117 protein-coding genes, 1 tRNA gene and 2 pseudogenes (1 of these 120 only partly in view) are annotated in these 115,343 nt (G+C 48.2%); 15 read left to right on the top strand and 105 right to left on the bottom strand.

Annotated elements, in window-relative coordinates:
• Nucleotides 1-44: 44 nt before the first annotated feature.
• Nucleotides 45-1,358 carry a replication-associated recombination protein A gene (locus U9M73_RS11310; protein ID WP_036644720.1) on the bottom strand — a complete coding sequence of 438 codons (1,314 nt, stop codon included), beginning with the start codon at nucleotides 1,356-1,358 and terminating at the stop codon, nucleotides 45-47.
• Nucleotides 1,359-1,812: 454 nt separating this feature from the next.
• Here U9M73_RS11310 and U9M73_RS11315 point away from each other — a divergent pair, with 454 nt between their 5' ends.
• Nucleotides 1,813-2,115: a CD3324 family protein gene (locus tag U9M73_RS11315; RefSeq protein ID WP_009224396.1), complete on the top strand. Its 303-nt coding sequence runs from the start codon at nucleotides 1,813-1,815 to the stop codon at nucleotides 2,113-2,115.
• Between the two features lie 139 nt (nucleotides 2,116-2,254).
• Entirely contained in the window at nucleotides 2,255-3,193 is a 939-nt protein-coding gene (locus U9M73_RS11320; RefSeq protein WP_407673978.1) for an HNH endonuclease, read from the top strand.
• 447 nt (nucleotides 3,194-3,640) lie between these two features.
• Here the strand turns inward: U9M73_RS11320 and U9M73_RS11325 are convergent, their stop codons facing one another.
• The 9 genes and pseudogenes from U9M73_RS11325 to U9M73_RS11360 form a co-directional block, all read right to left on the bottom strand.
• Nucleotides 3,641-5,803, bottom strand: coding sequence for a HelD family protein (locus tag U9M73_RS11325; RefSeq protein ID WP_323077355.1), 2,163 nt, complete (start codon nucleotides 5,801-5,803; stop codon nucleotides 3,641-3,643).
• A gap of 216 nt (nucleotides 5,804-6,019) precedes the next feature.
• Nucleotides 6,020-6,097: pseudogene (locus tag U9M73_RS22270) on the bottom strand (YdeI/OmpD-associated family protein); the annotation flags it as partial.
• Nucleotides 6,098-6,257: 160 nt separating this feature from the next.
• On the bottom strand, nucleotides 6,258-7,016 hold the full coding sequence (locus U9M73_RS11330) for a tRNA threonylcarbamoyladenosine dehydratase (protein ID WP_260070218.1): 759 nt from the start codon (nucleotides 7,014-7,016) through the stop codon (nucleotides 6,258-6,260).
• Between the two features lie 37 nt (nucleotides 7,017-7,053).
• Nucleotides 7,054-8,832, bottom strand: a complete 1,779-nt coding sequence (aspS, locus tag U9M73_RS11335; protein ID WP_260070217.1) for an aspartate--tRNA ligase — start codon at nucleotides 8,830-8,832, stop codon at nucleotides 7,054-7,056.
• Between the two features lie 45 nt (nucleotides 8,833-8,877).
• The gene (hisS, locus tag U9M73_RS11340) at nucleotides 8,878-10,122 is read right to left on the bottom strand and encodes a histidine--tRNA ligase (RefSeq protein ID WP_260070216.1); all 1,245 of its coding nucleotides are present in this window, start codon (nucleotides 10,120-10,122) and stop codon (nucleotides 8,878-8,880) included.
• A 666-nt stretch (nucleotides 10,123-10,788) separates the two neighbouring features.
• Nucleotides 10,789-11,256: a hypothetical protein gene (locus tag U9M73_RS11345; RefSeq protein ID WP_260070215.1), complete on the bottom strand. Its 468-nt coding sequence runs from the start codon at nucleotides 11,254-11,256 to the stop codon at nucleotides 10,789-10,791.
• A 27-nt stretch (nucleotides 11,257-11,283) separates the two neighbouring features.
• Nucleotides 11,284-11,451 carry a hypothetical protein gene (locus tag U9M73_RS11350; RefSeq protein WP_260070214.1) on the bottom strand — a complete coding sequence of 56 codons (168 nt, stop codon included), beginning with the start codon at nucleotides 11,449-11,451 and terminating at the stop codon, nucleotides 11,284-11,286.
• A gap of 224 nt (nucleotides 11,452-11,675) precedes the next feature.
• On the bottom strand, nucleotides 11,676-12,128 hold the full coding sequence (gene dtd / locus U9M73_RS11355; protein WP_260070213.1) for a D-aminoacyl-tRNA deacylase: 453 nt from the start codon (nucleotides 12,126-12,128) through the stop codon (nucleotides 11,676-11,678).
• A 25-nt stretch (nucleotides 12,129-12,153) separates the two neighbouring features.
• Nucleotides 12,154-14,331, bottom strand: a complete 2,178-nt coding sequence (locus U9M73_RS11360; protein ID WP_009224405.1) for a RelA/SpoT family protein — start codon at nucleotides 14,329-14,331, stop codon at nucleotides 12,154-12,156.
• A 317-nt stretch (nucleotides 14,332-14,648) separates the two neighbouring features.
• Between U9M73_RS11360 and uraA the strand changes: the two genes are divergently transcribed.
• Nucleotides 14,649-15,935: a uracil permease gene (uraA, locus tag U9M73_RS11365; protein WP_036644729.1), complete on the top strand. Its 1,287-nt coding sequence runs from the start codon at nucleotides 14,649-14,651 to the stop codon at nucleotides 15,933-15,935.
• A gap of 76 nt (nucleotides 15,936-16,011) precedes the next feature.
• Here the strand turns inward: uraA and U9M73_RS11370 are convergent, their stop codons facing one another.
• The 6 genes from U9M73_RS11370 to U9M73_RS11395 all read right to left on the bottom strand — a co-directional run bounded on the left by U9M73_RS11370 (nucleotide 16,012) and on the right by U9M73_RS11395 (nucleotide 22,622).
• Nucleotides 16,012-16,527: an adenine phosphoribosyltransferase gene (locus tag U9M73_RS11370; RefSeq protein ID WP_323077357.1), complete on the bottom strand. Its 516-nt coding sequence runs from the start codon at nucleotides 16,525-16,527 to the stop codon at nucleotides 16,012-16,014.
• Between the two features lie 59 nt (nucleotides 16,528-16,586).
• Nucleotides 16,587-18,992 carry a single-stranded-DNA-specific exonuclease RecJ gene (recJ, locus tag U9M73_RS11375; protein ID WP_323077358.1) on the bottom strand — a complete coding sequence of 802 codons (2,406 nt, stop codon included), beginning with the start codon at nucleotides 18,990-18,992 and terminating at the stop codon, nucleotides 16,587-16,589.
• Between the two features lie 46 nt (nucleotides 18,993-19,038).
• Nucleotides 19,039-19,989, bottom strand: a complete 951-nt coding sequence (locus tag U9M73_RS11380) for a cation diffusion facilitator family transporter (protein ID WP_009224409.1) — start codon at nucleotides 19,987-19,989, stop codon at nucleotides 19,039-19,041.
• Between the two features lie 115 nt (nucleotides 19,990-20,104).
• The gene (secF, locus tag U9M73_RS11385) at nucleotides 20,105-21,001 is read right to left on the bottom strand and encodes a protein translocase subunit SecF (RefSeq protein WP_050769721.1); all 897 of its coding nucleotides are present in this window, start codon (nucleotides 20,999-21,001) and stop codon (nucleotides 20,105-20,107) included.
• Nucleotides 20,991-22,244, bottom strand: a complete 1,254-nt coding sequence (gene secD / locus U9M73_RS11390) for a protein translocase subunit SecD (RefSeq protein ID WP_009224411.1) — start codon at nucleotides 22,242-22,244, stop codon at nucleotides 20,991-20,993. The genes secF and secD overlap by 11 nt, the downstream gene beginning before the upstream one ends.
• A 120-nt stretch (nucleotides 22,245-22,364) precedes the next feature.
• Nucleotides 22,365-22,622: a post-transcriptional regulator gene (locus tag U9M73_RS11395; protein ID WP_009224412.1), complete on the bottom strand. Its 258-nt coding sequence runs from the start codon at nucleotides 22,620-22,622 to the stop codon at nucleotides 22,365-22,367.
• A 244-nt stretch (nucleotides 22,623-22,866) separates the two neighbouring features.
• Between U9M73_RS11395 and spoVB the strand changes: the two genes are divergently transcribed.
• Entirely contained in the window at nucleotides 22,867-24,483 is a 1,617-nt protein-coding gene (spoVB, locus tag U9M73_RS11400) for a stage V sporulation protein B (RefSeq protein ID WP_323077359.1), read from the top strand.
• Between the two features lie 6 nt (nucleotides 24,484-24,489).
• Here the strand turns inward: spoVB and U9M73_RS11405 are convergent, their stop codons facing one another.
• A complete protein-coding gene (locus U9M73_RS11405; RefSeq protein WP_407673979.1) occupies nucleotides 24,490-25,158 on the bottom strand; it encodes a DUF421 domain-containing protein in 669 nt (222 codons plus the stop codon).
• A 259-nt stretch (nucleotides 25,159-25,417) separates the two neighbouring features.
• Between U9M73_RS11405 and U9M73_RS11410 the strand changes: the two genes are divergently transcribed.
• Nucleotides 25,418-25,810 carry a TIGR04086 family membrane protein gene (locus U9M73_RS11410; protein ID WP_009224415.1) on the top strand — a complete coding sequence of 131 codons (393 nt, stop codon included), beginning with the start codon at nucleotides 25,418-25,420 and terminating at the stop codon, nucleotides 25,808-25,810.
• 83 nt (nucleotides 25,811-25,893) lie between these two features.
• The gene (locus U9M73_RS11415) at nucleotides 25,894-26,751 is read left to right on the top strand and encodes a phosphatase PAP2 family protein (protein ID WP_260070209.1); all 858 of its coding nucleotides are present in this window, start codon (nucleotides 25,894-25,896) and stop codon (nucleotides 26,749-26,751) included.
• A gap of 132 nt (nucleotides 26,752-26,883) precedes the next feature.
• Here U9M73_RS11415 and yajC read toward each other — a convergent pair whose 3' ends face one another.
• The 13 genes and pseudogenes from yajC to U9M73_RS11480 form a co-directional block, all read right to left on the bottom strand.
• Nucleotides 26,884-27,192 carry a preprotein translocase subunit YajC gene (yajC, locus tag U9M73_RS11420; protein ID WP_009224417.1) on the bottom strand — a complete coding sequence of 103 codons (309 nt, stop codon included), beginning with the start codon at nucleotides 27,190-27,192 and terminating at the stop codon, nucleotides 26,884-26,886.
• 39 nt (nucleotides 27,193-27,231) lie between these two features.
• On the bottom strand, nucleotides 27,232-28,371 hold the full coding sequence (tgt, locus tag U9M73_RS11425) for a tRNA guanosine(34) transglycosylase Tgt (RefSeq protein ID WP_009224418.1): 1,140 nt from the start codon (nucleotides 28,369-28,371) through the stop codon (nucleotides 27,232-27,234).
• 36 nt (nucleotides 28,372-28,407) lie between these two features.
• Nucleotides 28,408-29,436, bottom strand: a complete 1,029-nt coding sequence (queA, locus tag U9M73_RS11430; RefSeq protein ID WP_036644734.1) for a tRNA preQ1(34) S-adenosylmethionine ribosyltransferase-isomerase QueA — start codon at nucleotides 29,434-29,436, stop codon at nucleotides 28,408-28,410.
• Nucleotides 29,437-29,446: 10 nt separating this feature from the next.
• Complete coding sequence (locus U9M73_RS11435) at nucleotides 29,447-31,555, bottom strand: SpoIID/LytB domain-containing protein (protein ID WP_036644737.1); 2,109 nt, start codon at nucleotides 31,553-31,555, stop codon at nucleotides 29,447-29,449.
• Between the two features lie 47 nt (nucleotides 31,556-31,602).
• Nucleotides 31,603-32,607 carry a Holliday junction branch migration DNA helicase RuvB gene (gene ruvB / locus U9M73_RS11440; protein WP_036644827.1) on the bottom strand — a complete coding sequence of 335 codons (1,005 nt, stop codon included), beginning with the start codon at nucleotides 32,605-32,607 and terminating at the stop codon, nucleotides 31,603-31,605.
• A 32-nt stretch (nucleotides 32,608-32,639) separates the two neighbouring features.
• Nucleotides 32,640-33,260: a Holliday junction branch migration protein RuvA gene (ruvA, locus tag U9M73_RS11445; protein ID WP_009224422.1), complete on the bottom strand. Its 621-nt coding sequence runs from the start codon at nucleotides 33,258-33,260 to the stop codon at nucleotides 32,640-32,642.
• Nucleotides 33,257-33,760 carry a crossover junction endodeoxyribonuclease RuvC gene (gene ruvC, locus U9M73_RS11450; protein WP_009224423.1) on the bottom strand — a complete coding sequence of 168 codons (504 nt, stop codon included), beginning with the start codon at nucleotides 33,758-33,760 and terminating at the stop codon, nucleotides 33,257-33,259. The genes ruvA and ruvC overlap by 4 nt, the downstream gene beginning before the upstream one ends.
• A gap of 264 nt (nucleotides 33,761-34,024) precedes the next feature.
• On the bottom strand, nucleotides 34,025-34,708 hold the full coding sequence (locus tag U9M73_RS11455; RefSeq protein WP_009224424.1) for a BofC C-terminal domain-containing protein: 684 nt from the start codon (nucleotides 34,706-34,708) through the stop codon (nucleotides 34,025-34,027).
• A 136-nt stretch (nucleotides 34,709-34,844) separates the two neighbouring features.
• A tRNA-Pro gene (locus tag U9M73_RS11460) sits at nucleotides 34,845-34,918 on the bottom strand.
• Nucleotides 34,919-35,186: 268 nt separating this feature from the next.
• Nucleotides 35,187-35,885, bottom strand: coding sequence for a hypothetical protein (locus U9M73_RS11465; RefSeq protein ID WP_260070207.1), 699 nt, complete (start codon nucleotides 35,883-35,885; stop codon nucleotides 35,187-35,189).
• A gap of 116 nt (nucleotides 35,886-36,001) precedes the next feature.
• Nucleotides 36,002-36,865, bottom strand: a complete 864-nt coding sequence (locus U9M73_RS11470) for a hypothetical protein (RefSeq protein WP_323077364.1) — start codon at nucleotides 36,863-36,865, stop codon at nucleotides 36,002-36,004.
• Nucleotides 36,852-37,199, bottom strand: a complete 348-nt coding sequence (locus U9M73_RS11475; RefSeq protein ID WP_157273363.1) for a hypothetical protein — start codon at nucleotides 37,197-37,199, stop codon at nucleotides 36,852-36,854. Before U9M73_RS11475 ends, U9M73_RS11470 begins: the two co-directional genes overlap by 14 nt.
• A 493-nt stretch (nucleotides 37,200-37,692) precedes the next feature.
• Nucleotides 37,693-37,936 (bottom strand): annotated as a pseudogene (locus U9M73_RS11480) (ATP-binding cassette domain-containing protein); the annotation flags it as partial.
• A gap of 761 nt (nucleotides 37,937-38,697) precedes the next feature.
• On the opposite strand from U9M73_RS11480, the gene U9M73_RS11485 reads away from it, so the two are divergent.
• Together U9M73_RS11485 and U9M73_RS11490 are read left to right on the top strand one after the other, a co-directional pair.
• The gene (locus U9M73_RS11485; protein ID WP_323077366.1) at nucleotides 38,698-39,672 is read left to right on the top strand and encodes a tyrosine-type recombinase/integrase; all 975 of its coding nucleotides are present in this window, start codon (nucleotides 38,698-38,700) and stop codon (nucleotides 39,670-39,672) included.
• Nucleotides 39,673-39,674: 2 nt separating this feature from the next.
• Entirely contained in the window at nucleotides 39,675-40,685 is a 1,011-nt protein-coding gene (locus U9M73_RS11490; RefSeq protein WP_323077367.1) for a tyrosine-type recombinase/integrase, read from the top strand.
• 144 nt (nucleotides 40,686-40,829) lie between these two features.
• On the opposite strand, the gene U9M73_RS11495 is transcribed toward U9M73_RS11490, so the two are convergent.
• The 4 genes from U9M73_RS11495 to U9M73_RS11510 form a co-directional block, all read right to left on the bottom strand.
• Nucleotides 40,830-41,666 (bottom strand): hypothetical protein, encoded by an 837-nt coding sequence (locus U9M73_RS11495; protein ID WP_127575942.1) that lies wholly within the window; start codon nucleotides 41,664-41,666, stop codon nucleotides 40,830-40,832.
• The gene (locus tag U9M73_RS11500) at nucleotides 41,650-43,572 is read right to left on the bottom strand and encodes a DUF2326 domain-containing protein (protein ID WP_127575943.1); all 1,923 of its coding nucleotides are present in this window, start codon (nucleotides 43,570-43,572) and stop codon (nucleotides 41,650-41,652) included. The genes U9M73_RS11495 and U9M73_RS11500 overlap by 17 nt, the downstream gene beginning before the upstream one ends.
• On the bottom strand, nucleotides 43,536-43,949 hold the full coding sequence (locus tag U9M73_RS11505; protein WP_127575944.1) for a hypothetical protein: 414 nt from the start codon (nucleotides 43,947-43,949) through the stop codon (nucleotides 43,536-43,538). The genes U9M73_RS11500 and U9M73_RS11505 overlap by 37 nt, the downstream gene beginning before the upstream one ends.
• 123 nt (nucleotides 43,950-44,072) lie before the next feature.
• Nucleotides 44,073-44,807: a hypothetical protein gene (locus U9M73_RS11510; protein WP_127575945.1), complete on the bottom strand. Its 735-nt coding sequence runs from the start codon at nucleotides 44,805-44,807 to the stop codon at nucleotides 44,073-44,075.
• Nucleotides 44,808-45,138: 331 nt separating this feature from the next.
• Here U9M73_RS11510 and U9M73_RS11515 point away from each other — a divergent pair, with 331 nt between their 5' ends.
• Nucleotides 45,139-45,591, top strand: coding sequence for a DUF6650 family protein (locus U9M73_RS11515; protein WP_127575946.1), 453 nt, complete (start codon nucleotides 45,139-45,141; stop codon nucleotides 45,589-45,591).
• 190 nt (nucleotides 45,592-45,781) lie between these two features.
• Here the strand turns inward: U9M73_RS11515 and U9M73_RS11520 are convergent, their stop codons facing one another.
• From U9M73_RS11520 to U9M73_RS11795, 56 genes are all read right to left on the bottom strand, one after another.
• Nucleotides 45,782-46,801 carry a tyrosine-type recombinase/integrase gene (locus tag U9M73_RS11520; RefSeq protein WP_323077372.1) on the bottom strand — a complete coding sequence of 340 codons (1,020 nt, stop codon included), beginning with the start codon at nucleotides 46,799-46,801 and terminating at the stop codon, nucleotides 45,782-45,784.
• A gap of 493 nt (nucleotides 46,802-47,294) precedes the next feature.
• Nucleotides 47,295-48,587 (bottom strand): group II intron reverse transcriptase/maturase, encoded by a 1,293-nt coding sequence (gene ltrA, locus U9M73_RS11525; RefSeq protein WP_127575949.1) that lies wholly within the window; start codon nucleotides 48,585-48,587, stop codon nucleotides 47,295-47,297.
• Nucleotides 48,588-49,222: 635 nt separating this feature from the next.
• Nucleotides 49,223-49,597, bottom strand: a complete 375-nt coding sequence (locus U9M73_RS11530; RefSeq protein ID WP_255315338.1) for a hypothetical protein — start codon at nucleotides 49,595-49,597, stop codon at nucleotides 49,223-49,225.
• Between the two features lie 19 nt (nucleotides 49,598-49,616).
• Complete coding sequence (locus U9M73_RS11535; RefSeq protein WP_127575951.1) at nucleotides 49,617-50,126, bottom strand: DUF6036 family nucleotidyltransferase; 510 nt, start codon at nucleotides 50,124-50,126, stop codon at nucleotides 49,617-49,619.
• A gap of 377 nt (nucleotides 50,127-50,503) precedes the next feature.
• Nucleotides 50,504-50,800: a hypothetical protein gene (locus tag U9M73_RS11540; protein ID WP_323077374.1), complete on the bottom strand. Its 297-nt coding sequence runs from the start codon at nucleotides 50,798-50,800 to the stop codon at nucleotides 50,504-50,506.
• Between the two features lie 83 nt (nucleotides 50,801-50,883).
• Nucleotides 50,884-51,201, bottom strand: coding sequence for a DUF7678 domain-containing protein (locus U9M73_RS11545; RefSeq protein WP_009226914.1), 318 nt, complete (start codon nucleotides 51,199-51,201; stop codon nucleotides 50,884-50,886).
• A gap of 57 nt (nucleotides 51,202-51,258) precedes the next feature.
• Entirely contained in the window at nucleotides 51,259-51,420 is a 162-nt protein-coding gene (locus U9M73_RS11550; protein ID WP_164744144.1) for a hypothetical protein, read from the bottom strand.
• Between the two features lie 19 nt (nucleotides 51,421-51,439).
• Nucleotides 51,440-54,703, bottom strand: coding sequence for a DUF5704 domain-containing protein (locus tag U9M73_RS11555; RefSeq protein WP_127575953.1), 3,264 nt, complete (start codon nucleotides 54,701-54,703; stop codon nucleotides 51,440-51,442).
• Between the two features lie 276 nt (nucleotides 54,704-54,979).
• Complete coding sequence (locus U9M73_RS11560; RefSeq protein ID WP_323077377.1) at nucleotides 54,980-56,131, bottom strand: copper amine oxidase N-terminal domain-containing protein; 1,152 nt, start codon at nucleotides 56,129-56,131, stop codon at nucleotides 54,980-54,982.
• A 118-nt stretch (nucleotides 56,132-56,249) separates the two neighbouring features.
• A complete protein-coding gene (locus tag U9M73_RS11565) occupies nucleotides 56,250-57,230 on the bottom strand; it encodes a hypothetical protein (RefSeq protein ID WP_323077378.1) in 981 nt (326 codons plus the stop codon).
• Nucleotides 57,217-57,765 carry a hypothetical protein gene (locus U9M73_RS11570; protein WP_323077381.1) on the bottom strand — a complete coding sequence of 183 codons (549 nt, stop codon included), beginning with the start codon at nucleotides 57,763-57,765 and terminating at the stop codon, nucleotides 57,217-57,219. The genes U9M73_RS11565 and U9M73_RS11570 overlap by 14 nt, the downstream gene beginning before the upstream one ends.
• Nucleotides 57,762-58,160, bottom strand: a complete 399-nt coding sequence (locus U9M73_RS11575; protein ID WP_178020386.1) for a hypothetical protein — start codon at nucleotides 58,158-58,160, stop codon at nucleotides 57,762-57,764. Before U9M73_RS11575 ends, U9M73_RS11570 begins: the two co-directional genes overlap by 4 nt.
• Before the next feature lie 81 nt (nucleotides 58,161-58,241).
• The gene (locus U9M73_RS11580; RefSeq protein WP_009226907.1) at nucleotides 58,242-58,721 is read right to left on the bottom strand and encodes a hypothetical protein; all 480 of its coding nucleotides are present in this window, start codon (nucleotides 58,719-58,721) and stop codon (nucleotides 58,242-58,244) included.
• A gap of 87 nt (nucleotides 58,722-58,808) precedes the next feature.
• A complete protein-coding gene (locus U9M73_RS11585) occupies nucleotides 58,809-60,881 on the bottom strand; it encodes a hypothetical protein (protein ID WP_323077383.1) in 2,073 nt (690 codons plus the stop codon).
• Nucleotides 60,871-62,742, bottom strand: a complete 1,872-nt coding sequence (locus U9M73_RS11590) for a pilus assembly protein CpaF (protein WP_323077384.1) — start codon at nucleotides 62,740-62,742, stop codon at nucleotides 60,871-60,873. The genes U9M73_RS11585 and U9M73_RS11590 overlap by 11 nt, the downstream gene beginning before the upstream one ends.
• A gap of 3 nt (nucleotides 62,743-62,745) precedes the next feature.
• Nucleotides 62,746-63,576 (bottom strand): CpaE/TadZ family protein, encoded by an 831-nt coding sequence (locus U9M73_RS11595; protein ID WP_323077386.1) that lies wholly within the window; start codon nucleotides 63,574-63,576, stop codon nucleotides 62,746-62,748.
• Nucleotides 63,566-64,291, bottom strand: coding sequence for a hypothetical protein (locus tag U9M73_RS11600; RefSeq protein WP_323077387.1), 726 nt, complete (start codon nucleotides 64,289-64,291; stop codon nucleotides 63,566-63,568). Before U9M73_RS11600 ends, U9M73_RS11595 begins: the two co-directional genes overlap by 11 nt.
• 11 nt (nucleotides 64,292-64,302) lie before the next feature.
• The gene (locus U9M73_RS11605) at nucleotides 64,303-65,436 is read right to left on the bottom strand and encodes an SAF domain-containing protein (protein WP_323077388.1); all 1,134 of its coding nucleotides are present in this window, start codon (nucleotides 65,434-65,436) and stop codon (nucleotides 64,303-64,305) included.
• A gap of 39 nt (nucleotides 65,437-65,475) precedes the next feature.
• On the bottom strand, nucleotides 65,476-65,706 hold the full coding sequence (locus tag U9M73_RS11610) for a hypothetical protein (RefSeq protein ID WP_323077389.1): 231 nt from the start codon (nucleotides 65,704-65,706) through the stop codon (nucleotides 65,476-65,478).
• An 8-nt stretch (nucleotides 65,707-65,714) separates the two neighbouring features.
• Nucleotides 65,715-67,211: a CpaE/TadZ family protein gene (locus U9M73_RS11615; protein WP_323077390.1), complete on the bottom strand. Its 1,497-nt coding sequence runs from the start codon at nucleotides 67,209-67,211 to the stop codon at nucleotides 65,715-65,717.
• A 25-nt stretch (nucleotides 67,212-67,236) separates the two neighbouring features.
• The gene (locus U9M73_RS11620) at nucleotides 67,237-67,428 is read right to left on the bottom strand and encodes a hypothetical protein (protein WP_323077391.1); all 192 of its coding nucleotides are present in this window, start codon (nucleotides 67,426-67,428) and stop codon (nucleotides 67,237-67,239) included.
• Between the two features lie 4 nt (nucleotides 67,429-67,432).
• Nucleotides 67,433-67,747: a hypothetical protein gene (locus U9M73_RS11625; RefSeq protein ID WP_009226898.1), complete on the bottom strand. Its 315-nt coding sequence runs from the start codon at nucleotides 67,745-67,747 to the stop codon at nucleotides 67,433-67,435.
• Nucleotides 67,744-68,532 carry a DNA adenine methylase gene (locus U9M73_RS11630; protein ID WP_323077392.1) on the bottom strand — a complete coding sequence of 263 codons (789 nt, stop codon included), beginning with the start codon at nucleotides 68,530-68,532 and terminating at the stop codon, nucleotides 67,744-67,746. The genes U9M73_RS11625 and U9M73_RS11630 overlap by 4 nt, the downstream gene beginning before the upstream one ends.
• A gap of 48 nt (nucleotides 68,533-68,580) precedes the next feature.
• Complete coding sequence (locus U9M73_RS11635; RefSeq protein WP_009226896.1) at nucleotides 68,581-68,817, bottom strand: hypothetical protein; 237 nt, start codon at nucleotides 68,815-68,817, stop codon at nucleotides 68,581-68,583.
• 21 nt (nucleotides 68,818-68,838) lie between these two features.
• Nucleotides 68,839-69,795 (bottom strand): M23 family metallopeptidase, encoded by a 957-nt coding sequence (locus tag U9M73_RS11640; RefSeq protein ID WP_323077393.1) that lies wholly within the window; start codon nucleotides 69,793-69,795, stop codon nucleotides 68,839-68,841.
• A 27-nt stretch (nucleotides 69,796-69,822) separates the two neighbouring features.
• Nucleotides 69,823-70,002 carry a hypothetical protein gene (locus U9M73_RS11645; RefSeq protein ID WP_323077394.1) on the bottom strand — a complete coding sequence of 60 codons (180 nt, stop codon included), beginning with the start codon at nucleotides 70,000-70,002 and terminating at the stop codon, nucleotides 69,823-69,825.
• Between the two features lie 247 nt (nucleotides 70,003-70,249).
• Entirely contained in the window at nucleotides 70,250-71,767 is a 1,518-nt protein-coding gene (locus tag U9M73_RS11650; RefSeq protein WP_323077396.1) for a hypothetical protein, read from the bottom strand.
• A complete protein-coding gene (locus U9M73_RS11655) occupies nucleotides 71,764-74,256 on the bottom strand; it encodes an ATP-binding protein (RefSeq protein ID WP_323077397.1) in 2,493 nt (830 codons plus the stop codon). The genes U9M73_RS11650 and U9M73_RS11655 overlap by 4 nt, the downstream gene beginning before the upstream one ends.
• Before the next feature lie 33 nt (nucleotides 74,257-74,289).
• Complete coding sequence (locus U9M73_RS11660; RefSeq protein WP_323077399.1) at nucleotides 74,290-74,523, bottom strand: hypothetical protein; 234 nt, start codon at nucleotides 74,521-74,523, stop codon at nucleotides 74,290-74,292.
• A gap of 8 nt (nucleotides 74,524-74,531) precedes the next feature.
• The gene (locus tag U9M73_RS11665; RefSeq protein ID WP_323077400.1) at nucleotides 74,532-75,230 is read right to left on the bottom strand and encodes a TcpE family conjugal transfer membrane protein; all 699 of its coding nucleotides are present in this window, start codon (nucleotides 75,228-75,230) and stop codon (nucleotides 74,532-74,534) included.
• Between the two features lie 4 nt (nucleotides 75,231-75,234).
• Nucleotides 75,235-75,492 (bottom strand): hypothetical protein, encoded by a 258-nt coding sequence (locus U9M73_RS11670; RefSeq protein WP_036646570.1) that lies wholly within the window; start codon nucleotides 75,490-75,492, stop codon nucleotides 75,235-75,237.
• Between the two features lie 75 nt (nucleotides 75,493-75,567).
• On the bottom strand, nucleotides 75,568-76,389 hold the full coding sequence (locus U9M73_RS11675) for a conjugal transfer protein (protein WP_323077403.1): 822 nt from the start codon (nucleotides 76,387-76,389) through the stop codon (nucleotides 75,568-75,570).
• Nucleotides 76,390-77,265 carry a replication-relaxation family protein gene (locus U9M73_RS11680; protein ID WP_323077404.1) on the bottom strand — a complete coding sequence of 292 codons (876 nt, stop codon included), beginning with the start codon at nucleotides 77,263-77,265 and terminating at the stop codon, nucleotides 76,390-76,392.
• A gap of 176 nt (nucleotides 77,266-77,441) precedes the next feature.
• Nucleotides 77,442-79,799 (bottom strand): type IV secretory system conjugative DNA transfer family protein, encoded by a 2,358-nt coding sequence (locus U9M73_RS11685; protein WP_323077405.1) that lies wholly within the window; start codon nucleotides 79,797-79,799, stop codon nucleotides 77,442-77,444.
• 240 nt (nucleotides 79,800-80,039) lie between these two features.
• On the bottom strand, nucleotides 80,040-80,741 hold the full coding sequence (locus U9M73_RS11690; RefSeq protein WP_127575628.1) for a hypothetical protein: 702 nt from the start codon (nucleotides 80,739-80,741) through the stop codon (nucleotides 80,040-80,042).
• A gap of 76 nt (nucleotides 80,742-80,817) precedes the next feature.
• Complete coding sequence (locus U9M73_RS11695; protein ID WP_127575629.1) at nucleotides 80,818-81,444, bottom strand: hypothetical protein; 627 nt, start codon at nucleotides 81,442-81,444, stop codon at nucleotides 80,818-80,820.
• Nucleotides 81,445-81,880: 436 nt separating this feature from the next.
• Nucleotides 81,881-82,288, bottom strand: coding sequence for a hypothetical protein (locus U9M73_RS11700; protein ID WP_275693635.1), 408 nt, complete (start codon nucleotides 82,286-82,288; stop codon nucleotides 81,881-81,883).
• 517 nt (nucleotides 82,289-82,805) lie between these two features.
• Nucleotides 82,806-83,606: an arsenite methyltransferase gene (locus U9M73_RS11705; RefSeq protein ID WP_127575631.1), complete on the bottom strand. Its 801-nt coding sequence runs from the start codon at nucleotides 83,604-83,606 to the stop codon at nucleotides 82,806-82,808.
• A gap of 73 nt (nucleotides 83,607-83,679) precedes the next feature.
• Complete coding sequence (locus tag U9M73_RS11710; protein WP_127575691.1) at nucleotides 83,680-84,024, bottom strand: ArsR/SmtB family transcription factor; 345 nt, start codon at nucleotides 84,022-84,024, stop codon at nucleotides 83,680-83,682.
• Between the two features lie 18 nt (nucleotides 84,025-84,042).
• On the bottom strand, nucleotides 84,043-84,216 hold the full coding sequence (locus U9M73_RS11715; protein WP_164744107.1) for a hypothetical protein: 174 nt from the start codon (nucleotides 84,214-84,216) through the stop codon (nucleotides 84,043-84,045).
• A 201-nt stretch (nucleotides 84,217-84,417) separates the two neighbouring features.
• Entirely contained in the window at nucleotides 84,418-84,915 is a 498-nt protein-coding gene (locus tag U9M73_RS11720) for a GNAT family N-acetyltransferase (RefSeq protein ID WP_371859502.1), read from the bottom strand.
• 72 nt (nucleotides 84,916-84,987) lie between these two features.
• Nucleotides 84,988-85,437, bottom strand: a complete 450-nt coding sequence (locus U9M73_RS11725) for a MarR family winged helix-turn-helix transcriptional regulator (RefSeq protein WP_127575633.1) — start codon at nucleotides 85,435-85,437, stop codon at nucleotides 84,988-84,990.
• 58 nt (nucleotides 85,438-85,495) lie between these two features.
• Nucleotides 85,496-86,554 carry a flavin-containing monooxygenase gene (locus U9M73_RS11730; protein WP_127575692.1) on the bottom strand — a complete coding sequence of 353 codons (1,059 nt, stop codon included), beginning with the start codon at nucleotides 86,552-86,554 and terminating at the stop codon, nucleotides 85,496-85,498.
• Nucleotides 86,555-86,773: 219 nt separating this feature from the next.
• Nucleotides 86,774-87,208, bottom strand: coding sequence for a protein-tyrosine phosphatase family protein (locus U9M73_RS11735; protein WP_127575634.1), 435 nt, complete (start codon nucleotides 87,206-87,208; stop codon nucleotides 86,774-86,776).
• A 27-nt stretch (nucleotides 87,209-87,235) separates the two neighbouring features.
• Nucleotides 87,236-87,514: an iron-sulfur cluster biosynthesis family protein gene (locus tag U9M73_RS11740; protein ID WP_127575635.1), complete on the bottom strand. Its 279-nt coding sequence runs from the start codon at nucleotides 87,512-87,514 to the stop codon at nucleotides 87,236-87,238.
• A 41-nt stretch (nucleotides 87,515-87,555) separates the two neighbouring features.
• A complete protein-coding gene (gene arsA / locus U9M73_RS11745) occupies nucleotides 87,556-89,319 on the bottom strand; it encodes an arsenical pump-driving ATPase (RefSeq protein ID WP_127575636.1) in 1,764 nt (587 codons plus the stop codon).
• Nucleotides 89,320-89,338: 19 nt separating this feature from the next.
• Nucleotides 89,339-89,698: an arsenite efflux transporter metallochaperone ArsD gene (arsD, locus tag U9M73_RS11750; RefSeq protein ID WP_127575637.1), complete on the bottom strand. Its 360-nt coding sequence runs from the start codon at nucleotides 89,696-89,698 to the stop codon at nucleotides 89,339-89,341.
• Between the two features lie 61 nt (nucleotides 89,699-89,759).
• Nucleotides 89,760-90,179: an arsenate reductase (thioredoxin) gene (gene arsC, locus U9M73_RS11755; RefSeq protein ID WP_127575638.1), complete on the bottom strand. Its 420-nt coding sequence runs from the start codon at nucleotides 90,177-90,179 to the stop codon at nucleotides 89,760-89,762.
• Nucleotides 90,180-90,193: 14 nt separating this feature from the next.
• Entirely contained in the window at nucleotides 90,194-91,255 is a 1,062-nt protein-coding gene (arsB, locus tag U9M73_RS11760) for an ACR3 family arsenite efflux transporter (protein ID WP_323077416.1), read from the bottom strand.
• Between the two features lie 90 nt (nucleotides 91,256-91,345).
• Entirely contained in the window at nucleotides 91,346-91,678 is a 333-nt protein-coding gene (locus tag U9M73_RS11765; protein ID WP_323077417.1) for an ArsR/SmtB family transcription factor, read from the bottom strand.
• Between the two features lie 83 nt (nucleotides 91,679-91,761).
• Nucleotides 91,762-92,460 (bottom strand): response regulator transcription factor, encoded by a 699-nt coding sequence (locus U9M73_RS11770; protein WP_164744108.1) that lies wholly within the window; start codon nucleotides 92,458-92,460, stop codon nucleotides 91,762-91,764.
• A gap of 2 nt (nucleotides 92,461-92,462) precedes the next feature.
• Entirely contained in the window at nucleotides 92,463-93,125 is a 663-nt protein-coding gene (gene phoU, locus U9M73_RS11775) for a phosphate signaling complex protein PhoU (protein WP_127575642.1), read from the bottom strand.
• A gap of 35 nt (nucleotides 93,126-93,160) precedes the next feature.
• On the bottom strand, nucleotides 93,161-93,916 hold the full coding sequence (pstB, locus tag U9M73_RS11780) for a phosphate ABC transporter ATP-binding protein PstB (RefSeq protein ID WP_127575643.1): 756 nt from the start codon (nucleotides 93,914-93,916) through the stop codon (nucleotides 93,161-93,163).
• Nucleotides 93,917-93,931: 15 nt separating this feature from the next.
• Nucleotides 93,932-94,816, bottom strand: a complete 885-nt coding sequence (pstA, locus tag U9M73_RS11785) for a phosphate ABC transporter permease PstA (protein ID WP_127575644.1) — start codon at nucleotides 94,814-94,816, stop codon at nucleotides 93,932-93,934.
• A 2-nt stretch (nucleotides 94,817-94,818) separates the two neighbouring features.
• Nucleotides 94,819-95,697 (bottom strand): phosphate ABC transporter permease subunit PstC, encoded by an 879-nt coding sequence (gene pstC, locus U9M73_RS11790; protein ID WP_127575693.1) that lies wholly within the window; start codon nucleotides 95,695-95,697, stop codon nucleotides 94,819-94,821.
• Nucleotides 95,698-95,885: 188 nt separating this feature from the next.
• Nucleotides 95,886-96,884 carry a PstS family phosphate ABC transporter substrate-binding protein gene (locus tag U9M73_RS11795; RefSeq protein ID WP_372489729.1) on the bottom strand — a complete coding sequence of 333 codons (999 nt, stop codon included), beginning with the start codon at nucleotides 96,882-96,884 and terminating at the stop codon, nucleotides 95,886-95,888.
• A gap of 252 nt (nucleotides 96,885-97,136) precedes the next feature.
• On the opposite strand from U9M73_RS11795, the gene U9M73_RS11800 reads away from it, so the two are divergent.
• A complete protein-coding gene (locus U9M73_RS11800; RefSeq protein ID WP_164744109.1) occupies nucleotides 97,137-97,850 on the top strand; it encodes a response regulator transcription factor in 714 nt (237 codons plus the stop codon).
• On the opposite strand, the gene U9M73_RS11805 is transcribed toward U9M73_RS11800, so the two are convergent.
• From U9M73_RS11805 to U9M73_RS11845, 9 genes are all read right to left on the bottom strand, one after another.
• Nucleotides 97,847-98,173, bottom strand: coding sequence for an ArsR/SmtB family transcription factor (locus U9M73_RS11805; protein ID WP_127575646.1), 327 nt, complete (start codon nucleotides 98,171-98,173; stop codon nucleotides 97,847-97,849). The two genes, U9M73_RS11800 and U9M73_RS11805, sit on opposite strands and share 4 nt — an antisense overlap.
• Nucleotides 98,174-98,492: 319 nt before the next feature.
• On the bottom strand, nucleotides 98,493-98,735 hold the full coding sequence (locus tag U9M73_RS11810; RefSeq protein ID WP_240267642.1) for an SHOCT domain-containing protein: 243 nt from the start codon (nucleotides 98,733-98,735) through the stop codon (nucleotides 98,493-98,495).
• A 144-nt stretch (nucleotides 98,736-98,879) separates the two neighbouring features.
• Nucleotides 98,880-100,103, bottom strand: a complete 1,224-nt coding sequence (locus tag U9M73_RS11815; protein ID WP_275693633.1) for a murein hydrolase activator EnvC family protein — start codon at nucleotides 100,101-100,103, stop codon at nucleotides 98,880-98,882.
• Nucleotides 100,104-100,221: 118 nt separating this feature from the next.
• A complete protein-coding gene (locus U9M73_RS11820) occupies nucleotides 100,222-100,689 on the bottom strand; it encodes a MarR family winged helix-turn-helix transcriptional regulator (RefSeq protein WP_127575648.1) in 468 nt (155 codons plus the stop codon).
• Between the two features lie 158 nt (nucleotides 100,690-100,847).
• Nucleotides 100,848-102,227 (bottom strand): sensor histidine kinase, encoded by a 1,380-nt coding sequence (locus U9M73_RS11825; RefSeq protein ID WP_178020418.1) that lies wholly within the window; start codon nucleotides 102,225-102,227, stop codon nucleotides 100,848-100,850.
• Nucleotides 102,228-102,231: 4 nt separating this feature from the next.
• Nucleotides 102,232-102,909, bottom strand: a complete 678-nt coding sequence (locus U9M73_RS11830) for a response regulator transcription factor (RefSeq protein WP_323077419.1) — start codon at nucleotides 102,907-102,909, stop codon at nucleotides 102,232-102,234.
• Between the two features lie 62 nt (nucleotides 102,910-102,971).
• The gene (locus U9M73_RS11835) at nucleotides 102,972-103,367 is read right to left on the bottom strand and encodes a cupredoxin domain-containing protein (protein ID WP_240267645.1); all 396 of its coding nucleotides are present in this window, start codon (nucleotides 103,365-103,367) and stop codon (nucleotides 102,972-102,974) included.
• Nucleotides 103,368-103,571: 204 nt separating this feature from the next.
• On the bottom strand, nucleotides 103,572-103,769 hold the full coding sequence (locus tag U9M73_RS11840) for a heavy-metal-associated domain-containing protein (protein ID WP_036644998.1): 198 nt from the start codon (nucleotides 103,767-103,769) through the stop codon (nucleotides 103,572-103,574).
• 43 nt (nucleotides 103,770-103,812) lie between these two features.
• Nucleotides 103,813-106,221, bottom strand: coding sequence for a heavy metal translocating P-type ATPase (locus U9M73_RS11845; RefSeq protein ID WP_240267646.1), 2,409 nt, complete (start codon nucleotides 106,219-106,221; stop codon nucleotides 103,813-103,815).
• A gap of 183 nt (nucleotides 106,222-106,404) precedes the next feature.
• Between U9M73_RS11845 and U9M73_RS11850 the strand changes: the two genes are divergently transcribed.
• Nucleotides 106,405-107,655, top strand: coding sequence for a hypothetical protein (locus tag U9M73_RS11850; protein WP_323077422.1), 1,251 nt, complete (start codon nucleotides 106,405-106,407; stop codon nucleotides 107,653-107,655).
• 289 nt (nucleotides 107,656-107,944) lie between these two features.
• Here the strand turns inward: U9M73_RS11850 and U9M73_RS11855 are convergent, their stop codons facing one another.
• Together U9M73_RS11855 and U9M73_RS11860 are read right to left on the bottom strand one after the other, a co-directional pair.
• Nucleotides 107,945-109,861, bottom strand: a complete 1,917-nt coding sequence (locus U9M73_RS11855) for a spermine/spermidine synthase domain-containing protein (protein ID WP_323077423.1) — start codon at nucleotides 109,859-109,861, stop codon at nucleotides 107,945-107,947.
• Nucleotides 109,862-109,943: 82 nt separating this feature from the next.
• Nucleotides 109,944-110,270, bottom strand: coding sequence for a metal-sensitive transcriptional regulator (locus U9M73_RS11860; protein ID WP_127575697.1), 327 nt, complete (start codon nucleotides 110,268-110,270; stop codon nucleotides 109,944-109,946).
• A gap of 154 nt (nucleotides 110,271-110,424) precedes the next feature.
• On the opposite strand from U9M73_RS11860, the gene U9M73_RS11865 reads away from it, so the two are divergent.
• Nucleotides 110,425-110,943 (top strand): hypothetical protein, encoded by a 519-nt coding sequence (locus U9M73_RS11865; protein ID WP_323077424.1) that lies wholly within the window; start codon nucleotides 110,425-110,427, stop codon nucleotides 110,941-110,943.
• 66 nt (nucleotides 110,944-111,009) lie between these two features.
• Here the strand turns inward: U9M73_RS11865 and U9M73_RS11870 are convergent, their stop codons facing one another.
• Complete coding sequence (locus U9M73_RS11870; RefSeq protein ID WP_127575656.1) at nucleotides 111,010-111,339, bottom strand: four-helix bundle copper-binding protein; 330 nt, start codon at nucleotides 111,337-111,339, stop codon at nucleotides 111,010-111,012.
• Nucleotides 111,340-111,522: 183 nt separating this feature from the next.
• On the opposite strand from U9M73_RS11870, the gene U9M73_RS11875 reads away from it, so the two are divergent.
• The 3 genes from U9M73_RS11875 (at nucleotide 111,523) to U9M73_RS11885 (ending at nucleotide 112,924) form a co-directional block, all read left to right on the top strand.
• Complete coding sequence (locus tag U9M73_RS11875; RefSeq protein ID WP_127575657.1) at nucleotides 111,523-111,945, top strand: NusG domain II-containing protein; 423 nt, start codon at nucleotides 111,523-111,525, stop codon at nucleotides 111,943-111,945.
• A gap of 29 nt (nucleotides 111,946-111,974) precedes the next feature.
• Nucleotides 111,975-112,409 (top strand): hypothetical protein, encoded by a 435-nt coding sequence (locus U9M73_RS11880; RefSeq protein ID WP_172200683.1) that lies wholly within the window; start codon nucleotides 111,975-111,977, stop codon nucleotides 112,407-112,409.
• A 62-nt stretch (nucleotides 112,410-112,471) separates the two neighbouring features.
• On the top strand, nucleotides 112,472-112,924 hold the full coding sequence (locus U9M73_RS11885) for a putative iron-sulfur cluster-binding metallochaperone (RefSeq protein ID WP_127575659.1): 453 nt from the start codon (nucleotides 112,472-112,474) through the stop codon (nucleotides 112,922-112,924).
• A gap of 84 nt (nucleotides 112,925-113,008) precedes the next feature.
• Here the strand turns inward: U9M73_RS11885 and U9M73_RS11890 are convergent, their stop codons facing one another.
• The 3 genes from U9M73_RS11890 to U9M73_RS11900 form a co-directional block, all read right to left on the bottom strand.
• Nucleotides 113,009-114,376, bottom strand: a complete 1,368-nt coding sequence (locus tag U9M73_RS11890) for a sensor histidine kinase (protein ID WP_127575660.1) — start codon at nucleotides 114,374-114,376, stop codon at nucleotides 113,009-113,011.
• Nucleotides 114,369-115,076, bottom strand: a complete 708-nt coding sequence (locus U9M73_RS11895; protein ID WP_127575661.1) for a response regulator transcription factor — start codon at nucleotides 115,074-115,076, stop codon at nucleotides 114,369-114,371. Before U9M73_RS11895 ends, U9M73_RS11890 begins: the two co-directional genes overlap by 8 nt.
• Before the next feature lie 64 nt (nucleotides 115,077-115,140).
• On the bottom strand, nucleotides 115,141-115,343 hold the 3' portion of the coding sequence (locus U9M73_RS11900) for an FAD/FMN-containing dehydrogenase (protein ID WP_323077425.1). 79 nt of this gene lie beyond the right edge of the window; 203 of the gene's 282 nt are visible here — the last part of the coding sequence; its start codon lies off the right edge, out of view; it ends in the stop codon at nucleotides 115,141-115,143.

Genomic DNA, 115,343 nt, shown 5'->3' on the forward strand with positions numbered 1-115,343 from the left:
GAAAAATGAACTGTTGTCACCTTACCTCGCCTCGCACTTACCTTCTACCTGCCGCTTCTGCGCCGCAGTTCCTGGTTATGCTTGATCTTCGCTTCGTTCCCCTGTTCCGTGGCATGGTAGAACGTCCGGCCGGACAATCGCTTCGGCAGATACTCCTGTTGTACGTAATGCCCAGGGTAATCATGCGGATACTTGTAGCCTTCGTGCCCGAGCTTTGCCGCTCCCTTGTAATGAGTGTCGCGCAAATGAAGCGGCACTTCGGCGGATTTAACCTCTTCAATCGCTGCCATGGCGTTCCCGATCGCTTCTACGACCGCGTTGGATTTTGGACTTTCGACCGCAAACAGGATCGCCTGGACAATGTTCAGCCGCGCTTCTGGCCAGCCATTGTTACGGTAAGCCTCTAAGGCGCTGACCGCCTGCACCATCGCCTGCGGGTTGGCCAGGCCAATATCCTCGCTGCTGGCGGCGATCAGTCGGCGGATAAACGTCATCGGATCCATCCCCAGCTTCTCTACGGCGTACAGGAACCAAAACACCGCCGCATCGCTGGAGCCGCGAATCGATTTATGAAACGCCGACAGCACGTCGTATTGCGTGGACTCGTCCGCTTTGACGAGCGGCCGGCGGATCGATTCCTCCGCCACTTCGAGCGTGATGTGCACCGTCCCGTCCGGTTGCGGGGGCGTAGTCATCGCCGCCAGCTCCAGGGCATTCAGCGCGCGCCGAATGTCGCCGTTCGCCATCGCAGCGATGTGCAGCAGCGCCTCTTCGTCAACCTGTAGCGGCATAAAGCCAAGCCCCTTCTCTTGGTCGGCCAAAGCCCGCCGCATCGCGATCAGCGAGTGCTCCTTCGTCAGCGGCTCCAGCTGGAACAGCGTGGAACGGCTCATAAGAGCGCCGTTAACGTAGTGGAACGGATTTTCCGTCGTCGCACCGATGAAGATGATCGTACCTTTTTCCACCGCCGGCAGTAAAGCATCTTGTCTGGAGCTGTTAAATCGATGGACCTCGTCCAGGAACAGAATCGTTTTCGTGCCGTAAAAAGCTTTGTCGTTCTGCGCTTTTTCAATTACCTCGCGCACATCCTTCACCGACGCATCCACCGCGTTTAGCCGGACGAACTCCGCCTTCGTATGATGGGAGATAATGTGGGCGAGTGTCGTTTTGCCGCAGCCGGGAGGGCCGTACAGTAAAATCGAGGAGACCTGGTCCGCTTCAATCGCCCGCCGTAACAGCTTGCCCGGGCCGACGATATGCTCTTGTCCGATATATTCATCCAGCGAGGTCGGCCGCATCCGGTCGGCCAGCAACCGCCCCGCCGGGCTTTGCTCTTGATTGAAAGAAAACAAATCCACCTTCAAGTCACTTCCTTGATCGTTAGCATGATAAACAGGATACATGGAATGATACCAAATTTATTCTAGCATACCTTACGTAAAAAACACTTATAGTTGTTCTTTCGCTTTTCCTGCGGCAGAAAATATGAGTTAATATAGATGTCGGGCCGACGAATCACGGGAAAGGGGGCTGATCGAAGTGATTTCAGTGAGTGAGGTGGCTGTCGCGTAAGCGGCACCACAATAAAACGGGGGGCTGGGAACAGCCTCCCTTATTTATGTTTGACGATACCTGTGTTAAGATAGATCCAGTTAAAACCAAATTTTGTCTTTATTTAAAGTCAAAAGTCGTTTGCTCTACACCGAGAAGGTTGGATGAAGCGGCTACCAATACTAAATTGAAAGGGGGAAGCGAGCATGTTGACTTATATCGTAACAGCAATCAAGGACGGAGCACGAAATAAGGAGGTACATGATCGTGAATTACAAAAATGGAAAGGATGTTCTTCCCCCTAGGCTGCTGAAGGAGCTCCAAACTTATATTCAGGGCGAGCTGCTATACATTCCCAAGCCGGAACGGTCAAGGGCGTTATGGGGAGAACTGAGCGGTTCCCGCCTCACCATCGCCAAGCGAAACGAAGAGATTTTTCGCTTGTACCGCGCCGGGAGCAAGGTACGGGATTTAGCCGAAAGATTTCACCTCTCCGATGAAAGCATCCGCAAAATCTTAACCAAAATGCGCAGCCTAAGACAACCCGCAACCGTGTCCGAGTAACGGCAACCTGGGAACATCCCATTACAAAATCACATCCATTATCATAAACCATAAGCCAAGACCGGCCGGTCTTGGCTTAATTTATATCGAATCAGGTATAATGGAGTCAGATCCTACTTACAGCCTATTCCAAACTGAGGTGACCCCCTTGACTCAGCAGCAGCAACCTGAGCACGTCTCCACTTCCGCGAAAGCGATAAAAATATGCGCCTATTGCGGCGAAGCCAAACCGCTGGGCGAATTCCTGCGCCGCACCGGCAAGCGCTCCGGCAAAGGCTCGCGCCGGGGCGCTTGCCGCAGCTGCCGGGCGCTGCGCAAGCGGCAGCAGGCTGCCCAGGCTCAGGCCGCGTTGCCGCAGGCCGCGGCCCCTGAGCCCGCTGGCGCAGCGCTGGCAGCGCCAGCGAAAGCGCCCGCGCCGGCGGCGCCAAGCGGCGACGGCCGCGCGAGCGAAGCCGCGGCCGGGCCAAGCGCGCCGCCGGGCGCGGAGGCCGGCGCCGCAGGCACGGCCAAGGCGGCGCGCAAACGCAAGCGCAAGCGCCGCAGCAAACAGTCCGCGGCACAGATCGCGGCCTTTCAGGACGGCGCAAGCGCCGTTAATACGGCGGCGCCGGCTGCCGCCGCGGGGCGGCACGGCGGTGAAGCCGCGCCGCCCAAGCGGCGGATCAAGCGGGCGCTGCCCGCCCCGCCGCCGAAGGTCGAGGGTCCCGACGTCCGGACCCTGCGACCGAACCGCAACGGCATGATCCGCCTGCGCGGGCGTACCGACAAAGGTCGGCGCTGGCAACAGGAGATCGACTATGATCTGGCGGTCACACTCGTGCGCGAGCATATGGCCGTCGTCGTGAACCCCTTCACCATCCGGCGTTTGTACACGAACAAAGCGTTCCGCCATTATATTTTGACGCGGGATGATTACACCTGCTTCTTCTGCGGGGAGTACGGCGATACGATCGACCACCTGCTGCCAAGAGCCAAGGGCGGTCACACGACCCCGGTAAACTGCGTCTGCGCCTGCAATCTCTGCAACCAGAGCAAAGCCGATCGGTGGCTGGACGAGTTCATGCAGGACGACGTATGATCAAAGTACACGTTTTATGTTCCATAGGGAAGAAGCGATAAGCTTATAAACCACCACATGTATCCGCAATCCGTACATTGAAGAGACCACGTTATGTGATTCTATATGAAAAACCGAATACATTTGGGCGGCTTTGAGCGATTTTGGCTAAATGTATATGAAATTTCATATACATTCGCGCCTACTGAAGGTGTTTGCCCAGAATCTATGCGAAAAACCGAATACAATTCGGTTTTTTCGCTTTTTCCGGTAAATTATATATGAAAAATCGAACACATTTCCGGACGCGTGACTTTTGCGCTTCGCCGCCCAGGAAGGTTTCCGAGTAAAGCCTGCCTGGTGTGCATGTTGCGCCCTTCACCTGAACAAAAGGGATAATGCCGCAAAAGGGGGCAAAGGGGACAGGACCTTCCCCTATAATCAGCCGCCAACTCACGCCCCGTACCCTTACGCCTCTAAGCTCGTCCTAACGGCATTGTCCGTCGAACCCTCGCCCGGGACGTAATCCGGCAGCTCCTTGCCGTGCAGCAGCCATAGCTCGTGCAGGGCGCGGGTGCAGCCGACGTACAGGAGCTTGGCGTCCTTGGGGCCGTAATGCTCCCGGTCAACATCAGTCACGATCACCGCATCAAACTCCAGGCCCTTTGACAGGTACACCGGCAGCACCGAGATCCCACCGGCGTATTGCGTCAGCTCCCCGGTAATCAGGTTGACTTCCAGCCCACCTTGGATTAACGCGGCATGCAGCTCCTCTGCCTCCCGCATCGTTCGGGTTAATACGGCTACCGTACGGAACGAGCCGCCCAGCACCTTGTCCAACGCCTTCCGAATTAACGGCAGCCACTGCTCACTATCCGCTTCTAACAGCCGCACTGGCTCCCCGCTGCGGAATACCGGGACCGCCAGCAATTCCGTATCTACACCCCGTTCCAGGATATCGTTGGCGAATTGGATGATCTCCATCGTTGACCGGTAGCTGCGCGTTAATGCGAAATAAGCGGTCTCCTCCGGCCGGAACAAAACTTGCATTTCTTCCCAACTACGTACCCCTTTGTAGTAATGGATCCCTTGGGACAAATCTCCGAGAATCGTAAAGGAGTGCCCTTTGACAAAACGGTCCAACACATATACCTGAAACGGCGTAAAGTCCTGAGCCTCGTCGATCACGACGTGGTCGAAGGTCAGATTGCCGTCGATTTCGTGGATCAAAGTATATAAATACAAAAGGGCGGCCAAATCCTCTTCCTTGACGACGTTTTTCTTTAAACGCGCCTGCGTCTCCTTCCAGATGCCCGGCGGTATCCGGTCGGAGACATCGGCCATTCCTTCCGTGCCGCCGCTTCTCCGGATGCCAAACAGCTCCCTGTAGAGGCTGAGCGGCGTCAGCTCCGGCCATTTTTTCGCATAGCTTTTTTCCCGTTGCTGGGCTTTTTTCTTTAGGTCCTTCAGGGCCGCCGCCGACGGCGCCTTCTTCAGTTCCATCTCGATCCAGCGATGGATCCGCGCCAGCACCCGTTCCTTGCGCCGTGCCACTGGAAAATGGCGGTATTCGCCTTCGAACCAGGCCAAGATCTCCTTACGCGGCAGCCGAGCGCCTTCCCAAGGCTCGAAATCGCCCTCAGGAACACAGGCCGACTCAAGCGTACTTACCGACGCATCGATGATCTCCTTAAACGCCATCGAGCCCTTGAAGCGTCCCGGCAGCTCTGTATCCTGCCACGTTTCCGCCCCTGTCGCTCCGCCGTCAAACCAGCGGGACAACGCCTCCGATCCATCGCTTGGGACCTCGTCCAGTCCCAGCACCTTAGCCGCCCAATCACTGAACGTGCTTTGCTGGATATCCCCGACCCCAAGCTCGGGCAGCACTTCGGATATATAGTCGATAAACATATGGTTGGGTGCAAAAATAACTAAACGTTCCGCCTTAATCTGTTCCTTATATTGATACAGCAAAAAAGCCAGCCGATGCAGCGCCACGGTCGTTTTCCCGCTGCCGGCTACGCCTTGGATAATCAGCGCCGTATTTTTCGCCGCCCGGATAATTCGGTCCTGCTCGGCCTGAATGGTCGAGACGATGTCACGCAGGCGGTTGTCCTTGTTCTCACCAAGCCGGTACACGAGGAACTCATCTGATACGGCCGGACCGTCGCTGTCGCAGTTATACGTATCCACGACCCGGTCCAGGATGCCTTTGCGGATCACGATGTTGCGCTTCAAGTACACCAAGCCTTCGATCAAGCCTTCAGGCGCTTCATACGAAGCATCGTCCCCGCCGGTAAACGAGTAGAACAAACTAGCCACAGGCGCGCGCCAATCGATGACAATTGGGTCTTTGCCATCCGGATCGCCCACCCCGACCTTGCCAATATAAAGCGGCTTTCTTCTTCCCCTGCGCTCCTCAAAATCCAGCCGGCCAAAATACGGCTCTTGAATCGACTGCTCCAGCTGCTTCCGCTGGGTTTCCCGATTCTCCTCGAGGAGCTGCTCGGTAAAGTCATGTCCGGTGTACACCGGAATCGAACGCAGCCGTTGCAGCTGCCGATCGATCTCTTCCAAGGTGCGGTCCAGCCGCGCCTTCTCTTCTTGATAGGCACTTTGAAAATCATTCATTTCAGTTACCTCCTAAGGTTTTTGTGTACTCCAGACTCAAAAGGAGTTCCATTATACCACTACCTCAGGTCAAAAGGCGAATTTTCTCAAAAAAATAAGACGCTGGTAGACTTGTCTAACAAGCCTAATCCCAGCGTCTTATTTTTTCTATGCTTTATCCGACGGGCGCTTTAAGCCTGCCTTAAACTTCTCCACGGTTTGAGCAATCCGGCTCGCTCATGTTTCTGCCCGTTTGGCATCCAAGATCCACTCGATATACGCCTTCTTATGCGAAGGGGCTAACCCGCTCAGCGCTGCCGCTAGATCTTCCGGCGTTTCCGGCGGCGGTGAGGGCTGCCGCTTCGCGTTTGTTCCGAGCTTAAGCCCAGCTGCTCCACCTACCCGGCCGGCGCATCCAGCACGAGCACGCGGTCGCTGTCCGCAGGTAACCGCAGCTTCTTGACGAGCTCCGGATTCATACGCTTACGCTTACGCCTCCGCGCTCCAGCAGCTCACGCACCGCTACGCTGACCATGATCAAGCCGACCACCGGCGGCACAAACGAGTTGCTGGCCGGCGGCTGCTTCGCCTTGCGGATTTTTGCGCCGGCTGGCGCGATTTTCTCCGTGACGTCCTTGCGCGGTCGTACCGGCGGTTCAGTCGAGAAAACGACCTTAACGCCCTTCTTGATCCCGTCCTCTCGCAGCTTCGTGCGAATCACACGAGCCATGGGGTCCATATGGGTTTTCGAAATATCCGCAACCTGGAATTTCGTCGGGTCCATTTTGTTGGCAGCCCCCATGCTCGACAAGATCGGGATGCCCCGCTGCAAGCATTGCTTGATCAGGTGAATTTTGTACGTAATCGTATCCGAAGCGTCCAGTACATAATCGATATCGTACTTAAACAGCTCTTCGTAAGTTTCTTCCGTGTAGAACATATTCAGCGCAATCGCTTCGCACTCCGGGTTAATGAGCTTGATCCGTTCGCGCATCAGATCGGCTTTCTTCTGTCCGATCGTCGTCGTCAGCGCATGAATTTGCCGGTTAATGTTGGTGATATCGACAACATCCTTGTCGATCATGATAATCCGGCCGATTCCGGTTCTGGCCAGCCCTTCGACGGCCATCGCTCCTACGCCGCCGACGCCAAGCACGGCAACCGTGCTTTTCTTGAGAATATCCAGACCCTCTGCCCCGATGGCGAGTTCTGTCCGCGAAAATTGATGAAGCATGGTCAGTGTACCTCCGTTAGGTTGACATCTTAACCGATTATTTCTTTACTTCCGCCAGCTTGGGAGCCAGCTTGATGTGCAGCTGATCCAGCTGCGATCCGTCGACTTCGGAAGGCGAGTTCATCAGCAAATCGGTTGCGCTCGCCGTTTTCGGGAAGGCAATCGTCTCACGCAAGTTGGAACGGCCGGCCAGCAGCATCACCAGACGGTCGAAACCGAAGGCGATCCCGCCGTGCGGCGGCGTACCGTATTCGAAAGCATCCATCAGGTAGCCGAATTTATCTTGAGCCTCTTCCGGCGACAAGCCGATCGCTTTGAACATCTTCTCTTGCACGTCGCGTTTGTAAATCCGCATCGAACCGCCGCCAACTTCATAGCCGTTCAGCACAAGATCGTAGGCTTGCGCGAGGATTTTCCCCGGATCGGTGTCGAACAGCGGCAGATCCTCGTCGCGCGGACGGGTGAACGGATGGTGCTCGGCGACGTAGCGTTTTTGCTCTTCATCCCAGCCAAGCAGCGGGAAGTCCACGACCCAAGCAAATTTATACACACTGTCGTCGATCAGACCAAGATCGCGGCCGATTTTCAGACGCAATGCGCCGAGGACGTCAGCAACAACCTTCTTGTTATCGGCGGAGAACAGCAGCAGGTCACCTTCTTCGGCGCCGGTGCGTTCCTTAATCGCTTCGATCTCCTGCTCCGTAAAGAACTTCACGATTGGACCGCGGAACTCGCCTTCCTTCACTTGAATCCAGGCCAGACCTTTCGCGCCATAACGGGCTGCATACGGTCCAAGATCGTCGATCTCCTTACGGCTCCAAGTCCCGCATCCTTTAGCGTTCAGCACTTTGACTTCCCCGCCCTTTTCGATGACCGAAGAAAATACTTTAACGCCGCTATTCGCCACAAGATCGCTGACGTTCACCAGCTCTAAACCGAAACGGAGGTCCGGTTTGTCCGACCCGTACTTATCCATCGCGTCAGCATAGCTAATGCGTTGGAATGGCGTAGGAATATCAATGCCTTTCGTTTCTTTAAACAGGCGTACGATCAACTTCTCCATCATCTCGAGCAGCTCGTCGCGCGATAGGAACGAAGTCTCGATGTCGACCTGGGTAAACTCCGGCTGACGATCGGCACGCAGGTCCTCATCGCGGAAGCAGCGGGCGATTTGGTAGTAACGCTCGATGCCGCTGACCATCAGCAACTGCTTGTACAGCTGAGGCGATTGCGGCAGGGCAAAAAATTCTCCCGGATGCACGCGGCTTGGCACAAGGTAATCGCGTGCCCCTTCCGGCGAGCTCTTGGTCAAGATCGGAGTTTCCACCTCAATGAAGCCTTCTCCGTCAAGGAAATCGCGGAATACCTTCGCCGCCTTGGAGCGCAGCCACAACGTTTGCTGCATTTCCGGACGGCGCAGGTCGAGGTAACGATATTTCAGACGCAGCGATTCATCCACTTCGATGCCGTCTTCAATGAAAAACGGCGGCGTTTTAGCTGCGTTCAACACTTCGATTTCGGTAATTTGCACTTCGATATCGCCGGTTGGCAGGTTCGGGTTGACCGTTTCAGGATCACGGGCTACCACTTTCCCGGTAACGGCCAGCACGTATTCGCTGCGCACGCGGTCGGCAATTTTTAGCGCTTCGCCGGAATAAGCCGGGTTAAAGACGATTTGCACAATGCCGCTGCGGTCGCGCAGATCGATGAACAGGACACCCCCCAAGTCCCGGCGGGTTTGCACCCAGCCGTTTAATGTAACGGTTTCCCCGATGTTCGCGGTGCTCAGCGCGCCGCAATGATGCGTTCGTTTCATCGTAACTCCCCTTTTCTTCGCGTTTTGTTTTTGTAGTTGTTTAGGTTACTGCAACTCATTCAGCAATTCGCTTAACTTCACGGTGCGCTGCTCGCCGCTGTCCATCGACTTCAACGCGATTTCCCCGCGCTGCAGCTCATCGTCGCCGAGAATTGCGGTATAGCGCGCCTGCATCCGGTCAGCGGATTTCATTTGCGCCTTCATCTTCCGGCCCAGATAATCGCGTTCCGCAGAGAATCCCGCTTGCCGCAGCTTAAACAGCTGGGTCGTAATCTCCTTCTCCGCAGCTTCGCCTAAGGCAATCAGATACACATCCAGCGGCTTGACGGCGCCGAGCTCGATCTCTTGCTTTTCCAAAATCAGCGCGATCCGTTCGAGTCCCATCCCGAACCCGATGCCCGGTTGATCGGGACCGCCCACTTCCGCCACCAGCCCGTTATAACGGCCGCCGCCGCCAATCGTATCGATGGCGCCGATGCCTTGGGCTTTGTATTCAAAAGCGGTGTGCGTGTAGTAGTCCAACCCGCGAACAAGGCGTGGATTGATTTCATAGTCGATCTCCATCGCGCTCAGCAGCTCCTGAACCTTCGCAAAATGCGTGGTGCACTCCTCATCCAAACTATCCAGAATCGACGGCGCCCCGTCGAATTTATCCTGGTCCGTCTTACAGTCCAGCACACGCAGCGGATTGCGTTCAATCCGAGCTTGGCAGTCTTTGCACAAGCTGTCCTTCATCGGCAGCAGGAACTCCAGCAGCTTCTCGCGGTAAGCCGCCCGACTGGATGGATTGCCAACGGAGTTGATCTCCACCTTCACCCCTTGAAGACCCAGCTCACGGCAAAACTGATAACCCAGCGCCACAACCTCGGCGTCGATCGCCGGATCCGTCGCACCAAACGCCTCCACTCCAAACTGGTGGAATTGGCGTTGACGCCCTGCCTGCGGGCGCTCGTAACGGAACATCGGCCCGATATAATACAGCTTGCTGACGTCCGGTTCGCCGTACAACTTGTTCTCCACATAGGAGCGGACAACGCCGGCCGTCCCTTCTGGACGCAGCGTCATGCTGCGATCCCCTTTATCCAGAAACGTGTACATTTCCTTCTCGACGATATCCGTCGTCTCCCCTACGCCGCGTTCAAACAGCGAGGTCTGTTCAAAGATCGGGGTCCGAATTTCCCGGTAATTAAAACGCCGGCACAAGTCCCTGGCCTTCTCCTCAATAAACTGCCATTTCTCGACGGTTCCTGGCAAGATATCCTGCGTGCCCGTCGGTTTCTGAAAAGCCATATTGTTCATCCTCCATCTCAGACTCGTAAGCCAATATAAAAAATCTCCCGTTCCTGTTTGATCCAAACAGGGACGAGAGATCGTTTCGCAATCACCCGTGGTGCCACCCACATTCCGAATGTCGACTCTCAAAAGCTGCTCCGCTTCGCACATGCGCATCAGCTTCCAAGCATCAAATTCGCTTCAAACGGTTATCGCCCGCCTACGCCGCACGTCTACTCTCGAAGTCCAAGCCATAAGCCGCCTTAGATTTCGCCGCCGGTTCTCGGGGAAGTCTTTCGTTTAATCATCATCAGAATCCTTCCAGCCTGCTTCACCGCCCGCATAACGAATACGATTGATCCGTCTGCCGCGCCGAAGTCGGGGATTCCTCTCTGTGGGTGTGGGGTTAAACTACTTTGTCCCGTCATCGAATACCTATTCGTTTCAATTTACGCCATAGAAGTGACGTCAACTGTTATTTTTAGATTGTATGAAACCACCGCGCTAAAGTCAAGCCCGAGACGCGAAAAATGTCTACACAAAGAAAAAAACCTGTCACCAACGGGGTGCAGGTCCAAAAGGTATTATATTAAAAAGGGGGTCATGCCGTTATTATAAACAAGCAATGTTAAGGGAACATGTATCTAATATTACAGTTATATTACAAGAACCCATATCCCCCTACTATTCCGTTACAACATAGCCCCCATGTTCGCGCAATTTCCGCACAACCGTCTCATAATCGCTGTCCTTCACCTTTGCACTGAGTACATATTTCCATCCCTGCGGCTCGTCACCGGTCTCGATGGGAGGTTTCGATGTCATTAGCCGTTCTCCGTCTCCCACCGCTTGGCTGCGTTCACCATCTAACGTGTCGCCGGTATTGTCTTCTCCCAAAGCTACCACCGGCAGCACGCTCTGCACACCGCGTACCGTTCCGGGTACAGGAACAACTCCCGGGTTGTTTGCGCCTGATGCGCTGATCACCCCATTATTTAGAGGCAATAACGAAACCTGAAGCTCATCGTCTTCGCCCCATTCGTTCGATACATTCCCTGCTTCAACCTCATTCGTGTTGTAGGCCAGCAGGGCGATACGCGCACCTTCCACTTGATCTTCTGTATTAAAATAGGCCTGAATATGTCTGGCCATGACCGATTCCTCCTTATTCATTCAGCATCAGCTTCCGGGTCGAGGGAGCCATTCGGCAGAGGGCCTGGTCTCCTGCATCATCGGTTCAAAGCGCTCCGGTTCGGCCAGACGGGCCGTCATCCGGGCTTCGCTGCGGTGTCCCGCTGTCATGAGCGGAGAGGATTGCCAGTCTCTCGATTTCACGGATTGGTGCATGTGAGCACCTCCTTTGGTCGTCAAGCTCTTTATCACAAGGTTGTACCAAAATCGGTCCGCTTATCCTACAGAACCCGAAATCCTGCATGAAAATGAAGGGAATTTGTCCATATTGCCCCGTTCCGTTGCACAGCAAGAAAATCTGTCCGATACCTTCCTCCTAACATAAAAGCGGGGCAAGACGCAGAATTTCCGCGTCTTGCCCCACTTCCGTATCCTCGCAGTTATCCCTCGCTGCCAGGGCTGTCCACGATCAGGGTCACCGGACCCCAATTCGTCAGCTGAACGTCCATATCGGCGCCAAACATACCGGTTTCGACCGTCAACCCTTTCGCCCGAAGCAGCTCGTTAAACCGCTCGTACAGCGGCTCCGCCGTTTCCGGCCGGGCCGCCGCCATGAAGTTGGGCCGTTTGCCCTTGCGGCAATCACCGTACAAGGTAAACTGGGAGACCGACAAAATCGCCCCGCCGATCTCCGTAACCGCCAGGTTCATCTTGCCTGCTTCGTCTTCAAATATGCGTAAGCCGGAGATCTTCTCCGCCAAATAGGCGGCATCCTGCTCGGTATCCTCATGCGTCACGCCAACCAACAGCATGAGCCCCGGTCCGATCGCCCCTACCGTCTCTCCCGCTACGACCACGCGCGCCTCACGGCAACGCTGCACAACCACTCTCATCTTGGTTTGAATCCTTTCCTATCTGCTACTGCATAATCCGGTGAACCGTGTACACATCCTTCACCCGTTTGATCTTCTCCACAACGGATTGCAGATGATCGGTATTCCGAATCAGAATCGTCATATGCACCAAAGCCATTTTGTTCTTATCCGACCGCCCCGAGACGGCCGAAATATTCGTTTTGCTTTCCGACACAGCCTGCAGCACTTCGTTTAAGAAGTTACGACGGTCGTGCCCGGTAATTTCGATATCGACACTGTAATTCGCTTCGATCGAATCTTCCCATTCCACGTCGATCACACGCGCCGCCTCTTCGCCTTCTCCTCCGCTCGGGATGTTCGGACAGTCGCTGCGATGCACGGATACGCCGCGGCCGCGGGTGATGTAACCAACGATCTCGTCGCCAGGTACCGGATTGCAGCATCTAGCAAACCGCACCAGCAAATTGTCGATCCCCTTCACGACGACGCCGTTCGTTGGGCGATGCCGGCGTTCTTCCGGCGCTTTCACTTCTTTGACCTCGGTGGTCAACTCGATGTGCCCGGCCGCTTCCTCCTGCTCCTTGCGCAGCTTCTCGGTCAGCTTCGTCACGACTTGGGAGGCCGTGATCCCGCCGAACCCAATCGCCGACAGCATATCGTCGATGTCGTTGAAGGCATACTTCTTCGCCGCTTCCAACAGCTTGTCGTCGCTCATCCACAAGGAAGGCTCGAGCCCCGCCCGCTTCAGCTCGCGTTCGATCGCTTCGCGTCCTTTTTCCACGTTTTCTTCGCGCTTTTCCTTCTTGAACCATTGCTTGATCTTGCTGCGAGCATGGGAGGATTGCGCAATTTTGAGCCAGTCCTGACTAGGTCCGTACGAGTGTTTGGAGGTCAAGATCTCCACGATGTCCCCGGTTTTCAGCCGATGATCCAGCGGGACGATCCGTCCGTTCACCTTGGCCCCAATCGTACGATTGCCAACTTCCGTATGGATACGGTACGCGAAGTCCAGCGGCACGGAGCCTGCCGGAAGCTCAATGACTTCCCCGGACGGCGTAAACACAAACACCAGGTCCGAGAAGAAGTCCATTTTGAGCGATTCCACGAATTCGGAAGCATCCTTGGCTTCATGTTGAAGCTCCAGGATTTCGTTAAAGAACGTAATTTTGTTCTCGAGACCGCTCGTCCCTGCGCCTTCCTTGTAGGCCCAGTGCGCGGCAATCCCGTATTCTGCCGTCCGGTGCATTTCCCATGTGCGGATTTGAACCTCTGTAGGTTCCCCGTTAGGCCCAACGACCGTCGTATGCAACGACTGGTACATGTTCGCCTTCGGCATGGCGATATAGTCTTTAAACCGCCCCGGCATCGGCTTCCATAACGTATGGATGATCCCCAGGGTCGCGTAACAGTCCTTGATATTGTCCACGATGATACGGATGGCCAGCAGATCGTAAATTTCGTTGAACTGCTTGTTTTTCATCGTCATTTTCTTATACACGCTGTAAATATGCTTGGGTCGCCCCGACAAATCCGCTTGGATGCCCATTTCGTCCAGCTTCTCGGCGATACGGGCGATCACGTTCTTGATGTATTCCTCGCGCTCCGCCCGTTTCTTGCGCATCAAGTTGGCGATCCGGTAATATTGCTGCGGGTTCAAGTACCGCAGGGCAATATCCTCCATTTCCCATTTGATGGCGGAGATCCCGAGCCGGTTCGCGATAGGGCAGAAGATTTCCAGCGTTTCATATGCAATCCGGCGCTGACTCTCCTCGGACTGGTATTTCAAAGTCCGCATGTTATGCAGCCGGTCCGCCAATTTGATGACGATGACGCGGATGTCTTGTGCCATCGCAATGAACATTTTACGGTAGTTCTCGTTCTGCTGCTCTTCTTTGGATTGGAATTTGATCCGCTCCAGCTTGGTTAAGCCGTCAACGAGCAATGCACAATCACTGCCGAAATGCTCCTGTATCTCCTTTAAGGACACTGTCGTGTCTTCCACCACATCATGAAGCAAGGCCGCAATGACCGACAGCGCATCCATTTGCATGTTCACTACAATATCCGCTACGGCCAAAGGATGTAGGATATAAGGTTCTCCGGATTTGCGAACCTGTCCGTGATGGGCTTGATCCGCAAACTCGTACGCTTCCCGAATCCGCCTCAGATCCGGTTCCTTTATATAGGCAGACGCCTTTTCGAGTAATTGCTCTATGCCCATTGAGATCCTGTTGATTCCTTTCTATATGAAAATATACTGAAAAAACGCATACAAGAGCATAATTCGCCTCATTTTGATTTCCTATAATTATGCCTCTTGCGTTCCCTCACGTCAACTCCAGGTATTGTCTTCGCTGCACGGACAGCATCCCGGCAAGATCTGCCTGCCTTCGGGAGGGTAGACCGACCAGCCGATGAAGGGATTACCTGGGAAAGAAAAACAAAAGTCAAGTATTTTTATGTTGAAAATTGTCGCCAATGTCATTATCCTATTAAGGATAGTTATCTTATGAACGTATCTATAGAGGAGTGAACTCGTTGCAACGTGAAATTCAAGTGAATGAGAAAGTCCCGTTCGGACCGGGCGTGCTGTTAAGCCTGCAGCACTTATTTGCCATGTTCGGAAGCACGGTGCTGGTGCCTAACCTGTTTGGCGTCGACCCCGGCATGATCCTGCTGATGAACGGCATCGGTACCCTGTTGTACATCCTCATCTGCAAAGGGAAAATCCCTGCTTATCTGGGTTCCAGCTTTGCCTTCATCGCACCGGTTCAGGCGGTTCTCCAGACTCATCCGGGGAACGGCTACGCTTTGGCTCTCGGCGCGTTTATCGTCACCGGCGCGATCTTCGTTCTGATTGCGCTGCTGATTAAATACGCCGGCACGAAGTGGATCGATGTCGTATTCCCACCAGCCGCTATGGGGGCTATCGTTGCCCTGATCGGCCTGGAGCTGATTCCCGTCGCAGCCGGCATGGCCGGATGGATCACCGATGGCTCGGAGGGCTGGACGCCAGATGGAACGTCCATCACGCTGTCGCTCGTGACGTTAGTCGTTACGGTACTTGGCGCTGTCTTGTTCCGCGGCTTTCCGAAGATTATTCACATCTTGATCGGGATCGTCGTTGGTTATGTTCTAGCTTTATTCATGGGTGTGGTCGACACCTCAGCGATCGAACAAGCGAAGTGGATCACCCTGCCGACGGTCACAACCCCGCAATGGGATACCTCCGTCATCATCTCGATCGTGCCGGTCGCGCTGGTCGTCATCGTGGAGCATATCGGCCACCTGCTGGTGACGAGCAACATTGTGGGCAAGGACTTGTCCAAGGACCCGGGCTTGCACCGGTCGCTGATGGGGAACGGGATCTCCACGATTCTTTCCGGTTTTGTAGGCTCCACGCCGAACACGACCTATGGGGAGAACATTGGTGTCATGGCATTAACCCGCGTGTTTTCTGTGTACGTGATCGGGGGTGCGGCGATCTTTGCCATCCTGCTCTCCTTCTCCGGGAAGTTCTCGGCAATCATCGCTAATATTCCGGATCCGGTTATGGGCGGCGTATCCTTGCTGCTGTTTGGCGTTATCGCCGCCTCGGGCTTGCGGATCTTCGTGGAGCAGAAGGTGGATTTCTCCAAGCCTACCAACATGCTGCTGACCACCGTTGTTCTGGTCATCGGCCTGAGCGGCACCCAACTGACCATGGGTAACGTCGTGCTGAAGGGTATGGCCTTGGCAACGATCGTTGGCATTGTGCTTAGCCTGTTCTTCAAGCTCATTCAAGTGCTGAAGTTAAGCAACGATAACGAAGAAGCGGCCCATTAAGCTCACTCTTCTATACAAATTAGGGGCTGTTGCCATGTGATACGTGGCAGCAGCCCCTTTTGTATGGGATCTATTTTTATTCGTATTGCACGAGTGAAAAGATTTCAATTCCCGGCAGCTTCTTGCGGCCTTCCAGCTCACTTAACTCAATCAGGAAGGCAGTACCAACGACGTTCCCTCCTAGTTGACGAACCAGATCCACAGAGGTTGAGATCGTTCCCCCAGTCGCTAGCAAGTCATCCGCAATCAGCACGTTTTGCCCCGGCTTTACCGCATCGCTGTGCATCGCTAACCGGTCTTTGCCGTATTCCAGGTCGTATTCCACCTCAATCGTTTTGTAAGGCAGCTTCCCACTCTTGCGGATCGGTACGAACCCGACGCCAAGCGCGTAAGCCAGCGGCGCACCCACAACGAAACCGCGGGCTTCAGGGCCGGCAATCAAATCGATCTTCAAATGAGATACCCGCTGCTTCAGTTCGTCGATCGCCTTGCGGTACATGTTACCGTCATTGAGCAACGTCGTAATATCCTTGAAGCTAATGCCCGGTTGAGGGAAATCAGGAATCACCCGGATGTACTCTTTAAAATCCAAACCAATCTCCTCCTAGTTCAAATGCATGCAAATCATTTCTAAATTTCAGAACAAAACATTTATGAGGCTCCCTGAATATGGGTTAGCATCCATTCCGTAATTTCCGGCACCCGGCCGTACTGCAGCATCTGTTCGATTTCAGCCAGCAGTCCCAGCTCCCGGTAACGGCTTGACGTTTCCAAGGCCTGCTTGGAAGGAGACGGATGGATCCGAATCATCCCGGATGCCCGAATAATAAATCCCAGCTCCTCGAATACCCCAAGCGCCATCTCAACCATCCGCTTTGACCAACCGGTACGCTTCACAAGCGCCGCCAACAGCTCTTCCTCAGGAAGCCCTTGGCCGGCTCCCCGATAGATCAAGCTGTACACGAGCTTGAAATGATCGCGAGAAGGCGGCTCGATGCGCTCTTGGGGCGCACGCAGCGAATGCAGCATATAGATGCGCTCCAGACCGGTAAAAGCGGATACCATCCCAGTCCAGCTCTCCGGTGCATCCGGAAGCTCCAGGACGAACAATGTCGACGCAGCGTGAATCCCAGCGGTTTGCGCGAGCTCGTTCCCAGGACGCACGCCAACGTTCTTATCATATACCCAAATCGGGGTCTCCTTCAAATCAAGGGTATGGAAAAATGCGGAACCTTCATTTACGATGACAGCCGACGCTCCCGAACCGCAGGCGGGCAGCTTATCCAGCTTCCCTCGAAGCTCTTCGAGCAGCTGCGATGGATTCCGGGAGCCGCGGTAATCAAACACCTGCAGATGAGACACCGCTAAATCCTGGATCATGAGCTGCGGCTTGCGCGAGCCGTTCCACTCGTTGACACTGGCTTCCGCAACGATATCGATCCGAGCTTCTTCCGACAGCAACGGGGCCAATTCACCTTTGCCAAACGCGACGGCTTCTACGGTTTTACCGTTTTGGCCAAGAATCAGCTTCAAGTGCTTGCCGTCTTTGCCCATCTGGCGGCATTCCAGCAGCTTTAGGCCACGAAGAAGCAGCCTGGGACAGGTGTTTGCCATGCCAAATGGAGCCAGTTGCTGGAGTTGTTCGATTGCTTGCAGCGTAATGTCTTTTAAAGAGCAAGTCAAATCGGTCTCCAGGACCGGCACGAAATGCTCCGGCGTGAGCCGCCCGGCGGCAAAAGCATTCAGCCTTCGGCCAAATTCCTCCAATCGCTCCCGGCTTAGGGACATCCCTGCAGCGGATGGATGTCCGCCAAAGTGGTCCAGCAGGTCGGCGCAATCGGTTAAGGCTTCATAGATGTCAAAGCCGGGAATTGAGCGGGCGGAGCCTTTGCACTCCCCGGTCTCGGGATGAATTCCCAACACGATGGTCGGGCGATAATACCGTTCCAGCAATTTGGAGGCGACGATCCCGACAACGCCGGCATTCCAGCCTTCGCCGGCCACCACAATCACGTCGGGCAGCCCTTCCGACTGCTCTTGGCTTTCCAGCTGCTGAAGCGCTTCTTGCACCATATCCTCGACAATTATTTGGCGCTCCTTGTTCAGCACATCCAGCTCCTCGGCGATCGCCTCGGCTTCTTCCATGTTCTCCGCCGTCAATAAGGCGACGGCGCGGTTGGCGTGGCTCATGCGGCCGCTGGCATTAATCCGCGGTGCCAACCCGAAGGCGACGGCTGTCGAAGTAACTTCCCCGCTGGACCAGCCGGAGGTTCCGAGCAATGCCGTCATGCCCGGAAATGCCGAGCGCTCCATCGATGCCAGACCGGACTTGACGATCATCCGGTTCTCTCCGGTCAGTGGCATCAGGTCAGCAATCGTCCCCAGCGCGGCCAGCTCGGTCCAAGCAATGGGGGTGTCCTCCCCCAGGAGCGCTTGGGCCAGCTTGTACGCCACCCCCACCCCGGCCAGTCCTTTAAACGGATACGTGCAGTATGGCAGCTTGGGGTTAATCAAAGCGTACGCTTCCGGTAAAACCGCCGGCGGTTCGTGGTGGTCAGTGACGATCACGTCCATGCCCACCGCATTGGCGTAGGCCACCTGCTCAACGGCGCTGATCCCCGTATCTACCGTCACGATCAGCGTAAAGCCTTTCTTGTGATAATGCTCCAGCACCGGAATATGTAGCCCATATCCCTCTTTCGTTCGATGCGGGATGTAGTAGTCATATGTAGCACCGAGATGCCTCATCAGGTAGATCATTAAAGTCGTCGATGACACCCCATCGGCGTCATAATCCCCGTATATCAAAATCCGCTCCCCATTTTCCACCGCACGGCGGATGCGCGGTACGGCTTCTTTCATGCCGCTGAGCAGCATGGGATCGTGTTGATCGGCAAGGCTTCCTCTTAAGAAGAGCTCCGCCTTCTCAGGGCTTTCCATCTCCCGCGTCACCAGCAAAGACGCCAGCAAAGGGGAAATATTCAGCTGGCCGGCCAGCCGTCTGGCAGCCTCTTCGTCATAGGGAAGCTGTGTCCAGCGATATTTGGCATGAAGCAAAAAACGTCACCTTCTTTCTTCCTGTCGGTTCTATCCCGGGGCCAGCTTACTGCAGCAAGTTCGGCAAATCACTATCAGCATCGGTATTGCTCTTATAAGGATACCCCGCCTCGTAAGGCCCGACTTGAATCCGAACGTCAGTGACATGGGAAAAGCGGTTGAGCAGCAGCATTTTGGCCCGATTGGCGATATCGTTGGCTTCCATAACGGTAAGCTTAGGATTTACGCTAATCTTGGCGGTCACGGTCACATAATGTCCGTTCTCCTGCGCTTTCAAATCATCTACTGTAATCACGCCATGCACCCGCTGTACCGTCTCGATGAAGGTAGCAGCATCCTCTTCGCGTACCTCCGTCCGAACCGGTCCGTAGATGGAGCGTCTCACCAGCCGATAGACTTGGATCATCACATGTAAGGCGACAAGGATCGCGGCAACCGGATCAAGATACGCCAGAACGGGCACATCCCAGGCTTGCCCTCCCATCGCCCCAAACACACCCGCGAGAACAACTACAGATGAGAACAACGAATGACGGTGCTTCTCGACGATCAGCTGCAACTCCTGATCCGACTTCCTGCGGGAAATACGCAACTTGATTTGAAACAACGTTTCCCGCAAAGCCATCGATAGGAGCACGGCTGCCAAAACGAAAGTCTCCGGTGGAGTGGTGTCGCCCTCAACCATGTCAGTGATGGACGCAATCCACAGTTGAACGGTGCCCATCAACAAAAAAACGGAGAAGAAAATCGCCGGCAGCGGCTCAGGCGTCGCTTTGCTTGCGGACGAACCGGCCAGCCGCAAACGCCTTTTTCCCGGTACAGACAGTCTCGCGGCGACGCCAACCGCAACATCGTACGCAGAATATAATGCCCCGGCCAGCAATGCCAGACTGTCGTACAGCAGACCAACCGTCCCCAAAAACACGGCCAGGACAAGATCCCCAACGATCCCGGGCCATGCTGTCGGTGCCGGAATAACAGCTTGTTCTCGTGTCATAATCCCCCTCCTGATGCACGTAAAAGCGGACAAGTTACGAAAGCCGCGTCAGAAGACGCGGCTCTAGCTTTAATTCAGCGAATGAATGGGTGCTTCAATCAGACATTTCGGCCGTTCAGGAAGCTTTAGCCGGTTTATGCTTTTGCTTACTCTTGAGCAGGAACCAGAGCGGGCTTGCGATAAAGATAGACGAATACGCCCCAAACAACAGGCCGATTACCATCGCAAGCGAGAACATCCGGATCGACTCTCCGCCTAGAATGAGGAGGAAGAAGGCCGCCACGAACACCGTCAACGCGGTATACAAGGAACGCATAATCGTTTGCGATACGCTCACGTTCACCAGATTGATCAGGTCCTGACGAGTTTTCGTTTTGGCAAATCGCAGATTTTCGCGAATCCGGTCAAAGATAACGATCGTATCGTTAATCGAATAGCCGATAATCGTAAGTACAGCGACGATAAAGGTCAAGTCAACCTCGAGCCGGAAGATCGAGAAGACGGAAATGACCATAAAAGCGTCATGCAGCAGCGCGATGATCGCAGCCACAGCAAACCGCCATTCAAACCGGATGCCAACGTAAATAATAATCCCGATACAGGAGATCAACACGGCATAAATTGCATTGCGCGCCAGTTCTTTCGCCATTTCCGGGTCAACCGTATTCACTTCAAACGAAGCTTTATCGTCTAATTTGGCAATTTCCGCTTTCAGCTTCGCGTCATTCTCTTCACTTAATACTTGCGTAAATCGGATATTCATCCGGTCTTGTCCAGGACTGATGCTCGCTTCATTCTCCTCGATCCCCATATTTTTCAAGATCGGGCGGACTTGATCGGCCGTCAGCGGCTTGGACAGGGAAATATCCACATTAGACCCTGCTTTGAAATCTACGCTATAGTTCAAACCGAAGAACGCCAAGCAAATGATGCCGGCAATCGTCAAGACGATTGAAAGGGTGTAGAAGTATTTACTCAGATGTATATAATCCAGGTTCTTCTTAAAGCTCACGAATGTCACGCTCCTTCACACCGAAATACTTCGGTTTCAACAGCTTGCCGGCTTTGAGCAGCAGGTTCAGCAGGAAACGGGCGAGATAGATATTCGTGGCGATACTAAGTACGATTTCCACGATGAGCACCAAGGCAAAGCCTTTAACGGCCCCCGTACCATACGCATACATCACGGCCGCAACGATAATCGTCGTGATCTGCGAATCAAGCACTGTACGGAGAGAATGCTTGTCCCCTGCTTTGACCGCAGACATGATACTCTTGCCGGCCCGTATTTCCTCATGAATCCGTTCATTGGTAATAATGTTGGCGTCCACCGCCATCCCAATCCCGAGAATGATAGCCGCAATCCCTGGAAGAGTTAACGTAAAGTCTGCCCAGACGAACACGAGAATGAGCAGCCAGGTATGCACAATCAGGGTAAACGAGGCAATTAGCCCAGGCACCCGGTACATCCCGACCATGAACAGCAGAATGAAAAGAGAGCCAATCAGGCCGGCTTCAATCGTCTGATCCAGTGACTGCTTACCGAGCGTCGCGCCGACGCTTTGAGAATATTTCTCCGTCAGCTTCAACGGGAGGGCACCAAGATTGATCTTGTCGCGCAGCTCTTTCGCCTTCTCCAAGTCGCCGCCCACACTGATTTGTGCGGACCCGTCGGTCAAAACGGCTTGAACGATCGGAGCGGAGACCAGCTCATCGTTCATATAAATCGCCAGGGGTTGTCCCAGCAAACGTTTGGTGACTTCAGCGAACTTTTCTTTGTTTTTCACTTTAATGCTGACAACCGGTTCATTCATCTGTGTGAATTCCAGTTTGGCACCATTTTCCGCGAAATCGGTTCCGATCATTTCGATCTTGTTGTATTCGTCCGCGTTCTTCTCCGTGCCGTCCTTACTGCGGAACGTCAGCGAAGCCGGCTCCTTCATCGTCTTGCGCACTGTTTCTTCATCGGTAACGCCGGCCACCTTCAAGCGGATCCGGTTCGTGCCTTCCGTCGTGACTTCCGGCTCGCTGGTTCCCAGCTTGTTCGCCCGGTCCTCCAGGCTCTTGGCCGTTTGGATTAAGGATTCCTTCGTGACCTGACCTCCGCCTTCCAACGGACTGGCTTCATATAGAATCTCAAAGCCGCCTTTCAGATCAAGGCCGAGACGTACGTTCTTTAATAGGTCGGGGGTTGTCCAAGCCATGATGCCAAACGAGACAACCACGACGGTTATGAATGTGATAATTCTTTTCATCCCGTACTTCTTTCCCCTTTCAAATTCTCAATATTCCTATTATAGCGATGGCCGAAAAACCAGTCAATTTATCTAAAATTGTCAATTCGATTAACGACCGGCACGAAAAAAAGATCCCATTTAATCCAAACGGGATCCCCGAAAGGCGGACATCGTCATATAGTTCATAAACTGGGTGACTTTCAAAGAAAGAATGTCATTCACCAATTGGTACAAGGGAGGGATTCCCCCCTTCTCGTATTTATGGCTGATACATTCCCAAATGTCAGGTCCGGTCACATGCTCGTACCCGATCAGCCGGAACTCCTCGGCCTTACTGCGACACAAGCTTTCGATTGCCTCATTTAGTTGTTGGTCCGTCATTTGTTCTTCAGCCATACTTCAAGCCTCCTTCGAAAACCCGTCTTATTACATTCTACCCTAAATCTCCGAATCCTGCTTACAAGAGTTGTTTGGTTTTCGAATCTTGTGAAAAAGACAAGTCATGAACCGGGACAGGTCTGTCATATCCATGAAGTGAGAGGTTGTACGCCTCGCTTACGAGTTTATAAGGCAGCTGATTTCTATAAGCATCGCGTATGTAGGAAGTTACCAAAGTGCTGCCGGGGGAGTGGAGTTTCGATTGAATAAGCAAACCTTTATCCAAGGTACGATGATCCTGCTTGTGGCTGGGATCGTAAACCGCCTCCTGGGCTTCATTCCGCGCATCATGCTGCCCCGCGTGATCGGGGCCGAAGGCGTAGGGCTGTATCAGCTCGGTTATCCCTTTTTTCTCGTGCTCGTAACGATTATTACCGGCGGCATTCCGCTCGCTGTAGCCAAGCTGGTGGCCGAAGCAGAATCCTCGGGTCAGCCCGGGCGCTCGGTGTCGATTTTACGGACAAGCTTAGTATTTACGACGGCAGCCGGCTTTCTGTTTACGTTTCTCTGCTTGTTTGGCGCGCCATGGGTGACCCGTTACATTCTGACCGATGCCCGGGTTTATCACACTTTTATCGCAATGAGCCCGATGATCATCATCGTCTCAGTCTCTTCGGTCTTCCGCGGATATTTCCAAGGGAAGCAGGATATGATTCCCTCGGCGGTGTCGTCCATCATGGAAACGGTGGCCCGAATTATCGGCGTCCTCTGGTTCTCGTATCTCATGCTCCCGATGGGCATCGCCTATGCGGCTGCAGGAGCCATGCTTGGTGTTGTTGCCGGCGAGATCGTAGGCATGGGGGTCCTGCTCTGGCAGTATCACCGCCTGAAGCGGAGGGAGCGGCTGGGAGGCTCTACACCCGGCAATCTAGCAGTGAGCCCTGCCAATGCTGTGAACCCGAATGAGGAAACATCCGCCTCCTCCGCCTATCCGTTCCACGCCAACCTGCGCCGAATTCTGCGCATCGCCATTCCGGTTACCGGCAGCCGTCTGGTCGGCTCGCTCTCCTACCTGCTGGAGTCGATTACAACCGCGCGGAGCTTGGCGATCGCCGGCGTAGGAGTTGGCGTTGCGACCTCCCAATACGGGGCGCTGCAAGGGATGATCATCCCGCTGTTGCTGCTGCCGGGAGCGTTAACTTCGTCGCTCGCCGTCTCGCTTGTCCCTTCGCTGGCTGAAGCGCAGGCACGCGGCGACACCAGAACGATCCACCTGCGTCTCCATCAATCCTTGCGGCTTGCGCTGGTCACCGGCGCTCCGTTCGCCGCGATCATGTTCGTGTTGGCTGACCCGATCTGCCGGCTTGTGTACAACGATGGCATGATCGGAGGCATGCTCAAAATCATGGCCCCCTTCGCCCTTCTGCTGTATATCCAAACGCCGCTGCAGGCCACGCTGCAAGCGTTGGATAAGCCGGGCCGCGCACTCATTAACACACTGGTTGGGGCCATCATCAAAATCACCTTAATCTTCTATCTGGCCTCGAACCCGGCACTAGGCATCTACGGGGCAATTATCGCGATTATTATCAACTTTATCATCGTGACCGTCATGCATGCTGTCGGTGTGTCCAAATCACTGCGTTATCGTATGCCTTACCTGGATATCCTCAAGGTTGGAGCGGCGATGATCATCATGGCCGCCGCCGCGGACTATTTATATAAGAACCTCGTCCTGAGCTCTCAAATGGGCTGGCAGTTCTTGATGGCGGCCTCCCTGTCCGGATTGCTGTATTTAGCTCTAGCCGGAATCATGGGATTGTTTGATCTCCATGACCTTAAGCGGCTGCCTGTCCTAGGCAAATGGTTTCGGAAATAACGAAGGTTATTGTTTTGCGTCCATCTCATTGATATACAGCTTTCCATTATGATCGATACTGCAAAAGAACACCTGCTTGAAATCCGTTAAGCCTTTCATTTGAATCTGATTTTTCAGCCAAAAGCGGGTTTTTCCGATTTTGCGCAAGTTCTCGTCGTTTACCTTGCCATCCATAATGAGCGGCAGCGGGAGTGCTTCATATTTGATTTTTGCCGAGAGGTTGGCATCCTTCTTTTGGGAAGGCTGCTCTCCCCCTTCGGATTTGTCTTTGGGAATCACACTAAGCTGCCCGCTCGTTTCCAACACGGCAAACTCGACGTCGGCAACGCTGTCGATCTGCTGCGAGCGCAGCTGCATCATTAAATCATCTAAGTTGTATCGCTGGCGTTTCATTTCTTCCCGGTTAATTTTCCCGTTTCGGATAATGACGCTGGGCTCGCCATCAAACCACAGCCTTATTTTACGGAAGCGAAGCGACAGCATGGCGATGGCGATTTGAATCAGCAGCAGGGTCAACATCGGTATGACTCCGTCATAAATCGGCCGATTGATATCTTCCAGGGCAAAAACGGCGATCTCTGCGATCATGATCGAGATGACCAGGTCGAAGATCGACAGCTCGCCGATTTCTCTTTTTCCCATAATCCGCATGACTCCGAATACCAAGAAATACATCAGGACGGTTCGGAAAACATGGTTTGCCACATGCTCGACCACGCCAATCCCTCCTCTGGTTACAAGTTCGCACAAAACATGGTATTGGTATTCTGACCGCCGCCTTCCCGTTCCATGCGAAAGATCACAGGTTAAAATCCGGGAGGCTTACATGAATCTTCCTAACTCAATTGGGCCAAGTAGGTCTATCCGAGTTAGCTTGACCATAAAATGTGGTAAAACGTCTGTCGAAGACATGGAAAACAGGAGGCTGACCACGATGCATTTGATCCGCCGAATTTTCGGGATGCGTATGTCCCAGCCCACCGTTGCAGGGTTGTGGTATGGATTTTTATGGATGATGATCGGCGCATTGATTCTATCTTTATTGTTGCAAGGCGAAATGGTTGAAGAGTTTGAACTGTCGATGTACACGTATCTGGTGCATGCTGTTGCCGTCTTGTTCGGGGGGATCGTCTCCGGCAAACGTGCCAAACAGAAGGGATGGTATCAAGGCGCTCTGACCGGTGCACTGTACGTGCTCATCTTGCTGCTGATCAGCTTCTTGGCTCTAGATACGTCATTGGGGCTCCGGGAATGGGGATATATCCTGCCGGGGTTTGTCATCGGTGCGATCGGCGGCATGATTGGCGTAAATCTTGGCCGCAAATAACTTAAGGTTTTACGGCGGCCTCCATTCATGGTAAGTTAGACTTAGTCCAATCGACATCATCATGAGGAGGTCGTTCTCGCACGATGGATCATTCCATGTCCGGCATCTCGTGGCTGACCGGGATTTCCGTCATCATCATGGTCTGGGTGAACACGCTCCGCTCGCCATGGCATGCCGTTACTTCCCTATTGCAGCAACTGATCAAATCAAAACATTTGCTTTGGCTTTTACTTCTGATGGTTGGCGTGTTGCTGATAAATAAGTTTGAACTGATCCTAGAAGATCATCTTCCTTTTCATACCGATTTCACACCGTGGGTATTTGGAATTGAGGGACATTTCGTTTCAACGTTTCAAAGCTTGTTTCACTCAACGACTGTAACGGTAATAACAGCTTTCTTCTATCTAGTCATCTTGCAGGCGTTAATTCTTGCATCGCTGGGAATCTATGCGTCCGATGATCGTCTGCCGTTTCTTTATGCGACCTGTTGCACTGTGATCCTCAATTATCTGGCAGCGGTCCCCTTTTATTTGCTGTTCCCGGTGAACGAGGTATGGTCGTATCCGCCGTCAGGGGCTATCTTTTATATGCTAGAGGTTTTTCCAAATTTCGAACAGGTTTACCGCCCCTTGTCCGGTCTGAATAACTGCTTTCCTAGCCTCCACACTTCGGTCTCCGTATCGATGGCTATTTTGGCGATCCGTTCAGGGAACCGGCGCTGGGGTTGGTTTGCTTCAGCTTGTTCATTGATTATAGTGTTTTCAATCTTTTATATGGGGATTCACTGGTTGACGGACATGCTTGGAGGGCTGGTACTGGCTGCTTTGGCCTCCACCATCGGCCTTGCCTGGGGCAACCGCTTGGCGAACTCCGCGCGATCCGGAAACCTTAAGCCGCATCAGACCATAAGAAAAACGTCTATCGACGTACATTCAAAGTAGACAGACCGCGTTTAGCGGAAGTTTTTCTTGCGATATCAGGATGCCAATGCCCCGAAGTTTATACTTTCTGATATCTTAAAAAAGAGCCTGTAGCATACAGGCTCTTCCTATTTGTGTTTGTCTGTAACGCGATTAACCTTCCGACTCTTTAATGGTGTGACTGATCGCGCTGCGGTCAAACGTCAGCTTTGTCACGTCATTCACGCGAAGCACTACCGTATCGTCGGTCAGCTCCATAATCGTTCCATGCAATCCGCCAATCGTCACGATCTTATCGCCTTTCTTCAAAGCGCTCAACATCGAATTACGTTGCTGCTGCTTCTTCTTCTGCGGACGAATCAATAAAAAGTAGAAAACGGCGATCATGATAACAAATGGAATGATCATGGAGATAAGCGAGTTGGCGCCAGTTGTTTGTTGCGCGGCATACTGAAAGAACATGTCATTTCCCCCTTTCCAAAATCGAACTAACGCTTTTTCTTAAAATCCTTTGTCATTGCCAAACAGACCGTACTGCTCAAAAAATTCATCCCGGAAACTCAACAACCGATCTTCCATAATCGCCTGACGAACTTTACCCATCAGATTGATGAGGAAATGCAAATTATGGTATGTAGTTAATCGCAGCCCAAACGTCTCGTCGGCTTTGATCAAGTGGCGGAGATACGCCCTGGAGTAATTTCGGCAGGTATAGCAGTCGCACTCGGGATCCAGCGGTCCGAAATCGTTGGCATACTGAGCGTTGCGTACGACTAAACGGCCTTGGCTGGTCATCGTCGTACCGTTGCGCGCGATCCGAGTCGGCAACACGCAATCGAACATGTCGATGCCGCGAATCGCTCCTTCAATTAAGGCATCCGGAGATCCGACTCCCATCAAATAACGGGGCTTGTCTGCCGGCAGCAGCGGAACGGTATATTCCAGCACCTCGTACATGAGCGGCTTAGGCTCGCCTACACTCAGTCCACCAATAGCATACCCCGGAAAATCTAGGGAAGTCAAATCGCGGGCGCTTTGCTTGCGCAGATCCTCGTACATGCCGCCTTGAACGATGGCAAACAGTCCTTGATCGTGCGGACGGGCATGGCTCTGCAAGCAGCGTTCCGCCCAGCGGGTCGTACGCTCCAGGGAATTTTTCACGTATTCATAATCCGCCGGATACGGTGGGCATTCGTCAAACGCCATCATGATGTCCGAGCCGAGCGCATTTTGGATTTCCATTGCCACTTCCGGAGACAGGAATAGTTTATCGCCGTTCAAGTGGGAGCGGAAATGTACGCCTTCCTCCGTGATTTTGCGCATTTCACTCAGCGAGAACACTTGAAACCCGCCGCTGTCCGTCAAAATCGCGCGGTCCCAATTCATAAATTTGTGCAGTCCGCCGGCCTCACGAATAATTTCATGTCCCGGACGCAGGAAGAGATGGTACGTATTGCTTAAGATGATTCGCGCATCCATCTCCTTCAGCTCTTCCGGACTCATCGTTTTTACTGTTGCCTGCGTACCCACCGGCATAAAGATCGGTGTTTCGAACGAGCCGTGCGGCGTATGCACGCGCCCTAACCGGGCTCCGGACTGCTTGCAGGTTTTGATATGTTCATACGTAATTGCTGCTGCCAATCTGATCAACCATCCTCTACTCAAATAAAAATGCGTTTAGTAAATAAACATGGCGTCACCGAAGCTGAAGAACCGGTACTTCAAGTTGATCGCTTCCTGGTAAGCCTGGAGGATCCGCTCGCGTCCCGCCAGCGCGCTGACCAGCATCACCAGCGTTGATTTCGGGAGATGGAAGTTCGTAAGCAGCGCATCGACCAGTCCAAACTGGTAGCCGGGATAAATAAAGATCCCTGTCCAGCCGCTGCTCTTGACGATGGGGCCGCCCTCACATTGCTTAGCCACCGTCTCCAACGTTCGTGCCGAGGTCGTCCCGACGGCAATGACCCTGCCGCCTCTCGCTTTCGTTTCATTTAAGACGTCAGCTGTTTCCTGCGGCAGCACATAATATTCTTCGTGCATGACGTGATCCTCAACCCGGTCCACCGACATCGGCCGGAACGTGCCCAACCCGACGTGCAGCGTGACGAAAGCGATCGTCACTCCTTTCGCCCGCACTTGCTCCAGCAACTCTTCGGTGAAATGCAAGCCTGCCGTTGGTGCGGCGGCTGAACCCTCATGCTTGGAATACACAGTCTGATAACGTTCGCGGTCATCCAGCTTCTCCTTAATATAAGGAGGCAACGGCATTTGGCCCAAGCGATCTAGGATTTCGTTAAAAATCCCTTCATAAGCGAACCGAAGTACGCGTTCGCCCATATCCCCTTCGGACTCGACGGTGGCTCGCAGCTCGTCCCCAAACACGATCACCGATCCGGTTTTTAATTTCTTACCGGGTTTGACCAAGGCTTCCCAGCGGTCCTCGCCCAAGTTTTTGAGCAACAGCACTTCGGCTTTGGCACCGGTCCCTTCCTTTATCCCAAACAATCGGGCGGGAATGACCCGCGTATCATTCAGCACCAGCGTATCGCCTGGCTGTAAGTAATCCAATATATCGGAAAACTTGTGATGCCGGATTTCCCCGGTCTGTTTATTTAGCGTCAGCAAGCGCGAAGCGGTGCGTTCGGCTAGCGGTGTCTGGGCGATGAGCTCCTCCGGAAGCTCGAAGTCGTATAGATCTACATTCATCGGTATATTCTCATTCCTTAACGATAGACACATTTTGATAGTAGTGTTGCAAGATTTGCCGGTAATCATACCCGGCGTCGGCCAATCCTTTGGCCCCCCATTGGGAAAGTCCCAGACCATGACCGTTTCCGCGTCCCACGAAGACGAATTGGTTCGACGTATCCACCACGCGGGCTGTTCGATCGCCGCTCATCACAACCAGCTTGCCGCTGGCTGTCGTCTTGCCTGATGCCGACTGAATCGTCGTTGCGGACATAGCTGTACCGGTACCAGTCGTTCCTCCTGCACCTTGTACAGTATAACGTCCCGTTTGCACGATATCAAACAAAGTGCTGGGCAAGCCATTCAGAGCAGAGCGATACGTATCCGGATATTTGACGTTCAGCGGCTGTCCATTGGCTTTGACCTGCGTCACGCGTCCGGATGGGCCCCGCTGGCTGACCTCCAGATTCCATATCGAAGATGGGATGTCGGATGTCGTTTTTCCCTTCAGGGACTTCACCAGTTCGTCCGAGGTATAAGGTCCGCGAATCCACGCATAGGAGCTGGATTCAGGCACCTTGACCAACACGATGGCCTGGTCGCCCGGATTCAGCTTCGCCAGGGGATCCACATCCGATTGAATGAGCGGCAGCTTCCGGACCAAGACGTTACTGGTCGTCACCGTCAGCTTCTGCAACCCTGCCGGATTCGTCCCATTGACCACCGTATTATCTTCACGGACGTATCCCGTGATCCCGCTCGACAACAGCACATAATACCACGATTTTAATGAGGCTTGCGCAGATTCGTCCCCGTCGCTGGGAACGCTGGAATAGATCGGATTCACATTCCCCCAAACCTCAACCGAATCCGCCGTCACCCCGCCGCTGTTCGACGCAAAGATGCCTTCTACAATTTGTCCGTTTGACGATACCAGCACTTCTCCTGCCGTAGCATCCACCGCTTGAACGATGCTGGCGACCTCTTTTTCCGTCCCATTGTAGACTTGGCTTAAAGTCGTATCCACCAGGCCGGCTACCTTAAACTTATTGAGCCCTGCATTATACAGCGCATAGCTGCGTGCCGCAACCGCCTGGGCCTTCAACGCCTCCTGCGGCCAAGACGATGGAACTTCACCGGCGACAACAGAATACAGGTATTGCTCTAACGGCAGCTCGTTGACGAGCGCCAGTTGGCCGTTCACTTTACTGATCTCAAAATCTCCGCGGTAGCTGCGCCCCGAACGCTCCACCACCTGGATCGGCGAATTGCCGTTATCCCGAAGCGTCAATTTGGTGCCTTCTCCGCTTAACTCATAATGGTCAACGCCTGCCGGAGCCTCCAAATTTAGCGTCACGTCCCGGTGCAGGAGTAATGCAGGGACATTTTCATTAACTGGCGCTAAGGAAAGATTCGGATGGAGTCCGGCCAGCTCGGCTTGGAGCGCGGACTGCTCGGAGGCACTTAACGCGCCGCCGATCCATACCGCATATTGCCCGGGGCCGGTCATCGCCACTACCGCCTCCGCATGCTGGGCGGACAGCGTTTGGCGAAGATTCTCGGCTTCCGCCTGACTTGCAAACGAACCGGCGGACACGTACAGAGGGCCGCGTGCTTCGGCTTTAGCGCCTTTTAAGGATGCAGACAGCGTTTGGCTGACCCGATCCGCTGCTTTTTGCGCTTCCGCTGCACTGGCGTAAGGGCCTGTATAAACGCGGTAGATTGTGCTTCCCGCTTGATTTACGGCATAAGCCACCGGACGGTCTGACGTGGCTTGCAGCTTCTTGACCGCAGCAGCGACCGTTGCCCAATCCGCAGATTCCAATGCTTTAACCTTATATCCATTGACGCTAAATCTCGTCGTAGCCCCCGCTCCCAGCTGCAGCCAAGTCTCCGGCGCCGAACTGCCCGCCAAGATTACCTCTGCCGCTGCCGCCGTTTTTAAAGTAACAGCTGGAGTTGTCGATTTATAGGTGCTGCCCAAGTCCAGGTACATCGCTACGCGGACGCGAGATGTATCCGAATCGTCAGCCGCTGCCGGCAGCTGAAAAGCCCCAGCTAACAGCAAACCCGCAACAATTCCTTTTCCCCATCGGGCTAACGAAAATGCTCGTCTCGTTCGTGTTGTACGTTTCAAACCTGCTTCTCCCCCTTTATGATGCCTTCGAGCCAAGTTCACAAATGCTAAGGTGTCTCGGGCATCGGCAGACCTAAATGCTGATAGGCTGCCGGCGTGACCACCCGTCCTCGCGGCGTCCTCTGCAGAAATCCGATCTGCAGCAGGTAAGGTTCATACACGTCCTCGATCGTCTGACTCTCTTCACCGATGGTTGCGGCGATGGTATCCAGCCCGACGGGGCCGCCGCGAAAGCTCGTAATCATCGCCCGCAGCATTTTGTGGTCGATCAAATCCAGCCCCATCGGGTCAACCTGCAGCATCTGCAGCGCTTCTTTGGCGATCTCCGTGGTAATCATACCGTCGCCCCGCACCTGCGCATAGTCGCGTACGCGCTTCAGCAAGCGGTTTGCAATCCGCGGCGTCCCCCGCGAACGAAGCGCGATTTCCGTCGCCGCATCCCCAATCATTTCGATGCCAAAAATATCCGCGCCTCGCGACACGATATAGCTAAGTTCGTCGATGTTATAGAACTCGAGGCGGCTGACGACCCCAAAACGGTCTCGTAGCGGCGCCGACAGGAGCCCTGCCCGCGTCGTAGCGCCAACGAGCGTAAAAGGCGGCAAGTCCAGCCGAACCGACCGCGCACTTGGCCCCTTGCCGATCATAATATCCAGCGCAAAATCCTCCATCGCCGGATATAGCACTTCCTCCACCGTCCGATGCAGCCGGTGAATCTCGTCGATAAACAGGACGTCGCCTTCCTGCAGATTGGTCAGCAGCGCAGCCAAATCCCCCGGCCGCTCAATGGCCGGTCCCGAGGTCGTGCGCAAATTCACGCCCAGCTCGTTGGCGATAATGTTAGCCAGCGTCGTCTTGCCGAGTCCTGGCGGTCCATAGAGCAGCACGTGATCCAGCGCTTCTTTGCGCATTTTTGCCGCTTCGATATATATTTTTAAATTTTCCTTGATCTGGTTCTGTCCGATATACTCCGCCAAATAACGCGGCCGCAGGCTTAACTCCACCGCCTGGTCCTCCAGCATTAAATTCGCGGAAATAATCCGGTCCTCCATCATGCGCTACGCTCCCCTTCCTGTCCTCATCCTCAGCCGGCGTACAGCAGCTTGAGCGCCTTCTTCATGACGGAATCTACCGCCTCGTCCGGCCCGACATCGTCCTTCAGGCGATGCCATACCTTGTCCAGCTCTGCTTCGGTATAACCCAGTGCTTTCAGGCCTTCGCGCGCCTCCGGCCATCCCGGATTACCGTCATCCCCCAAGGTCTCGCCAACATCCGCAGGCACCGGATCAAACAACGTACCTCCGACGCCCTCCAGCTTGTCCTTCAGGTCCAAAATCATCCGCTGCGCCGTCTTCTTCCCAATCCCGGGCAGCTTGGTCAAAAAGGAGACATTCTCCTGATGAATCGCCGCCACAACATGGTCCGGGCTCCCGCCGCTCAAGATCCCCAGCGCCACACGCGGGCCGATCCCGGATACCTCAATCAGCTTGCGGAACAGCTTCTGCTCCTCGCGGGTTGGGAATCCAAACAGCAGAATCGCATCTTCACGAACATGGTGATGGGTGTAGATCGTCACCGTTTCCTGTCCTTTGGCTGCAAAAGCGTACGGATTCGGACAAAACACCCGATACCCTACCCCCTGTACATCCAAGACGACGTACTCTGTTTCCAAATGGGCAATCTGGCCCCGCAAAAAATCGATCATGAACGCAATACCTCGTTTATTTTAGAGTTTAAAGTATACGAATGCGCATGGCAGATCGCCACGGATAACGCATCCGCCACGTCGTCGGGCTTCGGAATCGCTTGGAGCTTCAGGAACATGCGCGTCATCTCCTGCACCTGGCGCTTCTCCGCCTTCCCGTAACCTACGATCGCCTGCTTCACCTGCATCGGGGTGTATTCCGCAATCGGAAGCCCCTTCTGTGCCGCAGCGAGCACCAACACGCCCCTCGCTTGACTGACCGACATCGCCGTCGTAACGTTCCGATTAAAAAACAGCTTCTCGAACGCCACCGCATCCGGCTTATATTTGTCAATCAACTGAACCATCGCCTCATAGACATGCATAAGCCGTTCTTCCTCGGGCGTATGGGCCTCGGTTTGGATGCAGCCGTACTGCACCGGCGTGACCCTATTGCCTTGTTTATCGATAAATCCGAACCCGACAATCGCAATGCCAGGGTCAATTCCAAGTATCCGCAAGGCTCATCTCCCCCTATCGTTGCTATAACTCCCCCTTGATCCTCGGATGGAGCCCTGTCCTACATAAAGCGAACATATGTATTCACTTTATTATAGCAAAAGATCGGTCAAGATTGAGGAAAAACTTATTTGCAGGTGAAAAAAGTGTAATTAACGCTGGCAAAATAAAAAGAGGGACGTCCCTCCGTTATCTACGATAACTTCATGAGACACCCTCTTCTGGTTGTTCTATTATTCATTCAGCGAAAATAAGCGAGCAGCGTTTTAAGGCTGTTCCTCCTGCTGCATGACTCTCTCCGACGGTTCAATCGCGAAATCGCTGAAGGTGGACAGTACACTATTGTATTCCTCAACATCCTGAATACGAATCCCTTGCCGCAACTGCTGGATTACTTCTGCCGGCAAAGCGCTCTCCATCATTTCCACGTCGATCTGAAAAAAAGTACGAACTGCCTTTTCCTTCTTCGGCGGACCGTCAAATAACGTTAAGTTGCCATCCTTGTCCAAGCCGATGTATCCTTGCGTTTTGCAGTCTTCGGAAAGACCATCGATTTTCTCTTCGATCCAAACGTCGCCCCCTGCGCCAAGTCTGCCTTTCCATGTAGGGTGATCCTTCATCAACTCAGCGATTTCATTGGGGGTCATAATGCCGAGAACACTGCTTTCTTCACCACAGGTGTATATTTTCGTCAGATGGACGATTCTCGATTTCCCCTCTTCCAGATCCGATAACCATTCGTTATCGGCATCCGGAGCAGCTTCTTGCCACATTCCCAGGGTTTCGATCGCCATCGGTTCACGAGCCATCAACTTCTCCATTTGATCGGATAATCGAAGCCCCATCCAGGCCATAACCGCAATCAGTGCCAAGGCGCTGGCGGTCCATATGGCGCGTCTCCATCTTCTCCATCGTTTTTTCAGATGTTTTTTGATTTGGAAGATATTCACGGTTATCCCCTTCTATCGGACTTTTGTCTCTATTTTGACCGATAGTGGGAGCCTTTATTCAATTCTCGAAAACGGCGGCATCCCATTCTTAAACATTAAAAAAGCAGCCATCCGTTAAGATGACTGCTTCCATGGATCGGGACGACACGATTCGAACATGCGACCCCCTGGTCCCAAACCAGGTGCTCTACCAAGCTGAGCTACGTCCCGTAATCAAGTGTTTTACCGATTCTAAAAAATCGGGCCACTCTTTCTATTATATCGACTTCGACATAGAAGTCAAGCATTAATATTCGATTTTATTCGTTATTATCTATTCCCCTGAAGGTACAAATGATATCAGCTTTGCAGCATTTGAGTATGGTGATATTATCGTGACTCATGATGGCAACGTTCTTTGGAATAAACTGGATTACTCTTTAACCAGCGCCGCATTCAGACGTACCGTCACTTCTTGCGAGTCGATACCTTATAAGCGTTATTCAGGTGCTATATAATAAAGACCATCATCACCCAATTGTAATAAGTAGTCGGTATCAGCTGCTGTAATCAAAACTTCATTCCCATTGTCCCTTATTTCTTTATAATAGATGTGTCCATCGTGATAATATAATACTTCACTTGCTTCATCATATTGAAAATTGTCAGTCAACCTTTCTTTATTAATCAAAGAACTCCAGTCTAGGGTTTGTCCATCCTCGATCTCAATCTTAAATATGTGGATACCTGTTATATTCGTTATTTTATAATCAGTGGCATAAACATAATAAAGGTGTTCGTCCCGCCTTTTTATATCTTCAATCCGCATACTCCCTCGACTGTCGATGATCTCGACCAGATCGTTATAGACCACAATGTGAAAACTCTCCCTACCACTGGAGCCGTAAAACTCCGGATTTTCAATGTACTGAATTACTTTTAAGGAATCAGCTTCAAAAAATGAAAAGAAATTTGATATTTCTTCTATCTCTTTAATAGAAAACTGTGGATTTTCCCTTAATCTATCGGCTAGTGTGTTCATGATCTTTGTTTTCTCTGAATCCTCTACTTCTCCTCTATCCCACCTGTTGAATAATGCTTGAAGATCTTCTTGTCCTCGCTTTGGATCAGAGTTGATATAATAAAGTACGCCTATTAAAATCAGACAACTTACAATAGCAATTAAAATTTTTTTCATTTATTATAAAAAATCCTCTCGCATGTATTTTTTGTAAACAAAACGCTGCTACCGATATCCTAATTAGATATCGGTAGAGCGTCACTGGGAAACTTATAATTATTCTTTATTCATATTCAATCATACCAGCTACTCCACCAGCCTTCAAAGACTTTCAGGAATAAATAGTTTCCGCCACCTATTGTCGGTAATAAAGAATAGTCAATTACATGTGGAGTATACGTATACAATACCCATGCTGGAAAAGTGTCCACCTGTATTTTCCCAGCATAAGTCACACCACCAGATGTTTTTGATACACCGCCATTAACAGTCAAAAACACATCTAGCTTGGAATCATGCAGCCACTTATCATACATCCACGCACTGGCAAGTTCGACCTGCTTATCAAAACCGGTGTACGTGGTAATATCCCCACTATCCGTCGCTCCATAGCCCATAGCGTAATGAAATGCTCTTCTGTTAACGTTAGTATCTGTACTGGTAACTAGACTGCTTTCTTTCTGTAGGGTAACCAGTATCACTCGAGGATTAATACCCGCATTCTTTGCTGCATCACTAATAACCTTTGAAGGTTTTACTGTTCTACCAGTATCATAAGCATTACCACTAGAATTGATAACGTAAATCTTAATGTTATTCCTTAAAACAGAATTTTTACTTGTAAGGAAACTCTGAATTTCACTTTCAGTCATTGCGTCGTCATTGTTGTAAAGAAAATCACTTGAGGATAATAGTGAATTCATCCTTTTGCCGGCAACATAATAATCAACAACTGCAAAAGGAGTAACAGAACTATTCTCGAGACTATTAACAGTGGAACTGTCAACTAGCCCTTGGGAATATTGTTTAGCTATTTCATCTTTCAAAGTTGTTTCTGCATTGCTGAATTTTCCAAGATTTATTTGATACAGCTCTTTCTCCCGAAAGTAAGATGTCTGCAGTTGATTGTTATAAAAAATATTCTCAACAACGTCCATTCTTAGAATAGTCGTATACTGTTTTATACCCTGCTGTGTCAGTAACTTGAATAATTCTATCATTGTCCCATTGAATATCGTAAATTCGTCCGTCAGAATGGATTTCATTTTTAATTCGGCCGCTTTCATCATAAATCATAATGTTCTCATTAATAAGATTGGCCTTATTTTGTTTCAAATTCTTTGGTAGGGAGTCATAAACAGCAGAAATTTCATCTAATGTACTTTTTGAAAGATTCGTTTCCGATGCATAAACACCTGAATTAAGACTAAGAAATAATAAAGATGCCAAAAGACTAAATACAGTTAATGCTTTCATCTTTTTTGAGATCACTGTTTTTCACCTCTTTAAAAGTTTTCATTCCAACTAAAAAACAACACATCTAACCCTACAAGAAAATCTAAATCTATCTTTTTAGACTAAGTCCCTCTTCTCTAAAAGCCTACTCTATCAACTATGTACAAAACATTTTTTTATCTTATAATAGTAACTAGGCTGTTTGCTTTGAACATAGCAAAGAGCGTGCAGAGTTGATTTCCATCGCGCCTCCAAAAGCAATATGGAAATCGACTCTTATTTATTGCAGCAAGATACCAGATATCAGATACCCTTCTGATATTCTTGATACAATCAGTCATTATTGAACATCAATAGCTGCTTCATTTAATCAAACCATTCAATATATAAACACTTCGACTTATACCTTTCTTACGCTCCTTCTAAACATTGCTTGTTTGAAGCGGAAACTCTGCGTTGTCCGCCTGTAAATGCGTACACCTGTATGACGTTGCTTACGGGGAGCAAGCGATCCTCCTCATAGTTAATTAAAAACGTTATTTATCTGCCTTATTGTAAGGTGAGCTGGCAGATTCATTGGATCAAAAACGACTCCAATCCTTTCCTTGACTTTGACGTGCTTTTCTAAATTATCTTCACCGAATATTTTTACTATACCGCTATCTTTTGGATACTACTCCCAGGATTACTTTGAATGTCGTTGATTTGCCTGCCCCGTTATCACCAATAAACAACCCGATTATTGATCCGGCCGGCACATTAAAGCTAACATCTTACAACATCGACGCAAGACAGAAACTGCAAATTAAGATTTGATTTCAATATTTTTTGTCAAACATTATTACATCAATAGAAAATATATCCATTTAAATCAAATAAATCGCAATAATAATTGCTTATGAAATTCATACTACCCATTTATAATTTCTGCTACAATTTCTGGTTCCTGGCTATCTCCGCCAATTACTGAAGAAACCAAATTTCTTTTCATTTGTATATTCAAAAGTAGACGGCTTAACCAAGTAACCGTCAATGCACAATTTCTCGTACGCTTCAGCGCTACTGCCGAACATTAACTCAAGTAAGTTATTGTGCCAGCTATATCAATTTTCACTGGGTGACTTTTGTATCGTTTCCTCCTGAGCTCTTCGATGCCATTTGGTATTGTAATTATTAAACTTAAGATCATCTCACGTTGTAACAAAAAAAGCAGATTTATTAAATCACGATTCGTGATTTAATAAATCTGCTTGTTTGATGCCGGTGAAGGGACTCGAACCCCCACGGTTTCCCTCACGATTTTGAGATTGGCGCTATGGAAGGAGGGAAACACTCGTTCGCCAATCATCGAGATTCCTTATGGGACAAGGGAAGTCGGACATGGATTATTTTCCCACTAACCCAATACGTCGCTTGTTTTCCGACAGGGTTTTGTGCGCTCGCTAAACCCACAGATTGACGCGGTTACAGGCCATCAGGCGCGCCAATCTTTTTACCGCACCAAACTCCCGATCCAAATTTCGGGAGGTTTCACATGCAAATTAACTCTGAATCCACTGTAGCATACGATGCTGTTTCGGCAAAAAAACAATACGCCGAAGCCGTCCGGCTGTTCTTGATGGACTGCCAGTTTCGCAATCTCTCCAAGTTTACCATAGACGGTTACCACGTCTATCTCAAATCGTTGCAACGCGATCTTGAAGATTGGTGCCTTTCCCTGGATAATCTGACCCCTAAAGACCTCTCCGTCCGCATGATTAACAAAATGCTCGAACAGCAATTTAAGCCCAATACGATCAACGGAAAGATTCGCACGCTTCAGCAGTTTTTCAAATTTTTATTCGAGGATGGATTACTGACGACTAACATTGCCGAAGGGTTAAAGCCCCTCAAGAACAAACGGCAAGTCGTTCATACTTTTTCCGAAGAGCAAGTCAAACGAATCCTAGCCTCCCCCGATCAAACTACATTTACCGGATTACGGGACTATGCCATTATGCTTCTTTTCCTTGAAACCGGCATACGCGTCATCGAAATGAGCCGTTTGAAAATCTCAGATGTGAATTTTGAGGAAAATACGGTGCACATTCAAATGGGGAAAGTCCGTAAATTCCGATTGGTACCATTTCAGGCCACATGTGCGGAGATCCTCAAACGATATATCGCAGAACGGGGAGATCAGCCCTTCAACGACCTTTGGGTCACGGTTTTCAATACACCCATGGCGAGAAATTCCTTCATTAAAATGGTGAAGGAGTATTTTCATCGAGCAGGCATTACTGGCGTGGAAGGAGCCTGCCATGTGTTTAGACACACGATGGCAAAATTGTTTTTGATGAATTGCGGCGACATCTTTACTTTGCAATACCTCCTCGGCCACGCCAACCTCGAAATGACTCGCTACTACGTCGAGTTGTTCAGCACCGATATTCATAAACAGCACGAAAAGTACAGCCCGATTGAGAACCTCGCGGACGAAGGCAACTTCAATGAAAGCGAGGTGCAGTAAACATGGAGATGCCGGTAAAACGTCGTAAAAATACACTTACCTCCGCTGCTACGCAGGTAGTTGCCCCAACATCGGCAGCTACACCGAGCAAGCCGCAAATCGGTTTTCCCAAACTGCTGCAATCATTTGTGTTTGAATGCCGGGCCAAAAATTTATCCGATCGAACTATCGAGTTTTATGAAGAAAATATGATCATGATGCAGAAGACTTTCGAAGAACAAAACCAGGACTTTGACGTCCTCGCCATGACCAACCGGGACATCAAGCATCATTATATCGGATATATGCTAGGCAAAGGACTGGCCAGCAATACGGTAAACGGGCGCATCAAAACCTGCAAAGCGTTTTTCAAGTTTTTATATGAGGAAGGCTATATCAAGCACAAACTGGCTGATGAACTACGGCTAATCAAAGCGGAAAAGAAAATGATCCAAACCTTTACCAAAGAGCAATTGCTTGCCTTGCTCAACCAACCCAATCGCCAAACCTTTACGGGATTTCGGGATTATACGATCATGATGGTTATGCTGGAAACGGGGATGCGGATCGGAGAATTGCTGAACTTGAAGGTCGGCGATCTTTTCTTAAAAGAAATGGAGATCCGGATTGTTCGGGGCAAAGGCGGAAAAGCGCGGCGCGTCCCCATTCAAAAAACGTGCATTAAAGTGTTGAAACAATACTTAGCCGAACGCGGTAATGTAGAGACGGACTGGCTCTTCGTGAATGTAGAGGGCACAGCCCTTCGTACACGAACCATACAGGAAAACATTCAGGAGTATGGGAAGTTAGCCGGCATATCGGGCGTTCGGGTATCGCCTCATACATTCAGACATACAATGGCGAAGTTTTACATCCTGAACGGCGGCGACGTTTTTACCCTACAACAGATTCTCGGCCACAGCACACTGGACATGGTCCGCTATTATGTAGAGCTTTTTAGCAAGGATATTCGGGAACAGCATCAGAAATATAGTCCGGTGGAGAATATGAGTCGACTCCGGATCGGTGGATAATATACAATAAGAAAATAAACAAAGGGCTGCATTAGGCGGCCCTTTGCTACTTTTCAAGACAATTTTGAGGAATACCCAAACTGTTCTTTTGAAAATACTGTAACTACTTATTATTTCATCTCAATGTAAACCAGAGTCGAAGTCCTACCTTCTAAAAGGATACAACCCATTTAATTGTTTTTCTTTCTCTTCTAAGTATTGTTCTGCCCAATCAACACCATCGCTGATTGCCTTTTTTATATTTCCTGTAGCATATGTAAAACTCTTGATATTAAGGAAGCTTACCTCGTAATCGCCTTGCATCCAGGTGTCTCCCTTTCCCTCTTCTCTAATCCAAATCCCAACAAAGCGATTTATAGCACAAATATGGGCTTCATCAATATGTCCAGATGGCTCTGATTTTTCAATAACAATAAATCTTGATGCGGCAGCATACGCTAACATTTTTTCCTCATTTGTAAGATGACCGATGTCGGGCTGATCTTTAATTAAATAAGGTGAATATCCTAGTTGTTTTAGTTCATTACAAATTGCGACCAATTTTGCCCATGCTTCTGGTGTATTGTCTTTCCCCAAAACTAGGACCATTGATTTCTTCCAATTATCAAGCCAATCCGAAAAAGATTTATTTTGTTTGGCTTCTTCAACTTTTCCATAAAATTCCTGTAATGCCTGCTCTAAACCATGATCAGACAAAGGTTCTTTTATTCCTAAGTCACCAAATTCTTGATACATCCTTGGGCGAATATATGAAGGTGACTCAAGATATACAAATAATCTATTGAATAACGATCGTTGAGTGAGCATTTCAACAAAAGCACTACATAACTGTTGCTTGGTCATCCCCCTACCAACATAATCTTCTTTTTCTAAATTTAACAAGCGCCCCAATGCATAAATTTCTTCTTCAGAGAATGATCGTTTCAAGAAATCTATTAAGCGTTGTTGATTCACCAGATTGTTTTCAAAATGTGAATTCAAAGAGTTTTCCCTCGTCTCCATTATTATTGAGCTCCAATCTAATGTAAGGATCAGTTGCTAGTTCTTCTGGCATCAAGATAGTTGTAATGATATATTGGAATTCAGGTTCCAAACCTTCATCAGTGAATGATTTTTCTAAGGTATCTTTCACATAAGTAAAAATCCTGTTATAAACAGCTGGATCAATGTCATTTATGTTAGGAGAGTCATGAACAAGTAATCTGGGATGGGGTGTATCAACCTTTAGTGCCAATTTTAATAATGCCAGGTCATAAGCAATCACTGCCAAAGTAATTGCTGCCGCGCCTGTATCTTTGCCCTCACCCAAATTAAGATATCTAATTTCAACTTCGAAATTTTTCGCCCTCTCACTTAGTTGAAATGAACCAATTCGGTTCTCAAAATATAAATAGGAAACAACTTCATGAAAGTACTTCTTCAAATTATCAATATTATCTTCCATTTGTTGTTGAACTCGGTTTCTGTTTGATTTTGCAATCGCAAGTTGATCCTTTGCTAAACCATGTTTCCTTTTGTATTCTTCATGATCTCGAAAATACTCTAAGTCTTGTCTTAATCCAGTTAGTTTCTCATTAAGTTCTTTTTGTTCCTTTTCAATTAGGTCGATTTTCGAAAGTATTTCACTTGCATCTTCTGAAATTTCCAAATTCAATTCATCTATTTTGCTGTCAATTTCAGACATCCTAAGTTGAAGCTCTTCTAATATATGATTTAACTCATTAATAGATTGAACCAAATCTTGTCTTTCGTTGGACAAAATAATTTGCATAGTCTCCAAAGCCTTATTAGAATCCTCTTGATCCTCTGCGCTTCGGGGACATTTAAAGGACGAGTCATTTGTAATAGTTACCAAACAAACAGGGCATTTCTCATACTCATAAGGATCTAATAGTTGGTGTGCATGATGAGCCGTTTCTAAATTTTCTTTTTCCGTTTGAACTTCATTAAGCGTGGCCTGAAAACTGTTAATTCTCATTTTTATTATGTTTTCTTCTTTAGAAAGATTTAATTTCTGCTGAAGAAACTCTTGCTTTTGCGTGATTCGTTCATCATCTCTTTGTTGAAGTAGGACTAATTGTTGTTTGAGGCCAGCTATTTCATCATTTTTTTCTTTGATCTGCTCTAATATTGTTGCTGCTTCCGATCTAATCAATTCTTCAGCTTGATTAACCTTATGATGTACATACTTTTTTATGATATCAAAAGCCTTCTTAGCTTCTTTTTCTGCTGCCTCAGCATCACTTACTTGTTTGTTTGCATCTAAGGTTTCAGAGGTAGTTAATCCAGAAAGAAATTGTTGCAGTTTACGTTTTTCATCAGCTTTAGTATAATAATTCCCCGCTTTATCTATAGTTTCAAAACCACCAACTTGATCCCTGAATAAAATCTGCATAATGTCACGAAACGTTATAAATCTTTCCCCTTCAAAAATGTTTGCTTTAGAAAAAATTGTTTCCTCCAAAAAATTTCTATAATTTTCAATTGGATATCTTTCGCCTGTGAGCTGTATTCCATTTAGTAAATCACTTATGCGCCAATCTTTATACAAAATACAAATATCACCTTTAACAAGATTTCGTTGAACGGTATATTTTTCATCTTTAATTCTAAATTCCATCAATAAATCATGTGATTCGAGTGTTTTTTTTCCAAACGCTTTATCTCGATTTAAAAAGCTGCTTTTCCCCAATCCATAATTTAGCAAATGACAAAAAGTTGTTTTTCCAACACTATTTCGTATTCCCGGTTGGCTATCTTGTCCTTCTCTAGAGGTTTCTTCCATTAAAGTTGCACGAATCACATTTAATCCCGCCCTGAATGTGACATCTGTTTTTCCTCTGGGCGGATTTATTGCGACACGGTTGATGAAGAGAAAGTTCCCCATTGTTCTTCTCCTACTATTCGTGATATTTGCTTATTAAGTAATTCAATGTTCATTCCCATCACCAAGCGACTCGCATAATCAGCTTTGTGTTGAATCCGCATAATGGTTTCGCTGCCTGATGAGATTTCTTTCTTGGAAATTAGTTGAACAAATTCATTTTCAATTTGAATAAGACCTTTTGCAAACAATTCTTTTATACCCCTAATAAAACGTATATCGTATTTTTGGTTAATATACGGTACCAGCATAGCATCTAAATTTCCAAGCTCCCATTCGGGGACTTTATTTAGAAAATCAACTTCTTCTTCCTTGCTTAAAAACTTGGAGAGTACCTTAGAGAAGCGTACAAGGTATAGTGCGCAAGCCAATTGGTTCATGGAGCATTTCGGCATGTAATTTAGTATTATAATTAATATCAATCCATTGACTGAACTACTCTCTTCAATATCATATGTAGCCAACTCTTGCTCAATATTTCGCTTAAAAATAATCTTTCACCTTCATTCATTAAAAATGTAACAATCGTATGTTGTGTCGAAAATAACTCCCGTTATCTGCTCAAGGCATTCATCGTAGTATTCCCGAATTTGAGGCGGCAGTTGCGCATATAAATGTTCAAGTAAACGCTCAAATCTAAAATCTGCTGTATACTGACTCACTGGGTAATTATCGCAAATGCGAAAATATAAAAACATGACCTTTTTTTTAAGATTATTATATTTGCGATATCCTAATTTTTTTGCCAAGCGTTGAAGCACTGAAATCTCTGTTCGACTTCTCATCGCATGTTCTTGCCTATCCTTAGAAAACTTTGCTTTGTTTTCAAGCTTGTCTTTGAACTCAGTCATATCTGCACTGTCAATATCCGCAGTATATTGTTCCAATTCAGCATCATCCATCTGCTCAAGCGCTTGCAGTAACGAAGTAAACACCTTACCGAATTGATTGGCTAGATCTGTATCGATTGGTCGGATCCCTGAGCTTTTATTTCCATTTTGGTGGATCGATACCTCGAACTCCTCAATTAACTTTGAAGTAACCCCTTTTTGTACGGATCGATCTACTATTGCACTTAGAGCTTGAAACGTAGTTGATCGCTGCGGATAAACATCATTGGGATGCTCTTCAAGTACGACACGACAAACTCTCTCAATCTGTTCAGGTGTAGGATTCATTTTATGAATTTTATCAATAATCAATTGTTTTTCCGGCTCGCTTGGACTAAGCATTGCCACAGCTATCACCTACCTATTCTATAAAAATGAGCCGATTGATTTACTTTCTAAGTACTTTGATGTACATTCGACATCTTTTCATATTTTCCCTCTTCAAATCAAATACTTGCCTTATGATATATTTCTACATTTTTTCCATTTCCCCTGCCTAACTCGACAACATAAATAGTACTCGGGGCCTATTTATTGGATTAAACCGAGTCGTGTCCAAAACGTAATAAAACTTGCGGTCTACGTATTACTGCTACTATTCAACCTGTTATTGAATTGTTAGGGTGTTCGATGATACCATAATGGTAAATATTGGTTTGCTTATTGGAGGGATGCAATTTTGGGTATCAAAATTACAGGAATCAGTGCCCCATTTGGAGGTTTATCGTGGGAAATCACTGAAAGTGAACGACAGGGAATTGAAAAGTTATTTTATTTTCTGGAGGCAAAGAGACTTCTTACAAATCCTATTGAAATGGAAATGCCGGAACATTGCGCTACCTCAACGATAGAAATTAAAAATTTTATCGTTGTTTTACTCGGTGACCGTGCATTCTCAGACGCAACTAAGACTATTTTGAGAAGTATGACCGATGCTTGCAACACATTTTCAGATGAACTTAACGCAAAAAAACGGCCTCACATTATCTATAAAAATGATCAAGGAGATTGGGTGGACAGCAACTACTCACAAATTTACAAAAACTTTAGAAGTACTATACGCTTAGGTATCCAAGAATTAGAAATACGCTTTAGACTTAAATTTGAAAAAGCAATTCCCGAGGAGTATTGAAATTTAGTATGAAGGAGAGTTCAACTCCTTCTCCTTCATACTTTAACATTTTAGATTTTCGTTGTCTTTCAGACTTCGTCCACCGGCAGCTCCAGCACATCCACCTTGCCATCCGCCAATCCAAGTTGTGAATGAAAAATATAGACCCGAAAAACGATACCTCAAGTCCCTTTACCCCCATACGCGTATTTTATTTCCTCCGTCCCAAATTCCGCATCGGAGATGCTTTCATATGCTGCAGCTTCTTTTCCGGCTTCCACAGGTTCACATATACTTTGACCATGTCCTGTGTGGTGTGGCCGAGGATTTCTTGCAAGCTGTAAGGATCGCCGCCATTGAGGATATACATTTTGGCAAAGGAATGACGCAATGTATGAGGACTGACTCTGACCCCTTGGATTTTTGCCTGCTCCCCATATTTTTTCAGCGTTTCCTGGAAAGTTCTCCCGCTTAAGCGAGTGCCGTCTACCGTAACAAATAAAGCAGGCTCCGGCAGTTCCCCGCGTATTTTCAAATATTTCAGCAATACTTTGCGCACTTCATCGCAAAACGGGACGTCACGCGGCCGTTTGCTTTTGCCCAATACACCGATCAAATAGCTTTGTTTGAGATCGATTTGAATGAGATCTAATCTAACCACTTCGCCTAAGCGGAGGCCCGTGTCCAACATCAGATAGAGCATGCAATAATCCCGGTATCCGGTAAACATCGTCAGATCCGGTTGTGCCAGTAAAGTAACGACTTGTTCTTCCGTAAATGAATAGATGATCGGCTTTTGTCCGCTTCGGACTTTTAACAAGTCGGCCGGGTTTTGCTGAATCCACCCTTCCTGGTGTAAATAAGCAAAAAATCGCTTGATCGTCTTGATTCGATTGTTAATCGTATTCAACGCATAATTTTTCACATCCACCATATACGCCACGAAATGGTTTCGAAGGAAATCAACCGTCAATCCCTCCACCTGTGGTTCGATTCCTTGCTCTACCATGATTTTGCGATAGCTGTCCAAGTTTTCCTGTTCAAATTCCACTGTCCGCTCCGCTTCCGTTTCCGTACGCTTAGCCGCGATGAAAAGTTCAACCGCCTCATCCCACGACAATGTGGTTTCTGTCCCTTTTTCGAATTTCATCTCCGTTATCGCATTTCGGCGTCGTTTCGGCTTGGCAAACGGACTTTTACTTTGCAACATGGGAACGACGTTACTGCTCATCCGGCTCACCCCACTATTTCTTTTAAATTGGAGAACTCTTTTTTTGTACATCCACGACCTTAAAAGCCTCTTCGTTTCTACATATCCCGTAATTCTCTTTGAGAAGCCGCACCGCCCGTTGCCGCGCCATCTGTTCTGCCGAGAATACACCATCCGAATAGATTGAAATTTTAAGACGATATCCTTTGGTTTCCAATAAACATTCATATTGTTGATTCATTCTGCACCTCACCCCAACGTTTACTTCCCGTTCTTAATTTATTTGTACGGCAAGACAAACAATGATCGTGACCTTGGTATATGCGAACAAAAATCTCAGGGTCAATTTGGATCGTTTTTCCGCATTTCGAACAAGTAAACTTAATTCTATCCACACCTGCCACCTCGATTTTGCTAGAGTAAAGGGCTGGCTCGCCAGCCCCTCCTCATCAAACCGTACGTGAGGTTTTCCCTCATACGGCTTTCCGATGTTCGTCATTCATGGGCATGCAGATTACAATAGCGTTTGTAGTCCATGTATTTGGGCAATATACTTCACCTCAGATATTGAACTCTTCCAATTCCTGCGTTGTCTCTTCTTCGCGTACCACCGGGTGAATCGCTGCAGAATATACCAATCCAGTTTCGCTAATCTCTTTTGGCTGTAGTTCGTGTAGTAATAATTTCTCCATCCCTGAATCCTTGGATTAAGCCATTCCACCTGTTCCGCGAACGATTTCGAACGCATGCCGGGCGGGGCTAATCTGTCTTTGACCACGCTTCGTATACGTTCCTCTGCCTTCTTCGTTAGCCACTGTTGTGTGGTATAGTACACCTTCCCTTGAGAGGTTTCTGCTTTTGTTTTTCGGTGATGCATCCCTAAGAAGTCGAATCCTTCTTCTCCTGTCCATAAACCTACAATGCGGGTTTTCGTAGGGTGTAGGGTTAGCTCCAGACGTTCCATTATTCTGCCTATGAGTTCATAGGCATGCTCGGCGTCCTTTCTGGTTTTGCAGACCACTACAAAATCGTCTGCATACCTTGTCAGTTCTCCCAACCCGCTTCCGTGTTTCTCCCACAGCCGGTCAAAGTAGTTCAGGTAGATATTCGCCAGAAGCGGTGAAATGACGCCACCTTGCGGTGTCCCTAAATCAGAGCGTCTTACGTTTCCTTCCTCCATGACTCCCGCTTGTAGCCACTTCCGGATTAACTTCAGGATCCTCCTGTCGTTGATACGCATCTGTACCAACTTCATGAGTTTCTCTTGATTCATGTTGTCGAAGTAGCCTTGGATATCGACGTCGACTACCCAATTTCCTTTACGGTTGCAGGCTTTCCGGATTCGCTCCAACGCTCCCTTTGCACTTCGTTTCGGACGAAATCCGAAGGAGACTTCTTTAAAATCCGCTTCGAAGATGGGTTCAATGACTAGTTTGGTTGCCATCTGTAGGACTCGGTCGCGCACGGTAGGGATGCCTAGTGGTCTTGGCTTCCCATCTTTCTTCGGGATGTAGTGCCGCCGCACGGGCTGCGGATGGTAATGGCCTTCCTTTAGTTCTCGCTCGCATTCCTTGAGGAAACTTGTTTCTCCTTGTTCTTCAATATCTGCAAGCGTCACGGCATCCACTCCCGCAGCTCCCTTATTTGCTCTCACCCGTTTCCAGGCTTCGCATAGCACATCCCACCGGTAGACTTTGTCGTACAAGGCATGGAATTTACGCTTATGGTTCTCCTTGGCCGCATGACCTAGCTTTTCTTGGAGTTCTTGAACTTTTTCCTTGGGTGTCGTTAGCCGCTTGGCATTCACTCACTCGTACCTCCTCCAAAAGCATAAACAAAGTAGGACCCCTTCCCTCCCTAAGGTTATGTTGTCCTTAGGTTCTTCGGTACTATGAGCCCCTCGGACTCCCTTCCCACAGACGGTTCACTTCATCTTCTGGACTTATAGAGCGTCTCTTTACGGGTTTCTAAAAAAAAAAAAAAATCCCGTGTGGGGGAGGGTCTCCCCAGTTCACTGCATTATCTTTCAACCCATGCCGATCCCTCTACGCCGGAGGATTCTTCACTATTGTTCCAAGTTCTGCACAGTTTCCTTGGCCTTCGTCCATATGTCCGGGACTCGGCTTCCTCTTCTTCCCTTCGCAGGGCCTTTTTGTCGACGCGGCAGGATTCACTTGATGTTACGGCCTGGGTTGTTGCTCGCCCGGCCTCTGGCCGGTACTTTCGTCGATGCGCTTTTACGCACAGATTTCGCCATGCGCAAGCATCCTAGCTACAAGAGTGGCTTGGCCCCTCTCTTGGTTGGACTTTCACCAACTAGATAATGCGTGCCTCTGGGCACGCGACATAGAAAAGCCGCCCCGATGGGACGGCTCAACTGTTCCGTATGACTTGTAATTGGCTTACTAGTGAAGCTAGCAAGTAATATTTTGCCTAAACCGCTTATGCTCTGGACAGCGTATTCGCCGTTACAAACAAATTCCGGGTTTTAAATTCGGTCGGGCTTTCTTCCAAAAGAATACGCCGGAGATTACCGGTTGCATTGAGCCAAAAGTGCGGCTCACTCAGTGTATATTGCTTCCGATGAACCCAAGCCGGGCATTCCACTTGATAATCGTTGCAAAGCTTATGTGTCATGGCCGCCAGGAACGGGAGCATGTGGTCTGGAAAGCCGGGATAAGCTTCCGGTTCCCTCTGTACCATGCGAATTCTTTGTTCAGGCGTAGCCCGATAAAAAGCATCGAGAAAATTACCGCAATGAATGGCGAATTGGTCGATATCTGCTGCTGCTTCCCGGGCAATGTCCCACACTGTCATGTCCATCCCTCTTTTCCGATTAATGATTTAGTAGTTCTTCCAACAGATAGGCTGTTCTCGGCAACACCCGGTGTTGAGGATAAAACTGTTCGACTACCGAAAGCGCCTGTTCTGCCGTTCGGATGTTCAAATACCGCAACAGAAAGCGGATATCGTCCACATCCTTGCTTTCATATGTTCGCGCAGCCAAGCACTTCATGGCCAGCATATATTGTGGCGAGGCAGCGAAAATGTCCAAGTGGCTCAGCCTGCGATAAAGCTGGACATCATGCCGACTCGAAACAAATCCCTTTACCGCATTGTTTAACCAATCGGCCGGCAAGCGATACTCATCGGCCACATTTTTGATGATCGCATAAAATTCGCGAGTCGGTGCGAAAATGGCATCGACGTCCTTGGTACTGTCGCGGCTTTGGAGCACTAGACACATCACCGCTCCGCCAAACAAGCAAATTTCGCCGTGTAACTGCTGTTGTTTTAGTTGTTCATTGACTTTTTCTAAATACCTTAAGATTTCTGCACTGCGCAAAACTCCATCTCTCCTTTCATTATAAAAGGGAAATCGCTTTTTCAAAAGAGACTTTGATGGCATATGGCCGTGGCCGTACGGAACGGCTGAAGCTTGCTTGTCGCATTACGCAAACGACCAAAAAAATAAAAAAAATGAAAAACCCGCCAAACGGCGGGCTTTCCGATTAAACGTATTATGAATCGATCGAAGTTTTCTTTGAATTTTGCCAATTACGCATTCAGGCATCTGAGTTGTTTGATAAGTTTCAATCCATGCTTTCGATGGGATAAGTTCAGGTAACCTTTCGTTTGAAATCGGAACAAATCAAGCAGTTCCTCTTCATTACATGAAAATACCCGCCAGAACGCTGGCGGGATAAGTGAAGAATATACGGGCTAAGTCCGTCTGTTAAACGGCGGAAGCTCTTCCATGCTTATGAACATCCCCAGCCCGTCGGAAAGACCGCAAAGGTACCACGCTTCCCGTTCAGCCGAAGCACGTTCGTTCTTATAATCTTCCCACTCGGACAGAATTTGAAATTGCTCTTTCGGCAAAGTCTGACAAAGTTGATCGCGGAGTTCCGCAATCCGCTTATATTCATCTGTCTGACGATTCTGCTGCGCGAATCGGTGATCCAGAACATCCATGCGCTTTTGAAATACCGCCATTAGCCAACCCGGCAATGTTTCCACACCAACCTCTCCTTCCTAATCATTAGGCTGGTGTCGATCTTAACTCTGACGCGCCTCGGTTGGCAAGTCGCTCTTTTAGAGATTCACTCCCGACTTTCCCGATACCGTTTCTCTTCTACCGCCCAGTCCACTTGTTTCCGATCAAAGTGTTCCACCGTCTTCTCAACTACCCGGCGTATGCGGCGATCTTGCGGCGGGCCGCCGTCCCAGCCTCGCTCGTAACAAGCTATTCTACTTCGAAATCCGGATGAGCGATCCGGATACACGTCCAACCGACTTATTCGCCCAAATGCAATCCCGTAAGTGGACGGCTCGTCAAATACTTGTGCCTCCACATAATAGCCGTCCACCTCTCCGACAAATCGTCGTCCCATCCAAACGCTTCCCTTTTCACGAAACATCGGTTTCCTCCTTGTACTAATAAGAAATAGACCTGAACCGTTTTTCCTGATCATGATTTAATCAAGACGATACGGCTTTACAATCACGTTTCGAATATCTCCTTGGGGTGAACTGAGATACGCATCGCGGCGCGCATCTTCCTTTTTCCCTTCGTAGACATAACAGGATTGAGTCCCATCCTTCCACTTAATGGTGACCTCCCATTCCTGTTTTTGCATCGCAGCACCTCCTTGTCGGTTAATGGGTACCACCCGTTCCATAATCGTCATAGGATGATAAATTGGCATGATAAAACACCGCGTCGCCATCCTTCAGTTGGAACGTCACGCCGTACGGATCGGTAAAGCTGCGCTGGAAGCCTTCCATTTGCCACTGGTTGTTGAGTGGGCCATGAATGTATTGCAGATGCGGGTTGTTCAGGTCCTTGTTACGAATCGTTTCTAGGTTGAAATTTACGATAATATATCCGTCCCGCAGGAAAATCGAAGACTTGTCGTTCAACCCGTTTTTACGTCCGTACTCAGCCAGATTGAATCCTTTCGGTACGGCATATGCCGCGGCCGGAATACTGTACTCGCCGAACCAGTGCTGTACCGAAGCATTCGCGCGCGCTGCGTTGACACCGGATGGTACGTTCATGTTGCCGACAAACGTCCGGAGCTGTGAAGGCAGCAGCATAATATCGTACCCGCCAACATAGGTTGGCTTTTGAGCGCTTTTCAGATATTGATTGATGAAGGATTGTTTCGTTCCGCTACTGCCGTTTAAAGCCCACAATGAGCCGGCTGTGTCCATCAACTCCTGCTTGGCTACATTTCGCAACCGGGTATCCAATGTGATATTGCGCCGCTCAACATCCTCGCTCGAACCAACCCGGACAAATTTTTTTGTGTCAGAGTGATAGTACAAGTCTACTTCTTGACGTTTCTTTCCTTGCCGGTCTACAAAATAGAACGTCGGCGTAATTCGAATCCCGTCGCCTGAGCCGAACATATTTCCTTTCGTCATGACTTCGAACTTTACATGATATCCCGTCTTGACGGCCACATTCTTCTTCCCTGTCTCCGGATGGCTGCCCTGCCGAACAGGCAGCGTGAACGGCTGCTTATTGCCGCGAGCCGCACCATCTATATCCTTCATCCCGACCCAATAGGCGTTCCCGGTTGGCGTTGCACTGCCTTTTTGCTTTCGGAATACGGTCTCCCATTGGAAATCAGCGATATCGGTTATGCGGAAATCATACAACCGTCCGATCACTTCTACCGGAACCACTTGAGTAGCCACATGATGCGAAAGGTCCAAATTGGCATTCATCTGCGTCGTAAATCCGGAAGGGCAGTTCTCCGCGAAGGTGCGAAACAGCACCTCATATTGGCCTTCATCGACCCAAACCGGTAAATAGAACGTCGTCTTGGTCTGGGCCACCGGAATCGATGTCCACGTTTCTTTCGGTATAAAGGTTTTCCGGTCCGCAGCATACACATCAAACGGGAACCATACCTGCTTGTCCCGCGTATATTTGGCGTAATCCCGATTGCCGTAGCCCTTGATCTCCCGGTGCTGTCCGCTTGTCGGTACGGTCACCGTAAACGGTCGATCCAAAATAAGCGCGGAACGCCCTGCCGTCGGTTTTGTTTTTTGGTTGTGCGCCTGATCATCCGAAACGGAAGCATAGTTCACCACCGGCGTATGCACGGTCACCGGGTTGATGCCTTTGATCGGAAAGCTCTTGTTTTCACCGCCGCCGATTCCTTTGATTAAGGCGTACGAAATGTTGCCCGAACTTGGCTGGTTGGCCTTGTTTGTTTTCGATGAATCAATCACATATCCCGATCCGTATAGCACATACTGCCCGATTGTCGTCGGAGCCGGAATCGCTCCGGGAGTCGGCGCTTTTTCCTCGACGACTCGATTGTCCATAATGGTCCCTCCATTAAAGACGAGTGAATCGTTCTTTACCTTGATTTTTCCGACGGCCTCCTCCGCTTCCGACTTCCAATCCTCATTCGGAACGGACGGGCGGCTGCTTCCGCCGGAAATGGTTTCTCCGGGCAGCCTCACATTTGAATAAACGGGATCGGTTATATGCGCATTCAACGAAGCGTCGTGTGCTGCGGAAACGGACGGCGGTGTATAACCAGCCGGTTGCAATGTGACCCCACCCGAAGGAAGCGCATAGTTGGTGAAGTTGGCTTTTTGAATGCTATAAACCTCAAGGCGATCAATCAGCCAGAAGCTGTATTTACGTTGCACCGTGTAATTTTTAGTAACCGTTTGGGTATCCGAACGGGATACCGTCCTCGTCGTCGGATTCCCGTTCTCATCCGGGGGACCGGATACCTGTTCCGTCCACCGCAACGTGTACGTCTTACTCACTTGAATCGGGTACGATTTTGTCCCGATCATTTCCAAGAACGTATTTCGATACAAATACGACTTCGCCAAAGCGTTGACGTACAGACTCTCCGATGTGGGTATGCCCTTAAGAACATCAAATTTTTCGGCTCCGCGCGCATCGGCCTGAATCACGGCGGACACCTCCGGATCCATCACGCTTGCTTCCTTTGAATCACCCGGGGTCGGTCTACCGTCACTTCCCGGTTTGCGTACCGTGTGGTTCGAGGTGGAATCGCTCATATTGCCGTCCACATCTTTCACGACAACCGTTATCTTTACCGTGACGCTGTTTCCGGAAGTAAACGGGATTTTGATCGGAAGCGTTTTGGTAGCCGATGTACCGGTAAGCGTTCCTGATTTATCGGCCGGTTGCGTTAGCGCCGCATTCTGAATACTGGTGATTTCATATGACTTTAAGGACTTCGGCGATTTCGCCTCAAAGATAAAATCCCCCTCGACTTCGTTAACCGACCCAGCAACCTCTGCCGGAGCTTCAATCCGAGAGGTTACGGTAACCAAGGAGGTTGACTCTCTATATTCGGCGACAATATCAGCTCCGCTAATGAATACGCTAATGTGCCGGTCAAGCAGATTGTCTTGCCCGATTTCCCGAACATATTGTTTTTTCTCGGGATTATTTTTGGAGACTACATACGATCGGACGATTTCATACGATTTCCCGTTCGATTCCAAGGTTTCGGCGAACGTATGCTCAATCTCTTCTCCAGCTAAAAACTCGCCCTTCCGGAACGTGCACGATGGGTCCGTGATGACCATCCCCGCTTCGGTTTTGCAGACGATATCAACCGGAAAGGACGGACTGTCGTAGGTTACGGGAATCCCAAAATAATTGTCCAGATCGTCGGGATGAGCCCACGGCTGCGCCTTCTTGATCGCATCTAATGTATAGTAAGGCCCTCCGATCTGAGTTCCGTTCCGGGTAACGGTCATGATCGCATAGAGATAGAGCTGGTCGTTCTGTTTAATGCCTTCGAGGCCGTTATCGGTTAACGCTTTTGTCACCTTCGCCTCAGGCACTTCGAAGAACGTGGTGACGGGAGTGCCGGGCGCAGGGTTTGGCGGGTACTGTCCCGTTTGTTCCAACCCTACGACCCTCGCCGATCCCGGGCCGGTCGGGTCACAGTGTTTTCCTTGCGAATCATACGTACACGATGGCGAACTTTCCCGGCGCACTGTCCAACCGACGGTTTTAAAACGAATTCCGGATGATGCGGTTGTACTGGTAATGTTGAACGTTATTTTTCCTTTACTAAATTGAACGTCCGGGACATCTGCATGAGTAATCAAAGGCCAGGAAGACAATAAAAAAGTGCATGCCAGCAGCATGCACAAACCGATTTTTATTCCTCTATTCATCCGTTACTCAGCCTCTCGAATAATATGGTTAAAGAACAAGCTTGCATTCGCACTGACCTTTAACGCCTTCCCCCAGTTCCCGCCAACATTGGTTACCAAGGCAATATCCGAATAGCCTTCATACCAAACTCCCTTTTTAAAAGGAATATCATTTGAAACCCACGTATCGTTCTCCAGCCTCATCTCCCCTGGGAACCACGTATCATAAATAAGTGTTTTATGTTGCTTAAATTGATTGAATTTAACCCTGAACTTGGATCGCACATGGTACCCGCCGAATCCATCCTGATAAATTATGGACGGTTCCGGATCCAAGTATCCCTCAAGAACGATCTGGTTCTTTTTCACCCAGTCCACGTATTCCTTGGCTGCCTTCAACTTTCCGGTATTGCCGTCCGATTGGACTGCGGCCAGCTTTTCGGCCCATGTATCGTCAATTGTACGATAGTCGACATTGAGCCATAACGCCCCGAATGTTTTAAGCCGCCCCATCCAGATGTCAATGTTCTCTTTCTTGAACTCCGGCCAGTTCGCATACATATCGGCCGAGACCGACCGTTCCTCGGGATCGGGGTTGGAAAAGGGATATTTCATCTCATACATTTCATTGGGCACGTCAGCCAAAATATACGGGTAATCCTGCGAATTTTTCGGCAGGTTGGTGGTGCGAATGAGCCGGCCCCATTCATCGTACTTGGCACCAGCTTCCTTCTCCTTTGTGGAAATCACAACGGTTGATGTCGCCCCATCCCAATTGACTTCTACACCCAGTACCTCGCTGACAAAGCGCAACGGGACAAAGGTTCGGCCACCGCTCATAATCGCCTTCGTATCAAAGGTCACGTCTTCGCCATTAACCGTCGCCTTGTTCTCGCCTATCGTCAGGCGGATACGCTGATCCCCCTGTTCAATCGGGACGGTCTTGGTTTGCGGTTCCCAGCCTACCTTCGCTTTCATCTTTTCAGCGACGAAGCGAACCGGAACGAGCGTCCGGTTGTTCTCATCGGAAAACGCTTGGGCATCGGGAAACCAGATTTTTTCGCCATCCATCACGACACTGACAAACGTCGGCGTTTTGATTGCCGCGCTGGAGTTGCCTGCTGCCAGGCCGAACAACGTTATAAACGCGAGGCTCATACTTACCCATTTTTTCATGTCCGGTTCACTCCTTTATTCGAGAAAAAATGTGAATATTAGGAAGAAATCGACGTTATGTCTCCATCTTATAATCCCTGTGCCAACCTGTCCACCCTTGGATAAAAATCGTTTGACATCAATGGTTATTGCTGCATTCCAGCGGCCAATATCCGTTCCGCGCAGCCTCCTTTTCGCTCGCAAACATCTCTTCAACCAGGTAAGTGTAATCGCAGGTGTCGCGGTAATACACTTTTCTGCCGTCTTTCACTGCGCCGATAATCGCCGGCTTTTTCAGCACCCGGCTGCCGCCGAGCGCGTAATTGTTGTACGTTTTGCTTCCCATCGGAATCCCTTGCACAAACGCCATTACGCCGATATCGTCGATCGTGTTATTCCATTCTTCGGCACTGATCGTCGGCAGCGTAAACGTGTAGGAGATGCCGTAGCGGGAAACGTATTGATTATGCCGATTGATTCGGTTTGCCAGTTCATTCTGAATGGCGTCCACGATCGTTCTGCGACGCACCTGTTCGAACAATGCCGCATCCCGCAAGAGAGGAATCGTGTTCTCCACCTGTATTTCCGATCGGAAGCCTTCCCGCCATGTCCCGCTTTCGGCTTCGTAGGCAAGGACGTAATCGTCCAACGTAAAGGACAAACTGTTCCTCTGGCCATCGGCATAAGCATATGGCTTCTTCACTCCCCAGACCGGACGAATTTCCGTTTCTCCGGCCGCATTACGAAACTCTTCCTCTGCATATACCCAGAACCCGTCATAGTCCATCACGATGATCGCGGGAATGTAACGGCGAAGAACGCCTTGCGCTACCGTATCTTCGGCAATGCCGAAGTTCATGTACAGGGTTCGGTAAAACGTATCAATCGCTTCCTCCTTGTTCACCCGTACCTGTTTGACCGATTCATAGCGTGCTTCCTGTTGTTGGTCGGCATTGATCAAAAGCGCCCGCGCCGCATCATCTACCGCTGTATCCAACGCTGCATCGTACCGCAGTTCGGTGAGCAATACCCGCCGCTGGGTATCCGTTTCGATACGATTGATAACGAACAATGGAAATAAGATCAGAACGCCCACGACCGCCCAATTAATCATCTTCATTTCGGACAATGCCTCCATACGGAACGAAGATTTTCTCATTCGGACTGATCGCATGATTCAAAAAATCATGTAGGATAGTTCCATTCGTCCGGTTCGTGTTTTTCACGACAACGGAGAACGTATCTCCGACATGCAGCCGGTAGCGACGTGCCGGATCGTCTTTGCCCGCCGCGCTGTCCGGAAAAAGCATCTTCAAGATTTGTGCATTGTAAAATGTATCGTAATGCACGTCGTATTCGCTACGGAACGTTTCCGGAAGCGTAGGATCGTCATAAACCGGGTTGTACCGCTTTTGTCCGTGCTCCATCTGAACGTCGAAGGTATTTCCCGTCGCATGGATCGCCTGAATAAAATCGTTATACATGGTCGGGGAAATGTAGCCCTTGTCCCGGACCGCATCGACAAACGCAGTTGTCGCCCGCAAGACCACCAGTTCGGATACATCATCCTGCTGATCAAAAGCGGCGGAAACCGGAAAGATATATAATAGAAGAACTGCGATCAGGACAGCAAACACTTTGAGCAGACTGTTCATCCTTCACCTCGCAAAACATAGGCAATCCGCCGCAACTGCCCGTCCGGACCGCGTTCGTACGAGGGTTCATACCGGCTATCCAACCGAATGCTTGATGCTGAGATATCATCCCGCTCCATCGTCGTTGCATATTCAACGCCATTCACAACGATTTCCACCCCAATGTCCCCGATTTGGACAAGCGATTGCAGTACTTCCGCGCCGGATACACTGCCGTCCCCGGCTATCGGGAAAAACGTTTGGTGGACATTTCGTTCCTGTATTCGCTCTGAAACAACGGCCGCATTCAGCGCGGCCGCCCCGCCTTGAAACAGGAGCAGCCCGGCGGTGGCTGCCATCACAAATATAAGACATGCAAAGCTCATATCCATCATGGTTCGTACGGAGTGCCCCATAAGCAGTCCTCCTTTCCGCAAAGCGAAGCGGACATGCCTTTGCGCTTTCAGGTCAAAGGCATGCCGTTCGCCGGTCCGTTCTTACTGTTGCCGGAAGATGATGCCGCGGATCACGTTGCTTTTGTCCTTGATCAGTTGTGCCCTGAACTTGCCGCTTGGGTTTACATAGTTGACGTTAGATTCATCCATCGTGTGATCAAGCTGACCGGGGGCGGCCCCTATGACGGTTCCGTAGGTGATGCTATCCATCGACACGCCGGTATTGATGACTTTACCGTACCATTGGCCGGCCGGATTTTTCCCGGTGATGATTTGGATACCAAACTGGTCCTCCCCGCTGAACTTGCGAATGGCATTGACGGTTTGGCTGCCGGACAGCACCGTGTTGTCGTAGACGGTAAACTGCATTTGCGACAGTTCAGTCTGAAGGTTGGAAAAATTGCTTTGTGCCGTTTTCGTCGAATCCTGCGCGGAAATAAACAGCAGAACGGCCAAGGTGATCAGTGCGACGGCAAGCAAAATGCCGGCCGCCATGACAATCGCTTTTTGAGCGTTGGACATGGAGTTCCCTCTCCTTCTACATTAAATTGATGAGAACGAAAAAAAGCCCTCGCGGTATGCAAGAGCCGGAAACGGCCTTAGAGGCTGTTATTGAATTTTCTGAATCTGCTCGTAATAGACGGTCATCTGCGACAGACTGACATAGACGAGCGGAAAAACAAGATAACCGAAGATAAGGACCATCATCGGTGCGAAGCCGATCATTTTCCCCCACCCGGCTTTTGCATCCAAGAGCCGTTCGTAATCTTGCTTACGCTGTTCCTGCAAGTAGGTTTGCTCAGATTCCAGGTCATCGAACGCGTCCCGGATCGGAATCCGTTCGACCGCCATTTGCAGTTTTTCCACCATGCGAACAAACGGCAAAAACGGGGCTTCCGCTTTCAGATTCTCCAACGCTTGTTCCGCGCCATGTTCATAATGAAGCAGGCAATGCTGAATCGGTGTCTTGAAGATGTGGGCAAAGCGCTCCATCCATTCGAGCATGTGCTCTACCGACATTCGGTCCATTTCGGACAGCATGGCGATCACCGACTGGAGCTGGTCCACTTCATGTTTCATTTCCATCTGCCGCATTCGCCGGCGAAACTGTAGAACGCCGACCGGAGCGTAGTAGCCGACCCAGCCCCCAAACAACGCCAGCATCACCTCCCACCATTTCAAGTATTCGTGGTTCATAGCTTCCATTTTGGACAGAATGCGCTGCGCGGCAGCGAACAGCTCCTCTTCTTCCCGCTGTAACTGCGGGTCGCTGCGCAAAGCGGCACGCACAGCTTCCGAAAGGCCGGTTTTCACCCCCTTCACTTCCGTCATGATCCGGCGATCCAGCACCGACTTCTCCCGGCTTTCCGCTTCTTCCCGGGCGGACAAGCGGCCAAACATCATATCCGGTTTGACCGGTGCATATAACAGTTGGTGTTTGGTGACTGCATGCAACGTGACAAAAAGCCCAAGTGTCAGCAGAAACGCGAGTATGCCGGCTGTCGCGCGCTGCACCCAAAACCATTCCAAGCGGAGCGGCGAGTTTGTTTCGGCTAGCAGCCTCTTGCAGCGCGTGGCTTCCCGCGTTTCCGGATGTGGAACGATTCGGTCAATCAGCCGGCGAACCCACTGAAGTTCGTACGCTTTTTGCTGCCAAGGCTTGCGACGCCGGGGTCTGGTTTCGCCCTCCAACTCCCGCATGTTGCGAAGCAACACATAGGAAACCAGAATGACCAGTAGAAGAGCCACTTTCGTGATCCACCCGAGCTTACCGGCATAAAATTCGTCCATCATCGGAAAATAGTGGCTGGCCCAGCTTTCAATCGGCTTTGTGAACAACATCGGAAAAAGCGCAATCGCCGTCAACCCTTGCAGCAAATAGCTAAGCTTCTCCCGCCGCAAAATTTCCAGGTTCAGTTCGGTCGTCAGTTTGCCAAGCGCCTTCAAGTAGAGCGAACCGGTCTGCAGTTTCTTGTCCCCGTATTCCTTAATCAAATGCGAAATCCCGGCCAACCCTTTCAGAAAGCGATTCGGCGCCACTTCCTCGTAACGTTCCAGCCTCTCGTCCGGTTCGTGGGCGGTCAGCACCTCATAGACTTCCTGCCCGTGCAACGCCATCTCATAGGGCGCAGTTTCCGTCGCATCGTAGACCGCTTCCTCCACCATTTCATGCCGATGGTAATGATGCCGAACATCGGCCATAAAGTGGCGAAGCTGGTGAAGCAGCCGGTTTTCCGCACGATGCACGAACAGATCCGCAAGCATGCCATGTATGGCCCAAATGCCTGTGACCATCATGATCAAAGTCACCGGATCACGAACAAAGCCGATCAGCGGAATCAGAGTGAACGCCAACAGCCCCCATGCCGCAAGCGCAATCTTGATCGTCTCTAGCCGCAGCTTCCATTCATCGTACCGCTCTAGTACCATCAGTCGCTTGCGGATCGTGCTCAGGTAAGCACGAAGCAACGGAACCCGTTCGCAAGCCAAATAGATGTGTTGCAAGATGCTGTAAACCGCTTGTCGATTCGTCGGTTTGCCGGGGAGCCGCAGTTCCTCATATTCGCGGATCGAACCCGCGTCCGTATTTTTGCGGGACAGCCACTGGAATAGCAGGATCGCGGCTAGAAGCAGCACGACCACCCCGCCAAAGACAAGGGAAAGCAACTGGTTAAGTTCCATACCGTTCCCTCCAGTTCTCCGCGAGAAAAGCCTCAAATGCTATGCGATCCGCATCCGACATCTGTTCCCGCATCTCGTTTGCGTTTTGAGCGGATATAGGGTGAATCGCCACATAAGCTCCGTTTTGAAATTCGATCACATTTCGCTCCTCGTACAGCTTCCGGTCAGTGGAACGCTGAAAAAACTCAACGGCCGTTTCCATAAATGCAGCCATCTTGTCTTCTAACTTCTCACCTTGCCGAAAATGGACGGGGTACGCCTTCTCCTGATCGAGCGGTACGCATTCGGTAATGCGCTCAATGTAACGGTGGCCGTTCATATCGCGCTTCCAGTGGATATCGAAGTTAAGTACACTGATCACTTGCTGTTCGGCGATTTTTTCGTTTTGAAATACACCGGTTTTCAGCAGTGAGTTCCGTAAAGAAAACACCAGATCGCGGAGCGTCTTGGCGTGATGGGTGAACAGCGTAAACAGCGAGGCTACCTGCGCCATCTGAATCATCCATGCCGCAACCGGGTCCGTGGCCACCTCGCCGAGAATGTTGACCGTACCATCCGTCTTTTTCTGAATATCCAGCCCTTCCTGGCCGGAAATCGTCTCGGTTTCCCGGAAGCTCAGGATGTTGCGGTCCTTATAGATTTTCCGCAGGTTCAATTCGAAGTTCATCTCCTGGACCCGAATCGTGTACGTAGCGGGAATGTATCGGACCATCGCCATCAAGAGCGTCGTTTTCCCGCTGCCCTGCGCACCGGTAATTGCGGTAATTCGGGCTCCTTTAACGAGATACTGGATGAGCCGGATCGGCAGCTCAGCATTTTGATCCCGGATGAGTTGTTCCAGCGTGGCGCTTTGCACATCAAATTTGCGCAAAAAAAACGCCCACGATTCGCTGAACCGGGGACGCAGCACGACGACGCGGGAGCCGTCGGCCATCTCGTTTACTTTATAGCCGTTGCTCTCCGACAATTGGCCGGGATAGTTGTACTTGTAAATATTTTGGCAGACACGCTTCAGTTCTTGCTCCGAACCAAAGGAGAGGAAGCTAAAGTGAATGGATTTCCCTTTGTAAAAAACCCAAACACTATCGTGAGATTTCGGCACTTCCCGCAATAAGGAGTCGGCCTGGAACTCCCATTCCCCTTCCCATACGGAGGGCGGCAAACCGGATACGCCTCCCGACACGCCGTCGATCTTCATATCCCGGATCTCGTCCACGACACTGAAGCCCTTGTACATTTGATAAATGCGTTGCACGACAATGCTGAGCTTGTCGTCAAAATGCAGCCGCCGCGCTTCTTTTTTGTAAATCTCGTGGATTTCTTCGGCGGTGATCCGATACGATTCGGTCTGGCCGTCTTCAATACCGAGTTTGGGCCGGTCCAGTTTATACTTGCGAATCAACTCCCCAAGCGCATCATACCGGTATCGTTTTTTGTACAGGTACAGCAAAATTTCGAACTGGTCCTGAGGTGAAAGTTCATAGGGGGCGTCGAACGGGATCACCCGGTCGATGTTCGTTTCATTAACCCTGTACTGCTGAACCAGTAAATCCGCCAAATATTGTTTGACGTACGCTTTGTCCCGGATATCTCCGGATGTACAGCCGCGCAGCGCTTTTTTCAGTTCGGCTCGCTTGCTTTTCCGGCGGCGAAACTCCTCCTCGGATAGTCCGAGGTCATGCAGGTTGCCGCTCGTTAGATCGTGTAACGTCTGCATTACAAATGCGGTCAGCGCCTCAATCGTAAAGGTTCGTTCCTGCGGCGGCTTTTCCGCTTTCTGCCCGCTCATGCGAAAATAGATCAGCGCAGTGGTCAGCCCAAGCAACAGAACGATCATGATGCCGTTGATCCAAACGATCATCGTTCACACCCCCTTGCCGCCGAAAAACGGTTTGTTTAACTCGGCTTGTTCGATGATCGCCTGGGCTAGCGCCCGTACGCACTGCATGAATGCATGATGGGCATGATCGCGCGGTACATTACGGTTTCTAAACAGAAAATCGATCGCCCGGCCTTCCTGCGCTGCGTCCATGAACCCTGCCTGATGCGGGACCGGATAAATCGGCATCTTCACCCGATATTTCCGTACCATATTTTTGGCGGTTAGCGCGGAATCACGGTCGTACTGCCCCAAAACAAACAACAGCTTTTTCCCTTTGAGCCAATCCTCACGATGACGAAAGAACCGTTCCAATACAAAACGGTTTTGGTTCAAACTTACGATGACAAGATCGGCGTTTTGAAGAAGCAACTGCGTCCAACCGGACCCGACACCGCTGCCACCGTCAATCAAAGTCAAGTCGTAATAGCGCTTGGCCGAATCGATTAGGGGGGCAAGCATATCCTTCATGCCCATGATCAATGCTTTGTCCGCCTTATTCGAACCGGGCAGTAAATCAAGCCGTTCTTGGAGGAGTGGCAACGTGTAATCGCGAATCATTTCCGGCGAGAGTTTGCCGTTTTGTGCAAGCCGTGCCAAGGCATCGATGCCGGAGTCCGCTGTAAAGGCAAGCATATCTTCGGATCTCCGCTTGATAAGCGCTTGCTCGACTGCCGCACGGCGGCTTTGCAAATGGCCGAATAACACGATTCGGGAGGAATATTCAAGTCCGAGCAGCGCCGCGACGGCGATCAGATTCGTCGTATTGCCCGTTTGACCCGGTACCGGGCTCCAGAAGACGATGTTATGACCCACGAAAATCCCTCCTCGCTCGTTTCCACGCGGCTTTGATCGTTCGCTCATCCAGGCCGAATATATGCTTGGCCATAGAAAAGACCGTATGTCGGTATGCTGGCGACAGCTTTCTTAGTTCAATGCGGCTATGATGCTGGTGATCGATGCGAGCCGAAACATCCCGCTCATCGAACGGGATACGAAACACCGGTTCCTGCCACTCTACAGCTTCCGTTGTCACATGCGAATCGATGTACGACTCCGCTATCGTCGACTGTACGAACGGATTTACCAACTTAAAAAACGGCAGCGGCCGAATGGTGGATTCGTTAAGACAAAGCCGACGCATCAACTCCGCATTTTTCAACATCGCCAGCTTCTCCAAATTACTACACCAGACCCTTTGGTCATAGGATGGCAGATCTTTTCCTTTCACAAATTCGGTATGATCCGTATCGAGCAGGAACACATCGTAAACCGCCCATCCCCCTTCCGTTTGTTTCAGAAAACGGTCCAATTGGCCGAACGTAAGAAACCCTGCCGCGATATCCATACCTTCAAATTCGGTAACGAAAGAAGCCTGCCGTTCATCCGGAGATGGCATAAACCCAAGTATCGATTGCGCGATCGTAGAATCGACGATAAGCACCTTTTGCCCAGCGGCAACCAGCAGTTTACCCAGCACGAGCAGTAAATGGCTTTTATCCGGCGCACCAAGAAAAACGATTTTTTTCATGACAACCTCCTTCAGGATACCTGCGGCTGGTTGAAGACATCGTCCAGCTTGTCCGAGTTGGTCGGCTGTTCGTCGGAAGCGGGCGACTTCGGGAGCAGGGTCGCACCGGACTCGGATGTACCCTGCTGCGGATGGGAAGCCGGTTCTGTCGCTGTCGGCTCAGAAGTAGACGCGGGCTTATCGTCTGATGATGGTATACCGTCCTGCTCCGTTTGTTCCGACGCAGCAGTTTGTTGCTCCGTCGATTGCTCCATCGCATTGCCTTGTTGAGTAACGATCCGATCGTTTTGCAACTGCTGCTGAACGGTGACGCTGCCGCTGACCACCCGCAGTTTGTCCGCATCGCTCATTGCCTTCAAATTGTTATCCAGCCTACTACGCAACTGGCGAGCGAGTTCGGTCTTGGCCTTTTCCAGTACGTTCGGGTCCCTGTCCATCAGATCAAGCACCTTCGGGTTGGCGGGGTAATTGGCGATTGACGCTTCCTGCAGACCCGGTTCGATATAAGGGAGCGCGTACAGCTTGGCCCCTTGCAAATACGCATCGATGATGGCGCTGGAAGCCATCAAGATTTCCGGCTCGTTCATTTCCAGCCGGACGATCATCCCCGAAAGGTCTCGAACCTTCTTTTTGGACAGCACGATATAGTCCTCGCCGGTCGGAAAGTTGATCCGGACATCGACCACCTGATCCTTCTGTAAATGGGTTGGCAGTTGGATGACATTAAACTCTTGCATCCGCAAATCCCTTGGGATCGGCCCCTCTTCATACAGCATGGAAGCGATGAGCGGCGTATTCGACTGCAGATCGATTTTGGCGATCTTTCCGACCACCATCTGCGGATCCTTGAAGCTGTCCGAAGGCACCAAGGCATGGACAACCTCCACCGCCTGAATATCCCCATTTCCAAGCGTCTTTCCCGCAGGGATCGGCCTTGCAGCCACCAGGATTCGCGTTTTGCCTTGTTGTTCGTTCGTTTTCAATTGCTCGATTTGTTGTTCGTAATGAGCCCGGATCTGTTGTTGCAGCCGTTTCTGCTGCGCTTGATGCTGGAGAACAAATATGGTGGAAACTAGGAGCAAAACAAAACTAAAACCGATCGCAATGATGACGATCGGTTTCCGGTAACGGTATAGTAAAGACATCGCCTACCTTCTCCTCTCCATTCAACGTGGTGAAACCGCCTATTGCTTTTCGTGAAACCAGTATGCACGCGTATACAACTGAACGCCGACCCGTGTAGGGATGCCGATACTGGCTTCTCCAGCTCCCTTCCACCCATTCCGGTTCGCCGTCTCTATGGCCATTCTATCCGCCGAACCTTTATATACCTCCTCTTGCGTACCTTCAATGAAGATATACAGACCGCCTCGACCATTGATCGGGTAAATGACCTGTGTTTCTCGGACCTTCATTCGTCTCTTCACCTTCCTGATTTGAGATGTGACGCCAACCGAGGTAACCATCCTCGTTTTTCACGAAGCGACGCCGTTTCCCGTCCCATCCACCGATCCACAAGCCGGCCCACCTGTACATGATAAGGGCTGCTCGGGGAAGATAAGGTCCACTCCCCGCTTCGCACGGACCGGTAAACGGTTGGATCTTCCGGCAACTCCAGTACTATCGGCCACGGCAGCCGTCCTTTCCAATCTAGTTTGGGAGCAGGCTCCTTCAGCCGGTTCCATACCAGATACAACTCCGGTGTCGGGCGAAGGCCGGTTAGGAACGGCTTCACCCGATCCAAATTGAACAGGCTGGCCGGCTCGTCCGTCGTGATCAACATCAACTGGTCTGCCTGCTCCAAGGCCAGTCGGGTCAGCCTGTCCAACGAAACAGGCAGGTCAAGCAGCACAACATTCGTTTCTTCCTTCAAAAAGTGGAGGATGGCCTGCAGCTCTTCCGGTTGCAGTAGGAATTGCCCTGGCAAGAGCGGCGCTGCGACAATGGAAAAGCCCGCCTTCGTTTGAAGAAGACAGGCCCGTCTGGCTTTCGGATCGTCGATCCGGCGTACAAGGTCGACGACCGTTTTTTTCGGCTGTATGCGCATGAAAGTAGCGACCGTGCCGTTCGGATCCAAGTCGAAAATACAAGCTCGAAGCCCTTCCTTCGATAATCGAGCGGCCAAATGGAGCAAAAGCGTCGTTTTTCCCACGCCGCCTTTCGCAGCATAAACAGCAACAACCGATGGCAGGTCCGGAGGTGTTCGGGATATGTGCGGCGTCAATTCAGGTTCGTTTAGGGTGAAGGCCGGTTCCGGTTCGTTTCCAATGTTCTCCGTTTCAAGCCCGTTCTTCTTCCCCATTGATGTATCCGCTGGTTTTGATTGGTTGTCCGTCTGTGGCAGCTCATACGGAAAACTGCCGTTCTCCGGCATCTCCAGAAAAGCAGGGGCGGGAACAACCCTGGCGGATAAAGCTTTCGGTCGAGATGGTTCCACTTCGAACCGTTGCCGCGCCTTTCGCTGCGAGAGCGGAACATCAATGGATACAGATTGCGATTCAGCCGTCTCCATTTCCGTAAGTGGCAGGAAAGGCGCTTCTTCCGTCTGAAAAACAAGCGTTCTTCCTAAGCTCGAAAGGGCAGCCGTGGCATCCCGCTCGGTTTCACACGCTGGTATAAACCGGGAAAACAGCCCGTTCGTTTCTTCTTCCGCTGTCACCGTTCCGGCAATCCCCAACGATTTGGTTTGTTGCTCTCCCCAGTCACTATGGTCTTCTACTAGCAACACGACCGGCACTTCTCTTCCCTGGACAAGCCGTACGTAGTCCTTCCATTTCCCGACCATGGCATCTACCACGACAACGCTCATTTCCGACGTGATCCGTTCGGGATCATGAACAAACTTGACTTCGTAGCCCGACCGGCGAATCCGATCCACCCACATCTGTCGTTGACTTAGACGAAATAGTGCGACCCGCAACTCCAGCACCTCCTTGCCATATCGATCACCATTTCCTCCGCGGCTCCAGTCTTTTGTCTCGATAATAGACGTCCACTTTCAGGCGTGCAGCCAAATAGAACGCAAATTCTTCCGCATCCGCAAATGTGTTGCGCCTGTCCATCTCATGCGGATTCCCGTCTTGAACAAACAAGACGGCAAAGGTACTTCCTTGATCTGCAATTTGAATCTTGTCCATAGGATTATATCCGTTTAAGAATTGATTCCACGGTACGATAGTCGATGACACAAACATAGCGGGCGTAATCGTACCCCTGAGGGTCAACGGCAAGTACCCGTTTACGATCTGTAAAGATAAGAATAGGCTCACGGCAATGCTGCCGGATCAGTTCATCCGATTCCAGGGCAATGATATTCTCCAGTCGTTGTTCGGTAATCACAAAAACGGGTGCGGAAACGTAAGTCTCGTGCGGTCTTTCCGCATTCATCTCGTAATGAGGAAGAAAAGGTTGCTTACGGTATCGATTAAAAACGCGGACATCAACTCTCAAGTTCATCCCTCCGTTTGCAAATTAGGCGTATAGTTCATAATGAACAGTTCCTTCACAGGCTGCCGTCCTTTCGTTTGCTTCGCAATGGAATAGCGGGTTTCAACGCCCTCAATTACAAAAGGGGCGTACCACTCCCGAATGGTCGGATGGTCGTTAATACTCAGCAAAAATTTGCCCTTAATGCCGCCCAAGAGCTCACGTAGCTTCCGGTGATCGGATTCGTCGAATTTGTACAGATAGCCGGAGAGTCCCAAGTAAGGGGGATCGCAATAAAAAAAGGTATCCGCCGAATCGTACCGGGCGAGTACCTCTTCAAAAGATCGGTTTTCGATATAAACACCAATCAGCCGTTCATGAGCAACTTTAAATTTTTGTTTGACGTTGGACATATCGTATGCCGGCTTGCTTCGTGTGTACCCCCAATCGTCGGCGTCGTTGTACTTCCCGCCAAAATGCGAGTAGACACGGTAGTAAAAATCATACGCTCGGGTAACCGGGTCGCGTTCCTGATCCCGTCGTTTCATGATACGTTCAAATTCATCACGGGCATAGAGTGCCCACTCAAACCGTTGGGCAAGCCCTTCCCAATCTTCTTGAATCACCCGAAAAAAATTGACCAGTTCCGCGTTGATATCGGAATAAACTTCCACTTTGGATCGTTCCTTGCCAAAGAGCACCCAGCCCCCGCCCCCGAATACTTCCGCATAAACGACATGCGGTGGAAAGCGCTGGATAATATCTTCACGCAGCCTGTATTTGCCGCCTTGCCACCTGATGGGACTTTTCAGCACAGCTTCACGCTCCCTTCAATATTCACCAAACATCGATCCTTCCCGGCTTTAACCAGAGGAAAGCAACGCCTCCATGCCTGTTGCCAGCAACGTGGTTGCCGTTTGACCAAAAATATGCAGCCGATAATCCGGAACCTCGAGCAACTGTGCCAGATCCAGCGCGTGCCGGACCGCCTGTTGCCGCTCTTTCCGGCATCCAAGATCAAACAAATTGACGCCCGGCAGCAAACCGATGATCTGAATCACACCACGCATTTCAATCACATAGATCTCAATGTTTCGCACGTCATCCCCTTCTTTCTTTATTCATGGCTCATCCAATTGCCGGAAGTAAGGTAGTGGATCCACTTTTTGCCTGTTCACCCGAATTTCCAAATGTAGGTGAGGACCGGTTGATTTTCCCGTACTGCCCACCCATCCAATCACTTCGCCTTGCAGCACCTGTTGCCGTTGACGTACGCCAATGTCCGTCAAATGCCCATACAAACTGACCAAACCGTTTGCATGTTGCAACAGAATCGCGTTGCCGTATCCGGTGCTGCCGCGGATGACTTGCGTCACCGTTCCGCTTTGCACGGCTAACACCGGTGTACCCCGCGGCGCGGGAATATCGACTCCTGCATGAAATGCTCCCTGCTCTCCCGTAACCGGATCTACCCGATAACCAAATGGACTGGAAATCGTCGTGTACCCTGCCACCGGCCATAGCCACGTTCCCGATCTGGACAGCATGGCCGCATATTCCTCTTCTTTCCGATACACCAACGCCACCTCTTCGCTGCTTCCGAACCAAACAGCGAGCGCTTCATCCGGGTTCTGGGCGGTCAATTGCAAATAATTTGCCAATGAAAAAATCGCATCGTAGGGATTATCCGGATCGATCTTCCCGTCGCTGTCCCCATCCACGCGATAACCCTCCCACAATGAACGCGGAAATCCTAAGGCTCCGATCGTGTCGCTTCGTTTGGCTTTCTTCACCCCAAAATCGGTTGTCACCTGATGAATGGCCGCAAGCCGCGCCCAGGAGGCGTGCTCTTGTTCGGCCTGGATGTAAATTGGCAGCAGGAATAAAGGAATATCGAATTCGGGAGTGTCCGGTACCTCAATGCCCGCCATTTTCGAGGCATCCGATGTCGTGACCAGCGACCCGAGCAAAGCAAAAACAAGAATGAAACCAAGCAATAGGGCCGCGACGCCGGTCACGCCCAAGCTGCCGACGATCCACCAGATGACTCGCTTTCTAAGTAAGCTCCCCGTTTCCATCCGTTTCACCTTTGGCACATAGTTAGATTAATCTTTCTCGTACTCTCGGATCATGGCCGAATCGTCGAGCACATAGCCATTAAATGCAAGCTCCAAGGCCTTTTTTCGGCTATGCCCTCGCTTCTCCAAATCCTCCACGACAAAGCGAATCATCGCATCTCGGCGGGTGAGCCGTTCCATCTTCACCGGGTCAAAATCCGTACGCATACGGTCTTCCTCCTTTCAAAATCCAACCCGCTCGGGTACGTAAATCCCCGTAGTGCTCCAAGAGCGAGCAGTTGGATGCTTCACCCATACATGGCCTGAGGATATGACCAATAGATCAATGTCCCGCCCTTGTACGTTTCCTCTGAGCAAATGCCCATGCGTTTGCCGTTCCATAACGAACCGTATCCAGCTTCAGCTCCCGCTTCAACCAATCGGCCAGTCGTTCCATCGTCCGCTCCCCTTTCCTTTATTTCAATTTTTTTATGATTTTTTTGGCGCGATCCTTGGTTTTTTTCCACGATTGCTTCACTTCTCCAACATGGTAAACAATCTCGCGTTTTGAAACGTCATACATCTCATGCGGTGTTGGGGCCTGGAAGATACTAAGCATTTGTTTTAATATCTTTTTGCGGAACAGGAAGGCGCAGAAAAAGAGTAGCGCCACAAAGATTTGCTGCAGGATCAAAATGCCGGAGCCGCGCGCCACCACATCGGCGACAAGCAGCGTGAACCCCATATAGAAGCCGTAAATCACTTTCGTGCCAAGCGTCCCGATCAGCCAACCTACCCAACGGCGGACAAAAGCAAAGCCGCGCTCCGGAAACAAGCCGAGGAGCAACACCACCGGTGCGAGGATGAGAATGGCCAGCGCCATTTCCTGTGCCAAGACCAGAATGAAAGATACGGTTCCGACAAAAAGCAGCAGGGTCAGCGTAGCGACAAGGGCAAGTATCGCAACCAAACACCGGATGGCCGCCGAACCGCCCATAAATAAGAGCGCCGTATCCGCATGGTCGCCATGATCCACGTTTTCGTCGCCCATGACTTTCCGCAAAATGTTCCGTTGATCCATACCAGGTGCATACTGACGCATCAAGTGCGCCCATTCATCCCCGACCTGTGCATCGATCGTCACCTCTTCTTCTTCCGCCAGGTCCTGAACGGCTTCGACTTCCTCGGCAGTCATGCGAACGTCGTCCGAGTCCTGACGATTGAATTGACCGATCAACCAGGGACGGTCAACAAACAGCTGCCAAAGCCGGTTGGATGTGGCCAACAGTTGCTGGTCCGCTGCGCCGGCAAGTCCCGCCTTCAGCTCCTCCCCGGTCACACGCTGATACGGTGCGGCAAGCGCCCCCATCGTCACCTGCGTCAGTTGGTCCAGCGTTTGTGATACCGCGCGAATGCTTTGTCCCGCGTTGGTGAAAAACCAGTAACTGCCGACCAGCACGACAATCGAGCCGATTACGCCGGACGTCAATCTTGTCGTCTGGTTGTTCCAGTAGCCCACTTTCACCATCCAGGCAGCCAGCAGCACAAGCGCCCACGGTAAAAACTTGCTGAACAGTCCGGTGCGCATGCCGTCCATCACCGGCAAAATCAGCGACAATTGTTCATTGACCAAATCCGTATGAAACCCCAGTTGCATAAGAAAAATACACAATCGCGTAATGAACGCATTGAGCATAAACAGTCCGTTTGCTATCCAGTTGAGCAGCAACGAAAAAGGATCATTCAGCTTCATTTTCCATCCGGACCACTCAATCAAATCGTAACCTAAGTCCCAGATATAGCTGTCGACCGGATACTGGCGGTAATCTAATGTTCGATCTCCCGGTTCGATGCCCATTTCGCGTTCGCCGGGCAGCAGTTGATCGAACATATCCTCGGGTGCATCGGCATAGGCAGGAATGGAGCTCAGAAACACAATCAGGCCAGCAATGAGCAGCACCGTCAATAGCCCAATGCAGCATCGTCGTCTCAACGGTTCTCCCTCCCTTCCATTTCGCCGGCTTTCGGCGTTGTATTAAAAATGGTGAGCAAATCATCCGGCGTCGGCTCAATATGCACCCGTCCGATTCGACCTGTAATATCCTTCATATAGCAATCGCCGGCTTTAAGCTCCCGGAATGCCTGGATCATGTCCTCGTCCCCCCGATCCAAACCGAGCAGCGTCAAATTATCCGCAATCGCACGCGGATCTTCCGTCCGGAAACAAAAAATGGAGCCGAGATTATTTCTCGTCTCCTCGTCCGCCACATCGCCGGGGTTTTGGGTCGCAAGTAAGGGCACGACCTGAAAGGAACGACCCATCCGGATGATTTCATCGATAAGCAACGCGCCTTCCGGAAAGGCGCGGAGTATCCAGCTCTCATCAATACCGAAGATTTTAAGTTGATCGCTTGGACGGTAAAACATATATTCACGCCCTAGTGCCGCAACCAAATACATGATACCAATGCCGAACCGCTCGTTCGGCGTCAACGCCTGCTGCAGCCGTTCGGTTCGTTTCTTCGGCAAAGGTAACCCGGCAAGCGTGATGACGATAAACCGCGCGCCGCTCATATTCGCGTTTTCTTCCCCGTCATGGGCGAAAATAAATTTGCCGAACGGACTTCGCGAATAGGACAACAGCCGGTTCACACAGCGCCGCGCTTCCACCCGGATCGCATCAACCGGCGAATCGTTCGCAATCCGCTCCATTTCCCGTATGAAGACATGTAAGTCCCTCTTGTCTTGCTCGAACGTACGCTCCACGGCCTCCATAATGGCGTCGGCCCGCTCGTCGTTCCGAGTGCCCTCCAACAGCAGGCTGAGGAAATCCAACACGATGCTGTGCGCACGTTCTTCGCTTTTCGACATTCGGAACGGATTGAATTTTGTTGTCGATTCCGCCGAAAAGTTGAGCCGCACCATGTTTTTTTGAATATCCGGGATGAGCGCAAAACAGCTATCCTCATCCTTGGGGTCGATGGAAAAGACGATGCCGCCTTGATTGTACCCGTGATAGAACAACGTCTTCTTCAACACCGACTTTCCCGAGCCGAGCGTACCGACGATGACGATTGCCCCGGAACGGTTCAATTCCTTGGACATCGGACGCTTCAGGTCGAGCAGCACCGGGATACTGTGCAATGTCCGTCCGATATAGTCCCCGTCCGGATCGCCGATTTCCCGGGATCCGTGCAGCATGCCCACCGCCAAAAACTTCGGGTCCATCGGGATGCGGTTTTGCTTGTCCATCGCCGCTCCTGGCAAAAAAAGTTGAAACGCCCGCGCCTGATCCGCCGGAGAACGAACGATGCGAATTTGCTTGGTCGCGTACAGCTGCAGCAACTGCGCTGCGCGCTCCTCCAGTTCCTTACGAGAGCCTCCCGACACATTAAGCCATGCGGAAGACCAGACGAGCGGCATCCCTTTTTGCAATTTGTTCTCCAACACACGTCCGCGTTTGCCTGCCCATTCCAACGTGATCGGCGTCTCTTCGGACGCTTCGGCATATTCCCGGCGCTGGTCTTTCAGCACCTTCCGGTTGCGCTGCAGACCGCCGGCCGCCTCGTGCGGCGTTTGCACCTGAAAGTGTAGGCTGACTTCGGCGGGAAACGGCAGGTCCTCGAGCGCATACAGCCACTCGTCGCCAATTGCCAAAATCTCTTCCGGCACATCGACAACCGAAAAGAACGCTTGATAACTTCTTAAGCTTTCTTCGTCCTGATCGTCATGATGGACAACCAGCGTCTTCATCTTCTCTTCACTGACCAAATCGGAAGCGAGCAAAATCGGCAGCGATTTTTTCGGGCGGAGCAGCACTCTGTCGCCTCTTACCCGCACTTCACGCATCGCTTCCGGCGTCAAGATCAGTTCCGGCTCCTGGGAAAGTCCTCGGAAGAAGCCCCGGCGAAGCAACCATTCAATTTCTTGCGGACCGCATCGTTCGCCGTTTAAATGATGGTAAACGTGATTAAACTGCAGGCTCTCAGCGGATTTGGCCATATGCAGGCGCTCTTCCTCCAGTTCGCCGCGCTGACGGTACCAGAACTGCTCCTGAATTTGGCTCAGAAAAGCGGCGGCCAGTTCCTTTAACGTTTGGCCCGTTTTTCGAAACCCGGACAAATCAACTTCGGGAAACTGTTTTTGCACGTCGGAAAGCTGCACAATCAAATAAAGCGATCGCTGCCACGGTCGACGTGCGTCAAACCGTTGCATGACCGCCTTCACATATCGTTCGTGCTCCACGCCCTGCCCTATTCGCCGCCGTCGCCAGTGTTCGGCATCCATCATCCGGGTTACCGACAACAACTGTCCATAGCCATGATAGCTATGCAAAAACTGCTGCATCTGGCTGACCGTGCCGCGCTTTTTCTCCGCAGACTGGTAGGCATACGGCTTCAGCGGTATGCGATACACCGCCCACGGTTTCAGAAGCGAATCGAACAGCAGGTTTTGCTCCCAGTACAACACGGGGCATTTCAACTTACTTCACCTCCTGTCATAAAAGGAGGGCACTTACCGGATCCAGATGCGGTGACGGTCGGCAAAATCGTACATGCGCTCGAGCCATTGATCCAGTTCGTCCGCTGTCTGCGCCGTGCGAAAACTCGCTACATACGGGAACGAACGGAAACAGACTTCACGGCTGAGCCGATCCGCAATCATCCGCCCTTTTTGCTCCACACTTATCGACTCGTCCTCCAAAATATCATCGATGCCGATCGACACATGATGACGCCAATTCCCCATATCCGGTTTCACCTCGCATGGATGTCGGCTCTTACTTGAGCCTTCCATTGTTCTTTGCCATTCTCTTTGAACTCCCGCTCCAATTGGAGCGGGGTGGTCCCGTACAACACACGATGTCCCTCGAGCCAGGCAGGCGGTACAATGGCCTGTTTCGGCTGCCGTTTGAGCGGCATGATCGACAAGCGGCCTGATCTTACCACCCAGCGCATGCGTACAAGTGCGGGAAGGAAGAGAACCCGAAAACCTTCCACCGTTCCAACCAACACTCCCTTGCGGCCGCACCACTCCTCGCCTCCTTGTTGAAGCGGCAGCCGTTCATAAGGACGGCAGTACCCGATAAACCGAACCCGATGGGTACCGCCAGGTTGGCGGACCGCCTGCCAACGGACCACCCATTTGGGCCGAACCAGAAAATGAACAATGTCCCGCAAATAGCGGGGCACCGTTTTGCCCGCCGGATCCAGTTTGACCGTATAATAAGCCGCGGCGACCGGACCGACCGTCATTGTGATCACCCGATCGAACGGAAGCACTGTAAGTACGGGCAAGATGTAACAAAAAATGAAAAAGACGATAAGGAAGACAAGCCACATGACGACGCCATCTTGCCGGATCGGCATCCATAACCTTATATCCCCAATATGGTAGATGAGCGGACGAACCCGATATAAGGCACGATACGATTCCGCTTTCTCCTGCTCGTTCATCGTGTCAGCCCCCCGTCGTATCCGTCAGCCCGTCTACCGAAATGCCCAGCGTTTTGAGTACATAGAAAGCTAAATATTTGGCGATGCCGGGTGCAAAAACAAAAATACCAAGGATGATTGAAAGCATAATGTGCGACCAAAGCCGATTCGTTTCTCCGTTGGCGTACATTTTCACACCACGGTAGATAGCGATCGTCAAGAAAATCGCCTGCAGCAATCGTTTCAACACGAGCAAACCGGTTTGGACAAAATCCCCATCCATATCCCTCACCTCCAGGTCTAACCAATGAATCGTGGTCCACGCGATCATGTTGATGGCTCGGATTTCGGTAAGTTATTACTGCATAGCCGCCACAAAAAACTTTTGATTTTCTTCCGTTACCTTCATTCGCCACACCTGCGCCAAACGAAAGCCGGTCGATGCGTCCTCGACGGTAAATGAAACCTTAACGTCATAAGGTCCTTCTCCGGTCGCTTCCAAACGATCTAACGCTACAAAACGCAACCGGCCGTTTAGCGGAACCATTTTGGCGTCTGCCGTTACATAATTGAGCAGGCTGCCAGCATCCTTGCTTTCGCATATCGCTTTCAGGAAACTTTCCATGGCCGGACGCATCCGCTCTTTCACCGCGGCGGATGCCGCTGCTGCTTGCGGAATCTTCGGAACAACTGGTGGTTCCTGTAATGATCGAATGATCGGCGGATCGGTGACCGCTGCTCCTTTTGTTGCTTGAACCCAAACCGGCACTTCAACCTCCCACATCACCCGCTCCGGATTGGCGGCAATAACGCGAACCCGGACCCGATAGGACGATCCGCCGCTAGCGGCGATGGTCAAAAACTCCGATGCCATCACCTGTTGACTTCGAGTGTTTGATTCGGCCTGTAAGGCAGCGACACGGGCAAGCGCATCCGGATTGACATAGGGCTGCAGCCGCTGCACTCGCTCTTCCGGCAATTCCCCGCCGTCCCAGAACATCCATTCCCGGGCAAACCCGAGCGCCGTTTGGATCGCCATCTGCTGCTCGGCCGTTCGTGTGAGCAAGGCGGGGACTGGATCGGTTTCCGTGCGAAACAGCGTAGAAACCGCCCCCAAACAGGAAAACATTAGCATGCTCCACAGGAGCAGCTTCGGCAGCCAACGAAATTCCAAGTCCATTCACCTCCCTGCAATCGGGGACGGCTCACGCGGCTGTTTGCCGAGAAGCGGCAAATCTGCCTCTGCGGGCGGCAGCAGCGGCATCTCTTTCAACCGGATGCGCGACTCTCCCACTCCCCACCAAAGTGCTTCCTCTACGCCTTTTCGCTTCCATTCGCTCTCGCTGATTGCCCAGACGTTCGGCAACGGACGACCAAGCAGCGGCCCTTCGCCGAGCGCAGCCCAAAGACGCAACAAACGCTTCGGACGCGACTCGATCTTGGTCACGAACATGACATGCACTGCCGCAACGGACCGCCACGCAGAGGACAACACCCGTCCATACAGCCACAACTTGTCCTGTAGCTTCCATTGGTTTTCGCTGCCGGTATCGTACTCCACATGCAGCACAAGCCGTCCCCGTCCCGGAAGCACATAGGTGCATAATCCGTCCGGACGCAGCAGCATCGTTTTTTTGCCGGACTCTTTGAAATGAGCGTATTGTTCCGCGGCTTCCCGGGTCGACTGCCACTCCGTTATACCTTCACCTTTATGGTGCAAACTGTGCTCAATGAGAGAAACAAAAAAGGCGTTGGTGCCGTACACATGCTCCAGTTGCATCGGCAGCTTCTCCCAAGCTTTGGAACGGAAACCGTCTTCTTCGCCGGCAAGCAGCGCGGCGGTTTTCGCCCCTTGGGCGGTCAGACCGTATCCTACATGGTTGAGCCGAAGGAAGGGAAGTGGAATGCTGCGAATTAACCCTTGCCGGTTCAATTGACTGGCCATCGCGTAAAGCGTAGGCAACCGGTAATTCAGAACGATCGCCGCCTGTTTGGCGGTCATCGGTCCGTATCGGTAAACCAGTGCAAGCAGCTCCTTTTTTGCCGCTTCGTACATGTCTCTCTCCTTTCCGCGCAGATGAGAGTAAGTCCGGTTCAGCACGACCGCCGGCTCATGCGTCGGTTGCGGTCTTGCGGCGATGTTTCCATCTAACCGGTTATCTCCATCTTTATCTCAGACTTGATCTCAGTCTTGATCTCAGTCTTGATCTCTGACTTTATTAGGCATGAGCCTTACTCCGGATCGTCGCGCCGCCAACCGTTAAGCGGGGACTGCGGTCCTTCTCCGATGTTCATTTCCCGCTCGACCGTCTCAATCGATCGGCCATCCTGTTTGTCCGAATGCGCCCACGCTTCCCGAATCCAGGCTTCGTGCTTCATAGGCACGATCTCGTTTTTCACCGTAAACAGCTCAAGACGCCCTTCGTGTCCTTTCGTGCGCACAATGGCGTGCAGCTCGGCCAGGTTCATCAAATCGGTATTTGTCACCTGGGGTTTCAGCCAACGCGACAATTTGTCCGCGTCCGGCCCGCCGAGTTGCAGCAACATTAGCGTTCCGACATTGCCGAGAATCGCCTCCAGAATGCGATCGGATAATTGGGTCAAATACTGGGTGGCCAGAAAGAGCGACAAGCCGAACTTGCGGTCTTCGGCCAGTATTTTCGTTAAAATGTCCGTCGCAAACAAATGGACTTCGTCGGCAAAGAAAAAATGCGCTTTGGACTTGTGCTGTGGCCGCTTGCGGCAGGTGAAATGATAATCTATGAAAAACAGGCTGGCCAGAATCTTCAGTAAATCCGGGACGCAGCCGCTGCCGTCGATGAGCACGATATGGCCCTCGTCCATCGCCCGCCGGGTGTCGATGCTGCTGCGCTCTTGCCCCAGCATCCGCCGCGCGGTCGGGTACGTCGTTAAGGCACCAAGCTTGTTCATGATGGGACCGAGATGATCGCCCAGATTTTTGATTTGCGCGAACTCGTCCAACCAAAAATGGCGCAGATGCACGTCGAGTTTCGGCAGCAATTTTCTCCGGTAGTTCTCGTTATAGAAAATATCCATAATGCCCAGTATCGTTTGCGGCGGCACCGATAACAGACTCAACACGGCATTCCGTAAATAATGCTCCGCCCGCGGGCGCGAACCCGGGAACAATTGCTGCAAGGTGGTCACAAACTCCCCGGTCAACGACTCCCGTACATCCGCATGCGCGTCTTGAAACAAGTTGAAGCCGCGCGGTCGTTCGGTAGCCCCGAGCGGAATCAGGTGCAGCTTCGGATACAACTTTTTCGGGATATAACTCAGCAACGTTTCAATTGCCCCGCCGTGCGGGTCGAGAAACGTAAAACCGGGCGCTTGGTCCGACTTCCGCTCCAGATCTTCAACCATACGGGTCATGATCGAGAGCAGCGTAGACGTTTTCCCGGAACCGGTCGTGCCGGCGAGAAACGCATGCTTGAGCATTTGACCCAGCGGCATACGAAGTTCCCGTTCCTGGCCCGGTACGTTGCTTTTCCCGATGTAGAGGCCGTGGTCGAGCCCAGTGGGAGCCGGTACAATTTTTGCATGCATCTTCTCCATATGCGCGGCGGCCGGATCGCCAAAAGCAGGAATGCGCAGCCAGTAGCCCAGTTCCTCCGAAGCGAGCAATAACTGCTTGGATGGCGTTCCCGGTGCGAATACCTGCTTTTTGCCTTTTACCGGCCGCAGGACGATGCCATTACCGCTTCGCATCGATTGCAGCATATCGTTCATCGTTTGCAGTCGCGCTTTGGCCGAAGAGGAACGAATCAGCACGCGAAATCCGGTCCACAGCCCGATTTCATCCTCATCCTGTTTGCTTTGCAGCGTCCGCATCACGTTTTGCTGGTAGGCGGTCAATTCCCGCGGCCGTGATTTAGCCTTTTGGTTCGTGTTCATCTCCCGCCAAATGGACTGTATGGACACCGGCTCATTGGCCGGGGAACGCAGCCAGTTCTCGGCTCTGCGGACACGGCGCTGAAGGAGCCGCTTGCCCGCTGGCGCAAATGCCAGCTCCAGCCACACCTCCTCACCTTCCGCCAGTTCGCCTGCACCCATCGCGGCGATCATTTCGTTCAGCGGATCTTTGCCGGTCGGATGGATACTTGCAACGGAAAGAGCGCCCTTATACGCCGGACGGCCTTCGGCAACGATCACGTTTTTGCCCGAACCAGCGGTAAACACGGGTGTCTCGACCGGAAGCAAATACATTCCGTACACCTGTGTGTGGAACCCGGTACGAAATCCCATCCAGCGAATGTCGGGGACAGAAACGTAGATCCGTACCCGTCCAGCAGGTCCTGCACACTGGATCAGGAAACGAAAATAGAGTTGTCCATACCGAAGACGCTGGAATCGGGGAAGCCCAAGTCCGCTGATATGCCGGGCAAATCGCGTTGCATTGGCAAACTCCATAGGCGTGGCATTAAGGGAGGATTGAATTTCGAACCATAGCGTTCGCTTGTGCTGACCTTGGCCGGGCTCGCACCAGCTTGGAAATAAAAAAGAGAGCATCGCTGCTCCCCTCCCCTCGATCTTCCGCTCCTCAATTGTCGAGATATTGGATGGATCCATCACTCCTTTCCCTTCAGGAACGACCGGTGAGCCCGATCAGCCCTGAAAATGAAAAAGACAGGCCGTCCGGGATGCCCGGGAGCCTGTCCACACCTTTTTGACACTATCAGATTAACAGGATTACGTGACCTTGTCTTGTCCCTTTTCCTGATCATTTTGTGACCTTGGATTGACCTTTGATTTTTGGTAGCTTTAGCCCTCTACTCGAGTCGAATTATGATATTGACTCACTTATCCGACTCAAATAAACCATCTTAATTCTTTTCGAAAGAAAGGAACCCCTTCCGTATTTTCATAATCATAAACCATTAAATAGAGTTTACTAACTTGATTTGCTAACTGAATTATTAGCTGGTCTTTTTCTATTTCTCCCATTTTCAAACCACTAACATCGAGATATGCAGGATATACAGCCGTGGACAAAGATGAACTCTTGATCAAATAGGTAAAAAACTCATTTTCAATAACCTCCCTTTCATCACCTTCTATTTCAAAACACCCTAGCTGGCGATAATCATTCTGAAATTTTCTACCTAGAATAAAGTGGCCAATTTCATTGTTAACCAGTTTTTCTTTAATCATTCTTTCAAAAACTTTATAAGCTATATCTTTGGCGTCATTAACTTGAAGACCGCATGGTTCCCCGTATTTGGTCTTTGTTACAGTAACAGAATCAAAAATCATGCTAAACATTAAAGCTTCATCATCCACTTTATTAGTGATAAAGAAGGAGTAATCTTCTATACTGGAGCTTCCTAGTTCTCTTTGATAAAAATAATGCCTAGCCAGAATCCCTTGAATATTGATCATGTTGATCAGGATTTCTCTTATTTGCTCTTCATCAGTCGTTGAAATAACAGGCAGTTTACGAACAACGAGCTGGTTTGGAGAAAAAAAGGAAGTGTGGTTTTCTTTCATTTCGTTAAAACTAATCTTTTTCATATCCTCACCATTTTCTTTAAAAATGGAAATAGGTGAACTAACTACTTAGTAGTTAATTCACCCAAGTCCTCCCTAATTAATTAGCATTAGCAGTTTCAAAAATAATAGATAGAGGTGCGGGCGATAAAGGGTCTGTCTCTAAAAAGGAGACCGTTAAATCACTGGCCCTTACTCGAACCTTTTCAACATCTGAAGGTATAACAAAATCGTCACCAACTTTTGCTGTACGTAGTCTTGTTGCCGTAAAAGTTGAATTTACATCTTTATCGAGGTATGTGGCAGGTGAAAGTACAGAAGTATTTGTAACAGTAAAATTCCCTTTTAACCCTTTCAACCAATCACCTGTTACAACCATCGTATAAAACAATTCATATTTGTTTGTACCAACATAGTTGTACAAACTCATAGTTAATCCTCCAAAGACAACATCACTAGCGGTAATTGAGCTATTAGGTTTTACTAAAGGAATAGTTGCATGGAAGTTGCCGTTTGCATCACGTTGCAGGACAACTCCATCTTCCTGAAATTGGGCAGGAAGCATTTCTTGTAATGGTACTGTTGTTATCTTTGCCTCTTTACCAGCCACTTGCTCTTCATAAACTGTACCGGCAACTTGAGTGGTTTCACCCATACCATATGCGCTTGTCGCAATAGATACTACGAGCATAATACAAAACAAAGCAGACGAGAATATCTTCTTCATTTAGATTCGAAACCCTCCCATTTTTTGAAGGCTGGCCAGCGATCAATTATTATTTTGTAACAATTCCATTATATCCCAATATATCAAGTTTTGTTATAACATAAATACAATTATTTCGAATATTCTATGTCATTATCCAAATATAGAATATATTTCATAAAAACATCTAGATAGTGATAAGTTATATAATATGTTAATTCTAGTGAGTTTAACTCTTTCTGAGAAAATAGGCAAATCGGGTGAAGATTGACCCGACTCATGGCAATCATTTAGCAAGTTCCAACGGACGACAGAGCCCTGATCCACCACAAGCGGAAAGCCTAACCGTTCGTCTGAAGAGCACCAGTATTGAACTTACCACCGGATTGCCAACCGCTACCATAATTCAAGGAGAACAAGGTTCCTAATCATTTTGTGACCTTCGATTGACCTGACCTTATTCCGCGGAATCGTCCGATGAATCCACATCCGAATTCGCTTCTTTATCATCCACGAATAAAATGGAAGCCTCTCCGCCTACAAAGCGGTAAATGTGACTGAGCAATCGTTTCCGCCGCTTATAGAACATGCGGTGCGTTAAGCCCAGCTTTTCCATGACAAGCATGGAAGGCAGACGGCGCATGTAACGCTCTTCCACAAATTGCTGATCTTCCTCTTGCAAGGAGTGAATCGCGGCTTCCAGCACATCAATCCTCAGTTCCATTAAAGGGATTTCTACATTTTGCAATTGTAAACGGCGGATTATCTCGTTTAATATTGCTTCGTTTTTTTGACCCTTGCCGTAGATCGGGACCAAATCGAATTTTTGTGTAAGCCCCGGGATACGTGACAACTGTTCCCGCATGGACTCCAACTGCGATTTCCAAACCGGTAAAGTGAATAACCAGTTTTCGACGCGAGTGAACGGGATCGGTCGGCTCACTGCCCCCACCCCCGTTGCCGGATACGATGACGAACTCTACCATACCAATCGTGACGCATCAATTGGGCGTAAAAGGCTTGCGAATAGCTGGCTCCACTCCGCTTTTCAGGCTTGTTTGATTGACATTGCGCCGGCAAATTCGGTTTATCCGTCTCGGAAAGAGAAACTTCCCTGAAAGACTGCCCCGCATTAACGACTTCGTGCTTCCCCATCATTTTTGCTCCCTTCAAATTCATGAATGGGCGCGCGCTTGACCTTATTGTACGGGGAAGGTCACGTTTCGGTAAGGCGACTCTTTTTGTACAACCTTTTTACAAAAGGTTGTATATTTTCCTGGAACCCCCATGGGGTATATGCATAAGAATATCAAACAAAAATAGCACCTGCCAACGTGGTTGAAGGTGCTATTCATGGCTTTTGTGCAGTTTCTTAATCCTACTTAAAGTTTAACAGCTTTGATAACGGCCGATTGAATGTAATCCTCCATGCTCGCCCCAGGAACCCAGTCCTGAATGAATTCGCGGGACTCATCTTTCGGCTCAACAACAATATCGTTAAATCCGCTCGATTGAAGCATTTCCCTGACTTCAGCCACGGTGGACGCGCCGGATATGCAGTTTGCTAATGAATCAAGATCACCCCGGATCTCTGCCGGTAATTCCGCTGTCGTCACGATATCCGAGATGGCTAAGCGCCCTCCTGGTTTTAATACCCGGAAAGCTTCACGAAAGACTTGCTCCTTATCGGGAGAAAGATTTATGACACAATTAGAGATGATGACATCGATCGAGTTATCAGCTATCGGGAGATGCTCGATTTCGCCAAGCCGGAATTCAACATTCCGGTAGCCGTTCTTTTGCGCATTGTTGCGGGCACGGCTTACCATCTCTGGTGTCATATCAACACCGTAAACTTTGCCGGTCTCTCCCACTTGCCGGGTAGCCAGAAAACAATCAAAGCCTGCTCCGCTTCCCAAATCCAGAACGACTTCCCCAGGCTGAAGCGATGCGATCGCTTGAGGATTCCCGCAGCCTAGACCAAGGTTTGCCCCTTCCGGAGCCGCTGATAGTTCTTCATTGGAATACCCCAATTTCGCTGAAACTTCATCGGCCGTACCGGAGTATCCGGATGCCGATGTGCTAGCCTGGCAACAACTTGCATTGGAATTGCTTTGGATCGCAATTTGCTTGTATCGGTTTCGTACATGCTGGCGTACATCATCATTCTTTACTTGGCTCATGGAACATCGCTCCTTTTTTAATATATCAATTTTTTTTGATTAAATGTACGGATTAAAAACCCACCATGTGGGCTTATGAACAGCATCCGCTTGAATCGTCCAGTTTGCGGAATATACAGCACAACTCGGGAGATAGCAGTCGGTTAACCTCCGCGTGATTTAACTCATAATAGCTCCAAGTTCCTTTCATTTCTCGGAAGATCAAGCCGGCATCAAGCAAGATTTTCAAGTGATACGACAATTTAGATTGCGGCATATCCACGATTTCTACTAGATCACACACGCATATGCTGCCCTTTTGTGTAAGTTCATACATAATTTGCAGACGCTTTTGATCCGCGAGCGCTTTGAATTTGGCTTCAAACTTGGCAAAATCGATCGTCTCTCCGTCTTGTTCAAGGATGGGAAGTTGTATCATCATGCCCTCTACCTCTCCTTAGCAGCAAGCGGCGCAACAAGCCGCGATCGGCTGCAAGACCACCGACGTCGAATTGTTTTTACTTCCCTTAAGGCTATTGGTATCCAACCACTTCCACGCCTGTCGCGCCCGCTCTTCGATTTCTTTTTGCTGAAATTTCATCAGTTGTTCCATCACGTAATGGTTCATCATCGGACGAACCTCCATTCATCAAAATTTCTTGATGAATAAATCGTAGCATGCAGAGCTGGTAAAATCAAGATTAAATCAAAAATAATTGATTTAATATCGTGATGGTCTCGATAAGCACTACTGCAACGTAACTTTATTGAATCTTAACGTCATCAAACGGCACTGGGGATTTGATGCGAGACGTGAATAGAGCTTTTTTTATTAATTTATCCCCACAACTTCGCTTCGTCTCTCCATAAATAGAACATCTCTCCAAACACCATTCATTTTGCCGATCTTTTCCCGACGACCTACCTTACGAAAACCATGCTTCAAATGAAGAGCTAAACTTGCCGAATTTTCAGGAAATATTCCGGTTTGAATAGTCCAGAACCCTCTATCTTCGGCGATTTCTATCAATCGACCAAGAAGAATATTCCCCACGCCTTTACCGCGTGCATCCTGCTTGACATAGATACTATTCTCTCCGACACCCGAATACACACATCTTGAGGATACAGGGCTCAATGCTGCCCATCCGACGATCTTGTCACCGTCAAGACAAACAATACTGCACTCCAGGTCATGGCTGGAGTACCACTGTTCTTTAGAAGGTGCGTTCATTTCGAAGGTTGCGTTACCTGTCATTATGGCTTCTTCATAGATAGATTTAATGGCTTCCCAGTCTTCACTGGAAACGAGACGAGTTAAGAGCATCATATTCCCTCCACTACTTATTTAGCCATATTATAAATATTATTTTTATCGCAGGTAGTTCGGATTCATAACCGGTCACCCGATTGGGACGGAACAACATTTGTTGGATTTCAACATTGCTTCATTCAACAACTTAATAGAGTGAATTACAGTATCTTTTTCAAAATCGCTCATCTGCGAAAAAATTTCATTCAAATAGTCATTCATTTGTTGATCAATGGTAGCAGCTACGTATTTACCTTCTGTTGTAAGTGAAAGAACAAAAATTCTTCGATCCCCTGGATCGGGAGTCTTCTTTACAAGATTCATTTTAATTAACGTTTGTATTTGACGACTAAATGTCGTAATATCCGTACCTAAAGCTTCCGCTACTTGCTGAATGGACGGATTATGCTGACGATCTATTTCGTAAAGAATGTGACTTTGAACTAAAGTTATGTCGCAACCACCAGCTGAACAACAGTTTTTATTCAAAAAACCAAAACGGCGTGTCATGATTTGAAATAGTTCTCGAACGTTTTCCATTCCACTCACCTCAATTTTATTTATACTTTATACTACTTGTGTTTTTCAAATATATTGTTTATCGACTGTTAAGATGATGCGAAAGCCGTTTCACAACAAACTTCGCATCCGGTCCGACTCCTCTTAATGTTGCGGAAGAGAAAGAGCGTTGTCCCTCGAGTCCCACATAATAAAGTCCAGGGATCTTACTGATACCGGCTTTATGGATTGGCCTTCCTTCTCCATCCAGAGCGCCTATCGCTCGTAGGTAGGGGAATCGCGGCCGATAACCTGTCGCGAAGATGACTGAATCCACCGGTTCTTTTGTCCCGTTTGGCCATACAACTCCATCTTCATAAAAAGAGGTAAACATCGGCTGTTGATCTGGTTTTCCTGCAAGGATACGCTCCTTATACCGTCCCGTATCGTTCACCGCACTTGAACTTGGTGCCGATTTCCCGAATCTCCAAAATGGGAAAGTATCAAAACCAATAATTCTAACCCAAAAATGAATATCCTTCCCCCAAACCTTTTGATTCATAAATTGAACCGGCTGCAAAACAGCGAGAGACGTTTTACTCACCTCAGCCAGTTCAACACCAATTTGTACCGCCGAATTCCCTCGTCCTACCACGACTACTCGCTGATTTCGAAATGAGCCCGGATTTTGGTATTCCGAGGAGTGAAGTGTTCGTCCTCGAAACATCTCCTGACCAGGTATTACCGGCTTGTACGGATTATGAAATGAGCCGTTTGCATTAATGATAGTACGAGCTTGAAACGTATCTCCTGAAGTTGTTTGTATGGTAAATCCATGCTCATCCTTTTTAACCGATTCCACGCGTTGATTCGTTCTTATCGGTAACTGAAATTCCTTCTGATAACTCTGCAGATAACGAATAACTTCATCTCTGGCAGGGTAATGATTTGGATCTCCGGGGAACTTCATCCCGGGCATGGATGAAAATCGAGCTGGCGAGAATAATTTTAGGCTGTCATAATAGTGCGGCCATGAACCGGTTGCTTGGTTATTTGCCTCTAGTATCAGAAAACGTAGCCTTTTCTTTTGCAAATGATATCCTGTGGCCAACCCCGCCTGACCTCCTCCAATCACGATCGTGTCCAGTACATCCATGATGTAAAGCACCTCCATTATATTTGCATTCTACAACTTAAAATAGATAAAAATACCTCTTCATTATTGCGATAAGTCCAAAATACTCGCTTAATAAGTGTAGGGACTATGTATTATATATACTTCATAAATTTGCAATATGCAACTTTTATTTTATTTTGTATGAGTATCTTTTAACAAAAAAAGAAGCCTCCAATATATCAGGCTTCTTTTATTGAATGATTAGTTCCGATTCGGGTATAACGTTCTAAGAGCATCACGCATTTCCGGTTTTATCGCAATTTCAGAACGAATGGACTTGACCAAGCTTTCTGCTTCTGCAACACTGGATGCTTGGCCGAGTTCAAGCATCAATCCGGTAGCTACAGTCCCTGTCCGATTGCGGCCGCCTGAGCAATGAAAATACACTTTCTGATCATGGTCCAATCCTTGTTTAATCGCTTGAATGGCTTCTGCGATCGAAGTTTCTTGTCCGCATGTATCTTCGACAATAGGATAATGATGCCGCATAACACTTTTTGGAAAATCATTTGGCTCCTTACCATCATCCCTTAAGTCATACACATCGGTAATGTCCTCATTCCGCAGCGCTTCCTGCAATCCATCAATTCCACCAATAAATACTTTGCCTTTAACCAGTTCATGGTAATGAGCCATGTTTTCTCTCCTCTCCATATATCAAGCTTAGCAGCAGTTGCTTCCGCCGCTAATCACTAAGCCTGCACCTTCTTCATCTTGTTCAAGATCCAATGTCACTTGGCTTACCAATTCTTCAACTTGAGGATCGATCGCTACCTCAATATTATTGATGCTTTTTACAATATCCGTTTCCTGAGCGTTTTCGAGCGCCAATTGAAAGCTCGGACCGCAGCAACCGCTAGCAAGAACAAATCGCAGCGTCGTGACTCCGGCTTCCTTCATCATTTCTTCAATATAACTTTTGGCTCCATCTGTAATAACCATGACATATCAACCTTTCCAATCTAATTAGATTCCTCATCCAGCTAAGTAGGCTCCGCAATCAGTTTTTTCAACTGCGTATACCCTTTAATTTCCTCAGGCTCCCATGGAATAATCACCGTATGGTGGTTTGACGTTTCATTAATTTCCTGGATCCAGGATTGTTCGGACCGTGCGCGACTTTGCAGGACAGGGTCAGTCGTTCCAACAGCGGCAAAGCTTTGATTAATGACCCACCATTTTGTCGGTATGCCGGCGCGTTTCAAATCATCATTCAATCGAACGGCCTCATAATAAGGAGTAGCTTCAGCCAAAGTGACGATGACCACACTGGTTTCTTTCGAATCCCTCAAACGAGGTAACAACTTTTGAACGGATGGCGGTATCTGACCGGATGAACGCTCAATTTCCTTATGATATTCCTGAGTGGCATCGAGCAGCAACAAGGTATGACCGGTTGGAGCTGTATCGATCACCACGATTTCCTCCCCGCTTCGGTCTACCAATTCAGCAAAGGCTCTGAAAACCGCGATTTCCTCCGTGCACGGTGACCTTAAATCCTCTTCCAAGTATGCGAGTCCATCCTCATCAAGCAAATCCTTGTTTTGATCAATGATTTCCTCCTGGTATTTTTGCACTTCCACCTTGGGATCAATCCGGCTCACCGTGATATATTCAGACTCCTGAATGACAAAATCAAGATGTGCGGCAGGATCTGTCGTACTCAGATGCACCCGGTGACCACGTTCAGCCAGCCCGACGGCAATCGCTGAAGCGACCGTCGTTTTGCCTACCCCGCCTTTTCCCATGGTGAAGACCACGCGGGTTCCGGCCGAATCCAAGTCTTGAATGAGTTTTTGAAAGGACGGTATAGATATCTTTTGATGTACCCCTGGAACCGTTTCTGAGACATTGGGCTCAAAGAAATCGCGTAAATTTTGCAGCCCGGTTACATTAAAAGGAGCCATAGGAATTTGGTAAGTCGGAAGCGCTTGGATCACCGGCGGAATTCGCTCCATCGCTTTCAACTGTCTTTCGTAAACCCCTTTAGATACGGGGTCGCCCGGTTTATATTGATTCAGAACACCGTTGATCACGAGATTCTGGTGATGAATACCGATCCCTTTTAATTCAACAGACGCCCGGGCTGCCTCGGTAAGCGGGGATTCGTCCGGTCTGGTGACGATCACCAGCATGGTTTGTTTCTCATCCGTTAAAGTTTGGACCGCTTGCTCATAAACTTTCTTTTGATTTTGCAAGCCGGCAAGCGGGCCTAAACAAGAAGCACCATGTGTGCTCTCATTAAGAAATCCGCTCCAGGCCGTGGGAAGCTGCAGCAGCCGCAACGTATGGCCCGTCGGTGCAGTATCAAACAGAATATAATCGAATCGATCCTTAAGCTCTTGATCCGTCAACAGAGCCGAAAATTCATTAAAGGCAGCAATTTCAACAGTACAAGCACCCGATAACTGCTCCTCCATCGTTGCAATCACCGTGTCGGGCAGTTTACCCCGATACGGATCGACCATGGACGCTTTGTATTCCGCTGCCGCGGTTTCGGGATCCAAATTTGCGGCATACAGGTTATCCACTCCATCTACTTGGACAGGATGATTCGTAAACGCCATGCCAAATACGTCCTGCAAATTCGAAGCTGGGTCCGTGCCGACCAATAACACCCGCTTACCGGAATCGGCTAAAGAAATAGCCGTTGCGCAAGCCGTCGAAGTTTTCCCTACCCCGCCTTTACCAGTAAAGAACAGGTAAGGAGTTAGTGGTATCGACAGTGGATCAAACCGAGTTGGCATCTTCAAATCCTTCTTTCCTTTACGGTTGTACTTTGATTTCCAGACGAACCTTTGGTTTCTTGATGAGTTCATCTTCGGATAGTCCCGTCCAAGCACACAACTCTTCATTGCTTGGATAGTTTCGTTCCTTAACCACTTGTCCGTCCACGATGACAATCGGTAACACATCCGGACCTTTGTCGGAAAGCAACTGCTCCACCAACGAGTTAGCCACAAAAGCTGCAGGTTCACTTGCCAAATTATAACGAGTCACGGTAAATCCTTTTTTGTTCAAATTGTTTACCGCGATGGAAATGCGGATCAACTCAGGATCTACACCAGGGCCGCAAACTCCCGTTGAGCAACACATCGCCGGATCATAGATTTCCATATTTCTCATGAAAAAGCACGCTTCCTTTCCCATAGAAAATAGCCGAGAGTCCTCTCGGCTGTTTTGTTTATTACTCGCCAGTTTCGGCAAACTGTTTGATACGCGCGCCAACTTCATCGCGTACTCTTTGGAACACGGCCCATTTCTCTTCGTCCGTGCCTTGCGCTTTTGCCGGGTCGTCAAATCCCCAATGCTCGCGTTTTACATGCGGAGGGGTCATCGGGCAGCGATCTGCAGCGTCGCCGCACAAAGTGACGACCATATCGGCATTGTTAAGCAGTTCCATATTAATGATATCCGACGTTTGTGCGGAAATGTCGATGCCTACTTCCTGCATGGCTTTAACGGCATTAGGATTCAGTCCATGGGCCTCAATGCCTGCGCTATATACGTTCCATTGATCACCCAAATATTTTTTGGCCCATCCTTCAGCCATTTGACTGCGGCAAGAGTTCCCTGTGCACAAGAAATAGATCGTTTTCTTTTCCATGATTCATTTCTCCTTTATGGTTGGGTTAGTTCAGCATCAAAATACTTGCGTTTGAAGCGTAAAGCCACATTCACTAATGCGATTAATACCGGCACTTCCACTAGCGGTCCAATAACGGCCGCAAAGGCTACACCCGAATCAAGGCCGAATACGCCGATCGCCACCGCAATGGCAAGTTCGAAATTGTTACTGGCTGCCGTAAACGACAGTGACGTAGCAACGGGATAGGATGTCCCTGATTTTTTGGAAAAGAAGAAGGACACTACGAACATCACCACAAAATAGATGATCATCGGAATCGCAATGCGTACAACGTCCAGAGGCAGCGTTACGATCAGATCCGCTTTTAATGAGAACATGAGAATAATCGTGAACAATAAAGCGAGCAGGGCAAGCGGGCTGATCTTGGGAATTAGCACTTTTTCGTACCATTCCGAACCCTTTAATCGGATCCCAATCACGCGCGTCAATAATCCGGCCAGAAAGGGAATTCCCAAATAAATCAGGACGCTTTCGGCAATTTGCCCCATGGAAATATTCACTTCAGCCCCTTGGACCCCAAACCAGCCGGGCAAGACCGTGATAAACACATAGCTAAATACCGAGTAGAACAGAATTTGAAAGATGGAGTTGAAAGCGACTAACCCTGCGGTGTACTCCGGATCTCCTTTAGCTAAATCACTCCAGACTAGAACCATAGCGATACATCTAGCCAGGCCAATCATGATGAGTCCAATCATGTATTCCGGCAAATCGCTCAAAAACAGGAAGGCCAAGAAAAACATTAAAATCGGACCGATGATCCAGTTTTGCACCAAAGAAAGCAGCAATACCTTCCAATCTTTGAAGACTCGGCCCAGCTTCTCGTATTTCACTTTGGCTAACGGCGGATACATCATAACGATCAGGCCGACCGCAATCGGAATCGAGGTGGTTCCCACTTGCATCCGCGACAATATATCCGCAAAATTAGGAATCAACGTTCCGAGGATCAGTCCAACTCCCATCGCCCCAAAAATCCAAAAGGTCAAATAACGGTCGAGAAAGGACAATCTTTTTGTTGCGCCTTGACTCATTTCAAGTACCTCTCCTTTATTTCTGCCTTAAGAAACCCTTCATATAATATAATTATACACTTATTATTATATAAGTAAATAATAATATGTTTATGATTGTTCACAAGGTTCCCGGCGCTCTTTTAGTTCTAATTTCTCGACTTTATTCTGTACGCTTGGTAATTGCTTTAATGCATAAGCAACAGAAGGTTTATTTTCAATACGCAGAGAATAAAAAACCCATTGTCCTTTTTTGGTCTCGGAAACAAGCCCCCCAGCCTTTAGTTTTCGCATGTGCTGACTCACATTAGGCTGGGACATCTGCAACAGCTCAACAATTTCACAAACGCAGAGATCTTTTTCTTTCAAAAGAGCCAAGATCATTAACCGGTTTCGATCACTCAACAATTTGTATACGTCGGATGCTTCTTGATAAGTGTCCATGATTCCCCTCCTCTTATATTCCCTTCAGACACATGCATCATGAAATAATAATATTATTACTTAATTATATTATCTCCAGCATGTTACTTTAAAGTCAACTTATAACCGACGGAAGGAATCGTCTGGATTTCAATAAACGGAACCGCAGCTTGCAGCTTCTTACGAATGGCCGAAACCAGAAAAATGATTCGATTTGTTTTGTAAACGTAAGTTCCAAAAACAACTTCCTGTAATTGCCGAGTGGAAAATACCGTCCCCGGTTTTTTTAACAGATGAAAGAGCAGCGAAAATTCATCCTTACGGAAGGCGATTCGATGATCCAAATAGGTTATTTCCCATCGTTTAGGGTAAACTTCGATTACACCAAAACGAAACACCTCATCTTCTTGAACGTTGGAAAGAGGATAAAGTACATTCTCGGTTACCCGCCGCATAATGGCATTGATCCGAGCCATCAGTTCGGAGTAGCCAAAAGGTTTAAAAATCACATCCTCCGCTCCCATCGAAAGAGCACGAACAACTTCCTCTTCCTGACTCCAATCACTAAGAAGAATGACAGGAAAATCCCCTATCTTACTCAGCTGCGCCAATGTCTCCAACCCGTTATGAAGCGGACCGCCGACATTGAAAATCACGATTTCGAAGGAAATGGATAAAGCCGCCCGGGGCGCTTCCTTTATATTTTGAGACCACTCTACTCTGTTTCCTTGCCTCGTCAAACTATATCTAAGGAGCCTTCCAACGGTGAGATCCTCATCGATTAAAAGAATGCGAAAACTCATCATTAAGGATTCAGTTCAGGACGATGGCCGTTTACCAGAAAAACTACATTCTCGCCTATATTGGTTGCATGATCAGCAATCCTTTCAATGTAGCGGCAAACAAAAGCCAACATCAAAATTTGGTTCATTTCATAAGGTTTTTCTACGATATAAGAAACAAGCTCCCGAATAATTTGACTGTATAGATGATCAACTTGATCATCGTCCCTGGCCATTTTATAGGCTAAATCCACATTCTCATGAAGATAGGCCTGGATAGAGTCATGAATCATCTTCTTCGTAATTTCACCTAATCGTAATATATCGGCGCGGGAAACTTGCATTAGTTTTTGCTCTTCCATTTGCAGTACAACTTCCGCGATATCTACCGCAAGATCAGCCATACGTTCCAAATCACTTGATATTTTAAACGCAACGAGGATTTTACGCAGATCCTTAGCTACGGGTTGCTGGGTTGCGATCAGTTTGGTCCCTATCTTCATGATTTTCTCTTCCAGCTCATTGATATCGAGATCGTTTTTGATAATCTGGTCGGCGCTGCTTATATCCTGCTGATCCAACGCCTGAATCGCGTCATTTAAAACGGTTTCTGTTTGTTCCCCCATTGTTACCAGCAAGGTTTGAAGCTCCGCAAGTCCTTGATCAAACTCTTTGCGCCTCGTCATTGCTTGATCTCTCCCCTATAATGATAATCTTGGCATCAGCCGAATCTTCCCGAGATGTACTCCTCCGTTCTCTGCATTTTGGGGCTTGAAAACAATCGTTCCGTTTCATCATATTCAACCACTTCACCGTTCAGAAAGAACACCGTTTGATCAGATACTCTGGCAGCCTGATGCATATTGTGAGTCACCATCACAATCGTATACTTTTCCTTCAGTTCATTGACCAGTTCTTCAATTTTCAAGGTTGAAACGGGGTCCAGTGCGGACGTTGCTTCGTCCATGAGCAGAATGGCCGGGTTTACCGCAAGAGCTCTGGCTATACAAAGCCGTTGCTGTTGTCCTCCTGACAGACTATATGCGGAACGTTTCAGGTGATCTTTGACCTCATCCCACAACGCGGCTCCGCGAAGACTTTGTTCCACAATACCATCCAGTTCCGCTTTTTTGGTGATCCCGTGAATTCTTGGACCGTAAGCCACGTTATCATACACTGTTTTCGGAAATGGATTTGGTTGCTGGAACACCATCCCTACCTTCTTGCGAAGCGCTTCGGCATCAAGGTCCCCTTGATACAGATCCACTCCTCCGATCCTGACCGAGCCCTCTATTTTCACATCAGCAATCATATCGTTCATCCGGTTTAACGTACGAAGCAATGTGGATTTGCCGCAGCCGGATGGGCCGATGAAAGCTGTTATTGTATTGGCCTGAATAGGCAAGTTAATGTCCTTTAGCGCGTGATAGGTCCCATAGTGCAGATCAAGGCTTTGGATGTCTATAATGCCACTCATACATGTTTCCCCCGGTTAATTTTTATTTTGGTATTTATTACGAATCAATACTGCGGATAAATTCATCAAAATCAGAAGAGCAAGCAGCACCATAATACCGGCAGCAGCCAACTCGTGGAATTCAACTTGGGGCCTTGCGATCCAATTATAAATTTGGATTGGTATCACGGTGAATTGATCCAGCGGATTATCCGGAAGAAACGCCACGAAGGTTAACGCACCAATCATTACAAGCGGTGCCGTCTCGCCAATCGCTCTTGAAAGAGATAAGATGACGCCGGTCAGTATCCCTGGAATAGCCGAAGGTAGCACAGCCCTCTGCACCGTCTGCCACTTGTTCGCTCCCAGGGCATAAGAGGCGTCTCTTCTGGATCTCGGTACGGCGCGAATAGCTTCCTGTGCAGACACAATGATAATAGGCAATACTAATAAGGCCATCGTTAGCGCTCCGGACAAAATACTACGCCCCATCGCCAGAGGTTCAAATCCGCCGGCCCGGACGAATAGAGTCAAGCCAAGAATGCCATAAACGATGGAAGGCACGCCGGCCAAGGTACTGATATTGATTTGAATCAGTCTAGTCAAACGATTCTTCGGCGCATATTCCTCGAGATAAATTGCTGCCCCTACTCCAAAAATCAGTGCGACCGGAGCCATAATGGCAACCATGTAGGCGGTTCCTACAAGCGCGGATAAGAGTCCGGCTTCCTTAGGACGCCGTGAAGGAAAATTCGTGAAAAATTGCGGCGATAAGGCATGAATGCCATCGATCACAACGTCAACGATCAAGGCCGTCAAGCAGACAATGCCAAATGAGGTGCAGACGATGAACAGCAAATGCAAGTAAAGGTCAGTTTTTCGACGAGCCCGGTTAAGTCTTTGATTCTCCAGCTCAAGCATGACTAATACTCCTCCTTAAAGCGTTTAGCCATATAGTGGGCAAAAATATTAAGCAGGAACGTGATCGCGAATAACGTCATCCCGACCGCAAAAATGGTTCCATACTCGACAGATCCGTGCGGCGTATCTCCAAGACTCACCTGTACGATATAGGCCGTCATGGTTTGAATGCTGTCCAGCGGATTTCCGGTTAATGTTGGGGTGGATCCGGCTGCCACAGTAACGATCATCGTTTCGCCAATCGCTCTGGAGAAGGCCAGTACAAACGAAGCCACGATACCGGATAACGAAGCAGGCACGACAACTCTAAGAGCGACTTCAAGCTTTGTTGACCCTAGAGCATAGGCTCCATCCCTAAGTGAACGCGGAACAGCCAACATAGCGTCTTCGCTAAGCGAAGCAATCATGGGAATGATCATGATCCCTACCACGATACCCGCACTTAATGCGTTGAATACAGGGACATCCTGGCCAACGGTTTCGCGAAACACCCACTGAATCATGGGTGTAACAAAGCTAAGCGCAAAGTATCCATAAACAATGGTGGGTACCCCCGCCAGAACTTCCAAAATGGGCTTGACGATCTTTCGAACCTTGCTTGGGGCGTATTCGCTGAGATAAATCGCACTCGCCAAACCGATAGGCATCGCTACGAGGCAGGCAATAACTGTAATCAGCAGCGTACCGCTTAATAAAGGCAACACACCGAATGATTTGGGTTCAATTAAAGGGGCCCATTTCGTAGAAGTGAAAAATTCTATAGGCGATACAAGCCGAAAAAAATTGATGGTTTCTGACAAAAGCGTGTAGACAATACCGATGGTCGTCAACACGGATACAGATGCAAATAGAAATAACAACTTGGGTATAAACCAATTCATAAGTGATTTTCGTTCATTTCTAAAGGATACGATTGGGTTTGCGGTTTTTGGTTCATGTTCAGCGCCCAAATGGATTACTCTCCTCACTTATAAAAATTCCTTTGGGATAGGGATGAAAATAAATCCCCCTTCAAAGGATAAACATAAAAATGAAGGGGGATGTCCCGTAATGACTATTGGCTTAATAATTATTTCAATTTAGCTTTTGATTCAGCTAACTTATCGTCAGGAAGCGGTACATACCCCACCTCAGTCGCTAATTCACCCGCATGATCAACAAAGAAATTCACGAACTCTTTAACTTCAGGGCGTTCATAAGAGCTCGTTTTAACATAGATGAAAAGTGGACGGCTCAAAGGCGTGTAAGATCCATCTCGAACTGTCTCTACAGTAGGTTCTACAGCGGTACCATCCTCATTAACGATGGCAACCGTACGCAGTTTATCCTGGTTTTCCTCATAATAAGCCAAACCGAAATAACCTAAACCATTCTTGTTTCCGGCAATCCCTTGAACCAGGGCGTTATCATCCTCACTAAATGAAACCTGGTCGTCATTACGGCTTGCCTGGGCTTCACCATTTACAGCTTCCGTAAAATAATCGAATGTTCCGGAATCCGCACCTGGAGAGAAAATGTTGATCTTTTCATTCGGCCACCCCGGTCGAACATCGGACCAGTTAACCACCGTACTTTCCGGTTTGAAAATCGCATTCAATTCTTCCACGGTCACTTGGTCTACCCAATCATTTTGCGGATTGACGATGACAGCCAAACCATCATAAGCAACCATCAATTCGATATATTCAATTCCGGCAGCCTTAGCCGCTTCCGCTTCCTCGTCCTTAATCGGTCTTGAGGCATTACTGATATCGGTCTCACCGGCAATAAATCGTTTAAAACCGCCGCCGGTTCCCGAAACACCAACCGGAACCCGCACGTCGCTGTGCTCTTTACTAAATTCTTCGGCTACAGCTTCTGTTAATGGAAACACGGTGCTGGAACCGTCGATTTCAATTTGACCCGACAGTTTTGTCTCTCCTGCAGAATTCGATGGTGCCGCTGAACTTTGTCCATTCGTTTCCGTGTTACCGGCTCCTTGATTAGCCTGATCATTGGATTGACCGCATGCCGCAAGCATACTCACGGTGGCAGTGATCAGCAAAATCATTAACCCTTTCTTCAACAACAAGACCCTCTCCCATTCAAATATAATTATGTTACGATGTGATCGTATATCTTGAATGTTTGAAGAATGTTCTCGTTTTGTAATCTCTATGTAAAATAGATAGTTTTTGTTCGATTTCCTAAAATATTTTCTAAATTCGTCTTGAATTTCATATAAGATAATGTTTATATAATTATGACATAACATGTTGAAGAAATAAACTGCTAAATGAAGATGATTGGAGAAGCGTTATATGAAAAAGGAGGGAACCCCGTGACTCATAGAGCCCTTATTATCCAGGCTGAAACACTTACCGGTGAGTTCATCGCAAAGAAACTATCCGAGAAAAATTATGTGCCTGAAGTTATTCCTAGTGGAGAACTCGGCCTACACGCCGCGTTGACCGCTCCGTTCGATATTGTTATTCTTGACCTTATCGTAAATGGTGAAAAAAGCGGATTTCAGATTTTGCGAACGATAAGACAAAAGAACAATCGCGTTCCCGTTATTATTTTGTCGGATCAGAATCAGGAAAAGGATATCGTTGAAGCTTTGGAGAGTGGGGCTGACGAGTTTGTAAAGAAGCCGTTTGGAATGGCTGAGTTTATGGCTCGAGTCGAAACCGTGATCCGAAGAACCCATAAAAATAAACGTCCGGAGCAATCAGCCTACTCCAGACGTTATTATCAAATCGGAGAATTAACGATTTCCCCGGATAAATATGAGGTTGAATCAAGCGGACAAATCATTGAGCTAAACCCGAAAGAATTTCAGCTCTTGAATTTTCTTTCCCAACGAGCCGACTTGCCCTTATCGCGTAAAGTTCTTCTCGACTCCATATGGGGAACGGAGTACAAGGGTAGTCCACGAATCGTAAATGTTTATATCAGCTCACTGCGCAAAAAACTTGAACCGCATCAAAACACGATACAAATTAAACGCGTCCAAGGTATCGGTTATAAACTGGTTTTATTGAACCGCAATTAGTCACAAACCGAAGCGGCCGTTTGTTGGTCCAGCCAATCAATCATCGCGGCTTGGGAAGGAATATGATTCAAAACGTCTTTAACATAAGGCTTATCCTCAATCGTCAAGGAGTAATAGGTCCACTTCCCTCTTCTGATTTCGCTTACCAATCCCCCTGCCTTCATTTTACGCAAATGTTGGCTTATGCTTGGTTGTGACATCTGAAGGATATCCACAATGTTGCAAACACAAAGCTCCCTTTCTTTCAATAGTCCCAGGATCGTGAGTCTGGATTTATCTCCTAACAATTTAAAGGTCTCGGCCATTGTATCTAATTTATCCATGAGTGTTCCCCTCCAGAGATGGCGCTATTTTTCAAAAACACATATTTATATAATTGTATTATAATATATAATTTGCAAAAAGTCTTTATATCGTGATTGATTTGTGGCGCTCCCTAACCTCAGTAACGTATTAGCGACCGGACAACGTTTGGGCATTGTGATGGTCTTTCTCTTCTCCTTCCCTGTACTCGACCCGACCATAGTCACATTAATGGCTGCCACCTGGGGAGCTGACATAACCCGTAATGTCACTACTATAACGTTTCAGTTGCTAATGCCTTATAGGTGTTTCAAGCTGAGCATGTACCTTTATCAGCCCCTACTTAATATTCCGACCTTGGTTGTTCAATAATTCACGTTTATGAATAAATTCTTCATCATTGATTTCGCCTTTGGCATAACGTTCTTTTACAATCTTAAGGGGACCGTCTTCAACTCTATATTTCCTTATGAGTAATCGTGTTACTACATAAATTGTTGCGCCAACAGCAATGATTAGAATAAGTAACCAGATTCCCATGATAGTGCACATTAAGACCATTACGGAACCATTCATCATCATACATACCTCCCGATATTAGAATCTTCATTTTTTTAAACCGAATATTCCTTGAGATCGCCTAAACAAAAAACAGTAGCCTCGCAAGGCTACCGCTAGCGTCCTCAATCCTTATGAAGGTCTGTTTTTGACTTAATAAGCGACTTTCTAGTTTAAATAAGGTAACGGATCCACTGGTTTCCCGTCAATTCGCACCTCAAAATGCAAGTTATTCCCCGTTGCAGTTCCTGTACTTCCGACCTCAGCAATTTTTTGTCCTCGTTTTACCGTGTCCCCTTTTTTCACTTTAATTCCATTATTGCGAATATGGGCGTAAAGCGTCCAAACGCTGTCTCCATGGTCGACAATAACCGTGTTGCCATAACCACTCCACCATTCTGCAACAATGACAACGCCACTTTCGGCAGCCTGAATTTCCGTTCCCTGAGGGGCTGCATAGTCAACACCTTTGTGCATTTTAACTTCCCCGGTGACCGGATGTACTCGAGTTCCGTACTTTGAAGATAAACGAGCCCCCGGAATCGGTAGGGACATGGCTCCCGAACCACTTTTCACTTTTTCTGATGAAAAATTAGAGTTTGTACTTTTATATGTGTAAACTTGCTCCGACTTCAGCTTGTTTTTTTCTTTTTCAAGTATTGCTCTTTTTGTAGCGAGTTCGATCAATAAAGTCTCCTGCTCTTCCGAAATATCTTCAGATTCTTCAATCTCCTCGCTGTATCGGGCAATCAGTTGCTGCTTCTCATCCTCTTTATTTTCCAAAACGCTTTTCCGCGACTCCGCTTCAACATACAAGGTCTTTATTTCCTCATAATCCTCCTTCAATTTCCGTTGCTGCTCTAATAGAAGCTCCTTGTCCTTATTATATTCATCTAATAACATTCGATCCTGATTGGCTATAGCTTGCAATACTTCGGCACGTTCTAAAAAGTCAATAAAACTTGTCGAGGACAACAATACGTCCAAGTAAGAAACATTTCCGTCTGTATACATCAACCGTATTCGAGAATCCAGCCATTTGGAGCGCTCCTTGACTCTTTGCTTGGTTTTGTCCAACTTTTCGTTAGTCTGGAGTAATTCTGCCTCTGCTTGCTCAGTATCAATGGCGATTTTAGTCAATTCTTCGCTTACGGAGTCGATCTCAATCAATATTTGTTTGATATAGTTTTTATTTTTATTGACATAATGCTCGGCTTCCTGTTGCTGTTTTTCTGCAGCTTTTTGCTTTTGCTCAGCTATTTTCGCCCGTTCTTGAAGTTGTTTCAGTTCGTTGTCTAATTGGCTAACGGTTTTGGCATAAATATGATCCAAAGGGCGGAATAAGAATGTGATTAAAATCACAAATACGGTCGCAGATAACCATTTTCTCAAGTTCAACTACACTTCCCCATTTTCTTATGTTTTTTATTTCTCATTTCATATTAGTATTGTAATTAAGAAATATAGAGAAAGAATGTAGAAAGTACGAAGAAATAACTTATTATTGAAGCTACTCATTCAAAAATTCTATTAGCTTTTTTACGCCCTTTTCAAACGACTTAAGCTCATTTTCATTAAGCTCATCTCGAATCCATTGGTCAAATGGCTTAACAAAAAATTCCTCATTGGCAAAATATACTGATTCTCCTTTATCGGTTAAAATTACAGTCACCTTATTAGAACCACGCATTAGGAAACGCTGAACTAAACCTTTGTTCTCCATTCGATCAATGATCTGAGTAATAGCTCCATTCGTTACACCAATTCGGTTAGCTAATTGTCCCATAATCATTCCTCTGCCAGTACCGATAGTTTGAATGACATGGATTTCACTGGGAGTGAAAGAACCGATCGAACCCAAATTTCGCGGTTGTCGTTCGCGCAGCCGGATTTGATGGAGTAATCGTGTAAATAGAAAGCTGGTTGTCGTTCCAGGTAGTCCTTTCCCCAAGGCCAAAGTATCCGAACTTTTGCTCATTTTTTCTCACTCCTTAATGAATTTTCATATCTTTTTACTTTCTAGCAATAGATTACTAGAAATAACTAAGATAACCCTGAGATTATCCTTAGAATTTGATAAGAATTTTCTCACGAACTAATGCTCTATCCAAAATACAGATAGAGCATTAGTTACTTTCAAGTTATGATTTTGGGTAAACAGACTTTGAATAGACTTCCTTGGCCTGGTGAGCTTGTCACCTTGATAGAACCATCATGGATATCAACGATACTCTTCGCAAGTGCTAAGCCCAAGCCTGTACCTTCGGATGTGTACATTCTTGCCGGTTTGCTTCGGTAAAAGCGGTCAAATATATGGGGGATATCATCCGGCTCGATCCCAATACCTGTATCGTCAATCTCAACACCACAATAATCTGAATCCTGAAAAATCGATAGGGTAATTTGCCCGCTTTCCGGCGTATATCTTATCGCATTTTCAAGTAATATAAGGATCAATTGTTTGAGGAGATCTTCATTGCCCCAAGTCATTACTGAGGGTTGATATTTAAAAGTGATTTCCACTTTAGGATTCGAGGATAGAATTCGTGATTCCAATTCCTTTAAAATATTGGATACATCAACGATTCTTTTTTGAATCTCATGTCCGGCATCCGCCCGAGCCAGAGATAGCAAATCGCCTACAAGCTTTGACATCCGTTTAGCTTCTTTAGATACGTCGCTCAAAATATCGGCTTTTTCTTCTGAAGGAATATTCGCATTCTTCTGCAGAATATCCAAATTTCCGCGTATCGCTGTCAAAGGAGCCCTAAGCTCATGCGATGCGTAAGAAATAAATCTACGTTGGCCGACAAACGCTTTTTCCAAACTATCTAACATTTCATTAAAAGTTTCCGCCAGGTGGCCTAACTCATCTTTGGCCCCCGAATATACAACCCTTTGGTTAAAACTTTGTGATTCCGTTATAGCCTGCGCCGTTTGGCTAATGATCTCTACTCCACTTAATGATTTGCGGGCCATGAACCAACTGGCGATGGCTGCCAGAAGTAATCCTGTAAACGTTACGCCAAAGATTGACCACCCCAAACGTACCAAGGAGGCATCAACTTGCTGTAGAGAAACCTCAGCTTGTATATAGCCGACAATATTTTGCCGATAGCGTATCGGCGTCACCATCACACGGAAACGATTATTTTCTTGATCTGTATAAGTTAGCAAACGATCTTGCGTCTTGTTGAAATCCGTGAATGGAGTATCTGGAGCTCGATAAGGATTGGCGCTCTTCGCAATATTTTTTCCTGTTCGGTCCCTAACGATGACATAAACGCCATTTAAAGAAAACTCCTCGAAGGAAAAATTCGCTTCGGTTAAAGGGGTTCCTTCAACTAATCCTTTCTCCAGTTCCTCCCGAATATGCAAGGACACACTGGTAAGCAAACGATCCTGGTCTCTATAATATGAAGCGTGATGCATAAAAAAGATGGATGATGTAATTCCGATCAACAATATTCCAAAAATAAGGGTACTCCAGAGGGTTAAGCGCATTCTTATCGGCATCGCATTATTCCCTCAATACATAACCGGCGCCTCTGACAGTATGAATAAGGCGAGGTTCATTCTGCGCTTCCAGCTTACTCCGCAAATAGCCTACATATACCTCCAAAACGTTTGACTCCCCTCGAAAATCGAATCCCCATACTCTTTCCATAAGCAGCTCCCGGGTCAAAACTTGCTGAGGATGTTTCATGAAAAAACAGAGGAGATTAAACTCGGTTGTGGAAAATTCAATCGTACGCGATCCTCGAAATGCCTGACGCGTTGAAAGATCGAGTACCAGATCAGAAAAGATCAGTTTTTCGTCTTCCTTCTTCTGATGATCAAGTCGCCGTAACAAAGCTTTAACCCTTGCAACTAACTCTTCAAACGCAAAAGGTTTAACCAAATAATCGTCAGCGCCTGTCTCAAGGCCATGGACCCGATCTGCAATGGAATCCATACCGGTAACCATAAGAATTGGAATGCCCGCATCTTTCCGTAACCTTTTGCAAACTTCCAACCCATCAAGATCAGGCATCATGATATCCAGAATGATTAAATCCGGCTCATCTTCCAGCACCAAATTAAGGCCTTCTTTCCCTCCGTTCGCAACAGTGACCTCGTATCCTTCATATGTAAATCCCCTTCGAATCATGGTGGATATCGTCTTATCGTCATCTATTATAAGAATTTTGGCACCCACTAACGTTTCACCTCTCCACTGCCCCATGACTGCCTGCATTATTTATTGTAGGCCGAAGGTTTTTATTTATACTTTTCTGTTGTGTCTCGAACAACCATTGTCCCTTGGTACCTTCCCATTTGGCTAGTAAACCGGTAGCTCCCTGCTTCATTAGGAAACAGCTCAACTATGGCCTTTTGTCCGTACGGCAGCACGATACTTTTATGATAATGAGGGAACATGACCAATTCTGAATAAGCCGTCTTTTCCTCCCTGATAAATTCCATGCGGACAGGTTTACCACGTTGTACAACAATCGTATTCGGCATGTACTTTCCATTCACGCGGATCTTTACTTCTTGATAACCTGATGGGCTGAGAATAATGTGGTGTTTCTTTTTTTTCCTAAATAAGAAACCGATACTCCCGACAATAAACAGTAGAATTAATAAAGTACCTCCCCATTGATAAATGCTCATGGAGTTCCCCGCTTTCAAAAATTTCATCTTTATGCCAGTTATTATAATCAACAAAGATAAGTTTGTTATGAGATTAACCTGAGAAATAAATAAGAAGTAATTTCGGCTCAAGCCAACCTACCATGATATCACTACCGCAAAAAACAAGCACTCAATTGAGTGCTTGTTCGTAACTGGCATTCAAAGAAATATTGAACTAATCATTTAATTTACTTTATAGCCTGTCTTGTTAATGGCTTCTTTAATCTCATCCAAAGAAACTTTATTATCGTCGAACTCAACTGCAACGGATTTGGAAGCTAAATCAACTTCACACGATGCACCAACATTCTCTACTGATGTTTCCACCTTTTTAGCGCAGCCTCCACAGTGCATACCTTCAACGATTAAATTTGCTTTCATGTTTGTTACCTCCATATTTTGATTTCGTTTTTGAATTCACTTTTTATAATTTTACTCTTTGCAGACGAAGCGAATTAAGCACGACGGATACAGAACTAAAGGCCATCGCTGCCCCCGCAAGCCATGGGGCTAAGAACCCCAGAGCCGCAATCGGAATTCCCAACGAGTTATAAGCCAAGGCCCAAAAGAAGTTTTGTCTAATATTGCTCATGGTTTTACGACTCATATAGATCGCATCCGGAATGCTGTTTAGATCTCCCCGCATTAAGGTAACATCCGCTGCTTCCATGGCCACATCGGTACCTGTACCAATAGCCATACCTATGTCCGCAGTAGCAAGAGCAGGGGCATCATTAATGCCGTCACCTACCATCGCCACTTTTTTGCCTTGAGCTTGCAGCTTCTTGACTTCTTCTGCCTTACCTTCAGGCAAAACCTCCGCTAATACGTGTTCAATACCTACTTCTTTGGCGATGGCGTTAGCCGTTCTTTGGTTATCCCCTGTAATCATGACAACTTCAATACCCAGTTGTTTTAATCTCGAGACAGCTGCTTTTGAGGTTTCTTTAATTGTATCGGCAACCGCAACCAGCCCAGCATAGGCACCATCAATGGCTACCAGCATTGCCGTCTTTCCTCCCGTCTCCAGGTCCTCCATATTGGAAATCGCCTCAGCATAAGCGATATTCCGAGAAGCTAAAAGTTTTCGGGTTCCAACCAGCAGCTCGCGGCCATCTACAATGGCACGAATTCCATGTCCGGGTATCGCTTCAAATTGCTCTGTTTCCGGAATGTTGATTCCTTTGGAAACTGCACCGTTTACGATAGCTTCGGCCAGCGGATGCTCCGACTTTTTCTCGGCAGCCGCAACCAAACGCAAGAACTCATCTTCGTTTAATGCGTCTGTTATAACATCCGTAAGCTCAGGTTTCCCTTTTGTAACCGTTCCTGTTTTATCCAGAATAATGGCATTAATTTTATGCGTCGATTCTAAATGTTCACCCCCTTTGAATAATATCCCCGCCTCAGCGGCGCGTCCGGAGCCGGCCATAATCGAGGTTGGCGTCGCCAACCCGAGGGCGCAAGGGCAGGCGATTACAAGAACGGCAATCAATTTTTCCAGCGCCTCCGCAAAATTGCCTGGCGCTACAAAGAAATACCATACTAGAAACGTTACTACAGCAATAGCTACGACGATTGGCACGAACACGCCTGAAATCCGGTCGGCCACTCTTTGAATAGGCGCCTTCGAGCCTTGGGCTTCTTCAACCACCTTAATAATTTGAGCCAGGGCAGTTTCTTTGCCAACCTTGGTGGCCTTAATCTTCAAAGAACCATTTTTATTGATTGTGGCTCCAATGACGCCTTCACCGGGATTTTTCTCAACCGGTATGCTTTCACCCGTGATCATGGACTCGTCAACCGACGAAGTGCCTTCAACAACTACTCCATCAACCGGCACCTTCTCCCCCGGTTTGACAACGATCAAGTCGCCTACGATGACCTGCTCTACGGGAAGAGATACTTCTTGACCGTCACGTATAACCAAAGCCGTCTTGGCCTGTAATCCCATTAGAGTTTTAATCGCTTCAGAAGTACGCCCCTTGGCAAGCATTTCAAACAATTTACCCAGGATGACCAAAGTGATGAGGACGGAACTTGTTTCAAAATAAAGCTCAGCCGTTCCATGATGCCCCCCCATAAACTGCCATTCAAAGGTCTTATATACGCTATAGAAATAAGCCGCTGATGTGCCAAGGGCAATTAGAACATCCATGTTAGCACTTTTATTTCTAAGCGCTTTATACGCTCCCGTATAAAACTCTTTCCCGATCCAAAATTGCACAGGAGCGGCTAATACCAATTGAACCCAAGGGTTTAAAAGAAACCCTGGAATCCACATAGAGGAAGTCCATTGGAAATGCGCGATCATTGCCCATAGCAAAGGCAAGGAAAGTGCTGCGGAGATAATTAGTTTCACTTTTTGTTTCCGGATCGCCTTGGCCCTATGGTCCTCTTGCTTTGATTCGCTTTTCGGCGTGGCCTGATAACCCAACTTCTGTACCCGTTGGATCATATCCTCCACTGTAACCTCGGATGGTGTGTATTCCACGTGAGCCGATTCCATGGCCAAATTTACGTTAGCCTTCGTTACTCCCGGTAGCTTATTAAGCCCCTTTTCGATTCGTGTAGCACATGCAGCGCATGTCATTCCCCCAATTTGGAAATCAGCCGCAGACTTCACAGTGCCATATCCAAGATCAGAAATTTTTTTTTCAAAAGCCTCAACGTCGGTTTTATCCGAATCAAAATGTATCGTTGCTTTCTCTAATGCTAAATTGACATTAGCCGATTCGACACCGTTCACTTTGTTTAATCCTTTTTCAATCCTTGTAGCACAAGCAGCACATGTCATACCTGAGATCTGCAAAGAAACCTGTTTGCTTGCCATGTCCGACCCACCTCGTTTTTTTCAAGTAACTTGCTTAATCAAAATATACCCTACAGGGGTACCCTATGTCAATGCATTATTTTGATTTTGTTGGTGTTCCTTTTATCGACATTCCTTAGTATTGCCCACTTTTGAAGAGGAGAAGTATAATGGGAGAAGTTTGTATTACCATCGGAGGGTGTTATGAAAGAATTGATTACAAAATTAGCTAATGAATATAAGCAAGATAAAGAATCCGTTTACCAAATATGGTTTCTGAATAATGAAGAAAGATTAAAAGCATTTCGCACGATTAGAAATGGGTTATTCGAAGTGATTAACGCCATAGAGAATAGAACTTTCGGAAATGATTTTAAAGGCTCGCTTTTAGAAACAGTTATTACAGCAATTTCTGAGCAAAAACAAGTATTTACTGGAGCAGCCCATGCTTTTTATTGGAAACCAAAACTTCGTATACCCGACATTTATGAAAATGAAAATAATCAGTTAGCATTCGGGCGTTTTTTGAAAGCTTGCATTTCAGCCACCAATGAAAGACAAATTCTTCAGGAGATTGTGAAACTTGATCAACTTCAAATTAAAGGACTTGGTCCTGCTGTAGCTAATATCCTTTATTTCTTGCACCCCGCTCTCTTCCCTCCATTTAATACTGCCATTGTTAATGGGTTTAACACTCTTTTTGACATGAAAATAAAGTTAGGATCCTGGAGTGCTTATTTGCAAATGAGGGAGACTATTATCTCAATAAATGAGAAATACCGAATACATTTTTCTAAGGATTTGGGAGCTATTAGTGGTCTTTTGTTTGAAATTGGCTCTGGTCGTTACATTTTTGAGCAGGATGCCGTAAAATTTGTTGCATCTTTGGAGAATGCCCAAAACGATAATTGGACTAAAAGACACCAAGAAGTAGTTCAGAACATCCTAGAAGAAAATGAACATTCTGAAATGCAAGCACATTTAGCTAAAGTTGGTTCGGCATTGGGTTATAAAGTTTGGATTGCTCAAAATGATCATAAAAGGGAGTGGAATGGTATAAAGCTTGGTGAATTTTCGATCCCTATATTGGATCTGCCCGCTATGCCAAAACAAACGGCACAAACGATCTCCCTTATCGATGTCTTATGGATAAATGAAAGAAATCAAATAGTAAGTGCGTTTGAAGTGGAGAAAAGTACATCAATTTATTCCGGAATTCTTAGACTACATGACCTCTCCATATCTATAACAAGTCATGAAAGCCGCCTATATCTTGTTGCCCCTGAAAAAAGGGAAAAGGAAATAAAGGCCCAACTATTAAGACCATCTTTCCAACAAGGAGTGCATTTCCCGATTTCTTATATCTTTTTTTCTGAACTACGTCAGAATTGTGATGCAATGTGCATGTTCGGTTCAGATTTGAGTATATTGGGAAAAATCGCCAAGACTGTGTAAAGTTGTTATACCGACTTTACTGTAGGCTGGAATATGAACAAAAGGATATATATGGCTGCTCCTATCCATATGGTGACTGTAAACCCAAAGGTTAGTGATACCGCTGCGGCAAGTAATGAGCCGACTACGGTCATGACTCCATTAACCCCCCAACTCATTGCAACTTGTTCACGTTTCAAATGAGAAAGTCCATGGGGAAAAGGCATCCCCATAAAGAAACCTAGCGGGAAAAGCAGTACGACAATTATGAACATGCGGTAAGTTTCCGGGATTTCCAAAGAATGATCGATTAACCAACCAGCGTGTTTGCCAATAAAGCTAAAAATCCAATGATTAATAATGGGGAATACCGTCTATAAATGGTTTTCCCTCGCTTTGAGCAATAACTTCCTATTCCGCCGGCTACCAAAAGAACTCCTAGAACAGTGACAAAGGATCGAGTTGGATGGCCTAATGGCAAGCTTAGTTTTTGGATAAATGTAACTTCAAGTAACATAAACCCAATAGCAATACCGGAAAAATAAATGGCTTGTCCCGAAGATAATACCCGTCTACGCAGTAAAAACGCTGCCACTAATGTGGCAATCATAATCGCAACGACAAGTCCCATAGGGAAGTGATTAGTTTTATTATAAAAGAAGGGCCTGTTGTCCCGATTAGAATTCACGTTGACATGTTGTGTGTTAAATAATGCTTGTAGTGTCCCGTATTGATCGTTTACATAAGGGATATGAATCGGAATTTGTTGAATATGTAAAGTTGAATCCAATAGCGACTGACCCATTTCTCTATCCATAGGCTGTTTCTGGAGTATAAGTAACGGCCGATTTATGACAGGCCCTTTCATGCCAACAAGAACATGGCCTAAATGCTGGTAAGTTCCCACCACAGCAATATAGTTTTTAAAAGATTTTTCATACATACCCTGCCCCTGATAATATTTCCGCGCAGCATACATCATTTTATTCAATTCCGTGTCATCATGAAGCAAGAAGGCAAGTCTGCCATCGCTATTCAGTCTATTCATATAATCCTTTAATGCTTCTTGCGTATAGATGAAGTTTTCAGTTAAAGCCAGACCAAGCCCATTTTCGGATTGCTTTTTAACCAGAGATAAATAAATGAGGTCATATTTTTTGGTGGTTTCTTTTATGTAGCTTCGCCCATCAGAAATAATCTCCTTAACGCCGTTTTGACGAAAAATATCACCTGAAAGCCCTGCTAGAGCATGAACCGCATCAAAACTCCCCTTATTAATATCGACTGCATCGATTTCTTGAAAGCCGGATATTTGAGCAGTCAATACTTCCTGACCTCCTCCTGCCCCGATAATCAATACACTTCTCTTAGGACCATGCTGAAATGCAAGTGCACCGGTTGTAGTTAGTAAGTAGTCCACTTCTTTGAGTTCTTTGGAATACTTAGAAATTGGTGACAACGCACTTCCATCAATCGTCATATAAAGCAGTTCATCTTTAGTGTCGTAAACATCCGTTCTGGAAAACGCATCCCAATGTGTATAAACAATTTCTGCATCCGGTCTCTTTGAAAAAACGGTAAATGGACTGGTTCGATATGCTTTAAATTCGATGAGGTCCAAAAAGGGATACACCAAATTAAGGCCGAGCCCCATCAAAACGATAGTGTAAACGAGCTTTGACCATCTTCCTGTTTTACGATAGCTTACAACTAAATAAACAAGAATCAATACAAATGTTATTAGAACTATAGTTTGAATAGGGTTAATTGCATTCATCAAGAATATGGCTCCCGCAGATCCTATTCCTGCAGCAACTAAATCAACAAAATATAAAATATGGACCTGATTCTTGCTGGATTGCATGGTGCCAGCCAGAATAAGCCCACCTAAAATAAAAGGCAATATGGCGCATAATGCATAAAAAACAATGCCCCGATATGGTAATGCATACATGGCCAAAACCACGAGTATCATTGAAACTGAAAATATCCCCAAAATCGAAGTGTTCATTTCAAGAAATCGTTCATTCCATTTATAAGCCAGGTAACCACCAACGCCTATCCCTAATGTAGCTAAAGAAATAATTAAAAAAACATAATTATAATCCAAAATGACAGAAAAGAATCGGGAAAGAAATATCTCGAGATAATCATTGCTAAGGAAGAGAAAAAAACTTCCGTCATATCTTGGACAATTGTTCGTGGTTGTAATCGATACATCGATCAATACTCCTCGTGAAATAGATACGATTACAGTGTGATCAATTGCCATTATTTTATTCAGTTAGATTTATTCTTCAACCAACTCATCACTTCATTAATTTGTTCACTGTCACCATAAGTTCCTTCACTACATTAGTATCTCCCTCCTGGATCCGCTCAATAACACAACTCTTCATATGATGCTCTAATAACAATTTTGCAACACCGTTTAGAGCAGATTGTACCGAAGCGATTTGGTTTAGTACATCATCACAATAGGTATCCCGATCAATCATTCCTTTTATTCCTCTAATCTGACCTTCGATCCGATTCAAACGGTTGGTTAAATCGTTTTTTGTACCCTCTGAATGATGACTTTTTCGATCTGTATTTGAGCAACAATCTTTATTGTCATTCTCCGTTGCTTGATTCATAATATTTGTCGCCGAATTCATATTGCTCACCTCCACATTATTATAAATAATATACTCCCTCCCCCTATTTATTGCAATTATATAAGTGAAGCGCATATTCTAACGGAACAAGCCATATTCATGAAGTATAATATAGACCTAGGGGGTATAAGCATTGATCTTCTTCCCAATAATTGCATTGTTTTTTCTTCTAACGGCATGGGTATATTTATTTATTATTTCTTTTCGAACTCAGTTAAGTAGTATGGCAGGCATGATGACGGCGATGGCTGTGGGAATGTCTGTCGGTTTGGGAATGGGCAGCCTTCTGACAGTCATAATTGCAGAGGACTTTTTCAAAACAACTTTGCTTAGTATGTTAGCAGGTGGCCTTACTGGTACATTTATTGGATGGCCAAAAGGTCTTATGGCGGTGATAGACGGATTATTATCCGGAGTCATGGGTGGAATGATGGGAACAATGCTTTTGGTTATGATCCCTCCATCTTCAACCCATACCATGTTGAATATTATTGCTTTGTTTACAATCGCAATCCTGTTCCTAGTCTTTATTTTGTTACAAGGTGAAATAGCCCCTGGAGATCTTAACAAAAAATCGTTCCTTCTATCTAACCCCATTTGGATGTTTACGACGATTTGTCTTTTTCTGGCTGCAGATTTTTTTATCATGTAATTCGAATAACATTCCAGACAGATCAAACCCTAAAGCCCGACAGAAACGGGTTTTAGGGTTTGATGATTATGCGGCCATTTTACGGCATGCTTCGGCACATCTAAAACATGCTTCGGCACATTGTTGGCAATGTTCTGGACCATGCTTTTTGCATTCGTTTCCGCATGCTTCACAAACATCCGCACAGATCTTACAGATCTGTTTCGCATAAGAACTGTTCATGGACATCGCTTGCGCAGAGAAGGCGCAAATATCAGCACACTCCCGATCCAATCGTATACATTCTTTCATCATCCCGATATTGTCTTCTTCTAAACAGGATGTGTAACAATGGTTACATGCCACCATGCAGCGCAGACACTCATCGATGCAATGTTGAAACTGTTCGTGAGACATTTGTAACTTTTCACCTTCCATTCCAATTAGTTGAAATACATGAGGTATTATGCTCCAGTGTAGTTTTTTTATTCAGAAATTCGATGATTAGAAATTGTTCAGGATATCACATCATTTCTACAAAGAAAACACATATTTTTCAGATACAATTTAAAGAGATATTATTTTGGGGATGACCAACAGATGAACCATAAGCTGATGAACCATAAGCTTAAAAAGGGTGATTTAATCTTAATTGTTTGCATTATACTACTGGCCACATTTATATTGGGAGCCAGATGGCTTACAAATGATGCCGTAACGAACATGAACGAGGATTATTACGCGACGATTAGAGTGGATAATAAGATCTTCAAGACGGTGAAGCTTACTGATGAACCCCAAATTATCGAAGTGAAAACAGAAAGAGGTTATGATATCCTGAAGATCCATGACAAAGGCATTGAAGTCATCGAATCCGATTGTCCGCAGAAGATTTGCTTCACTTTCGGACTGATTTCCAAACCCAAAGAAGCCATCATTTGTTTGCCATTACGAATGTTTATAGAGGTCGATGGATCAGAAAAAAATAATGCCGAAAACGAGATCGATGCTTATGTAAAATAAGCTGATCTATAAACGGGGAGTGCTTGATATTGAGAAAAAAGACGGTTTGGGCAGTAGGATCGTTATTCATCATTATTGTTGTTTTAGGAGTTGGCAGCATTTTTACGAATAGATCTTCTAATAATTCAAATTCCTTTTCCTTTGATGAAAAAACTTATGATTGGCAAAATAACGGTAAAGAAAAACGGTACATTACTCAATTACTCGAGGGTAATGTGGATACTTTATTGAAGGGCACCGTTAAAACAGATACGGATTGCGAAGCAGACGAAACTGGAATTAGCAGATGCCATAATCAAATCGAATTGGAGAATAAAAAAACAGTAACGGTTGTTAACATCCATAATATGCAAAACTTCGCCTGTTTCTCCCCTGGTGATGAGGTTGAAATTCAACCATTAACCGTGGGATGGGTGACAACCTTAAAAACAAAAGGTGCCAGCGTTCATGATTCGACAAATTAAAATGAATTAAAAGGGTCCTACCTGAACACCCCATCAAATTTACATAAGGAGTGATAAAAAAAATGGATAGTTGTTGTCAATCATCCACTGACCAGTCGACAATACCTACTCAATGCCCCGTATGTCATCAAAAGGGGAAGGGTATTCAATTGATTACACTCAAGGCTATGCTTCAACCAATTGCATTAGAAATCATCCATCCAGAATGTGATTACTTTTTTTGTATTAATTCATCTTGTGAAGTTATATATTTTTGCGAATTGCAGACCTTTGAAAGAGATATGCTAAAAGTTTCGGTATATCAAAAAGACGATTCAATGGCTGTTCCTGTTTGCTACTGTTTTGGGTGGACAAGAGAACGTATAGTACAAGCGGTTAAAGAAAACCAGCAACCAATTGACCGTATACGGGAACAAGTTCAGGCAAATCGTTGTGGATGTGAGGTTAATAATCCTCAAGGTTCTTGTTGTTTAGGCAATGTCACGACGTTTATTCGAAGTCTTGACAAAAGCTAATCTCTTGTCTTCTCATTAGCAACAATTCTTATGAAAAAAGTGGAATTTAAAGATGAGTTTCTCTTTTAAGAGACAATTCATCTTTTATTTTAACTTTTTTGGAAAGTGTAATGTAAACCTGGTGCCTTGATTGATTTTACTCTCGACATGAATACTGCCGCCGTGCGCTTCTACGATGGCCTTTACGATAGCCAAACCGATTCCGGCACCGCCTGTTTTGCGATTCCGCGATTTATCTCCACGATAGAAACGCTCGAAAATATGTGGCAGCTCATCGGACGCTATGCCCGAACCCGTATCCGAAACGGTTACGTTCACTTGATCTGCAGCTTCAAAAATTCTAACATAAATTGAACCTTCGCCAGTAAATTTATAAGCGTTATTCAACAGGTTCACAAAAACTTGAATCAGTCGTCCAGCATCGCCGGTGATAACAACAGGAGTTTCTTCCTGAATGATGAGATCGATCGGTTTCTCGCTGAACTGAGCTTTTACCGTTTTTTCGGATTCTCTGATTACCTCAAGCAGTCTAACCGGTTCTTGTTTTAGCTTGAGCATCGGATTTTCGACCGCTGACAAGTTCTCCAAATCATGAATAAGCTTTACTAACCGGATAACTTGCCCATGACAAACCTCCAATTTATCGGGCGTTGCTTCCCATACACCATCTTGAAAAGCTTCAATATGGCTTTGGATCGTGGCCAGCGGTGTGCGTAATTCATGGGCGATATCGGCCGTTAAATTTTTGCGCAACTGATCTTGTTGCTCCAGTGCATCCGCTAGATGGTTTAAAGCGAGTCCCACCTCCTCGATTTCCGTTTGACGATGCGCCAGTACAACACGGGAAGACAAGTTCCCTTCCTTCATTTGAGTAGCTATTTGTTTAATGCGTAATAAAGGCCTGCTTAGGCTATTTGACATAATTACGCTAAATATCGTTACACCGGCAATGGCTAAAATAAACGCCACCCAAAGTAACGTGTTAAACAGGTTCAAAAACTGTCGGTTTTGTATTTCAAAATTGCTTGCAAGTCCCTCAATTTCGATCCTGCCAATCTTCACATGATTCTTTGTAATCTCTCGCGTTATTACTTTCGTATTTATAGTACCTTTTTCAGTCAGTGTAGAGGCATGCATCATTCTCCCCATGGATTTCGTATCCCAGATCAAATTGCCTCCGGCGTTATAAATGCTCACGTTATAGTTCCGGAGCATAGCTTGATGGGAGATAGACATTAAAGAATCCTCAGACCATCCCCTTGAACTTTCATCATAGGATCCTTCCAAATCTTCAACAATCGTATCTGCCTCTGCCTGCTGCTGGGTTTGCGTATACCTTCCAAATGAGAAAGACATGACGAGATAAACGATGACCATGATGAGCAGCAGTGAACCGAGGCTTACGCCTAGATGCGAAATTAACAGTCTTTTACGCAGTCCTCCGCTATTCATCGGGTACCCCCTGAAATTTATAACCCACCCCATAGACCGTAATAATAAACGATGGATTTTTCGGATCATCACCGATTTTTTGGCGGATGTTCTTGATATGGACATCGATCGTGCGTTCCATGCCTTCAAAATCATCACCTTGGATCAGATTAACCAGTTCGAAACGGGTAAATGCTCTTTTAGGATGTTTGGCTAAAGTTTCAAGCAATTTGAATTCAATGGGGGTAAGCTGGACGGTTTCGCCTTTAACTATTACTTCATGCCGTTCTGAATCGATGGAGAGGCGGTTCCCACCGAAAGAAATCTTTTTTTCCTGAGTCGTATATCCGGCGGACTTCGATCTTCTTAGCAAGCTGATCACTCTGGCCATCAGTTCCCGAGGGCTGAACGGCTTGACAAGATAGTCATCAGCTCCTATCAATAGACCGTGAACAAGGTCATCTTCACTGCTTTTTGCGGTCAACATGAGGATAGGTATATCCGATTTCTTTCGAATCGTTTTGCAGACATCCTCACCCGAAAGGTCCGGAAGCATTAAGTCCAAGATGACTAAGTCAGGCTGGAGATTTTCAAAAAGCCGAAGCGCCCCATACCCCGAATCTGTTTCGTAAACCAGATAATCCTGTTTCTCCAGGTAGGCTTTAATGACGTGTAGAAGGCTTGGCTCATCATCGATAATTAAAATTTTTGTCCGTTCCATACAAATCCTTTCATTAAATAAGACAAGACCTCACGTAACTCGCGAGGCCTGTCTAAATTCGTGATTAGAAGTTCATCATATTGCTGCCCATCTGAGTATTGTTCATCATACCTTTCGCACCTGAGCCACTGCCACCATGGCAGCTATTATACATCTCCCGAATTTGTTCCTCGGAAAGATCCGGGTGCATTTGTTTGGCATGCGGCAACATTTGTTCAAAGGTGCTTTGGTTATTTACTTTACCACTGTCTTCGGTACCGTTTTCGG

The sequence above is a fragment of the Paenibacillus phoenicis genome (assembly GCF_034718895.1).
GTDB lineage: Bacteria > Bacillota > Bacilli > Paenibacillales > Paenibacillaceae > Fontibacillus > Fontibacillus phoenicis.

What these genes read in the sequence shown, in the direction of transcription:
- U9M73_RS11890 (WP_127575660.1), bottom strand. Translation starts at nt 114,376, where the DNA reads ATGAATAGCGGAGGACTGCGTAAAAGACTGTTAATTTCGCATCTAGGC.
- U9M73_RS11835 (WP_240267645.1), bottom strand. Translation starts at nt 103,367, where the DNA reads ATGAGCATTTATCAATGGGGAGGTACTTTATTAATTCTACTGTTTATT.
- queA (WP_036644734.1), bottom strand. Translation starts at nt 29,436, where the DNA reads ATGAATGTAGATCTATACGACTTCGAGCTTCCGGAGGAGCTCATCGCC.
- U9M73_RS11710 (WP_127575691.1), bottom strand. Translation starts at nt 84,024, where the DNA reads ATGATACAACTTCCCATCCTTGAACAAGACGGAGAGACGATCGATTTT.
- U9M73_RS11845 (WP_240267646.1), bottom strand. Translation starts at nt 106,221, where the DNA reads ATGGCAAGCAAACAGGTTTCTTTGCAGATCTCAGGTATGACATGTGCT.
- U9M73_RS11590 (WP_323077384.1), bottom strand. Translation starts at nt 62,742, where the DNA reads ATGATCGTTTGGATCAACGGCATCATGATCGTTCTGTTGCTTGGGCTG.
- U9M73_RS11850 (WP_323077422.1), top strand. Translation starts at nt 106,405, where the DNA reads ATGAAAGAATTGATTACAAAATTAGCTAATGAATATAAGCAAGATAAA.
- arsA (WP_127575636.1), bottom strand. Translation starts at nt 89,319, where the DNA reads ATGCCAACTCGGTTTGATCCACTGTCGATACCACTAACTCCTTACCTG.
- U9M73_RS11705 (WP_127575631.1), bottom strand. Translation starts at nt 83,606, where the DNA reads ATGAGCCAAGTAAAGAATGATGATGTACGCCAGCATGTACGAAACCGA.
- U9M73_RS11670 (WP_036646570.1), bottom strand. Translation starts at nt 75,492, where the DNA reads ATGGATGGGGATTTTGTCCAAACCGGTTTGCTCGTGTTGAAACGATTG.
- U9M73_RS11405 (WP_407673979.1), bottom strand. Translation starts at nt 25,158, where the DNA reads ATGTATTTCTTGGTATTCGGAGTCATGCGGATTATGGGAAAAAGAGAA.
- U9M73_RS11585 (WP_323077383.1), bottom strand. Translation starts at nt 60,881, where the DNA reads ATGGAACTTAACCAGTTGCTTTCCCTTGTCTTTGGCGGGGTGGTCGTG.
- U9M73_RS11625 (WP_009226898.1), bottom strand. Translation starts at nt 67,747, where the DNA reads ATGAACTTGAGAGTTGATGTCCGCGTTTTTAATCGATACCGTAAGCAA.
- U9M73_RS11725 (WP_127575633.1), bottom strand. Translation starts at nt 85,437, where the DNA reads ATGGAAAACGTTCGAGAACTATTTCAAATCATGACACGCCGTTTTGGT.
- U9M73_RS11490 (WP_323077367.1), top strand. Translation starts at nt 39,675, where the DNA reads ATGGAGATGCCGGTAAAACGTCGTAAAAATACACTTACCTCCGCTGCT.
- U9M73_RS11315 (WP_009224396.1), top strand. Translation starts at nt 1,813, where the DNA reads ATGATCGTGAATTACAAAAATGGAAAGGATGTTCTTCCCCCTAGGCTG.
- U9M73_RS11605 (WP_323077388.1), bottom strand. Translation starts at nt 65,436, where the DNA reads ATGTCTTTACTATACCGTTACCGGAAACCGATCGTCATCATTGCGATC.
- U9M73_RS11530 (WP_255315338.1), bottom strand. Translation starts at nt 49,597, where the DNA reads ATGACAGTGTGGGACATTGCCCGGGAAGCAGCAGCAGATATCGACCAA.
- U9M73_RS11545 (WP_009226914.1), bottom strand. Translation starts at nt 51,201, where the DNA reads ATGTTTCGTGAAAAGGGAAGCGTTTGGATGGGACGACGATTTGTCGGA.
- U9M73_RS11610 (WP_323077389.1), bottom strand. Translation starts at nt 65,706, where the DNA reads ATGAAGGTCCGAGAAACACAGGTCATTTACCCGATCAATGGTCGAGGC.
- U9M73_RS11825 (WP_178020418.1), bottom strand. Translation starts at nt 102,227, where the DNA reads ATGCCGATAAGAATGCGCTTAACCCTCTGGAGTACCCTTATTTTTGGA.
- U9M73_RS11820 (WP_127575648.1), bottom strand. Translation starts at nt 100,689, where the DNA reads ATGAGCAAAAGTTCGGATACTTTGGCCTTGGGGAAAGGACTACCTGGA.
- ruvA (WP_009224422.1), bottom strand. Translation starts at nt 33,260, where the DNA reads ATGATCGATTTTTTGCGGGGCCAGATTGCCCATTTGGAAACAGAGTAC.
- U9M73_RS11675 (WP_323077403.1), bottom strand. Translation starts at nt 76,389, where the DNA reads ATGGACTTGGAATTTCGTTGGCTGCCGAAGCTGCTCCTGTGGAGCATG.
- pstB (WP_127575643.1), bottom strand. Translation starts at nt 93,916, where the DNA reads ATGAGTGGCATTATAGACATCCAAAGCCTTGATCTGCACTATGGGACC.
- yajC (WP_009224417.1), bottom strand. Translation starts at nt 27,192, where the DNA reads ATGTTCTTTCAGTATGCCGCGCAACAAACAACTGGCGCCAACTCGCTT.
- U9M73_RS11565 (WP_323077378.1), bottom strand. Translation starts at nt 57,230, where the DNA reads ATGAAGATGATTAATTGGGCGGTCGTGGGCGTTCTGATCTTATTTCCA.
- U9M73_RS11645 (WP_323077394.1), bottom strand. Translation starts at nt 70,002, where the DNA reads ATGCGTACGGATTTTGACCCGGTGAAGATGGAACGGCTCACCCGCCGA.
- U9M73_RS11600 (WP_323077387.1), bottom strand. Translation starts at nt 64,291, where the DNA reads ATGAAAAAAATCGTTTTTCTTGGTGCGCCGGATAAAAGCCATTTACTG.
- U9M73_RS11505 (WP_127575944.1), bottom strand. Translation starts at nt 43,949, where the DNA reads ATGAACCAATTGGCTTGCGCACTATACCTTGTACGCTTCTCTAAGGTA.
- U9M73_RS11560 (WP_323077377.1), bottom strand. Translation starts at nt 56,131, where the DNA reads ATGAAAAAATGGGTAAGTATGAGCCTCGCGTTTATAACGTTGTTCGGC.
- U9M73_RS11330 (WP_260070218.1), bottom strand. Translation starts at nt 7,016, where the DNA reads ATGCTTCATCAATTTTCGCGGACAGAACTCGCCATCGGGGCAGAGGGT.
- arsD (WP_127575637.1), bottom strand. Translation starts at nt 89,698, where the DNA reads ATGAGAAATATGGAAATCTATGATCCGGCGATGTGTTGCTCAACGGGA.
- U9M73_RS11470 (WP_323077364.1), bottom strand. Translation starts at nt 36,865, where the DNA reads ATGGACGTTGTTGAGAATATTTTTTATAACAATCAACTGCAGACATCT.
- U9M73_RS11895 (WP_127575661.1), bottom strand. Translation starts at nt 115,076, where the DNA reads ATGGAACGGACAAAAATTTTAATTATCGATGATGAGCCAAGCCTTCTA.
- U9M73_RS11410 (WP_009224415.1), top strand. Translation starts at nt 25,418, where the DNA reads ATGCATTTGATCCGCCGAATTTTCGGGATGCGTATGTCCCAGCCCACC.
- U9M73_RS11720 (WP_371859502.1), bottom strand. Translation starts at nt 84,915, where the DNA reads ATGATGCTCTTAACTCGTCTCGTTTCCAGTGAAGACTGGGAAGCCATT.
- U9M73_RS11550 (WP_164744144.1), bottom strand. Translation starts at nt 51,420, where the DNA reads ATGCAAAAACAGGAATGGGAGGTCACCATTAAGTGGAAGGATGGGACT.
- phoU (WP_127575642.1), bottom strand. Translation starts at nt 93,125, where the DNA reads ATGACGAGGCGCAAAGAGTTTGATCAAGGACTTGCGGAGCTTCAAACC.
- U9M73_RS11885 (WP_127575659.1), top strand. Translation starts at nt 112,472, where the DNA reads ATGGATAGTTGTTGTCAATCATCCACTGACCAGTCGACAATACCTACT.
- ruvB (WP_036644827.1), bottom strand. Translation starts at nt 32,607, where the DNA reads ATGGAGGACCGGATTATTTCCGCGAATTTAATGCTGGAGGACCAGGCG.
- U9M73_RS11685 (WP_323077405.1), bottom strand. Translation starts at nt 79,799, where the DNA reads ATGGATCCATCCAATATCTCGACAATTGAGGAGCGGAAGATCGAGGGG.
- U9M73_RS11765 (WP_323077417.1), bottom strand. Translation starts at nt 91,678, where the DNA reads ATGGACACTTATCAAGAAGCATCCGACGTATACAAATTGTTGAGTGAT.
- U9M73_RS11345 (WP_260070215.1), bottom strand. Translation starts at nt 11,256, where the DNA reads ATGGCCAGACATATTCAGGCCTATTTTAATACAGAAGATCAAGTGGAA.
- U9M73_RS11715 (WP_164744107.1), bottom strand. Translation starts at nt 84,216, where the DNA reads ATGATGAACCATTACGTGATGGAACAACTGATGAAATTTCAGCAAAAA.
- U9M73_RS11570 (WP_323077381.1), bottom strand. Translation starts at nt 57,765, where the DNA reads ATGAACAGTCTGCTCAAAGTGTTTGCTGTCCTGATCGCAGTTCTTCTA.
- U9M73_RS11620 (WP_323077391.1), bottom strand. Translation starts at nt 67,428, where the DNA reads ATGGACAAGATTCAAATTGCAGATCAAGGAAGTACCTTTGCCGTCTTG.
- U9M73_RS11695 (WP_127575629.1), bottom strand. Translation starts at nt 81,444, where the DNA reads ATGAAGAAGATATTCTCGTCTGCTTTGTTTTGTATTATGCTCGTAGTA.
- U9M73_RS11770 (WP_164744108.1), bottom strand. Translation starts at nt 92,460, where the DNA reads ATGAGTTTTCGCATTCTTTTAATCGATGAGGATCTCACCGTTGGAAGG.
- secD (WP_009224411.1), bottom strand. Translation starts at nt 22,244, where the DNA reads ATGAAAAGAATTATCACATTCATAACCGTCGTGGTTGTCTCGTTTGGC.
- U9M73_RS11735 (WP_127575634.1), bottom strand. Translation starts at nt 87,208, where the DNA reads ATGGCTCATTACCATGAACTGGTTAAAGGCAAAGTATTTATTGGTGGA.
- U9M73_RS11680 (WP_323077404.1), bottom strand. Translation starts at nt 77,265, where the DNA reads ATGTACGAAGCGGCAAAAAAGGAGCTGCTTGCACTGGTTTACCGATAC.
- U9M73_RS11500 (WP_127575943.1), bottom strand. Translation starts at nt 43,572, where the DNA reads ATGGGGAACTTTCTCTTCATCAACCGTGTCGCAATAAATCCGCCCAGA.
- arsC (WP_127575638.1), bottom strand. Translation starts at nt 90,179, where the DNA reads ATGGAAAAGAAAACGATCTATTTCTTGTGCACAGGGAACTCTTGCCGC.
- hisS (WP_260070216.1), bottom strand. Translation starts at nt 10,122, where the DNA reads ATGGCTTTTCAGAAACCGACGGGCACGCAGGATATCTTGCCAGGAACC.
- U9M73_RS11575 (WP_178020386.1), bottom strand. Translation starts at nt 58,160, where the DNA reads ATGGGGCACTCCGTACGAACCATGATGGATATGAGCTTTGCATGTCTT.
- U9M73_RS11805 (WP_127575646.1), bottom strand. Translation starts at nt 98,173, where the DNA reads ATGGATAAATTAGATACAATGGCCGAGACCTTTAAATTGTTAGGAGAT.
- U9M73_RS11485 (WP_323077366.1), top strand. Translation starts at nt 38,698, where the DNA reads ATGCAAATTAACTCTGAATCCACTGTAGCATACGATGCTGTTTCGGCA.
- U9M73_RS11415 (WP_260070209.1), top strand. Translation starts at nt 25,894, where the DNA reads ATGGATCATTCCATGTCCGGCATCTCGTGGCTGACCGGGATTTCCGTC.
- arsB (WP_323077416.1), bottom strand. Translation starts at nt 91,255, where the DNA reads ATGAGTCAAGGCGCAACAAAAAGATTGTCCTTTCTCGACCGTTATTTG.
- U9M73_RS11395 (WP_009224412.1), bottom strand. Translation starts at nt 22,622, where the DNA reads ATGGCTGAAGAACAAATGACGGACCAACAACTAAATGAGGCAATCGAA.
- U9M73_RS11660 (WP_323077399.1), bottom strand. Translation starts at nt 74,523, where the DNA reads ATGGGGAATTGGCGTCATCATGTGTCGATCGGCATCGATGATATTTTG.
- U9M73_RS11840 (WP_036644998.1), bottom strand. Translation starts at nt 103,769, where the DNA reads ATGAAAGCAAATTTAATCGTTGAAGGTATGCACTGTGGAGGCTGCGCT.
- U9M73_RS11740 (WP_127575635.1), bottom strand. Translation starts at nt 87,514, where the DNA reads ATGGTTATTACAGATGGAGCCAAAAGTTATATTGAAGAAATGATGAAG.
- U9M73_RS11665 (WP_323077400.1), bottom strand. Translation starts at nt 75,230, where the DNA reads ATGAACGAGCAGGAGAAAGCGGAATCGTATCGTGCCTTATATCGGGTT.
- U9M73_RS11690 (WP_127575628.1), bottom strand. Translation starts at nt 80,741, where the DNA reads ATGAAAAAGATTAGTTTTAACGAAATGAAAGAAAACCACACTTCCTTT.
- U9M73_RS11520 (WP_323077372.1), bottom strand. Translation starts at nt 46,801, where the DNA reads ATGAGCAGTAACGTCGTTCCCATGTTGCAAAGTAAAAGTCCGTTTGCC.
- dtd (WP_260070213.1), bottom strand. Translation starts at nt 12,128, where the DNA reads ATGAGAGTGGTTGTGCAGCGTTGCCGTGAGGCGCGCGTGGTCGTAGCG.
- U9M73_RS11580 (WP_009226907.1), bottom strand. Translation starts at nt 58,721, where the DNA reads ATGTCCAACGCTCAAAAAGCGATTGTCATGGCGGCCGGCATTTTGCTT.
- U9M73_RS11360 (WP_009224405.1), bottom strand. Translation starts at nt 14,331, where the DNA reads ATGGGCATAGAGCAATTACTCGAAAAGGCGTCTGCCTATATAAAGGAA.
- pstA (WP_127575644.1), bottom strand. Translation starts at nt 94,816, where the DNA reads ATGCTTGAGCTGGAGAATCAAAGACTTAACCGGGCTCGTCGAAAAACT.
- U9M73_RS11640 (WP_323077393.1), bottom strand. Translation starts at nt 69,795, where the DNA reads ATGGAAACGGGGAGCTTACTTAGAAAGCGAGTCATCTGGTGGATCGTC.
- U9M73_RS11700 (WP_275693635.1), bottom strand. Translation starts at nt 82,288, where the DNA reads ATGCGGGAACAGTTGTCACGTATCCCGGGGCTTACACAAAAATTCGAT.
- U9M73_RS11380 (WP_009224409.1), bottom strand. Translation starts at nt 19,989, where the DNA reads ATGACACGAGAACAAGCTGTTATTCCGGCACCGACAGCATGGCCCGGG.
- U9M73_RS11875 (WP_127575657.1), top strand. Translation starts at nt 111,523, where the DNA reads ATGAACCATAAGCTGATGAACCATAAGCTTAAAAAGGGTGATTTAATC.
- pstC (WP_127575693.1), bottom strand. Translation starts at nt 95,697, where the DNA reads ATGAATTGGTTTATACCCAAGTTGTTATTTCTATTTGCATCTGTATCC.
- U9M73_RS11350 (WP_260070214.1), bottom strand. Translation starts at nt 11,451, where the DNA reads ATGCACCAATCCGTGAAATCGAGAGACTGGCAATCCTCTCCGCTCATG.
- U9M73_RS11810 (WP_240267642.1), bottom strand. Translation starts at nt 98,735, where the DNA reads ATGATGATGAATGGTTCCGTAATGGTCTTAATGTGCACTATCATGGGA.
- U9M73_RS11870 (WP_127575656.1), bottom strand. Translation starts at nt 111,339, where the DNA reads ATGTCTCACGAACAGTTTCAACATTGCATCGATGAGTGTCTGCGCTGC.
- U9M73_RS11860 (WP_127575697.1), bottom strand. Translation starts at nt 110,270, where the DNA reads ATGAATCAAGCAACGGAGAATGACAATAAAGATTGTTGCTCAAATACA.
- U9M73_RS11465 (WP_260070207.1), bottom strand. Translation starts at nt 35,885, where the DNA reads ATGAAAAAAATTTTAATTGCTATTGTAAGTTGTCTGATTTTAATAGGC.
- U9M73_RS11325 (WP_323077355.1), bottom strand. Translation starts at nt 5,803, where the DNA reads ATGAATGATTTTCAAAGTGCCTATCAAGAAGAGAAGGCGCGGCTGGAC.
- aspS (WP_260070217.1), bottom strand. Translation starts at nt 8,832, where the DNA reads ATGAAACGAACGCATCATTGCGGCGCGCTGAGCACCGCGAACATCGGG.